General features: G+C 52.9%; 104 protein-coding genes and 5 pseudogenes (1 of these 109 running past the window's edge). 69 read left to right on the top strand and 40 right to left on the bottom strand.

Going from position 1 to position 115,343, the window contains the following annotated elements:
* Positions 1–379, bottom strand: partial view of an L-alanine exporter AlaE gene (gene alaE / locus DK872_RS22465; protein ID WP_007370584.1) — the 5' portion only. 71 nt of this gene lie to the left of the window's left edge; the window shows 379 of its 450 coding nt (coding positions 1–379); it begins with the start codon at positions 377–379; its stop codon lies beyond the left edge, outside the window.
* Positions 380–627: 248 nt separating this feature from the next.
* On the opposite strand from alaE, the gene DK872_RS22460 reads away from it, so the two are divergent.
* The gene (locus DK872_RS22460; RefSeq protein ID WP_154066863.1) at positions 628–786 is read left to right on the top strand and encodes a hypothetical protein; all 159 of its coding nucleotides are present in this window, start codon (positions 628–630) and stop codon (positions 784–786) included.
* A gap of 41 nt (positions 787–827) precedes the next feature.
* Here the strand turns inward: DK872_RS22460 and DK872_RS22455 are convergent, their stop codons facing one another.
* A complete protein-coding gene (locus tag DK872_RS22455; protein ID WP_007370586.1) occupies positions 828–1,007 on the bottom strand; it encodes a hypothetical protein in 180 nt (59 codons plus the stop codon).
* Between the two features lie 175 nt (positions 1,008–1,182).
* On the opposite strand from DK872_RS22455, the gene DK872_RS22450 reads away from it, so the two are divergent.
* Positions 1,183–1,341 (top strand): YqaE/Pmp3 family membrane protein, encoded by a 159-nt coding sequence (locus tag DK872_RS22450; RefSeq protein ID WP_035890145.1) that lies wholly within the window; start codon positions 1,183–1,185, stop codon positions 1,339–1,341.
* A 41-nt stretch (positions 1,342–1,382) separates the two neighbouring features.
* Here the strand turns inward: DK872_RS22450 and DK872_RS22445 are convergent, their stop codons facing one another.
* The 5 genes and pseudogenes from DK872_RS22445 to DK872_RS22425 all read right to left on the bottom strand — a co-directional run bounded on the left by DK872_RS22445 (position 1,383) and on the right by DK872_RS22425 (position 5,691).
* Positions 1,383–3,044, bottom strand: coding sequence for a methyl-accepting chemotaxis protein (locus DK872_RS22445; RefSeq protein ID WP_161518865.1), 1,662 nt, complete (start codon positions 3,042–3,044; stop codon positions 1,383–1,385).
* A gap of 132 nt (positions 3,045–3,176) precedes the next feature.
* Positions 3,177–4,601, bottom strand: a complete 1,425-nt coding sequence (locus DK872_RS22440; RefSeq protein WP_072439171.1) for a DNA cytosine methyltransferase — start codon at positions 4,599–4,601, stop codon at positions 3,177–3,179.
* Between the two features lie 71 nt (positions 4,602–4,672).
* Positions 4,673–4,852: pseudogene (locus DK872_RS22435) on the bottom strand (RNA 2'-phosphotransferase); the annotation flags it as partial.
* Positions 4,853–5,377, bottom strand: coding sequence for a rhodanese family protein (locus DK872_RS22430; RefSeq protein WP_071921271.1), 525 nt, complete (start codon positions 5,375–5,377; stop codon positions 4,853–4,855).
* 2 nt (positions 5,378–5,379) lie between these two features.
* Positions 5,380–5,691: a helix-turn-helix transcriptional regulator gene (locus DK872_RS22425; protein WP_007370592.1), complete on the bottom strand. Its 312-nt coding sequence runs from the start codon at positions 5,689–5,691 to the stop codon at positions 5,380–5,382.
* A gap of 151 nt (positions 5,692–5,842) precedes the next feature.
* Between DK872_RS22425 and DK872_RS22420 the strand changes: the two genes are divergently transcribed.
* The 3 genes and pseudogenes from DK872_RS22420 (at position 5,843) to nadS (ending at position 7,617) form a co-directional block, all read left to right on the top strand.
* Complete coding sequence (locus DK872_RS22420) at positions 5,843–7,105, top strand: lipase family protein (protein WP_090398511.1); 1,263 nt, start codon at positions 5,843–5,845, stop codon at positions 7,103–7,105.
* A 31-nt stretch (positions 7,106–7,136) separates the two neighbouring features.
* Positions 7,137–7,331 (top strand): annotated as a pseudogene (locus tag DK872_RS22415) (type II toxin-antitoxin system RelE/ParE family toxin); the annotation flags it as partial.
* A 1-nt stretch (position 7,332) separates the two neighbouring features.
* Positions 7,333–7,617, top strand: coding sequence for a NadS family protein (gene nadS / locus DK872_RS22410; RefSeq protein WP_035890123.1), 285 nt, complete (start codon positions 7,333–7,335; stop codon positions 7,615–7,617).
* A gap of 63 nt (positions 7,618–7,680) precedes the next feature.
* Here the strand turns inward: nadS and DK872_RS22405 are convergent, their stop codons facing one another.
* The 5 genes from DK872_RS22405 to DK872_RS22385 all read right to left on the bottom strand — a co-directional run bounded on the left by DK872_RS22405 (position 7,681) and on the right by DK872_RS22385 (position 14,177).
* On the bottom strand, positions 7,681–8,691 hold the full coding sequence (locus DK872_RS22405; protein WP_071921269.1) for a substrate-binding domain-containing protein: 1,011 nt from the start codon (positions 8,689–8,691) through the stop codon (positions 7,681–7,683).
* A 29-nt stretch (positions 8,692–8,720) separates the two neighbouring features.
* Entirely contained in the window at positions 8,721–10,130 is a 1,410-nt protein-coding gene (locus DK872_RS22400) for a sucrose-6-phosphate hydrolase (protein WP_107147310.1), read from the bottom strand.
* Complete coding sequence (locus tag DK872_RS22395; RefSeq protein WP_035890117.1) at positions 10,130–11,500, bottom strand: sucrose-specific PTS transporter subunit IIBC; 1,371 nt, start codon at positions 11,498–11,500, stop codon at positions 10,130–10,132. Before DK872_RS22395 ends, DK872_RS22400 begins: the two co-directional genes overlap by 1 nt.
* 76 nt (positions 11,501–11,576) lie before the next feature.
* On the bottom strand, positions 11,577–13,094 hold the full coding sequence (locus tag DK872_RS22390; RefSeq protein WP_035890143.1) for a carbohydrate porin: 1,518 nt from the start codon (positions 13,092–13,094) through the stop codon (positions 11,577–11,579).
* Between the two features lie 156 nt (positions 13,095–13,250).
* Positions 13,251–14,177: an aminoimidazole riboside kinase gene (locus DK872_RS22385; RefSeq protein WP_035890115.1), complete on the bottom strand. Its 927-nt coding sequence runs from the start codon at positions 14,175–14,177 to the stop codon at positions 13,251–13,253.
* A 127-nt stretch (positions 14,178–14,304) separates the two neighbouring features.
* Between DK872_RS22385 and DK872_RS22380 the strand changes: the two genes are divergently transcribed.
* The gene (locus tag DK872_RS22380) at positions 14,305–14,976 is read left to right on the top strand and encodes an HAD family phosphatase (RefSeq protein WP_007370601.1); all 672 of its coding nucleotides are present in this window, start codon (positions 14,305–14,307) and stop codon (positions 14,974–14,976) included.
* Here DK872_RS22380 and phnE (DK872_RS22375) read toward each other — a convergent pair.
* The 5 genes from phnE (DK872_RS22375) to DK872_RS22355 form a co-directional block, all read right to left on the bottom strand.
* Positions 14,963–15,844: a phosphonate ABC transporter, permease protein PhnE gene (phnE, locus tag DK872_RS22375; protein WP_007370602.1), complete on the bottom strand. Its 882-nt coding sequence runs from the start codon at positions 15,842–15,844 to the stop codon at positions 14,963–14,965. The two genes, DK872_RS22380 and phnE (DK872_RS22375), sit on opposite strands and share 14 nt — an antisense overlap.
* Positions 15,841–16,713, bottom strand: a complete 873-nt coding sequence (gene phnE / locus DK872_RS22370) for a phosphonate ABC transporter, permease protein PhnE (protein WP_035890114.1) — start codon at positions 16,711–16,713, stop codon at positions 15,841–15,843. Before phnE (DK872_RS22370) ends, phnE (DK872_RS22375) begins: the two co-directional genes overlap by 4 nt.
* Positions 16,714–16,791: 78 nt before the next feature.
* A complete protein-coding gene (gene phnD / locus DK872_RS22365; protein ID WP_035890112.1) occupies positions 16,792–17,733 on the bottom strand; it encodes a phosphonate ABC transporter substrate-binding protein in 942 nt (313 codons plus the stop codon).
* A 35-nt stretch (positions 17,734–17,768) separates the two neighbouring features.
* A complete protein-coding gene (gene phnC, locus DK872_RS22360) occupies positions 17,769–18,614 on the bottom strand; it encodes a phosphonate ABC transporter ATP-binding protein (RefSeq protein ID WP_035890110.1) in 846 nt (281 codons plus the stop codon).
* A 155-nt stretch (positions 18,615–18,769) separates the two neighbouring features.
* The gene (locus DK872_RS22355) at positions 18,770–19,390 is read right to left on the bottom strand and encodes a hypothetical protein (protein ID WP_007370607.1); all 621 of its coding nucleotides are present in this window, start codon (positions 19,388–19,390) and stop codon (positions 18,770–18,772) included.
* 334 nt (positions 19,391–19,724) lie between these two features.
* On the opposite strand from DK872_RS22355, the gene DK872_RS22350 reads away from it, so the two are divergent.
* The 3 genes from DK872_RS22350 (at position 19,725) to DK872_RS22340 (ending at position 23,730) form a co-directional block, all read left to right on the top strand.
* A complete protein-coding gene (locus tag DK872_RS22350) occupies positions 19,725–20,813 on the top strand; it encodes an ABC transporter substrate-binding protein (RefSeq protein ID WP_035890108.1) in 1,089 nt (362 codons plus the stop codon).
* A 72-nt stretch (positions 20,814–20,885) separates the two neighbouring features.
* Positions 20,886–22,655, top strand: a complete 1,770-nt coding sequence (locus DK872_RS22345; RefSeq protein ID WP_007370609.1) for an iron ABC transporter permease — start codon at positions 20,886–20,888, stop codon at positions 22,653–22,655.
* Positions 22,648–23,730, top strand: a complete 1,083-nt coding sequence (locus tag DK872_RS22340; RefSeq protein ID WP_007370610.1) for an ABC transporter ATP-binding protein — start codon at positions 22,648–22,650, stop codon at positions 23,728–23,730. Before DK872_RS22345 ends, DK872_RS22340 begins: the two co-directional genes overlap by 8 nt.
* Here the strand turns inward: DK872_RS22340 and DK872_RS22335 are convergent.
* The 4 genes from DK872_RS22335 to DK872_RS22320 are packed head-to-tail and all read right to left on the bottom strand — an operon-like array spanning position 23,719 to position 26,711.
* On the bottom strand, positions 23,719–24,357 hold the full coding sequence (locus tag DK872_RS22335; protein ID WP_007370611.1) for a DUF1109 domain-containing protein: 639 nt from the start codon (positions 24,355–24,357) through the stop codon (positions 23,719–23,721). The genes DK872_RS22340 and DK872_RS22335 overlap by 12 nt on opposite strands.
* Positions 24,344–24,895, bottom strand: coding sequence for a sigma-70 family RNA polymerase sigma factor (locus DK872_RS22330; RefSeq protein WP_007370612.1), 552 nt, complete (start codon positions 24,893–24,895; stop codon positions 24,344–24,346). The genes DK872_RS22335 and DK872_RS22330 overlap by 14 nt, the downstream gene beginning before the upstream one ends.
* A 9-nt stretch (positions 24,896–24,904) precedes the next feature.
* Complete coding sequence (locus tag DK872_RS22325; protein ID WP_161518864.1) at positions 24,905–26,125, bottom strand: protein-disulfide reductase DsbD; 1,221 nt, start codon at positions 26,123–26,125, stop codon at positions 24,905–24,907.
* Positions 26,126–26,159: 34 nt separating this feature from the next.
* On the bottom strand, positions 26,160–26,711 hold the full coding sequence (locus DK872_RS22320; protein WP_007370614.1) for a peroxiredoxin: 552 nt from the start codon (positions 26,709–26,711) through the stop codon (positions 26,160–26,162).
* Between the two features lie 472 nt (positions 26,712–27,183).
* Here DK872_RS22320 and DK872_RS22315 point away from each other — a divergent pair, with 472 nt between their 5' ends.
* Positions 27,184–28,833, top strand: a complete 1,650-nt coding sequence (locus tag DK872_RS22315) for an SgrR family transcriptional regulator (protein WP_161518863.1) — start codon at positions 27,184–27,186, stop codon at positions 28,831–28,833.
* 819 nt (positions 28,834–29,652) lie between these two features.
* On the opposite strand, the gene DK872_RS22310 is transcribed toward DK872_RS22315, so the two are convergent.
* The 3 genes from DK872_RS22310 to flgA all read right to left on the bottom strand — a co-directional run bounded on the left by DK872_RS22310 (position 29,653) and on the right by flgA (position 31,173).
* Positions 29,653–30,093 carry a flagella synthesis protein FlgN gene (locus DK872_RS22310; protein ID WP_161518862.1) on the bottom strand — a complete coding sequence of 147 codons (441 nt, stop codon included), beginning with the start codon at positions 30,091–30,093 and terminating at the stop codon, positions 29,653–29,655.
* A gap of 19 nt (positions 30,094–30,112) precedes the next feature.
* Complete coding sequence (flgM, locus tag DK872_RS22305; protein ID WP_007370618.1) at positions 30,113–30,409, bottom strand: flagellar biosynthesis anti-sigma factor FlgM; 297 nt, start codon at positions 30,407–30,409, stop codon at positions 30,113–30,115.
* A gap of 71 nt (positions 30,410–30,480) precedes the next feature.
* Entirely contained in the window at positions 30,481–31,173 is a 693-nt protein-coding gene (gene flgA, locus DK872_RS22300) for a flagellar basal body P-ring formation chaperone FlgA (RefSeq protein ID WP_035888261.1), read from the bottom strand.
* A 275-nt stretch (positions 31,174–31,448) separates the two neighbouring features.
* On the opposite strand from flgA, the gene flgB reads away from it, so the two are divergent.
* From flgB to DK872_RS22190, 23 genes are all read left to right on the top strand, one after another.
* Positions 31,449–31,862 (top strand): flagellar basal body rod protein FlgB, encoded by a 414-nt coding sequence (gene flgB, locus DK872_RS22295; RefSeq protein ID WP_035888263.1) that lies wholly within the window; start codon positions 31,449–31,451, stop codon positions 31,860–31,862.
* Between the two features lie 8 nt (positions 31,863–31,870).
* Entirely contained in the window at positions 31,871–32,275 is a 405-nt protein-coding gene (gene flgC, locus DK872_RS22290) for a flagellar basal body rod protein FlgC (protein ID WP_007370622.1), read from the top strand.
* A gap of 8 nt (positions 32,276–32,283) precedes the next feature.
* The gene (locus DK872_RS22285) at positions 32,284–32,994 is read left to right on the top strand and encodes a flagellar hook assembly protein FlgD (protein ID WP_007370623.1); all 711 of its coding nucleotides are present in this window, start codon (positions 32,284–32,286) and stop codon (positions 32,992–32,994) included.
* Between the two features lie 46 nt (positions 32,995–33,040).
* Positions 33,041–34,243: a flagellar hook protein FlgE gene (flgE, locus tag DK872_RS22280; RefSeq protein ID WP_107147314.1), complete on the top strand. Its 1,203-nt coding sequence runs from the start codon at positions 33,041–33,043 to the stop codon at positions 34,241–34,243.
* Positions 34,244–34,255: 12 nt separating this feature from the next.
* The gene (locus DK872_RS22275) at positions 34,256–35,002 is read left to right on the top strand and encodes a flagellar basal body rod protein FlgF (RefSeq protein WP_090398501.1); all 747 of its coding nucleotides are present in this window, start codon (positions 34,256–34,258) and stop codon (positions 35,000–35,002) included.
* Positions 35,003–35,022: 20 nt separating this feature from the next.
* Complete coding sequence (flgG, locus tag DK872_RS22270) at positions 35,023–35,805, top strand: flagellar basal-body rod protein FlgG (protein ID WP_007370626.1); 783 nt, start codon at positions 35,023–35,025, stop codon at positions 35,803–35,805.
* A gap of 48 nt (positions 35,806–35,853) precedes the next feature.
* Positions 35,854–36,567 (top strand): flagellar basal body L-ring protein FlgH, encoded by a 714-nt coding sequence (locus DK872_RS22265; RefSeq protein ID WP_161518861.1) that lies wholly within the window; start codon positions 35,854–35,856, stop codon positions 36,565–36,567.
* Positions 36,568–36,570: 3 nt separating this feature from the next.
* Entirely contained in the window at positions 36,571–37,680 is a 1,110-nt protein-coding gene (locus DK872_RS22260) for a flagellar basal body P-ring protein FlgI (protein WP_007370628.1), read from the top strand.
* Positions 37,680–38,645: a flagellar assembly peptidoglycan hydrolase FlgJ gene (flgJ, locus tag DK872_RS22255; protein ID WP_007370629.1), complete on the top strand. Its 966-nt coding sequence runs from the start codon at positions 37,680–37,682 to the stop codon at positions 38,643–38,645. The genes DK872_RS22260 and flgJ overlap by 1 nt, the downstream gene beginning before the upstream one ends.
* Before the next feature lie 100 nt (positions 38,646–38,745).
* Positions 38,746–40,386 (top strand): flagellar hook-associated protein FlgK, encoded by a 1,641-nt coding sequence (gene flgK / locus DK872_RS22250; RefSeq protein ID WP_071921256.1) that lies wholly within the window; start codon positions 38,746–38,748, stop codon positions 40,384–40,386.
* Positions 40,387–40,434: 48 nt separating this feature from the next.
* Positions 40,435–41,361 (top strand): flagellar hook-associated protein FlgL, encoded by a 927-nt coding sequence (gene flgL, locus DK872_RS22245; RefSeq protein ID WP_227136478.1) that lies wholly within the window; start codon positions 40,435–40,437, stop codon positions 41,359–41,361.
* Between the two features lie 110 nt (positions 41,362–41,471).
* The gene (locus tag DK872_RS22240; protein WP_035888271.1) at positions 41,472–43,133 is read left to right on the top strand and encodes a methyl-accepting chemotaxis protein; all 1,662 of its coding nucleotides are present in this window, start codon (positions 41,472–41,474) and stop codon (positions 43,131–43,133) included.
* 127 nt (positions 43,134–43,260) lie between these two features.
* A complete protein-coding gene (locus DK872_RS22235; RefSeq protein WP_007370633.1) occupies positions 43,261–43,989 on the top strand; it encodes an RNA polymerase sigma factor FliA in 729 nt (242 codons plus the stop codon).
* A gap of 16 nt (positions 43,990–44,005) precedes the next feature.
* Entirely contained in the window at positions 44,006–44,353 is a 348-nt protein-coding gene (flhD, locus tag DK872_RS22230; protein ID WP_007370634.1) for a flagellar transcriptional regulator FlhD, read from the top strand.
* Between the two features lie 13 nt (positions 44,354–44,366).
* Positions 44,367–44,915 (top strand): flagellar transcriptional regulator FlhC, encoded by a 549-nt coding sequence (gene flhC, locus DK872_RS22225; RefSeq protein ID WP_007370635.1) that lies wholly within the window; start codon positions 44,367–44,369, stop codon positions 44,913–44,915.
* Positions 44,916–45,039: 124 nt separating this feature from the next.
* On the top strand, positions 45,040–45,930 hold the full coding sequence (motA, locus tag DK872_RS22220; protein ID WP_007370636.1) for a flagellar motor stator protein MotA: 891 nt from the start codon (positions 45,040–45,042) through the stop codon (positions 45,928–45,930).
* A complete protein-coding gene (gene motB / locus DK872_RS22215; protein ID WP_161518860.1) occupies positions 45,927–46,865 on the top strand; it encodes a flagellar motor protein MotB in 939 nt (312 codons plus the stop codon). The genes motA and motB overlap by 4 nt, the downstream gene beginning before the upstream one ends.
* On the top strand, positions 46,866–48,929 hold the full coding sequence (gene cheA / locus DK872_RS22210; RefSeq protein ID WP_007370638.1) for a chemotaxis protein CheA: 2,064 nt from the start codon (positions 46,866–46,868) through the stop codon (positions 48,927–48,929). It abuts the gene before it with no gap.
* A complete protein-coding gene (gene cheW, locus DK872_RS22205; RefSeq protein WP_007370639.1) occupies positions 48,916–49,422 on the top strand; it encodes a chemotaxis protein CheW in 507 nt (168 codons plus the stop codon). The genes cheA and cheW overlap by 14 nt, the downstream gene beginning before the upstream one ends.
* Positions 49,423–49,819: 397 nt before the next feature.
* Entirely contained in the window at positions 49,820–50,998 is a 1,179-nt protein-coding gene (locus tag DK872_RS22200) for an alpha/beta hydrolase-fold protein (protein WP_161518859.1), read from the top strand.
* 72 nt (positions 50,999–51,070) lie between these two features.
* A complete protein-coding gene (locus tag DK872_RS22195; protein WP_071921253.1) occupies positions 51,071–51,607 on the top strand; it encodes a GNAT family N-acetyltransferase in 537 nt (178 codons plus the stop codon).
* Positions 51,594–51,725: a hypothetical protein gene (locus tag DK872_RS27845; protein ID WP_255466790.1), complete on the top strand. Its 132-nt coding sequence runs from the start codon at positions 51,594–51,596 to the stop codon at positions 51,723–51,725. The genes DK872_RS22195 and DK872_RS27845 overlap by 14 nt, the downstream gene beginning before the upstream one ends.
* A gap of 347 nt (positions 51,726–52,072) precedes the next feature.
* Entirely contained in the window at positions 52,073–53,587 is a 1,515-nt protein-coding gene (locus DK872_RS22190; protein ID WP_071921252.1) for a sensor domain-containing diguanylate cyclase, read from the top strand.
* A 63-nt stretch (positions 53,588–53,650) separates the two neighbouring features.
* Here the strand turns inward: DK872_RS22190 and DK872_RS22185 are convergent, their stop codons facing one another.
* Positions 53,651–55,336 carry an NAD-dependent malic enzyme gene (locus tag DK872_RS22185; RefSeq protein ID WP_071921251.1) on the bottom strand — a complete coding sequence of 562 codons (1,686 nt, stop codon included), beginning with the start codon at positions 55,334–55,336 and terminating at the stop codon, positions 53,651–53,653.
* A gap of 67 nt (positions 55,337–55,403) precedes the next feature.
* Complete coding sequence (locus DK872_RS22180; RefSeq protein WP_035888280.1) at positions 55,404–56,345, bottom strand: AEC family transporter; 942 nt, start codon at positions 56,343–56,345, stop codon at positions 55,404–55,406.
* A gap of 444 nt (positions 56,346–56,789) precedes the next feature.
* Between DK872_RS22180 and DK872_RS22175 the strand changes: the two genes are divergently transcribed.
* Complete coding sequence (locus tag DK872_RS22175) at positions 56,790–58,121, top strand: 2-hydroxycarboxylate transporter family protein (protein WP_007370647.1); 1,332 nt, start codon at positions 56,790–56,792, stop codon at positions 58,119–58,121.
* A gap of 168 nt (positions 58,122–58,289) precedes the next feature.
* On the opposite strand, the pseudogene DK872_RS22170 reads toward DK872_RS22175, so the two are convergent.
* Positions 58,290–59,528: pseudogene (locus DK872_RS22170) on the bottom strand (FliC/FljB family flagellin).
* A gap of 379 nt (positions 59,529–59,907) precedes the next feature.
* On the opposite strand from DK872_RS22170, the gene fliD reads away from it, so the two are divergent.
* The 3 genes from fliD to fliT are packed head-to-tail and all read left to right on the top strand — an operon-like array spanning position 59,908 to position 62,170.
* Positions 59,908–61,383 carry a flagellar filament capping protein FliD gene (fliD, locus tag DK872_RS22165; RefSeq protein WP_007370649.1) on the top strand — a complete coding sequence of 492 codons (1,476 nt, stop codon included), beginning with the start codon at positions 59,908–59,910 and terminating at the stop codon, positions 61,381–61,383.
* Between the two features lie 48 nt (positions 61,384–61,431).
* Entirely contained in the window at positions 61,432–61,839 is a 408-nt protein-coding gene (fliS, locus tag DK872_RS22160) for a flagellar export chaperone FliS (RefSeq protein ID WP_007370650.1), read from the top strand.
* Positions 61,832–62,170: a flagellar protein FliT gene (gene fliT, locus DK872_RS22155; RefSeq protein ID WP_007370651.1), complete on the top strand. Its 339-nt coding sequence runs from the start codon at positions 61,832–61,834 to the stop codon at positions 62,168–62,170. Before fliS ends, fliT begins: the two co-directional genes overlap by 8 nt.
* 51 nt (positions 62,171–62,221) lie before the next feature.
* On the opposite strand, the gene DK872_RS22150 is transcribed toward fliT, so the two are convergent.
* The 8 genes from DK872_RS22150 to fliE all read right to left on the bottom strand — a co-directional run bounded on the left by DK872_RS22150 (position 62,222) and on the right by fliE (position 69,375).
* Complete coding sequence (locus DK872_RS22150) at positions 62,222–62,629, bottom strand: flagellar protein FlhE (protein WP_071921249.1); 408 nt, start codon at positions 62,627–62,629, stop codon at positions 62,222–62,224.
* On the bottom strand, positions 62,626–64,725 hold the full coding sequence (flhA, locus tag DK872_RS22145) for a flagellar biosynthesis protein FlhA (RefSeq protein ID WP_071921248.1): 2,100 nt from the start codon (positions 64,723–64,725) through the stop codon (positions 62,626–62,628). The genes DK872_RS22150 and flhA overlap by 4 nt, the downstream gene beginning before the upstream one ends.
* Positions 64,725–65,867, bottom strand: a complete 1,143-nt coding sequence (flhB, locus tag DK872_RS22140) for a flagellar biosynthesis protein FlhB (protein ID WP_007370654.1) — start codon at positions 65,865–65,867, stop codon at positions 64,725–64,727. The genes flhA and flhB overlap by 1 nt, the downstream gene beginning before the upstream one ends.
* Before the next feature lie 54 nt (positions 65,868–65,921).
* Positions 65,922–66,563 (bottom strand): protein phosphatase CheZ, encoded by a 642-nt coding sequence (cheZ, locus tag DK872_RS22135; protein WP_007370655.1) that lies wholly within the window; start codon positions 66,561–66,563, stop codon positions 65,922–65,924.
* A 3-nt stretch (positions 66,564–66,566) separates the two neighbouring features.
* Complete coding sequence (cheY, locus tag DK872_RS22130; protein ID WP_007370656.1) at positions 66,567–66,956, bottom strand: chemotaxis response regulator CheY; 390 nt, start codon at positions 66,954–66,956, stop codon at positions 66,567–66,569.
* A 49-nt stretch (positions 66,957–67,005) separates the two neighbouring features.
* On the bottom strand, positions 67,006–68,052 hold the full coding sequence (locus DK872_RS22125) for a chemotaxis response regulator protein-glutamate methylesterase (RefSeq protein ID WP_144133854.1): 1,047 nt from the start codon (positions 68,050–68,052) through the stop codon (positions 67,006–67,008).
* A 5-nt stretch (positions 68,053–68,057) separates the two neighbouring features.
* Entirely contained in the window at positions 68,058–68,894 is an 837-nt protein-coding gene (locus DK872_RS22120) for a CheR family methyltransferase (protein ID WP_051644032.1), read from the bottom strand.
* 145 nt (positions 68,895–69,039) lie between these two features.
* Positions 69,040–69,375, bottom strand: a complete 336-nt coding sequence (gene fliE / locus DK872_RS22115; RefSeq protein ID WP_161518858.1) for a flagellar hook-basal body complex protein FliE — start codon at positions 69,373–69,375, stop codon at positions 69,040–69,042.
* 240 nt (positions 69,376–69,615) lie between these two features.
* Here fliE and fliF point away from each other — a divergent pair, with 240 nt between their 5' ends.
* The 14 genes from fliF (at position 69,616) to DK872_RS22045 (ending at position 80,922) form a co-directional block, all read left to right on the top strand.
* Complete coding sequence (gene fliF, locus DK872_RS22110; protein ID WP_071921246.1) at positions 69,616–71,262, top strand: flagellar basal-body MS-ring/collar protein FliF; 1,647 nt, start codon at positions 69,616–69,618, stop codon at positions 71,260–71,262.
* Entirely contained in the window at positions 71,259–72,245 is a 987-nt protein-coding gene (fliG, locus tag DK872_RS22105) for a flagellar motor switch protein FliG (protein ID WP_007370661.1), read from the top strand. The genes fliF and fliG overlap by 4 nt, the downstream gene beginning before the upstream one ends.
* Positions 72,238–72,945, top strand: a complete 708-nt coding sequence (locus tag DK872_RS22100; RefSeq protein ID WP_161518857.1) for a flagellar assembly protein FliH — start codon at positions 72,238–72,240, stop codon at positions 72,943–72,945. The genes fliG and DK872_RS22100 overlap by 8 nt, the downstream gene beginning before the upstream one ends.
* Complete coding sequence (gene fliI / locus DK872_RS22095; protein ID WP_035888295.1) at positions 72,942–74,297, top strand: flagellar protein export ATPase FliI; 1,356 nt, start codon at positions 72,942–72,944, stop codon at positions 74,295–74,297. The genes DK872_RS22100 and fliI overlap by 4 nt, the downstream gene beginning before the upstream one ends.
* Positions 74,298–74,308: 11 nt before the next feature.
* Positions 74,309–74,755, top strand: a complete 447-nt coding sequence (gene fliJ, locus DK872_RS22090; RefSeq protein WP_035888297.1) for a flagellar export protein FliJ — start codon at positions 74,309–74,311, stop codon at positions 74,753–74,755.
* A 1-nt stretch (position 74,756) separates the two neighbouring features.
* Positions 74,757–75,959 (top strand): flagellar hook-length control protein FliK, encoded by a 1,203-nt coding sequence (locus tag DK872_RS22085; protein WP_051644027.1) that lies wholly within the window; start codon positions 74,757–74,759, stop codon positions 75,957–75,959.
* A gap of 148 nt (positions 75,960–76,107) precedes the next feature.
* Positions 76,108–76,611, top strand: a complete 504-nt coding sequence (locus tag DK872_RS22080; protein WP_071921244.1) for a flagellar basal body-associated FliL family protein — start codon at positions 76,108–76,110, stop codon at positions 76,609–76,611.
* A gap of 5 nt (positions 76,612–76,616) precedes the next feature.
* Entirely contained in the window at positions 76,617–77,621 is a 1,005-nt protein-coding gene (gene fliM, locus DK872_RS22075; RefSeq protein ID WP_035888299.1) for a flagellar motor switch protein FliM, read from the top strand.
* Positions 77,622–77,628: 7 nt separating this feature from the next.
* On the top strand, positions 77,629–78,033 hold the full coding sequence (gene fliN, locus DK872_RS22070) for a flagellar motor switch protein FliN (protein WP_007370668.1): 405 nt from the start codon (positions 77,629–77,631) through the stop codon (positions 78,031–78,033).
* Positions 78,033–78,428, top strand: a complete 396-nt coding sequence (fliO, locus tag DK872_RS22065; RefSeq protein WP_071921242.1) for a flagellar biosynthetic protein FliO — start codon at positions 78,033–78,035, stop codon at positions 78,426–78,428. Before fliN ends, fliO begins: the two co-directional genes overlap by 1 nt.
* 101 nt (positions 78,429–78,529) lie before the next feature.
* Positions 78,530–79,186 carry a flagellar type III secretion system pore protein FliP gene (gene fliP, locus DK872_RS22060; RefSeq protein WP_369878938.1) on the top strand — a complete coding sequence of 219 codons (657 nt, stop codon included), beginning with the start codon at positions 78,530–78,532 and terminating at the stop codon, positions 79,184–79,186.
* A gap of 13 nt (positions 79,187–79,199) precedes the next feature.
* Positions 79,200–79,466, top strand: a complete 267-nt coding sequence (gene fliQ, locus DK872_RS22055; RefSeq protein ID WP_071921241.1) for a flagellar biosynthesis protein FliQ — start codon at positions 79,200–79,202, stop codon at positions 79,464–79,466.
* Positions 79,467–79,468: 2 nt separating this feature from the next.
* Positions 79,469–80,248 carry a flagellar biosynthetic protein FliR gene (fliR, locus tag DK872_RS22050; RefSeq protein WP_071921240.1) on the top strand — a complete coding sequence of 260 codons (780 nt, stop codon included), beginning with the start codon at positions 79,469–79,471 and terminating at the stop codon, positions 80,246–80,248.
* 80 nt (positions 80,249–80,328) lie between these two features.
* Positions 80,329–80,922 (top strand): helix-turn-helix transcriptional regulator, encoded by a 594-nt coding sequence (locus DK872_RS22045; RefSeq protein WP_007370673.1) that lies wholly within the window; start codon positions 80,329–80,331, stop codon positions 80,920–80,922.
* A 98-nt stretch (positions 80,923–81,020) separates the two neighbouring features.
* Here the strand turns inward: DK872_RS22045 and flhC (DK872_RS22040) are convergent, their stop codons facing one another.
* From flhC (DK872_RS22040) to DK872_RS22030, 3 genes are all read right to left on the bottom strand, one after another.
* Entirely contained in the window at positions 81,021–81,581 is a 561-nt protein-coding gene (flhC, locus tag DK872_RS22040) for a flagellar transcriptional regulator FlhC (protein WP_161518869.1), read from the bottom strand.
* 11 nt (positions 81,582–81,592) lie between these two features.
* Positions 81,593–81,934 carry a flagellar transcriptional regulator FlhD gene (flhD, locus tag DK872_RS22035; protein ID WP_007370675.1) on the bottom strand — a complete coding sequence of 114 codons (342 nt, stop codon included), beginning with the start codon at positions 81,932–81,934 and terminating at the stop codon, positions 81,593–81,595.
* A gap of 534 nt (positions 81,935–82,468) precedes the next feature.
* Positions 82,469–86,098, bottom strand: coding sequence for a carbohydrate-binding protein (locus DK872_RS22030; RefSeq protein ID WP_161518856.1), 3,630 nt, complete (start codon positions 86,096–86,098; stop codon positions 82,469–82,471).
* A gap of 382 nt (positions 86,099–86,480) precedes the next feature.
* Between DK872_RS22030 and DK872_RS22025 the strand changes: the two genes are divergently transcribed.
* From DK872_RS22025 to DK872_RS27380, 5 genes are read left to right on the top strand one after another with little or no spacing between them, the layout of a single operon-like run.
* Positions 86,481–87,722: an efflux RND transporter periplasmic adaptor subunit gene (locus DK872_RS22025; RefSeq protein ID WP_161518855.1), complete on the top strand. Its 1,242-nt coding sequence runs from the start codon at positions 86,481–86,483 to the stop codon at positions 87,720–87,722.
* Entirely contained in the window at positions 87,719–90,916 is a 3,198-nt protein-coding gene (locus DK872_RS22020) for an efflux RND transporter permease subunit (RefSeq protein WP_035888308.1), read from the top strand. The genes DK872_RS22025 and DK872_RS22020 overlap by 4 nt, the downstream gene beginning before the upstream one ends.
* On the top strand, positions 90,913–94,014 hold the full coding sequence (locus tag DK872_RS22015) for a multidrug efflux RND transporter permease subunit (RefSeq protein ID WP_079517493.1): 3,102 nt from the start codon (positions 90,913–90,915) through the stop codon (positions 94,012–94,014). Before DK872_RS22020 ends, DK872_RS22015 begins: the two co-directional genes overlap by 4 nt.
* A 9-nt stretch (positions 94,015–94,023) precedes the next feature.
* Complete coding sequence (locus tag DK872_RS22010; RefSeq protein ID WP_079518373.1) at positions 94,024–95,415, top strand: efflux transporter outer membrane subunit; 1,392 nt, start codon at positions 94,024–94,026, stop codon at positions 95,413–95,415.
* A gap of 37 nt (positions 95,416–95,452) precedes the next feature.
* Positions 95,453–95,611: a hypothetical protein gene (locus DK872_RS27380; protein ID WP_007370685.1), complete on the top strand. Its 159-nt coding sequence runs from the start codon at positions 95,453–95,455 to the stop codon at positions 95,609–95,611.
* Positions 95,612–95,655: 44 nt separating this feature from the next.
* Here DK872_RS27380 and DK872_RS22005 read toward each other — a convergent pair whose 3' ends face one another.
* A complete protein-coding gene (locus DK872_RS22005) occupies positions 95,656–96,561 on the bottom strand; it encodes a LysR family transcriptional regulator (RefSeq protein ID WP_007370686.1) in 906 nt (301 codons plus the stop codon).
* A gap of 139 nt (positions 96,562–96,700) precedes the next feature.
* Here DK872_RS22005 and speB (DK872_RS22000) point away from each other — a divergent pair, with 139 nt between their 5' ends.
* From speB (DK872_RS22000) to DK872_RS21960, 9 genes and pseudogenes are all read left to right on the top strand, one after another.
* A complete protein-coding gene (gene speB, locus DK872_RS22000; RefSeq protein ID WP_090398475.1) occupies positions 96,701–97,666 on the top strand; it encodes an agmatinase in 966 nt (321 codons plus the stop codon).
* Positions 97,663–98,649: an agmatinase gene (gene speB / locus DK872_RS21995; RefSeq protein ID WP_090398473.1), complete on the top strand. Its 987-nt coding sequence runs from the start codon at positions 97,663–97,665 to the stop codon at positions 98,647–98,649. Before speB (DK872_RS22000) ends, speB (DK872_RS21995) begins: the two co-directional genes overlap by 4 nt.
* The gene (locus tag DK872_RS21990; RefSeq protein ID WP_007370689.1) at positions 98,646–99,458 is read left to right on the top strand and encodes an ABC transporter substrate-binding protein; all 813 of its coding nucleotides are present in this window, start codon (positions 98,646–98,648) and stop codon (positions 99,456–99,458) included. Before speB (DK872_RS21995) ends, DK872_RS21990 begins: the two co-directional genes overlap by 4 nt.
* 36 nt (positions 99,459–99,494) lie before the next feature.
* On the top strand, positions 99,495–101,030 hold the full coding sequence (locus tag DK872_RS21985; protein WP_161518854.1) for an amino acid ABC transporter permease/ATP-binding protein: 1,536 nt from the start codon (positions 99,495–99,497) through the stop codon (positions 101,028–101,030).
* Between the two features lie 356 nt (positions 101,031–101,386).
* Positions 101,387–101,521, top strand: a pseudogene (locus tag DK872_RS27650) (phage tail sheath family protein); the annotation flags it as partial.
* A 980-nt stretch (positions 101,522–102,501) separates the two neighbouring features.
* Positions 102,502–103,482 (top strand): hypothetical protein, encoded by a 981-nt coding sequence (locus DK872_RS21975; RefSeq protein ID WP_161518852.1) that lies wholly within the window; start codon positions 102,502–102,504, stop codon positions 103,480–103,482.
* Positions 103,479–104,591 carry a hypothetical protein gene (locus DK872_RS21970; RefSeq protein WP_161518851.1) on the top strand — a complete coding sequence of 371 codons (1,113 nt, stop codon included), beginning with the start codon at positions 103,479–103,481 and terminating at the stop codon, positions 104,589–104,591. Before DK872_RS21975 ends, DK872_RS21970 begins: the two co-directional genes overlap by 4 nt.
* A gap of 4 nt (positions 104,592–104,595) precedes the next feature.
* Positions 104,596–105,264, top strand: coding sequence for a hypothetical protein (locus DK872_RS21965; RefSeq protein ID WP_161518850.1), 669 nt, complete (start codon positions 104,596–104,598; stop codon positions 105,262–105,264).
* A 640-nt stretch (positions 105,265–105,904) separates the two neighbouring features.
* Positions 105,905–106,216 (top strand): hypothetical protein, encoded by a 312-nt coding sequence (locus DK872_RS21960; RefSeq protein ID WP_161518849.1) that lies wholly within the window; start codon positions 105,905–105,907, stop codon positions 106,214–106,216.
* A 246-nt stretch (positions 106,217–106,462) separates the two neighbouring features.
* Here the strand turns inward: DK872_RS21960 and DK872_RS21955 are convergent.
* Positions 106,463–106,627 (bottom strand): annotated as a pseudogene (locus DK872_RS21955) (DUF4942 domain-containing protein); the annotation flags it as partial.
* Positions 106,628–106,795: 168 nt separating this feature from the next.
* Between DK872_RS21955 and DK872_RS21950 the strand changes: the two are divergent.
* From DK872_RS21950 to DK872_RS21935, 4 genes are all read left to right on the top strand, one after another.
* Positions 106,796–108,934: an ATP-dependent endonuclease gene (locus DK872_RS21950; protein WP_161518848.1), complete on the top strand. Its 2,139-nt coding sequence runs from the start codon at positions 106,796–106,798 to the stop codon at positions 108,932–108,934.
* Positions 108,935–108,936: 2 nt separating this feature from the next.
* Positions 108,937–110,733, top strand: coding sequence for a UvrD-helicase domain-containing protein (locus DK872_RS21945; protein WP_161518847.1), 1,797 nt, complete (start codon positions 108,937–108,939; stop codon positions 110,731–110,733).
* 244 nt (positions 110,734–110,977) lie between these two features.
* The gene (locus DK872_RS21940; RefSeq protein WP_161518846.1) at positions 110,978–114,829 is read left to right on the top strand and encodes a hypothetical protein; all 3,852 of its coding nucleotides are present in this window, start codon (positions 110,978–110,980) and stop codon (positions 114,827–114,829) included.
* A 184-nt stretch (positions 114,830–115,013) separates the two neighbouring features.
* A partial coding sequence (locus DK872_RS21935; RefSeq protein WP_237656243.1) for a transposase occupies positions 115,014–115,343 on the top strand: 330 nt, incomplete at its 3' end.

Raw genomic sequence — 115,343 nt, 5'->3', positions numbered from 1 at the left:
CGGCGCCCATCATCATCGACAGCACGATATTGGAACTGACCGCAGCGACAATCTGATGCCAGTCCGCACCTACCGACCAGAGGATCGCCACGTAAACCGGCGACTGGAAGGTGACATATGCCAGCACATCCGCCAGATTTTTCATCCAGCCGGAAGGGCTAATACGGCGCGCATAACGCATAAAGGCATCGCGGTACAAACCATAAGGCCAGGCAATAATAATGTTTACCGGGATGGCGACCAGGCGCGATGAAAGTGACTGTTCGAAGCTCATTCCGGAGAGAAATATTTCAATCAGCATGTTCACGACCGAACAATAGACAACCATCGCAAAGGTGTCTGCTGCGGCGTGACGCAGGCGAGACTGCGAAGAGAACATGGTGCTGCTCCTTGAGAATCAACGAAAAGGCGAATAAACAGGTCTTTTAGCGTTTTGAAGTGGCTGAATTAATGCGGATAGAGTATCCATCTGGTTTGAAACTAACAACTAGTGATAAATTTTTATTTTCTTTTCTTTGTTGGATAAAGCGCTCTGTGTTTGTGCGTTTTCTGCTCATTTCATTATTTTAACTGGAGTGGTTGTTAAATTTATTCAATATCAAAAGCTTATGGATGATGTGAGAATAAATGCAGCACTCTGAAGGGGAAGACGCGGCGCGTTTTAGCGTACTCTGCTTCCGCCGTGCAGATAAAACAACCAACAGCATTTTTTATGCTGATAAGGGTGTTTTTGTGGAGTTTAATTCTGATGTGGTGCGTGATTATTTATGCTTATGTTTTGCATAAAATAATAGTCAGGGCGGTGGGGAACGCCCACCGCTGAGGGATTAACAGACGCCGAAATCGCCGTCTTCTTTATATGGCGAGACATCTTCCGCTTTCAGCGTAATTTTGTCTGCCGTCTCATCGTGAACGGGAACCGCAACGATTTGATCCTGATGAACTTCAAGCACTTTAAGTTTTGGCCCGCCAACGCGCGGTTGCACAATATCGCCGACAGAAAACATACCTTCCTCCTTTCTCATTTGTTGTGTCTCTAACCTTAGCCTGGAGGTCGTAGGGGGTACAGCGTAAAAGAGGGTAAAAGCGCGCGACGGAGGTGGCGGTACATTGCAGAGTGGCTATTCTTAAAGAGAAAGTCTTTTATTTCAATTACCTGAATTTTTCTGCATGGGAGGCAATATGGGTTTCTGGCGCATTGTCCTGACGATTATTCTTCCGCCGCTCGGCGTGCTGCTGGGCAAAGGCTTTGGCTGGGCATTTATTATCAATATCCTGCTCACCCTGCTGGGCTACGTTCCCGGTCTGATTCACGCTTTCTGGGTGCAGACCCGCGATTAACACAAAGGCGCGATAACAAGTATCGCGCCTTTGCGAAGTTATCAGAACGTTTCCCAGTTGCTGTCCCCGGAGGCTGCCGTCGGCGTAGCCGGGCGCAGCGCTGTCGGTTTTGGCGTACCGGCTTTTTTGCTCAGCAGCGTGCTGTGCCCATTCACGCGGAACACCGCCACTGCCTGACGCAACTGCTCGGCCTGCTCTTCCAGCGCCGCAGAAGCCGCCGCCGATTCCTGCACCAGCGAGGCGTTCTGCTGCGTGACGCTGTCCATCTGCGATACCGCAAGGCTGACCTGCTCAATCCCTTTGCTCTGCTCATCGGAAGCGGAGGCGATTTCACCCATAATGTCGGTCACGCGCGTCACCGCGTTGACGATCTCTTTCATGGTATCGCCCGCTTCGGCAACCAGCGTGGTGCCAGAGTTTACGCGGTTCACCGAGTTTTCAATCAGCGTCTTAATCTCTTTTGCTGCCTGTGCGCTGCGGCTTGCCAGCGTACGTACCTCACCGGCCACCACGGCAAAGCCGCGTCCCTGTTCGCCTGCGCGGGCGGCTTCCACCGCAGCGTTCAGCGCCAGAATATTGGTCTGGAAGGCGATACCGTCAATCACACTGGTGATATGCGCGATTTGTTGGGAGCTATCGGAAATTTCGCTCATGGTACGCACCACATTGCTGACCACTTCGCCTCCGCGAGCCGCCGTATCGGAGGCATTTTTCGCCAGCAGCGATGCCTGGCGGGCGTTATCGGTGTTCTGCTTCACGGTAGCGGTGAGTTGCTCCATGCTGGCCGCGGTCTCTTCCAGCGAAGCCGCCTGTTGCTCGGTACGGGAGGAGAGATCGTTGTTGCCGGTGGAGATCTCGCTGGCGCCGGTGTAGATCGAATCAGAACTGTTACGCACCGCGCTGACGGTTTGCACCAGCGCTGATTGCATCTCATGCAGGCCGGTTGCCAGTTGGCTCATCTCGTTGCGGCCTTCGGCAGCGATCGATTGTGTCAGATCACCTCCGGCAATGGCGCGAATATGTCCCATAATGCTGTGCAGCGGCCGCAGCAGCAGGTGTTGCAGACCCAGCCAGATCATGACCATTACGGCAATCACTACCAGCAAAATTACGCCCAGCGTCCATTGCATACTGGTAAAGCTGTTCTGGTTTTGCTGTGCCGCCGCTTGCAGGAAGGTGTTGTTTTCCGCCCGCCACTTCGTATAACTGGCGTCCATATCATCCTGCGCCTGTTGCGCATCCAGGTTACCGTAAGCCTCGTAATTATTGGCCCGCAGGAAGGTGATCGACTGCTGCAAAACGTCATGCATTTTGCTGATGTTTTGCGAAACTTCGTCGGCTAATGCACTGTCCTGGCCCGCCACGCGCGGCGTGTTTTTGTAGTTATTAAAATAACCTTCTGCTTTGCCGAGTGAGTCGGTTGCCGTGGTGAGGAGTTTATCGATGCTGGCAAGGGAGGCCGGATCGCGTTGGTTTTTCAAAAAGCGAATCGCCACGCGTGTAACGGTGACGCGTGTTTTGATCAGCGTGTTAACGCTGTCGCCTAAGTTTTCTTGCTGTGCGTTAAGAACCCCGGTGTTCTGGAAGTTCAGCCTGTCATTATTGACTGCAGAGTAGAAAAGTCCCCCGGTGACCAACTGGAGAAGACAAAATATCGAAAGAGCAATAATGATGCCGGTAATAACCCGTATATTTTTGAGCATGGCCATAGTCCGTGAGAGAGTCGGGATTGCTCTGTTAATATCGGCCTGGTCAAAGTTAACTTTATGATCGCTTTTTAAACACTTAAATAAGACTTAAATAAGTGCCCGGCATATCACATGCCGGGAAGTGCGTTACAGGTTGTTGCGGTGTTTTTTTACTGCCAGCGCAATACGCGGCTCCAGCAATTTCGCTACGGCGGCGAATACCGGCACCACCACCGAGTTGCCAAACTGGCGGTAAGCCTGCGTGTCGGAAACCGGGATGCGAAACGGCTGTTCGCCGACTTTTTCAAAACCCATCAGACGCGCGCATTCGCGCGGCGTCAGGCGACGCGGGCGGCGCGCCTGGTTCTCTGCATTGCCGAAATCGGCTTCACCCAGCGCTTTATCCCAGCCACGATCGACAAGGATCTCTGAACCGTCTTTGTGATAGCGTGCCGACAGCGTGCGGGCCACGCTTGCGGCATTGGTGGGATCCACCAGCCCGAAACCGAAGCCATTCCCTTTTGCCGCATGTTTTTGCGCATAGCGATAGAGGTACTCCCAGAGCTTGGGCGACAGCACATATTTGCTGTCGACCGTCGGGTCGAGTAGTTGGCCGAAGGTCGGGCGCTGCGTGGGGTAAAAGCGGTCGATATCGCGCAGGGTAAAACCTTCATTGAGGTGTAAATCGCGGCGAAAACCAACCAGCACAATGCGTTCGCGGTGCTGCGGTAAAAAGTGGCGGCCATCAATGATTTTCGGATCGTCTTTGCCGGAAGCATCGGCATCGGCCACGTCATAGCCCAGTTCATCCAGCGTATTCATGATCACGCTGAAGGTTTTGCCTTTGTCGTGGCTTTTGAGGTTTTTGACGTTCTCCAGCACGAAGATAGCCGGACGCCGCGCTTTGATAATGCGCGCAACGTCGAAAAACAGCGTTCCCTGCGCTTCGCACTCAAAACCGTGGGCGCGACCGAGCGCATTCTTTTTACTTACCCCGGCGAGGCTAAAAGGCTGACAGGGAAAGCCCGCCAGCAGCACGTCGTGCTCGGGGATCTGCTGTTTGATATGGGCGTAAGCCTGGGCTTCAGAGACGGCAGGATTGCCGCTCAGCGTCACTTCGCGGATATCCTGATTAAAGGTGTGCGTGGACTTATCGTTGTACCAGTTGGCTTTATAGGTGCGCACCGCGTTTTTGTTCCATTCACTGGTAAACACGCACTGCCCGCCGATAGCTTCAAACCCGCTGCGAATACCGCCAATACCGGCAAAGAGATCGATAAAACGGAAACGATAGTTGGGGTGATGAGCGGGGGGCGAGGGGAGCAGCGCACGCAGTTGCGCCTCTTCGGCGGCGGTCAGCGTTTTGGCGCTGCCTTTACCGTTTATCCAACGGTTGAGCGATTCACGGCTCCATTCCGCTTTACCCGCCTTTTTCAGCTGCTCGGCCACGTACTTTTGTCCGTAGATTTCAAGCACCTGATCGAGTAATGCCCGGTCGCGTTCCTGCTGTCGCTGTTGTTCAGTCTCTGCCTGCGCCAGCAGTTCCTGTGCGAGTGAATCAAATTCCGCCATGGCGTCTCCTTGGATTGACGCTCTGAAATATATCACTCATTTGACCCAGAGGAGAAACGCCAGACAAGCTGTTATTGGCGGATAAACGCAACCGGTACGCTTTCCGTCAACCACACGCCGTTATCGGCCTGATAGAAAACAAAGCCTTGCGCGTGCATCCGCCCCGCTTCAACGGTGAACACCACCGGTTTGCCGTGGCGCTGACCGACGGCGGTTGCGGTCACCTCATCGGCAGATAAATGCACATATTTTCACACTTTGTTCCATGGCATTTTCGCCAGCAGCAGCGCCATGCCGCACCAGCCGCTGACTCCGGCGAACAGCAGGCCTGCGCCGACAAAACCGGAGAGCAGGAAAAAGCCCGGATGCGCCGCGTAACCGAGTATCACGCCGAGCAGGATCAGGCTGCCCGCCACCATTTGCACCTGCTGCATCAGCGGACGCGGCTGGCGTTTATCTTCCACTGTTGGCAGGTGCGCCTGCTTCCAGCCATTTAGCCCGCCTTCGAGAATGGCCACCGGCGCTTGCCCTGCGACACGTACCAGCGCATCGGCATTCTCCTGCGTACGTCTGCCGGACTGGCAGTGAAAAATCACTGTTTGTGTGGGCGAGTCGGTAGTAATTGGCGCACCGTTCAGCAATGCTTCCAGCGGCAATGAGACGGCGCCAGGCAGGTGCTCGCGGCGAAATTCATCAGGCTGGCGAATATCGATAAGCAGTGCGCCTGCCGCTTGCTGTGCGCGGGCGTTAGCCGCGGAGATCCGGGTATAAGACATAGTTACTCCTGCGGGCAGTAGAGCCCCTTGAGTGTGCTGATGATTTTGCCAACCGCTTCATCTTTAATGAAGTAGTTGACCCGCTGCGCCTGGCGCAGGCTTTCAACCAGACCTTCCTCTTTCATCCGCGCCAGATGTTGCGATGTCGCTGAAGGGCTAAGGCCCGTGATGGCGCTTAGTTCACCCGCAGAGGTGCCCGGCGCGTCGCACAGCATGCAGAGGATCAGCAGCCGGTGCGGGTTGCTCATCGCTTTCAGTAAGCCGGATGCCTGCTCAGCCTGTTTCTGAAGTAACGGGATATCGGGTTTGGTCATGATTGTTTAGTTTTTTCTAAATTTAGATAAATCTAAAATAAAGAGCGAAAGAATTCAAGCACTGAATAAATCCTTAACATTTTTGGTTTGAATTCTCTTCAACACCTTCGTTTACTGAGGGTTATGTGTGGCGATATTTCCGGAGAAGAATGTGAAGGTTTTGAAATATGCGCTCTGCGCTGTCAGCGTCTGGGTTCATGGCGCGAGCGCCTGGAGTAATGCCTTGCCCGTCGGGCCTGCGGCAGGCGATCAATCGCTTTCACCTTTTTATATCTGGGACGGTTCTTTACCTGCGAACCCCGGCATGATGCTGCGCGAAGAGCCGCTTCCCGCACAGCCGGAAATCACCGCAGCCAGCAAGGCGCAACGCATTCTGTATACCTCGCGCGATAAACGCTGGAACGCCGGAATTGTGCCGGTCAGCGGCGCGCTTTGGTTCCCGAAAGGCAATCCACCGGCCGGAGGCTGGCCGGTTCTCGCCTGGGCGCACGGTACGCTGGGCGTTGCCGATAGCTGTGCGCCGTCGTGGACTAACCCGACAGCACGGGATGCGCATTATATTAACCAGTGGCTCCAGCAGGGTTTTGCGGTTGTCGCCACCGATTATCAGGGGCTCGGCGGGCCGGGGCCGCATCCGTATATGAACTGGGAAGCGGAAGGACGCTCAGTGCTCGACAGCGTACGTGCGGCGTTACAGGCCTATCCGCAGCAGCTCGCGAATAACCTGGTGATCAGCGGCCAGTCGCAGGGATCGGGCGCGTCGCTTGGCGCCAGCCTGATTGCGCCGGATTACGCCCCGGAATTGAAACTGCGCGCCACCCTTGCCACGGGGGTGGTGGCAACGTTTCCGGATGGGCCAGTGAAACCCGGCAATGCGCGTCCGGGCAATCGCGATCCATCACGCTTTACGATGTTACGATTGATTGGCGGCTCGCTGCCGGATGGCGCGCCGCCCGCTGAAAAATGGGTAACAGAAAAGGGGGCGAAGTTGCTGGCATTGGCGAAAACCGCCTGTATGAGCGAGCTGGGCCGCTATGAGCGCCACGAAAAACTCGACGGCAGTGCGGCATTTATCGGCGGTTCCGCGCAGGTCACTAATGCGCTGTTGCCGGTAACCGATATGCCGGTCAAAGCCTTCCCGGCGCCGCTATTTGCCGCCACGGGGCTCGCCGATCACACCTTATCGCCGCACCACCAATATGCCGCAGTGGCCGCGCTGTGCGCCGGGGGTAATGCGGTGGAGTGGAAAACCTATCCCGGCATTACCCATAACGGCACCGTCAACGTCGCTTTTGCCGATGAACTGAAGTTTGTCCGCGGCGTGATGGAAAACGCTCCGCAGCCCAACAGTTGCGGCTCGTTGCAGCCGCCCGGGAAATTGCAGCAGCCCACAAAGGGCGTTGCGTTTAATTAGTCGCACAAAAGTCAGCTTTATACCGAAAAGCGGTGAGCGGCGAAAAATAAGAATGGCTACGGGTTCGCAGGGGAAAAGCGGTAGCGCCAGAGTCATTTACTTTTTGGCGACCAAAGAGGTTATCTATTTGATTATGGCTTATCCGAAAAACATCAAAGATAACCTGACTGATGTGGAAAAGAGTGAATTGAAAAAACTGACGAAATTACTGAAAAATGAGGTGTGACATGCATTTTTTTGACGAACTAAAAACCTCTCTGGAAGAGGCTGTAGACATCAAAAATGGGGTTAAAGCGCCAGCAAATGTCACCCGCTATGAAATAGCTGATGTAAAAGCGATTAGAGAGCAACTCAACGTTTCACAAAGTGAGATGGCGAAAGCGATGGGAACCAGCGTTGATACCATTAAAAGTTGGGAATCCAAACGGCGTAACCCGACAGGCCTGGCAGCCAAGGTACTGGCAACAATTCAGGCAAATCCCGATTTCTTTCGTGAACTTGCCGCCCATTAAACAACAGCCCCATCGGGGCTGTTGTTCTGTTACCTGGCCAAATATCTGAATTCCGGGCCGTCATTACTGTGCATGACGCCAGCGCAATGTCGCGGGCAGTACGCGCTGCGGCATTGCCGGTTCGTTGCCCTCAATCATTTGGGTGATTATCTCGAAGCAATCCTGCGCCAGACGCGGCACGTTCTGCTCGACGGTGTCGATGTGCAGCGACAGCGAATCATACAGGTAGTGATCGTCAAAGCTGGCGATATGGATGTCGCTCTCCAGCAAATGGTGCTGGCTCATATAGCGCAGCACCCCTTCGAGCAGCCCGCAGGCGGCGGTAAACAGCGCCTTCGGCGGGCGACCCAGCCTGGCGCACAGCGCGGCGAACATCTCGTAACCGCTGCTCGGGTGGTAGTTACCGTGAATAATCCACTCCGGGCGCGGCGTTACGCCCGCACGCTCCAGCCCCTGCATAAACCCGGCGAGCCGATCTTTGGTGGGAGAAAGCCGTGGCTGGCCGCCAAGAAAGTAGATTTCATCGGGGTTTGCCCGTGCCAGGCGTTCGACTAAATCCGCCGTCGGCGTCAGCGAATCGGTGATCACCAGCGGCAACTGAGTGTCATTGATGTGGCGGTCAAACAGTACCACCGGCAACTGTTCGCTGAGCTTCACGTAGTCGCTGTCGCTCTGCATGCTGGAGGCGACAATCAGGCCATCCACCTGGCGCGCGACCAGGTTATTGACCACCACTGTCTCCTGGCTGGCATTTTCGTCGGTACAGGCGATCAGCAGTTGCAGACCGGCTTCGCGGCAGAGGTTTTCCAGCTCATGGGAAAAAACGGCAAAACCGTAGTTGGTGATTTCCGGCACCACCAGCCCCAGCGTGTGGCTGCGGTTTTCACGCAGCAGACGGGCATAAAGGCTCGGCTGGTAGTGATGCTGTTGGGCGATCGCCAGCACGCGGTCGCGCGTCTCCTGCGCCACGCGTAGCTCTTTGCCGCGGCCGTTAAGCACCAGGCTGGCAGTGGCTTTCGACACCCCGGCCAGCGCAGCGATATCACTGATGGTAACGCGTTTTGTTTTTCGCACGGTTTTGCATCGTTTAAGGAAACAAGCACTTATTCTACCATGCAAGAACGTAACGACCAGTAGTGGGCCTGTACTTCTGCGCCTCCGCGCAGGGTTAATTGCGCCGGATGCGTCGGGAAATAGCGGCTGCTCATCACCCCTTCGCCCTCGTTGATAAAGATCTCCACGCTTGAGCGATCGCAGAGGATCTGCAACTTCTGCGCGCTGCCGCGCCAGTAACGGTACAGCCACTCGCCGGTTTGCAGGCTGCGACGGGCCAGACGCAGTTCGTCGCCGCGCCATTCGAGAATGAGCGTATCGGCGAAATTCAGCGTTAACCCGCCCTCGCTTTCCAGCACCAGCTCAAGTTGCTCTGCCTCCAGCGCAGGCATCGCTTCTGCCGTACCGCGATAGCGCTGTTCTTCACCGCGCAGCGCCTGTAGCTCAGCAACCGGCTGCTGATAGAGCTTACCGTTATGTTCAGTCAGTTCACGCAGGCAGGTCATCTGGTGGATCCAGCCATTCGCCACGGTTGGCTGTAACATCTCTTCGCCATCCGGTACGCCCATCCAGCCGACCAGCAGGCGGCGGCCATCATCGGCGAGCGTGGTTTGCGGGGCGTAAAACTCAAACCCGGCATCCAGTTCGGCAAACTCACCGTGCTGATACTGCGCGCCGGCGTAATCCAGCGTACCGCTGAGATAGGCGCTCGGGTAGGTATTGAGGTAGCGTTTCTCCTCACGCGCTACGCCCTGCGGGCAGCAGATCAGAAAGGTGCGGTCGCCGAGGGTGAACATATCCGGGCACTCCCACATATAGCCCGCATCGCCCAGCCCGTTCAGGTCGCTACCGGCGATTTCACCGAGGTTTTGCCAGTTCCACAAATTCTCTGAGCGCAGCAGCAGCACCTTGCCCTGCAACTGTAAATCCTGCGCGCCCAGCACCATGTACCATTGCCCGTCGTGCCGCCACACTTTCGGATCGCGCACATGGCCGGTGTAGCCGTGCGGCAACGGAATGGCCGGGCCGAGCTTGTCGAAACCGCCGTCGCTGTTTTGTACCGCCAGGCACTGCCACGCGGTGCGGGAACCATCGTCAAACTTCACGTTGCCGGTGTAGCACAGCGTCAGTACGCCATTGTTATCAATGGCGCTGCCGGAGTAGCACCCATTGCGGTCATACTCTTCGTCGGGCATCAGCGCGATCGGTTCATGTTGCCAGTGGACTAAATCCGCCGAACTCCAGTGCGCCCAGCATTTGTGCAGGTGCTGACACCCCAGCGCATTCCACTGGTAGAACAGATGATAACGCCCGGCGAACTGGATAAAACCGTTCGGATCGTTAAGCAGCCCGGTCACCGGCGCAAGATGCCAGGCGGGGTAGTGCGGGTCTGCCAGCGCTTTCGGCTGGCCTTTCATTACTGCCTGCAACATGGCAGGCAGCAGGGTTGTTGAAGCCATTATTCGGAGTCCGTTTTGTATTTCAGCAGGTAAGAGATAACAAACGCGGCGCTAAATGCAATCACCATCCCAATAACATAGTTGAGCAGCGAGCTGGCCTGCACAATCGCCATACCAGGGATGCCCGTCAGGCCGACCGCCGTCATATACACATGCACTGAAACCACCCACGCGCCGCCCGCAGCCCCGCCGATAAGCGCGGCGATAAAGGGTTTTACAAAGCGCAGGTTAATACCGAAAATCGCCGCCTCGGTGATGCCGAGCAGCGCCGAGAACGCCGAAGGCAGGGTAATGGCTTTGATCTTCGCATCTTTCGTTTTAAACCACACCGCCAGACAGGCACCGCCCTGCGCGACGTTAGCCATCGCCCAGATCGGCAGCAGGAAGTTGACGCCGATAGATGGATTGCCCAGCAGCCCGGCTTCAATCGCGTGAAAACTGTGATGCACGCCGGTAATCACAATCACCGAATAGAGCCCGCCGAACAGCATACCGGCCAGCCAGCCTGCATGGCTAATCAATGTGCTGAGGACAAAAGAGATGCCGTCGCCGAGTGCGCGCCCCGCCGGGCCGATAACCAGCATGGCGATAAAACCAGAGATAATCACCGTCAGGAACGGCGTCAGGATCAGATCCAGCGCATCCGGGATCACCCGGCGCAGTTGCTTCTCCAGCAGGCTCATAAACCACACGGCCAGCAGCACCGGGAAAACGGTCCCCTGGTAGCCGATCATCGCCACTTCGATACCGAAAAAGTTCATGGTATGGAAGCCCGCCGCCACGCCCCAGGCGTTGGTCAGCGCCGGGTGCGTCAGAATGCCGCCCAGTGTCGCGCCAAGATAGGGGTTACCGCCAAACTCGCGGGCGGCGGTAAAGCCAATCAGGATTGGCAGAATGATAAACGCCGCCGAGCTGAACATGTCGAGCATGATGTACAGAGCGTTGTCCGGGTTCACCCAGCCGTAGGTTTTCACCATTCCCAGCAGCCCCATCAGCAAGCCGGAGGCAACGATCGCCGGGATAATTGGCACGAAAATGTTCGACAGCAGGCGGGCAATACGCTGGAACGGATTGAGCTTGCGCGCGGCGATATCGGCGGCTTCTGACTTGCTCGATTCGTTGATTCCGGCCTCGGCGATAAACGCGGCGTAGACTTTATTCACCACACCAGTGCCGAAAATAATCTGCAACTGCCCGGCGTTACGAAAACAGCCTTTCACGCCGTCAATTTTGCCGATCGCCGCGGTATCGGCTTTCGCGTCTTCCACCAGCACTAAGCGCAGGCGCGTGGCGCAGTGCGCGGCGCTGGCGATATTATCCTTACCGCCCAGCAGCGGCAGCAGCGCGCGGGCAATTTGTGCAAAATCCATAACAACCTCTGTCTTCTCGTTATTGTGGTGTTAACCCGGTTGAGACGACCCCCGCACCCCGCAGGGGCCGAACTCATTAGAACCAGGTCTCCATTTGGACGCCGAAGTTCCACTCGCCGCCGGATTTAAAGCCGTTGCTGCCAAAGGCATCATCGCTGGCGTACTTATCCAGACGGTGATCCCAGTCCATCCAGGTGGCGAACAGGCGGATTTCCGGGCGTTTGAGGAATTCGCCGACGTCGCTGGCTTTCAGCGTCGGGGCGACGGTCAGTTTATAGAAGCTACCGCTCACTGCGTTACGGCTGTTGTAGCCTTCCGGGCGCAGATCCATGTACTGGTAGCTGCCTTCGTACTGCATTTCGAAGTTTTCGGTGATCCCCTGAATCAGGCGCAAGTTGGCGGTCGCCCACTGGTAACTGTCGCCTTTGACGTAGCGATCTTTACTGCTTTGCGCCAGTACGGCCGGTGCAATATGCCAGCCGCCGCCCAGCGGTGTGATGCCGTAGCTGGCGAGGCGCCAGGTGTTCGCTTCCGGCAGCAGCGCGCCGTCGGAACCGATTGATTTCACCTCTGCGCCCAGCCCGTGGCCGTAGAGCAGGGCGGTTTTCGCCGAGCCTTCCCGCAGCCCATAGAAGCTGTCGTTATGCAGGCCGAGCAGCGCATGTACACCGGTATTCGCGGCGTCGCCCTTCACTTTATTGCCGTCGAGATCGACACGATCGTCGTTATCTTTGGCGCGCATGCCACTGACCATCAGTTGCAGCGGGCCGTAGAAGTTGTTCAGCGACAGAATATAGTTCTGCGCCGTGTTTTCACTGTTCTCAATGTCGCCGAAGGTGCGGCCGTAAATTGACAGGTTGCTGTGTGTGTCATCATTCCACTTCATGTCGTAGATCCCTGCGCCGGTCCCGGCGAGGAACACCACATCGGAGTCGATCCAGTGGATATCAAAGTTATCGCGGTCAAAACGTTTACCGGCCCAGACGGTGGAGTCTTTAAATGCGCCGGTGAAGCTCGGTAGATGGCCGATTTCGGTAAACGCCTGGCGCAGGTTGAGATCGCTGCTGGAGGCTGTCCAGTCGTTATAGGTTTTTTGCCCGTCGGCCAGCATTACCTTAAAGCGCGTGGTTGCGCCGTTTGCCAGCGTCTGTTTATGTTCGAGGTTCATCTCGACATAGGTATCCGGTTCGTTACCCAGGCGACCGACATGACCACCGGTTTCACCTGCCGGGGTCACCGTTGGTCCGCCCTGCGTTTTAGCAGCGGAGTTGTTCATCAGCAGGCCGGAGCGGGCGTAGCCGTGGAACTCAAACCCGCCTTCATCGGTGGCTTTTTGCTCCAGTTTGGCAGTGCGCTGCTCAACCTGGCTGGTCGTGGTTTGCGTCTGCTGCTGCGCGGTTGCCAGTTGCTGCGCCTGTTTTTCCGCCGCTTTGGCGCGGGTTTCTGCGGCATTTGCGCGTTGTTCTGCCGCCTGTAAACGCTGTTCCAGCGCGGCAAGACGAGCTTCTATACTGCTCATGCTGGGATCGGCTGCCAGTGCAGCGCCAGAGCTGAATATCAAACCAAGGGTTACAGCAAGCGTGCTTTTTTTCATCATTTTGCATCCCTAAGGAAGAGCTATCATCACAGGATTGTTTTTTTGCTAAACCGGTTTAGGTGATGAATCATACGCACGGCTAATTTCATCACGCAATCAAATTTGCTAAACCGGTTTAGTGATTGTGAGACGGCTCGCAAAACGAAGCGGCACTCAGACGGGTTGTTCTTCCAGTTGATGACGATAGGGCAAGGCGGTCATCGCGCCTTTCGCCGTGGTGGCGAGTGCTCCGCAGCGCTGCGCGGTGGCAAGACGTTCGCCAAGTTGCGCCTGGGTATCCGGTAGCCCGTGCTGCGCCAGCTCCCACAGTAATCCGGCAACAAACGCATCTCCCGCGCCGGTGGTATCGACGCTGATAACCGGCTGTGTCGGCCAGGCGCTGAGCGCGCCGCGCAGGCAGGCTTTGACGCCTGCTTTACCCTGCGTCACCAGCAACAGCGGGATGGCGAAGCGTTCGGCCAATTGCTGCATGCTGGCGTCGATATCCGCCTGGCCACTAAAAAAGGCCAGCTCTTCTTCCGAGAGTTTTACCACGTCCGCCAGCGTGAAGGCCTGGCTCAGGGCATCGTGCAACTGCTGCGGATCGGCCCACAGATCGTGGCGGATATTCGGGTCGAAGCTAACAAATCCCCCGGCCTCACGGATGCGCGTCATCGCCGTAAACGTGGTGCTGCGCGACGGTTCAGCAGAGAGCGCAATCGAGCAGCAGTGCAACCATTCGCCGCGCTGAAAGGGGGGTAAATCATCCACAGCGAGAAACAGATCGGCGCCCGGTCGTACCATAAAGGTAAATGAGCGCTCACCCCCTTCATCGAGCGCGACTATCACCGTGGAGGTGCGCTGCGCCGGATCGGCAGACATAAACGCGGTATTCACCTGTTCGGCGTCGAGGGTTTGACGCATAAAATGACCAAAAGGATCGTCACCGACGCGGCCGATAAAACCGCTGTTTCCCTGCAAACGCGCAATACCGACCGCCACATTCGCTGGTGCGCCGCCGGGACACTGCAACAAGCGCCCTGCGCCTTCCGGCAGTAAATCGACCACGGCGTCGCCCAGACACCAGACTCGTGCTGACATAACTCTCTCCCGCTTTAAAATAATCGCTAAAACTTAACTAAACCGGTTTAGCAAATCAACTGCATCGTTAAGTTGTCATCTTTTTTTGCTAAGGTGCAGGGCGGGTTTCCTTACTCTGGACGCAACAATGCCGCAACCGCTGTACGTTTTCGATCTCGATAACACCTTGATTTCTGGTGACAGTAGCACGCTATGGAGCCGCTACCTGGTGCGTGAAGGTTTTGCCGATGGCGCGGAATATTTGCACCATGAAGAGCGGATGATGCAGGATTACGCGCGTGGCGAAATGAATCTGCACGAGTATGTGGCGCTGACCATGTCGCCGCTGCGCGATTTCCCGGTGGCGCTGGTGGATAGCATGGTGGCGCGGTGTGTGGAAACGGAGATTGTGCCGCGCATCTACCCGCAGGCGCTGGCGTTAATCAGGGAATTGCAGGCCAGCAACCAGGCGATGCTGATTATCTCCGCGTCGGTCAGTTTACTGGTGAAGGCGATTGCGCCAGTGCTGGGCATTGAGCACGCGATTGGCGTGGAGGTGAAAACCGATAACGGGCGCTACACGGGGGTCATCGACGGTACGCCGAGCTATCAGCAGGGCAAAATTACCTGCCTGGAAAACTTCCTTGTTCATCACCCGCAGCATCGTGGGGAGGTGACGTTTTACACCGACTCGATTAACGATTTGCCGCTCTGCGAATACGCCAACCACGTGTTTATGGTGAATCCCTGCCCGCAACTGGCGGCGCAAGGAGAACTGCGCCGCTGGCCGCAACTTAACTGGCAGCTTACTCTGGCTTAAACAGCGGCACCGGTTTACCGATAATATAGCGTCGGCGCAGCCAGGCCGATGCCATATCCATCAGCATCACCACCGCGACCAGAATCACAGTGATAAACATCACCACATCCCAGTTCCATAGCCGCATGTTTTCGGCATAAATCAGACCGATACCGCCCGCGCCGACAAACCCCAGCACCGCCGCCGAACGGGTGTTGGACTCGATCTGATAAAGGCTCAGCGCGAGGAAGGTCGGGAATGACTGGGTAAAGGTGCTGAAACGGTGCTTTTGCAGGCCGCTCGCGCCGACAGCCGTCATACCGCGTCCCGGCGAACGATCCACCGCTTCATGGCTTTCCGCATACAGACGGCCAAGCAGACCGGTATCCTGCATGATGATTGCCAGTACCCCGGCCAGCGGCCCGAGACCAACGGCACGCACAAAAATCAGCCCCCAGATCGCCATATCGATGCCGCGCAGAATGTCGAACAGGCGACGCATACAAAACGCCACCGCACCGAGAAACCCGCCGCGCATGATGTTGCGTGCGGCAAGGAATGAGAGCAGTAACGCCAGCATGGTGGCGGTGAGCGTACCGGCGAAAACAATCGCCAGCGTGATGCCAATCTGCGAGAAATAGTAGCCAAATGGCCAGTTGAGGAAATCGTGCCAGACAAACATGCGCAGCAGATAGCGGCCAATCTGCTGCATGCCGTTAAGTGCCTGATCGAGCGGAATGCCGAACTGCATAAAAAACCACAGATAATAGAGCGCAGCGGCCAGCGCGATCAGGCCGAGACGGCGCAGATAGCGCCCCTGCGCTTTGAACAAATCACTGTGCAGTTTCCGGCTTAAGGTCACATTCGGTACGGCTTGCCAGCTTGTCATTTTGTCCCCTCCAGCACCCACTGACGCAAACGGCCAGAGAGGGTATCGAGCGCCGAAACCACAATGATGATCAGCAGTAGTGTAATGCTGACCTGATCGTAGCGGTCGAGTTTGATATTAGTCATCAGCTCCTGGCCGATGCCGCCTGCGCCAACCAGACCGAGAATGGTGGAGGAGCGGAAGTTAATCTCCAGGCGCATAAAACCGTAGGAGAGAAAAATCGGTTTGACCTGCGGCCACAGCGCGAAGCGGATGCGTTGCAGATGCGTGGCGCCGCAGGCGGCCAGCCCGCGTACCGGGCGATCCTGCGTGCTTTCCACCGCTTCATAAAACATTTTGGTCAGGCTGCCGACGGTGTGCAGCGCCAGCGCGAGGAAACCGGGAATCGCGCCAATGCCAAATGCCATCACGAAAATGACCGCCCACGCCAGCTCCGGCATGGTGCGCAAAAACGCCACCAGCGCGCGAATGGCAAAACGTACCGGCGGTGGCGACCAGGTGTTGCCCGCTGCCAGAAAAGCCAGCACGCCAGCGATGACAAAAGAGAGCAGCGTTGAGGCCAGCGCCAGTTGCAGAGTCTCCCAAATCAGCGGTAACTGAATCGGCAGGCGATAACCCCAATACGCCAGCGAGCCTTTGGTGTGGCTGTCGGCAAAAAGCACAGACCAGTGCAGCGTCGGCACGGTTTCCAGCATGTAATCGAGGAAGTTGGGCAGTGAGTGCCAGATGGTAAAAATATTAAATTCGGCGGCGTTCCCGGCGGCAAACCAGAGCGCCAGCAGCAGTAACGACCAGGCCACAGTGTCGCGCTTCTGGCGCGCTCTGACCTGCTGGTAATAGTGCTCAAACTGCGTATTCGACGTGTTCATGCGTTGCAATAGCGTCCTGTATGACAATCGAATAAAAGCCCCTGGTGCGACGCAGGGGCTTATTTCATGGCGTGCCGATTAACGTGCAGTCACCAGCTCGCGTTTCATCTCGATAATCTGTTTGAAATCGTCCACGCTGCCCGGGCCGATATGCTGCGTGCCGCCCATCGCTTTCACGAAGCAAGCGTGATTATCGGTATCCAGTTTCTTCACGGCGGTAATGACTTTGGCTTTGAAATCCGCCGGCAGGCTGTTGCTCACCAGAATCGGGCCGTTCGGGATCAGCGTCGATTCCCAGATGATGCGGATCTCTTTCATCAGATTCGGGTGATCCATGCGGATCAGGCGGTTAAAGGCGCCCGTGCTGTAGCCGGTATTATAATCGCCAACCATTGACGTCCAGGTGACCGCGCCCGCGAACTGGCCGTTCAGCACGCCGAGGATGTCCTGCTCATGACCGCCAGAGAAGGTAACGCTGGAGAAGTAGTTGTTGTATTTGTTGTCGGCATTGCCGCCGAACTTCTGTTTGAACGCGTAGTTCGGGATCAGGTAGCCGGAGGTGGAATCCGGATCCGCAAAGCCGAACGCTTTGCCTTTCAGATCTTCCAGCTTTTTGTACGGGCTGTCGGCTTTCACGATCACCACGGAGTGGTAACCGCGCGATTGATCTTTATCGTCAACGGCGATGCCCACGATATCGACCGCTTTCGGGTTGTTGATATACACCGAGGCGTAAGAGGAAGGCGACATGCTCAGTACCACGTCAACTTTCCCGCCCAGCAGCCCCTGGATCACACCGGAGTAGTCAGAGGAGTTGCGCAGTTTGGTATCGACGTTCAGCTCTTTATCGAGAAACTCTTTCACACACTGGTTATCGCCGATTTGCTGGGTCGCGTTCTGCCCGCCCAGAATCCCCAGATTCAATTCCTTCGGCTGCTCAGCGGCAGAGGCCTGCCATGCCAACAGAAGACCTGTCATCAATGCAGATAAACGTAATGCGCCAGAAATAGGGTTTTTCATTGTCATTGCCTGTGTTGTCTCATTGGAAGGAATAATTAATGCAATTGGCTTATTTCATCGCCGTACAGCACGTGCAGAACATCCTGTGTCAGCCGGGAAGGGTGGTCATCGAAAATAATGCGTCCCTGCGCCACGCCGATAACCCGCGTGCAGTACTCTTTCACCAGCTCAACAGAGTGCAGGTTGACCATCACGCTGATGCCCTGCTGGCTCACTTCGCGCAGCACGTCCATGATGCGCTGGGTATTTTTCGGATCCAGCGAAGCGACAGGTTCGTCCGCCAGTAATAACGAGGGGTTCTGGATCAGCGCCCGGCAAATCGCCACGCGCTGCATCTGCCCGCCGGAGAGCGTCTCTGCACGCTGTAACGCATGCGGCAGCATGTTCAGCCATTCGAGCAGGGCGATGGCTTTCGCGCGGTCTTCGTCGGTGAAAACTTTAAACAGCGATTTTAGCGTTGATGTCTGGCTCAGACGGCCAAGCAGCACATTGGTCAGCACATCCAGGCGCGGAACGAGGCAGAAGTCCTGGAAAATCATGCCGCACTGGCTGCGCCACTGATTGAGCGCACGGCCTTTCAGACGTGAGACATCACGCGGCTCGCCTTCATCATCGGTGTAACTTAAGATCTCGCCCGCGCTGGCGCTGTGCGTGCCATTCAGTACATGTAAAAGCGTTGATTTACCCGCGCCGGAACGGCCAATCACGCCGACCATCTCGCCGCTGTGCAGATCGAAACTGATATCGTCCAGCACGGTCTGATGCTCGTTATACGATTTGCGCAAGTTCCTGACGCTCAGCACCTTTTGTTTCGGCACGGTGTTTAATTGATGCAGAGGCGAATAGGGGTGTTCAGAAAGTTCTGCCAACGCGCTGTTCATAAGTCTTCCGGTTTTTGTCATTCAACTGGCGACCATTAACGGCACAACAGATGATCGTTTTATGACGAACAGGCGAACAAATAATGAACGCGAAGGTTTCGCTTAAGGTTGGGCAGGCCACCGCAGGCTGCGGTGGCAGGTAGCTGAGGCGATGTTTATATCATGCGGATAATCAGACACGCTGCGCCCCAGGCGCCTTCTACCCCTTCGTCATGAATTTCCGAAGTGACCTGGTAAACGTGATAACGGTCAGCGATCTGTTTCCGTACGTAGTCTTCCACGCGCGCAAATTTCTGCGACACCTTCTCCGCACCGCTAAGCAACTCACCGTCGGCGGCGGAGTAGTAATAGGCGAAGGCGCCAAATTTAATGGAAGAGGTTTCGCGGCTGATTTTCAGCACTGAGGTAATACGCTCGATATCGTGATACCAGGTGGAGGGGCCGCCGGGCTGGTTTTTCACTTCAATAACGGCGCGCGGCTGGGATTTTCCCCACCACAGCAGAATATCAAAGCGCCCATTCAGCCGCGCTTTAAGAGGTTTGGGGCCAGGCGCGATAGCCTGCGCATGTTCCATCGAACTGCTGCCATTACTCTCGATGGTAACGAATTTCGCCCCTTCCATTTCGCTCAACTCTTTGGCGATATAGGTGGTCAGCATGTACTCCGCGGCTGTCCACACCCAGTATCCACCTGACATTTTCCGGTAATCTTCATGCGCTTTCTCAATCCCGGAAATGATTGCGCCGCTGATAACGTCCGTTGCCACTGCTGCCATTGCGTTGTGATCTCCTGAAAGTTTGCGATCAGCATACGCTTGTATCGGTATATCGATGGGGCGATATAAGACACTAAACGGGGTATTTTTACGTTATTTCACACGACGTTATTTTCTTCTTTCTGGCTATTTTTCGGCACGAGAAGGCGGACAGAGCATGATATTAAGCGGATATTTACGGTTTTTTTTGCCTGCTATTTTCCGCGCGGAAACAGCATATATTTAAATCACGTCACCGTCACAAAAGTCAGAAAAAACAAGCAACTTTATTGCATCGGTTGGCGCACGGTCTATATGTTAATTTTGTGTTTCAAAAACAATACTTGGGGGTTGTATGGAAGGGAAGATTGCAACGCTGGCCGCCGTTCTGGCCACCGTATTTGCTGGCTCTGCGCTGGCGGCGGTGCCTGCGGGCTATCCGGCGGAGTATCAGAAAATCGTCGATGCCGGGACGAAAGAGGGCAAAGTCGTTATCTATTCTACAACGGATACCAAAGCTGCAGGCCCGCTGATTAAAGGCTTTGAGGAGCAATATCCGGGAATTAAAGTCGAATATAACGATATGAACAGCACCGAGCTGTATAACCGCTATCTCAGCGAGCAGGCCTCCGGCAGCGGCAGCGGCGATGTGGTCTGGAGTTCATCGATGGATACCGCGCTGAAGCTGGCGACGGATTATGCCGCCGAATATGCTTCACCAGAAAAAGAGAAATTACCGAAGTGGGCGGTGTGGCAGCAAAAAGCCTATGGCACCACCTATGAACCGGTGGTGTTTATTTATAATAAACGGCTGATCCCCGCAGGCGATGTTCCCGATTCTCACAGCGCGCTGGCGAAATTAATCGCCGCGCAGAGCGATAAATTCAAAAATAAAGTCACCACCTACGATATTGAAAAGTCCGGCCTCGGTTTTATGCTCGCCGTGCAGGACAGCAAAAGCGACAAAGACTATTTCGCGCATCTGGGGGATATCGCCAAAGGCGGCCTGACGGTGCAATCCTCCACCGGCACCATGATGGAGCGCGTCTCGTCGGGTGAAAACCTGATCGGTTACAACATCCTTGGCTCGTATGCCGAAGCGCGCATTAAAGGGGATAAATCGCTGGGCATCTCTTACCCGAAAGATTATGTGCTGGTGCTGTCGCGCGTGTCGTTTATCAGTGCGGAAGCGGAGCACAGCAATGCGGCGAAACTGTGGTTTGACTATGTGCTGTCGGAAAAAGGGCAGAGTATTCTCGCCAACCAGGCGGATATTCCTTCCCTGCGCCAGGATATTGAAGGCAAAAACGATATTGATGGCATGACCAAACTGCTGGGGCAGGCGCTGAAGCCGATCCCGGTGGATGAATCATTGCTGGAATATCTGGAGCCGAAAAAACGTCTGGAATTTATTAAGCAGTGGCGTGCAGCCGCCGCCAAATAATCTCCATCACCGTTGTGCATCGCTGCGATGCACAACGTTTTGTTGGCATGACAGAGCGTAAAGGGATGATTTATGAATATCGTGCGCAGAAAATGGCAGGGGTTGCCGCGTGGCGTAACCGTATTAATTACCGCACTGGTTATTTATATCCCGCTGTTATTTATTGTGGTGCAGAGCTTCCTTTCCGCACCCTTTTTCGCCCGCAGCAAAGAGTTCAGCCTTGAATCCTTTGCCTTTATTTTTACCGATCCAGATTTTTATCTGGCGCTGAAATCCGGCTTCATTCTGGCTTTCGGGCTGGTGATTATTGCGATTCCACTGGGTGGTATTCTCGCCTTTCTGATGGTACGCACTGATTTACCGGGCCGTCGGTTTATCGAGCCGTTGATTCTGGTGCCGATTTTCGTCTCGCCGATGGTGCTCGGTTTTGGCTATGTGGTTGCCGCCGGGCCGGTGGGCTTTTTCTCGCGCTGGGCGGAGGAACTCATCGGTTTTGTGCCGTGGAACATCTACTCGATGTTCAGCATTGTGGTGATTGCCGGTTTAACCCATGTGCCCCACGCTTATCTCTATATTTCGTCAGCATTACGCAGCGTCGGTTCGGATGTTGAAGAGGCGGCGCGTACCGTCGGCGCATCGCCACTTCAGGTGATGACTGCCGTCAGCCTGCCGATGGTTCGCCCCTCGATTCTGTATGCCTGCGTGCTGCTCTTTTTCCTCGGTCTGGAAGTGTTCGGCCTGATGCTGGTGCTCGGCGATCCCGAAGGCAACATGGTGCTGGCAACATATCTGTATAAGTTGACCAATAAACTGGGTACGCCGTCGTACCACCTGATGGCGGCGGTGGCCGTGGTGCTGATTTGCATCACCATTCCGCTGGTGATGTTGCAGCGCAGGTTGATGCGCACCGCCAACCGTTTCGTCACCATGAAGGGCAAAGCCTCGCAGGCGCGCGCGCTGCCGCTCGGCAAATGGCGCTGGGTGGCAGGAATGGTGGTGGTGGCGTGGCTCACCGTGACCATCGGCGTGCCATTGATAGGCGTGGTGCTGCGGGCGTTTATTGCCAACTGGGGCGTCGGCGTTTCGTTGTGGGACGAGTTTTCGCTCTCCACGTTTCGCAGTATCTGGCAGCAGCCGAACCTGCTGCGCGCCATCGTCAACTCAATGGCTATTGGCGTGATTGGCGGCGTGCTGGCGGTGGTCTGCTATCTGTTCGTCGGCATTGCGATGCACCGCAAGCAGGATAATGTCACGCGCTTTCTCGACTATAGCGTGCTGGTGCCGCGCGCTGTGCCTGGGCTGCTGGCGGGGCTGGCGTTCTTATGGGTGTTCCTTTTCCTGCCGATGTGGCTGGATCAGTCGCTGAAAAACGGCTGGCTCTCGGGGCTGCCGGTGGCGCAGTGGCTGCGCGACAACCTGATCGTCTGGCTGCGTTCGTTGCGTACCACCATCTTCAGCGTCTGGCTGGCTTATACCGTGGTGTGGATGGCGTACGGTCTGCGCTTGATCTCCTCCACGCTGTTGCAGGTCGGGCCGGAGCTGGAAGAGGCGGCGCGCAGCACTGGTGCGTCGCGCGGGCAGGTAACCCGTCACGTTACGGTGCCGCTGTCGCGCTACGGTTTGATCGGCTCCTGGCTGTTGATGTTCCTGATTTTTGAGCGTGAATACTCAACCGGCGTTTACCTGCTTTCTCCCGGAACGGAAACCATCGGCTCGATGCTGGTGTCGCTGTGGGCGGCGGGCGCGATCGATATCGTTGCTGCCCTGTCGTTTATCAATATTCTGCTGGTGGTCATCGGTCTTGGCGTGGCCCTGCGCTTTGGAGTGAAATTACATGATTGAGCTGGCTGTAGATAATCTGCATCTGACCTATGGCGACAATCCGGTACTGAAAGGCGTCTCCATGCAACTGAAACGGGGCGAAGTTGTTTCGCTGCTTGGCCCTTCCGGAAGCGGTAAAACCACGCTGCTGCGCGCCGTCGCCGGGCTGGAAAAACCGAGCCAGGGGCGCATCACCATTGGCAGCAATGTGGTGTACGACGGCAATCCGCGCAGTGAAGTGCCCGCCGAGGAGCGCAATCTGGGGCTGGTGTTCCAGTCTTACGCCTTGTGGCCGCATAAAACGGTATTCGAGAATGTGGCGTATCCGCTGAAACTGCGGAAAGTGGCGTCGGCGGAGATCGCTCAGCGGGTGCAAACGGTGCTGGATCAACTCGGGCTGGGAACGCTGGGCAAACGCCACCCGCATCAACTCTCCGGCGGCCAGCAGCAGCGCGTGGCGATTGGCCGTGCGCTGGTCTATAACCCGCCGGTTATTTTGCTGGATGAGCCGCTGTCAAACCTCGATGCCAAGCTGCGTGAAGAGGCGCGGGTATTCCTGCGCGAGCTGATCGTCAAACTCGGTTTATCGGCGCTGATGGTAACGCACGATCAGAATGAAGCGATGGCGATTTCGGATCGCATCCTGCTGCTGAACAATGGCGTTATCGAACAGCAGGGCACACCGCAGGAGATGTACAGCACGCCCTCAACGCTGTTTACCGCTGAATTTATGGGCAGCAATAACCGCCTGCATGGCAACATTACCGAGGTGGTGAACGGCAAGGCGCGTATTGAAGGTGCGCGCTGGGCGCTGTGGGGCGTGGCCGGGCCGGGCGTCGAGGTGGGCCAACCAGCGACGGCAGTGATCCGCGTGGAAAGCCTGCGGTTAAGCGATCAACCGCAGGACAACTCGCTGGAGCTGCCGATGCTTACCAGCATGTATCTTGGCGACCGCTGGGAATATCTGTTCCGCACGCAGGGGGATGATTTTGTGCTGCGCGTTTACGGTACTCAGCCGCGCAGCGAGCAGAATTACCGCCTGGTGCTGCCCGCCGAACAGCTATGGATCTTCCCGAAAAGCGGTTCACCAGGGTAACGCCACCCAGCGGTAACCCAGCGCAATGGTGCCGGCGATAATGGTGAAAATGGCGGCGAAATGCATTAACAGATCCGGCGCGCTGAGGTGCGCCGGATGGCAAAACGCCAGCAACGTCAGCGCCATACAGGCCACGCCCGCGCCCGCCACTGCCAGGCTCCGCGCCGGGAACAGCGATCGGGTGCGGTGCAGATAACCAATCACAATCGCCATCATTGGCGCGCTGACCACCAGCATAAACAGATAGCAATTCGGCCCTTCAACGCTGGTAGCAGAAGCCTGCGAGTAGTGCAGGTGCAGATTACTCAGCGTGCTGGCGAACCAGATGCTAAACAGCGGCGCAAACCACTTCCAGCCAAGCGGCTGCTGCCCGGCAATGCTCAGCAAAAAAGCATTACGAATCGCCAGCGTTCCGGCAACAAAGGTCAACAGCAACTGCACGATAACCCACGCCGCGCCGCTCTGCGACCAGTCGGTCAGGGTTCTGTTCAGCAATAAGCTGGCGGCAATACCGCACGGTAACGCCGTCGCCAGCCAGGCCATCACGCGCAAGCCAGGTTGCCAGGGGCGTTTTACCGGCGCGATGGAGCGGCTTAACTTCTCAATTAACAGGTCATGATCGGCCATGATGTGCTCCCAACCGACGAAGATTATTCAGGGCGCGATGCAGCAATGACTTCACGGCGGAGACCGTCAGGTTATTGTGCGTCGCGGTTTCCGCAAGGCTCATCTCCCGCAGATGAACATGCTCAATCACCTGCCGCTGGCGGTCCGGTAACTGATTCAGCAGCGCCGACAGCTCTTCCGGCGCCTGCGATGGCTCGCTGCTGGCAATCAGCAGTGATGCGTCCTCGCTTTCCACTTCCCGCTGCCAGTGGCGACCGCGTTTGCGCAGTGCATCGACGGTGCGGGCATGAGCAATCGCCATCAGCCACGGCAGGAAAGGGGCGCTGGGATCGTAGGTATGACGCACCCGGTGCACGGTGAGCAGCACATCCTGAATCACATCATCCACCAGCACCTCGTCGGCAATCTGCCTGCGGGCAAGCGTGCGGATAACGGGCACCAGCGCTTTCAGCAGCCGCGTGTAAGCCTGCTGGTCGCCTGCCTGCGCAAGCGCCATCAGGCGTGGCCATTCGTCACGCGCTGCCTCACTTTTTTGCATAATCCGCCTTTAGGTTTTTTTCCCGCTCGCCTGATTCAGCGCATTCACCACGATCGAGGGTGTCAGCACTTGCGGCAGGATCTTCGGCGCGCTGCCGTCTGCAGGGTAGACCACATAGAGCGGCAGACTGCCCTGGCCCAGGTCGTTGAGCGCGTCATCAATATCCGCGTTAAATTTCGTGGAGTCGGCCACCATATAGAGTGTACCGGTCTGCGCCAGCGCGGTTTTCACTGCCTGAGTGGAGAGCGATGTACGCTCATTAACCTGGCAGGTGATGCACCACGAGGCGGTGAAATTGACAAAGATGGCTTTGCCATGCCCGCGATTCTCCGCCACCGTTTGCGGTGACCATTTCACCTCGGCAATGTGCGCTGCGGGCAGCGTGCTACCGCTTTTCACCACCGGCGGTAGCGGCACAATGGCGGCAAGCAGCAGCACGGCGGTAGTCGCGAACAACACTTTATGACCGCGTCCGGCAAAGCGGCGTTGTTGCGCCATACCGTACAGCCAGGCGGCAAAACTCACCACCACCGATGCAGCAAGAATCGCCGCCAGCGCCGTGGTGCCCGCCTGCTGCGCCAGCACCCACACCAGCCAGCCGAAAGCGCCGAACATCGGAAACGCCAGCCCGCGTTTGAGCGTATTCATCCATGCGCCGGGGCGCGGCAGCCATTTACCGAGCGACGGAAACAGCGAAATCAGGCTGAACGGCGCGGCAAACCCGAGCGCCAGCGCGAAAAATACCGCCAGCGCAACGGCGGGCGGCTGCACTAACGCATAACCAATCGCGCCCGCCATAAACGGCGCAGCGCAAGGGGTTGCGACAATGATCGCCAGTGCGCCGGTCAGCGCCGCGCGGATAAATGCGCCGCGTTCAACCTCAATCTCTCCGGCGCGTTGCAGGCTGAGGCCCACCTCAAACACGCCGAGCAAATTGAGCGCCGCGCCGAGGATCACCAGCGCCAGAAAGGCGATCACCAGCGGCGACTGGAGCTGAAACCCCCAGCCGACCGCTGTGCCGCCCGCACGTAATGCAAGCAGAACCCCGGCCAGTATCATCATCGTCACCACGGTGCCGAGCAGAAAACCGAAACCTTCCTGACGGGTTTGCGTCGGTCCCCCGACGTGACGGATTAGGCCCAGCGCTTTCAGCGAGATAATCGGAAAGACGCAGGGCATAAAGTTGAGAATAATGCCGCCTGCGAAGGCGGCGAGCATAGCGGTCAACATAGCGATTCTCTGCAAGTTGGAGGGTTACTGCGCGTCAGGAATGCGCACTGGCGTACTGTTTCACCGCTTCCATTGTTTTCTGAATATGCGTTTCCGGATTTCTGTCAGTGTAGCTCAGCAGGATCTTGCCATCCGGGGCGATGACAAACGAGGTGCGATCGGAAAGGGTTTTGCCATTCATCTGCATCAGCGTGTCGTAGCGGGCGGCCACTTTGGCTCCCGGATCGGCGGTGACGGTGAATTTATCGCGGCACTCCAGCTTCGAGAACTCATCCACTTGATCGGTATTCCCGGCGGTGACGCCAATCACCGTGGCGCCGAGCTTTTTGAAATCGTCAGTGGCTTCGGCAAAGGCATGCGCTTCAATGGTACAGCCTTTACTGAACGCCGCCGGGAAGAAGTAGAGTACCACCGGCCCTTTTTTCAGCGCCTGCTGTAAGGAGAAGGTCAGCGGTTTCCCGGCCAGCGCACCTTGCAGTTGAAAATCCGGTGCCTGTGCTCCGGCGGGCAGGGCGGCCTGGGCATTGGCGATGTTGAGCAGGGCAGCGGCAGTAAGGCTAAGCACGAGTTTTTTTATCGGGGTCATGTTGCGCTCCATAAGGGTGAAGAACGTTAACGCTCATAGATAGTTCGCCGCTACAGAGGGAAAAGTTTCGCCGGGCAGAAAATTTTCTCCGCACTTGCTCACTTGTTGTGCTTTAGCCTGGTTTCATTTATTCATTGCGTGTATTTCACGACTGCTAAATATAAGTAAGGCATTTATGATGTGATAATTCCTAATCAATTAACCGGCAAAAAAGAAAAACGCTATGCTGTCAGTAATACCGCTCGTTAAGGTGTTTCGCTCGCGTTGGAATCCTTTTCTTGCACTAAAAGTTATTTTTTAAAAAATTCTTCTAATTCATTATGTTAACTATTAGGAATAATTAACATAGCAATTATTCATTGCTTTAATTGAGAATAGTCTTAATGTGTGAAAAATAGGCTATAATTAAAATTGTTTCTTTTCAGAAGCACTGATTCCCTCTGGTTGTGTCGCGTCATTATGGTAAAAGTCAATGATTTTTAATTCCGCCGCCAAAAAAAGTGGTTTGCTTCGTCGATATAACCGTCTGCTTAATAAGTACAGCACTTATCCTAACGAATTATCACTGGCGCAGATTGCTGAAACCCTGGCCTGCACGTCACGTTATGCGCGCTCGCTACTGAATGAGATGCAGGAAGAGGGTTGGCTTGCCTGGAGTTCCCGGCCGGGACGCGGCGCGCTGGGCGTTTTGCAGTGCCGGATGACAACGGCGGCGCTGGAAACCTTGCTCGCCGGAGAGTATCCGGCGGCGGAGACGAAAAACGCCCCTGCGACGGTTGGAACGCAGGCTTCTGAAGATGGTTACCGTTACGTCATCTCTTTTTATCGCCCGCTGCTGACGCCGGTTCCTTCAGTGCATGTCGACAGGGCAGGACGTCATGTTTTGCAGATGGTGCACGATGGATTAATGCGCCACCTGCCAGAACAGCTCGAGCCGGTTCCCGGTCTGGCGCATACGGTACGCGTCAGTGACGATGGGTTGTGCTGGCGTTTTATGCTGCGGCGCGGGCTGGTGTGGCATAACGGCGAACCGGTTGCACCGGAACAACTGCTGGCTGCACTGCAACGCTATGTTGGCGGGCCGGGCCTGCCGCATGTGGTGTCGGCAACGCTGCGCGGTCATGTATTAACGCTGACGCTGCGCCAGCCGGATATCATGCTGCCCTGGCGGCTGGCTAACCCGGTTTATGCTTTGCCACACCCTGAGAATGGCTCGATCGGGCTGGGGCCGTTTCGCGTCAGTGAGCACACCAATACCCGGCTGGTTCTCTCGCGCGCCGCCAACTGGTACGGCGAAACACCGCAGGCCGCGGAAGTGACGTTCAATACACCGCTGAACAGCCTGCCGCTGCCGTTCGAAGTACATCTGGATACTCCCCGCTCGCTGCTGACGCCGGACGCCGTGACCTGCAAGCAGAGCGCCGATGCCTTTTACTATCTTTTCTTTAATATGCTGCGTGCCCGGTTGAGCCCGGAGCAGCAGAAGACGATCCGCGTTCTCACGCGATCGATTAGCGCGGCCTTTATCAAGAATGAGAAGAATGCCGCCCCGCTGCCGGAGTGGATGCGGGAAGAAGAGGAGAGTTACGTCGAAACGACGCTCCCTGCCACCCTTAATCTGATCTATTTTCGTTCGCCGAAAATGACGAAGCTGGTCGGTGCGCTGGAGAAGAGCCTGAGCTATCGCGGGTGTCGGCTCAACGTGACGCCGGTGAACGTCACCCACTGGCTGCTGCAGGATAATATCTGGGAAGAGCAGGATATCTGCTTCGCGTTTATGCGCTTTGGTCACTACCCGGAGTTTTCAATGGAAGAGCGCTTTCGTCACAGCGTGATTTGGCGCTGGTTCTGGGGAACGGCACAGTGGCAGCGCGCAACCAGCACGCTGGATAAGATCAATGCCGGGGCTGCGACAGCGTATCAGCAGCGCATTCAGCGCCTGCTGCGTTTTATGATTCACCGTGGTTTGATAGTGCCCCAGTTCCTGCAACGCTACCGGCTGATGGCGCCGACTTCAATTCAGGGGATTCGCTGCTACTCACAGTGCTGGCCGGATTTTACTCGCCTGTGGACCGACGAACCTGACACAGAGGAAGGTGTTGTCGCAGATGCGTCGCGCTAGTGTTATATCTCACTGAATTGCTGTCTTGTGGTTTTTAAATTCGGTTATTTGGCGGGAGATTGCTGCTCAGCGATACTTTCCGCTACTGTTTTGCGGCTGTAATGTGTAATTTTACTTTTATATTGTTTTAAAACAATGAGTTATATTGTTTCTTTTTGCCATAAGTCAGGCTGGACGGCAACACATTCTGCACATAAAATACATGCTACGTGTTCTGTTAATTATTAAATTAACCGATCTTCACGTTCTGATAAGTATATTCTATGACAAACAAATGGGTGCCTTAATGGCATCTTTTGGTGTTTGTTTTTTTATATATGTCCTGTCATTCATTCCCTTCTTTTGAAATTAAATAAATACCACTCAATTTACTTGTATTTATAATGTGGTTTTTATTTTTATTTTATAAATTATTGATATGCAAAAAAATTGCCACCTAATGGTGGCAAGTCGAAAGAAGTGGTTTATATCGCATGATAAGAATGGATAATCGCAACTACTACTAAACTAATACGCGGGCGCGGTATCAGAATTTTCGCGACAGGGATATTTTTGCTATTTTTATGCTGCTCGTAAACATTATTTTTAAGCAACTTCTCTCTGCAAACAACGATAAAAGGCACAGAATATCCACTTATTTACCGTGCCTTTTTATTTAATGTTGCTCAATTATGCTGACTCAGAATTTTTAACCGGAAAAAAAGGATCAAAAAAAGCGGTTTTGCGCTTTAATGCGACCCGATGTCGTAAGGTTATCAAACCGGTTGAAACATCTGGAAACACTTTCCCGCTGTTTGTACCATCTATAGAGACAGCGCATCACACCGAGATGCGGTACATCGTGCCTGCATCCTGCTGGCCGCTACCGCCGCTTGCGCCGTACATTGGCGAAGAGGCCACCTGGCTGACCAGCTTCTTCACGTCGCTCACCCGTTTCATGTGCATCTCCAGCAGTTGATAGCTCTGCTGATTCTGCGCATTACACTTTTTCACCACGCGGGTAATGCGCTCCCACAGGGCGGCAGGTTCGCGATGACGCATAAAGGGAGGCGCTATCCGCAACTGCGTCTCTTCCTGACGGCGCTGTTCATCATAAAAGTTGATCGCCGCTAACAGCCGGCTCTTGTTATCCGAGATCACCTGGAGCGAGACCGGATTGATTTGCGCCTGACTTAGCTGGCGGTTCTCTTCGGCGAGCGTGCTGTCCAGTTCGTCCAGTCGCTTCACCATGTTGTGCAAAATAACGGTAAAATTTTCCATCGTTACATCAGACTCTGTATTACGAGAAATTGAAGATGTCGCGCACCAGCGCGCTGGCGATTTTGTCGCTGTCGAGGGTCAGTTCACCGGCATCCATTTTGGCCTTGATCCCGGCAACGCGTGCGGTATCGATATCCCGGCTGGTATCCGATTTGAACTGTTGGGTCAGTTGGCTGAGTTTGACCTGGGTGCTGGATTCTCCGGCGGCGTCTTTACGCGCTTGAGAAGCCTGAGCGTTTTTGTCGCGTATCTCAGATTGAGATTGCATGCTGGTTGCCTGGACAGGCTTCGCCTGCCGGGTGCGTTCTATGTTCATACTGTTCCTGGTTTTAATGCGTTGCGTGGGCCTTTAATACATAAGTCGGCACGCAGGCAATAAAACTGAAATCAATTGTCCATGTTCATACTTACCCTCTCGTCGCCGATCACAACGGCAGTCAAAATCTGCCCATTACGCATCTGTACCCGGACGCGATCGTCCAGCCCGCCGTTATTCAGCGCTTTCCCCCGGGCGCGGATCATAAAGCCTTCGCCCGGCGCGACGATATCCACTTCCTGGGTCGCCAGTACCGCCCAGCGATGGCGCAACTGGTTGGCCGCCAGCGGCTGCCCCGGATGCAGCGCTCGTGTAGGCGTGGAGCCGATAATTTTTTCTGCGTCGAACAGCAGACCAGCGGGTAAGTTGGCCAGTTCACCCTCCATCGGGCGAATATCCGGCGGGGTGATGACCTGGCCGGCGGTGAGTGGGCGTGCAACAACCCAGTATTTGCCGGTGGCATTTACCTTTATCTGAATAAAATGCTGCTTATTCCCGCAGCGGGCCGCCACGCTGCGGTTTCCGGTCAGTCGCGCCGGATTCCCGATAAGGCGCAAATCCGGCTCAGGACATAGCTTTGCGAGTCTCGCTTCGGGCGTCAAAATGGCGATATGAAACGTCGGCTGGTTTTGCCCTTCATTATTAGCAGCTAACAGACTGGCGATTCGGCTTTGCAGTTCGCTGGTCGCTGCCTGCGCCGGGGACAGAGATAACCCCCAGCACATTAATAAAGTGCATGAGAGTTTACTTAACGAAATAGGCATAACAAACACGGCCCTGGTGATAATATAAAAAATGTCGGATATAGTTATTTGATTGTAATGGAGTACGTCTTTTATTGCTGAGTAAAATGCTGACACTTTTGCTGGCAATTCCCGCTATTAATGTTGTCGGCTATCTCTACGTTATCTTTTTGTCATCCTCTTTTTTTGAAGTATCCAAATGCGCTTACTTCTGACGGGTTTTTAAAGTTTAGAATTATCTGCTTGTCTCTTAGACTATGCCCATAATCATTTCCCGAACGAGGGCGAGTCGTTTCATGTTTGACAAACTTGATAATGAATTACGTTTCCAGCAGCAGGCATTAAGTTTGATGTCCCGTCGGCAAGATATTCTGGCTTCTAATATTGCGAATGCCGATACGCCAGGATATCAGGCGCGAGATATTGATTTCTCTAAGCAATTGAAAAATGCGATGCGTCAGGAAACACAACATAATGGCCCATTGTCATTATCATTAACGTCCGGGAAACATATTCCTGGCGTCGCGCCGAAAATGGACGATCGGCAACTTCTCTACCGTATTCCTGACCAGCCAAGCGCGGATGGTAATACGGTGGATATGGATCGTGAACGCGTTAATTTTGCTGATAATAATGTGAAATATCAGTCGAGTTTAACCATTCTCGGCACTCAGATTAAAAATATGATGAGTGTCATTAATCAGGGCTAATCATTCTCATGTCGCTGTTTAGTATTTTCAATATCTCTGGCTCAGCCATGTCCGCTCAGTCAAAAAGACTTAACGTAAGTGCCAGTAATATGGCAAATGCCGACAGTATAGCCGGGCCGGATGGTAAACCTTACCGCGCCAAACAGGTTGTATTTAATGTCGATAATGCTGTCGGCCAGAATATTGGCGGCGTAAAAGTTAGCGGTATTACCGAGTCTAATAATCCGGATCGTCTGGTGTATGAACCTGCGAATCCATTAGCGGATGACAAAGGTTACGTACATATGCCGAACGTCGATGTCGTCGGTGAAATGGTGAATACCATTTCGGCTTCCCGCAGTTATCAGGCGAACGTTGAAGTTATGAATTCGGCAAAAACGTTAATGCTGAAAACGCTGACTTTAGGCCAATAAGGATTGTTATGTCTGTTTCACCCGTAATGAATAACCAGACCACGACGACCGCGAAAACTCGCGCGGCGTCTGAGTCGTCGGGCTCTGGCGGTGTCAGCACCAACTCCACCGCCAATGAGTTGCTGGATAACTTTATGACGTTGCTGGTCGCGCAGATGCAGAACCAGGATCCGACATCGCCAATGGACAACAACCAGTTGACCTCGCAGTTGGCGCAGTTCAACACCGCCGCAGGCGTCGAACAGCTTAACAGCACCATGGACAGCATGGGCGTGCTGGTTGCCGGTATGCAGCAGATGAACTCAGCGGACTGGGTTGGGCGCGACATCATGATCAAAGGCGATCCAGTGGTCTCTACTGCCGAGGGCGGCAACCAGAAAATGGGTCTCAACCTTGGCAGCGATGCAGATGAAATCACCGTCACGCTGACCGACTCCGCCGGTAATGCGTACACCACCACCATGCAGGACGTGAAAGCGGGTGTTCATCAGTACACGCTGGACGATTTGGGCGATTTCCAGCCTGCCGATCCGCGCGCGCTGAGCGATACCACCTTCACCGTCTCTTTCTCCGCGACGAACGCCGACGGAAATACGCCTGAAGTTGAAGCGCTGAAGCCTGCAAAAGTTCAGAGCGTTGCGTTCACTGCCAGCGGTGCGGAACTGCAATTGGGTATCGATGGTTCAGCCTCACTGAGCGATGTGTTCCTCATCGAATAATTTTCACCTCTAGTTTTGTGCAATCACTGTACAGGAAATTTATCAAATGGGTTTTTCTCAAGGTCTTAGTGGCCTGAATGCCGCTTCGCAGGCACTCGATGTTGTCGGTAACAACATTGCTAACTCCCAAACCGTAGGGTTTAAATCAGGCGCGATTGCGTTTGCTGACGTTTTTGCCGGATCGCAGATCGGCATGGGCGTTCAGGTTGCCGGTGTAAACCAGAACTTCAGCGATGGCGTACTGGGCGCAGGCAGCAGCCAGCTGGATATGGGTATCCAGGGCAACGGTTTCTTCCGCATGGTCACTGAAGCTGGCAACGTGTTTTACAGCCGTAACGGTCAGTTTGAAACCGACCAGAATGGTTATGTTGTTAATAGCCAGGGCATGCGTCTGACGGGCTATATGGCCATTGGTACTCCGCCGGAAATTCAGCAGGGTTCACCGGTTGGGCCGATTCAGATCCCGACCGGCCAGATGCCGGCTCGCGCCTCTGATGCTGGATCGATCAGCGGTAACCTCGACTCCGGCAACGACGTTGTAACCACCACGCCGTTCGATCCGGAAGATGGCGACAGCTACACCTACTCCACCCAGGTTAACGCTTACGACAGCCTGGGCAACGAGCATGCCATTAACGTCTATTACGTTAAAACCGCCGATAACAAGTGGACGGCTTACTCCGTTGACTCTACCGCTCCGGGCGCGACGCCGGGCCAGGTGGATCTGGAATTTGATACCTCCGGCAAGCTGATAACTAACCCGGCGGATCTGAACGTGCAGGGCGCGGCCTATAAAGGCGGCGATGCGCTGAACTTCGACATCGATCTCTCTGGTCTTACCCAGCAGGCTTCCGAAAACACCATGGACAGCCCAAGCACCACTGGTTACCCGCCGGGAATGATGAACGGCTACAACGTGGGTGATAACGGGCAGATCATTGCAACCTACAGCAACGGTAAGAGCCAGTTGCTGGGCCAGGTGGTGCTCTCCAACTTCACCAACCCGGGCGGTCTCTCTTCGCAGGGCAACAACTGCTGGGCGGAAACACCGGAGTCGGGCCAGCCGGTAATCGGTATCGCCGATACGGGCAACCTGGGTTCGCTGAACGGCAACATGCTGGAAGCCTCCAACGTGGATCTGAGCCAGGAGATGGTCAATTTGATCGTCTACCAGCGCAACTATCAGTCCAACTCTCAGACCATCAAAACCCAGTCTGACATCCTGCAAACGCTGGTTAACCTGGGCTAAGGGTAACGTCTTATGGATCGCGCGATATATACCGCGATGGGTGCCGCGAATGCGGCGCTTAATCGCCAGGCGGTAACCGCAAACAATCTGGCCAACACCTCAACCAACGGCTTTCGCGCTCAGATAGCGGCTTATCGCGCTATTCCGGTGCACGGCCCGTCGGTTGAAACCCGCACGATGGTGGCGGCGTCCACGCCGTGGAGCGATGACACGATGGGTGCCATCAATCCGACCGGGCGCGATCTGGATGTTGCGCTGCCGCAGAACGGCTGGCTGGCAGTACAACTGCCGGATGGCAGCGAAGGCTATACCAAAGACGGCAACATTGAAGTGGATGCCGAAGGCACGTTGCGGGTTCGCGGTATGCCGTTGATGAGCGATGGCGGCCCGGTAACCGTGCCGCCGCAAGCCAAATTGACCATTGCGCCGGACGGCACAATCACCGCGCTTGGTGCGGGCGATGAACCGACAGCGGTGGCGCAGGTTGGGCGGCTGAAGATGGTGAATGCCTCTCCGGCACTGCTGAAAAACGGCGATGACGGTCTGTTTCACGTTGCCGATCCGACGACCCCGGCGACGCTTCCCGCCGACGCGAATCTCAAATTGATGCCCGGCATGCTGGAAGGCAGCAACGCCAGCCCGATGAAATCAATGGTGGAGATGATCGCAACGGCCCGTGGTTTTGACATGAACATGAAAGTCATTACCACCGTGGATGACAACGAAAAAAGCGCCAACCAGTTACTGAGCGCCGGTTAATCCTGGCGAGGAGAAAGAGAATGATCCGTTCCCTGTGGATTGCAAAAACGGGCCTTGAAGCTCAGCAAACCAATATGGATGTAATTTCCAACAACCTGGCGAACGTCAGCACCAATGGCTTTAAACGCCAGCGCGCTGTGTTTGAAGATTTGATTTACCAGACATTGCGCCAGCCGGGAGCGCAGTCTTCCGAACAGACCACTATTCCTTCTGGCTTGCAGTTAGGGACCGGGGTTCGTCCGGTGGCGACCGAGCGTATTCACAGCCAGGGTAGCCTGACGCAGACCAATAACACCAAAGACGTGGCGATTGAAGGCGGCGGTTTCTTCCAGGTGCTGCTGCCGGACGGTACCACGGCCTACACCCGCGATGGCTCGTTCCAGTTCGATCAGAATGGGCAACTGGTGACCTCCAGCGGCTATCAGGTGCAGCCTGCCATCACCATTCCGCAGGAAGCGCAAAGCCTGACTATCGGCAGCGATGGCACGGTCAGCGTCACGGTCGCCGGGCAGACTGCGCCGCAGCAGGTTGGGCAACTGACGCTGTCGTCATTTATCAATGATTCCGGCCTGGAAAGTATTGGCGAAAACTTATACCGCGAGACGCAATCTTCCGGCGCACCGAATGAATCAACCCCCGGTCTGAACGGTGCTGGCACCCTGAAACAGGGCTACGTGGAAACCTCCAACGTTAACGTAGCGGAAGAGCTGGTCAACATGATCCAGACCCAGCGCGCTTATGAAATCAACAGTAAAGCGGTTTCAACCTCTGACCAGATGCTGCAACGCCTGACTCAACTTTGATCTTTAGCCGCGGGTTCACTCGCGGCTGCTTTTCCTTTAGTGACTGAGATGACCAATCACCTTTGCTCTCTGCCTCTGCTCCGTCGTCTGGCAACGACCCTTATTCTGCCGTTTGTGATCGCTGGCTGCGCGTATATCCCGCAAAAGCCGCTGGTGGATGGCGAAACCAGCGCGGCGCCCGCACCCGTTGCGGCGGCCGCGGTCAATGGAGCGATTTTCCAGTCGGGGCAGGCGATGAACTATGGGTATCAACCGCTGTTTGAAGACCGCCGTCCACGGAACATCGGCGACACGCTGACCATCGTGCTGCAAGAAAATGTCAGTGCCAGCAAGAGCTCTTCCGCCAATGCCTCGCGTGATGGCTCGACGGATGTCGGCATTACGGCTGTGCCTGGTTTTATGTCCGGGCTGGTTGGCCGCGGGAAGGCGGACGCCTCGTTCAGCGGCAGCAACGATTTTGCCGGTAAAGGCGGCGCGGCGGCAAAAAATACCTTCAGCGGCACCATCACCGTCACGGTGAAACAGGTGCTGGAAAACGGCAACCTGGCTGTGGTGGGCGAAAAACAGATCGCCATCAACCAGGGGACTGAATTTATACGTTTTTCCGGCATCGTGAACCCACGCACCATCAGCGGCAGCAATACGGTTGTTTCCACCCAGGTGGCGGATGCGCGCATTGAATATGTGGGCAATGGCTACATCAACGAAGCACAACAAATGGGCTGGTTGCAGCGGCTGTTCCTTAACCTTTCTCCGATGTAATTGATGATGAAAACTGCTTTTTTAACCTGCTTTATGGCGCTGCTTTGCCTGCTGTTACCGGCAACAGCCAGCGCAGAACGTATCCGCGATCTGACGACGGTAGAAGGCGTTCGCAGTAACTCTCTGATGGGCTACGGCCTGGTGGTTGGGCTGGACGGTACCGGCGACCAGACCATGCAAACGCCTTTCACCACGCAAAGCCTGAACAACATGCTGTCGCAACTGGGCATTACGGTGCCCGCAGGCGTCAACATGCAGTTGAAAAACGTGGCGGCGGTGATGGTGACTGCCGAGTTACCGCCTTTTGCCCAGCCAGGCGCGAAAATTGACGTGGTGGTTTCCTCGATGGGTAACTCGAAAAGCCTGCGCGGCGGCACGCTGCTGATGACGCCGCTGAAAGGGGCCGACAGCCAGATTTATGCGCTGGCGCAGGGGAACCTGCTGGTTTCCGGTGCGGGTGCGCAGGCAGGCGGCAGCCGGGTGCAGGTCAATCAGCTTAACGGTGCCCGCATCAGCGGCGGTGCGACGGTAGAGCGTAGCGTCCCGTCAGGTTTTGCCGGGCAGAATACGTTGATGCTGCAACTGAATAATGAAGATTTTACCGTCGCGCAGCAGATCAGCGACGCCATCAACCGACGCTACCCTGGCAGCGCCAGCGCGCAGGATTCCCGTACTGTGAGCCTGCGTGCGCCGTTAGACAGCGCATCACGCGTGCGTTTTCTTGCCGAAGTGCAGGATATTCCGCTGCGTGTTGATGCAGGCGATGCGCGGATCATTATCAACTCTCGTACCGGTTCGGTGGTGATCAATGGTCGCGTGGCGCTGGATTCCTGTGCCGTTGCGCAGGGCGATCTGGCGGTCGAAGTGAACCGAACCAACCAGGTCAACCAGCCGAACACGCCGCTGGCGGGCGGACAAACCGTGGTGACGCCGAATACGCAGTTGTCGGTGCGCGAGCAAAATGGCTCCCTGCAACGGGTTAACACCAGCACCGATCTGAACAGTGTGGTCAGAGCGCTGAACAGCCTGGGCGCGACGCCGAACGACTTGATGGCGATTCTGCAATCGATGAAAGCCGCAGGCTGCTTGCGGGCGCGTCTGGAGATCAACTAATGAATAGCGCCAGCGTCTCGCAGGGGGCGGCATTTGATGCGCGTTCGCTTGATAAGCTGAAACTGGCAGTCAGGGATGACTCGCCAGACGGGCTTAAAGCGGCGGCAAAACAGATGGAAGGTCTGTTTGTGCAGATGATGCTGAAAAGCATGCGCCAGGCCTCGTTCAAAGATGGCCTGTTCAACACCCAGCAGTCTGAGATGTTCACCTCGATGTACGATCAACAGGTGGCGCAGAACATCGCTGATAAAGGGCGAATGGGCTTTGCGGACCTGATGATCCAGCAGATGACCGGTAAAGCCGCGAGTGCGGGCAACGTGACGACAACGCAGGAAGTGCCGCTGAGTATCAGCCCGGCGCAAATGCTTGTCGCGCCGCTGCATTCCGCAGCGCCAGCGGTGAACGCCGACGTGGAAAATACGCCAGAACCAGAACCAGAGGCACAGCCTAAAACGGCGGCCATTTCCGGGGAAGGGTTTATTTCACGCCTGATGGCACCAGCGATGAAAGTGGCGCGTATGAGCGGGATCCCGCATCAGTTGATTATTGCGCAGGCCGCGCTGGAATCGGGCTGGGGACGCCGGGAAATTATGACCAATGACGGCAAACCCAGCCATAACCTGTTTGGTGTCAAAGCGACAAGTCACTGGGAGGGGGAAACCACGGAAATTACCACCACAGAATATGAGAATGGCGTCGCGCAAAAAGTAAAAGCGAAATTTAAAGTTTATGATTCTTATGCTGACGCGCTGGCTGATTATACATCGTTAATAAGTAGTAATCCTCGTTATAGAAATGTTGTTAATTCAGATTCACCGGAAATAGCCGCAAAAGCACTGCAATCCGCAGGTTATGCGACCGATCCGGCGTATGCGAAAAAACTCATTAATATAGTTCAGCAGGTCAGGCAGCATGTGAATCAGGCGGTGGATGCGTGGTCGTCAGATTTTTCTTCATTATTTTAAGCTCCGGGCTTTAGTGAATTATTACCGGGCCGATTAAATATATAGAGCGTATTTTTACCGGAGATAATGGATCTCCTCTTCCGATCATGGTCGATAATTTATGAATTTATTCAATCTTGCCCAAAGTGGGCTGAGTGCTGCTCAAAACGCATTGAATGTCGTCGGTAATAACCTGACCAATGCGACGACATCAGGCTATAGCCGACAGAATATTATTCTGGGAGAAGCGGGTGGTAAATCCACAAATTACGGCTTCTTCGGCTACGGCGTAAAAACAGGCGACGTGCAGCGTGCCTATGATGGTTTTATTAGCAATCAGGTACGCGGCGCAGCCACTCAATATATGTCATTAACGGGTCGTTACGAGCAAGTTAGCCAAATTGATAATATGTTGGGCGACAGTACCAATAATATTTCAACCAGCATGGATGGACTGTTTGAAGCCATGGAAGCCGTGAGTAAAGATCCGGTTGATCCTGCGGCTCGTCAGGGCGTACTGGCGCAATTTAATGCCATTGCTAACCAATATCGTTCAAACAGCTCAACATTAAACGGTCTTGAGAAAAGTACGAATACACAAATTGATCAGACCGTGACGGATATTAATGCCTGTACCAAACAACTTGCCGAACTGAATCAGCAGATTGAGAAGATTCACGGGCAGACCGGTGGTATGCCATCCGATTTACTCGATCAGCGCGACCAGCTATTAAATCAGCTGAGTCAGAATATCGGCATTAAGGTTAGCGAGAATAAAGAGACCGGCACGGTTGATGTCTCGATGGGTAATGGTATGGCGCTGGTCAGCGGCGGTAAGTCGTACCAGTTGCAGGCCAGCACTTCCGCAGAAAACCCGGCGCAGACGGTGGTTTCCTATGTCGATGCCTCCGGCAATGCGCTGGCGCTGGATGAAAATGCGACCTCCGGCAAGCTGGGCGGGCTGTTTAAATTCCGTAATGAAGATCTGGTTTCCGCGCGCGATCAACTGAACCAGCTGGCGCTGCAAATGGCAAACAAGTTCAACGAAGTGAACGGTAACGGTTACGATCTGAACGGCAACGCTGGCGGCGATATTTTCTCCATTGGTAACCCGCAGGCGGTTGGCAATACCGACAATGCGGGCAGCGGCTCGCTGGATGTCTCTTTTACCGATATCACGGCAGTGAAATCACAAGATTATCAGCTGGTCTATAACGGGCCGGGCAGCACCGACTGGACGGTAACCACCCGCGACGGGCGCGCCATCACGCCGACCATCGGCGGCAATGGCGAACTGGAATTCGAGGGAATTTCCATTATGCCTGGCGGTACGCCGCAACCGGGCGACAGCTTTACGCTTAACCCGACCGATGGCGCAGCCGATCGCATCGCCGTTGCCATTACCGATGGCGATGAAATTGCGGCCTCTTCTTCTGCTGATCCGACAGAGGAGAGCAACAACGAAAACATCCTCGCGTTAATCGGCATTAAAGATGAGGAAGTGGTAGGCAAGATGACGCTGTCAGGTGCGTATGCCAGCCTGGTCAGTTCCGTCGGTTCATCGGTGAGCGCGCTGAAGGGGGACATTACCACCTCCGCCAAAGTCTACGACCAGTGGTCGCTGCAGCAGCAGTCGGTCTCCGGCGTCGATATGAATGAAGAGTACGTCAATATGCAGATGTTCTCTCAGTACTACCAGGCGAATGCGCAGGTATTACAAACGGCGACCACCATTTTCGACACCATTTTAAGTATCCGTTAAGCCTGCGGCCAGCCAGGCTGGCCCACGCTATCCACTCTACAGGGATAAATGATGCGTCTTAGCACACAGTTTATGTTTCAGAGCCGGATTGACAGCCTGTCGAAGGCGATGACCGGTTATAACGATCTCTCCAGCCGCTTGTCTGCCGGACAAACGCTGCTGACGCCGTCTGACGATCCGACCGGCGCTTCACAGGCGGTAACGCTGCAAAGCGCGCTGTCGAGAATGAGCCAGTTCGATATGGCGCGCACTTACGCGCAGGACGCGCTGGGCCAGGAAGATAACACTCTCGGTTCGATTGCCAATCTGCTGTCTGAAGATCTGAGTGAAAAAATCGTCGCCGCGGGTAATGGCGCCTATTCTGATGAAGATCGTCAGGCGCTGGCGACGGAATTGCAGGGGATCCGCGACAACTTACTGGATCTGGCGAACACCAAAAACAGCGATGGCCGCTATATCTTCGGCGGCTACAAAACCGGTTCTGCGCCTTTCCAGGATGATGGCACTTACGTTGGCGGTGATACGGCGATGACGCAAGTGGTTTCTGACAGCACCGAAATGCAGGTCGGTCACACTGGCAGCGATGTCTTTATGAGCGGTACGGCGGATGATCTGTTTGCCTCGCTGGATGCGGCTATCTCAGCATTACAACAACCGGTGACCAACGATGCCGATCGTCAGGCGTTGCAGGATACGCTGGACAGCACCAACCGCAGCATCAAGAGCAACATCGATAACCTCGGTAAAGTGCGCGCCGTCGTCGGCACCAACTTACAGCAACTGGAAACGCTCGGTTTCAGCGCGGATGCGCTGGGGATTGATACCCAAAGTCATCTGCAAGAGACGTTAGGTTCCGACTGGGATTCGATGATCACTCTGCTGTCACAGTCAAAAATGTCTGAGTTCGCGCTGAATTCATCGATGACGGTTTTTCAGTCGATGCAACAACTGAATATCTTCAACATCGTTGGTTAACCCTCGCGGTATTTTTTTTATTGTTTATCGGCAGGAGCGAAATTAAAACCACACGGAAAAATATCGTTAAAAGATATTTTGTGGCGCTCCTTTACTTCAAAGGTCTCTCTATGTTTAAAGAGTTAAAAATTTCAACCGGGATCAGTATTGTTCTCGGTGTTATTGTTGTCTGTATTATTTTTGTTTCATCTTATGGAATGAGTAATGCGCTGACTGCGGCAGATAATTTCGATGCAACTGTCGTAGCGAATAAAAAAATTGATACGCTTAATGATGCATTAATCAGCGTAAACAGTAGCGTTTCCCGCGTGAATGCCATGATGCTGGCCGTCATGCTGCAGCAGGAAATAAAACAAGACGATATTGCGGAGATCAGTGCCACGCTGACTGACGCACAAAAAAAGGTGAATACCTTCGCCACCTCGCCTTTCGATGATGAAACCGAGAAAAAAATCGGCCATGACATTCAGCAGAGTTTTGAAGCGGTAATTTCTACCACATTGAATAAAAAGGAATTTATCACCAATCCAGGCAACTATCACGGTAACCTGCTGGCAGAATCCAAACAGCGTATTGCCTTGCAGGATCGTGTTTCTCAATACGTAGAGTACGCAAATCGTCTGCTTAAGCAGTACGGTGAAACTTCGCACGGGCACATTCAGAAAATGATTATTTTCACTGCCGTGGCACTGGTTGTGGCCCTGCTGTGTGCTTTCCTTTCCCGCCAGTGGCTTAAGCGAACGCTGTTCCGACGTTTGGAGCAGGTGAAACAGTCTTTCCAGTTGATTGCTACCGGCAACCTGAGCGAAGCGATTGATATTGGTGCAAAAAACGAAATTGGCGAGATGCTGATTGAAGTCGAAAAGATGCGTCTGTCGCTGACCGATACGGTCTATGGCATTCGTAACGGCGTGAAGCATATTTATGGTAATGCGCAAGAAATCGCCAACAGCAACAACGATCTCTCTTCACGTACCGAAGAGCAGGCTTCCGCGCTGCAACAAACCGCAGCCAGCATGGAAGAGCTGAAAATCACCGTGCGTCAGAACGCCGACAACGCCCACAGCGCGAAACAACTGGCGGAAAGCGCCAGCAGCAGCGCGCAAAGTGGTGGTGAAGTGATGGGCAATCTTGAGCGCATCATGGAAGAAATTACGGTTAACTCCCGTCAAATTGCCGACATCAACAGCGTTATTGACAGCATTGCTAACCAGACCAACATCCTGGCGCTTAACGCGGCAGTGGAAGCGGCCCGCGCCGGGGAACAGGGGCGTGGCTTTGCCGTGGTCGCAGGCGAAGTGCGTAACCTGGCAAAACGCAGCGCCGATGCTGCTAAAGAGATCCGTCAGCTGATCAACACCTGCGTGGCGAATATGAATACCGGCTCGCAGGAAGTGCAACTGGCCGGTACATCGATGCAGGAGATAGTTAAGTCTGTTATCCAGGTGACTGATATTATGGCGGAAATCGCTTCTGCTTCTGAAGAGCAAAGCACCGGCATCAACCAGATTGCCCAGGCGGTCAACGAAATGGACCTCGTCACGCAGCAGAACGCCACGATGGTTGAGCAGGCGGCAGGTACGGCCACGAATGTCGAACAGCACGCCCGTAATCTCGATCAGATTGTCGCGGAGTTTACGGTGAATGAGCACCATGTTTCGGCCGTAGCCCGTGAGCGAAATAAGGTTGAAGTTCCCCGCGTGGTTAATTCTCCGGTTATTCGGGAATTCTCACCTGCGCCAAAAACAGAAGGTGAATGGGAAACCTTTTAATTTCTGTCGTGCCGCCATGACGTAAATAAGGAGTATGTTTCACTTTCCGTTCGCTTATCGGGCTATTTGATTTGGCGATTATTAATAATAATTTAAATATATTAATAGCACTTCGGGAATGGTTATAGTGAATGGGATTTATCGCTCTGACGGCACAATTCAGAAAGAACAACTATGGCCTAAATATGGTTATTTAGTCCGCTACGAAGCACTGAAATTACAATCCAAATTATCATCAAGCGTTGATATTGACGATTTAATTCAGGCAGGCGCCATTGCGCTTCTGGATGCAGTAGAACAGTTTGATCCGACTAAAGGGGTCAAGATGAGCGTTTATATTGCACAACGCCTTCGCTGGGCATTTATGGATGAATTACGCGAACATGACTGGGTTCCTCGCCGCGTTCGCCGTAAATCCCGCGAAGTCTCTGCCGCGATTATGCGGGTGGAACAGAGCACCGGCGGTGTTGCTTCGGAAGCGGATGTTGCAGCGGAAATGGGAATGTCGCTGCAGGAGTATCAGCAGACGCTGGCAGATACGAATACCAGCATGCTCTGCTCGCTGGATGAGCTCCAGGAGCTGCTGGCAGATGGTCTTGAACTGGAAGAGATGGAACAGGATCACTTAGACCCGTTGCATGATGCGCTGTTAGGCGATCTGACAAAGCAAGTCAGCAATGAGATCAAAGCGTTGCCGGAAAGAGAGCAGATGCTGCTGAATCTTTATTATCAACAAGATTTGAATATGAAAGAGGTTGGCGTGCTGCTGGGCATTACGGAAACACGCGTGAGCCAGCTGCATAGCCAAACAATTAAACGATTACGGGCCCGCCTGGAAGATCGTGGGTGGGAATAATAAGGGTACGTTTACCATGAATGTGACAGCGTTTGACGAGCCACTGCAATGTATCCGGGATATGAATCTTTCTTACCTGCTGCTGGCGCAGCGGTTAATTATGGAAGACAAATTATCCGCTACATTTCGCCTTGGGCTAAATGAATCAACAATTGATATGTTGAAAGATTTATCGCTTTCACAGCTTATTAAACTTTCATCAACAGGCCAGCTAATATGCCGTTTGCGCATTGACAGCGATATGGTTATCGACTGTCTGACGAAAGATTCGCGTATTGATGCTTTACAAAACATTCATACTGGAATCATTTTGTCTACAGAATTACTTAATTCTCTTGCCGAGGAAGAACGTCCGGCGGCCTGACAGGGAAATATCTATGTGTGAGAAAAGCATCATCTCTGAAATCAAGGATGCGCAAATCGCCGTGGAATTGATTTCCTTTGGTGCACGGATGCAAGTCCTCGAGAGCGAAACAAGTTTAAGTCGCCGCAAGCTTTTAAAACTCTATAAAGAAATTAAGGGATGTTCACCACCGAAGGGGATGTTACCGTTTTCCGCGGACTGGTATATGTCCTGGGAACAGAATATTCACTCATCGATTTTCTATAATATTTATCGTTATCTGGAAAAAACCGAAGGTGGCCGTCCTGTTGAAACAATGCTGAAAAGTTATCGTCTGTACCTTGAGAATAGTCTTGACGGCAAAGATAAAAAACCTGTGCTCGGTATTACTCGCGCATGGACGTTATTACGATTTGTTGATTGCGGCATGATCAGGCATACGGAATGTTGCTCTTGTGGTGGTTCGTTTATTACTACACAGGAGAGCCCTGACGCTATATACACTTGCAGTTTGTGTTTTCCGCCTTCGCGAGCAATTAAACGTGTCAATCCGGAAGTTTTTTTAATGGATCGGTACCGGTAAATATTGGCTCACTGCTATGTACATCACCACCCCGTGAATAACGGCAGCGATGCGTGCCTGGTTACGCGCTTATATGCATGGAATAAAGATGATAAACGGACGTTTAGATTATTAAGGAGTTAACGTGTTAGTCATTATTGGCTATGTCGTGGTATTTGCAGCCGTATTTGGTGGCTTTGCTATCAGTGGCGGTAATCTCGGCGCACTCTTTCAGCCGACTGAATTATTAATCATCGGTGGCGCCGGCCTGGGCGCTTTTCTGGTGGGGAATAATGGCAAAGCGATCCGCGCGACCATGAAATCTTTTCCTCGTTTATTTCGGGGTTCGTATTACACCAAAGCGTTATACATGGATTTAATGGCGCTGATGTATCTGCTGTTGTCAAAAAGCCGTCAAAGTGGGGTTGTTGCGCTGGAGAACGACATCGAAGATCCGCAAAACAGCGCCATCTTTTCCGCCTATCCGCGCCTGCTGGCGGATTCCGAAATCATGAATTTCCTTGTCGATTACCTGCGTCTGATAATCAGCGGCAATATGAATGCCTTTGAAATGGAAGCGCTAATGGATGAGGAGATCGAGACCTGCGAGCACGAACACGACGTTCCGGCGAACAGTATCAATGCCGTGGGTGATGCGCTGCCTGCATTTGGTATCGTTGCGGCGGTGATGGGCGTGGTCAATGCGCTGGCGGCGGCGGATCGCCCGGCGGCGGAGCTGGGTGAACTGATTGCCCATGCGATGGTAGGTACTTTCCTCGGCATCCTGATTGCTTACGGCATGGTTCTGCCGCTGGCAACGTTGCTGCGTCAGCGTAGCGCCGAACATTTGAAAATGCTGGAGTGCATTAAAACCACGCTGCTGTGCAGTATTCATGGTTATGCGCCGCAGATTGCCGTTGAATTTGGCCGTAAAACGCTCTATTCGACTGAGCGCCCGAGTTTTGCTGAACTTGATGAGCACGTGCGCGAAGTCCGCTCCTCTTCATCGTCCGTACCGACGGGAGAGGCAACGTGAAGAAAAAGTCAGCCGCAACCATTGTTGTCCGCAAATTCAACCGAAAAAAACATGAGTCGCACGGCGGCTCATGGAAAATCGCCTACGCGGACTTTATGACCGCGATGATGGCTTTTTTCCTGGTGATGTGGCTGCTCTCATCCTCTTCTCCGGAGCAGCGTATGCAGATCGCTGAATATTTCAAAGTCCCGCTGAAAAACGCGCTGGCGAAGGGCGATAAAGCCAGCCTGAGCGACAGTGTGATCCCCGGCGGCGGGGACGATCCCCTGAAAAATGACGGGGAAGTCTTCAAAAAGACGTTGAATAAAATTGATGATAAAAAGCGGGAAGCGAATCTGAAGCGCGCCAGAAACAAGCTGCAAAGCCTGATTCAAACCGATCCACGTCTGAACAATTTCACCTCTAATTTACGGCTTTCGCTGACCGATGATGGTCTGCTTATTCAGATCACCGACAGCGCCGATCGCCCGATGTTTAAAGTCGGCAGCCCGGTTCCGGAGAGCTATATGGTGAATATCCTCCAGGCTCTGGTTCCGGTACTGAATGAATTGCCTAACCGCATCATTATGACCGGCCATACCGATGCGCTGCCGTATGCCAATGGCGAAGCGGGTTACAGCAACTGGGAACTCTCCTCCGATCGCGCCAACGCCTCGCGTCGCATTCTGGTTAGCGCCGGGCTTGGCAGCAATAAATTTATCCGGGTGATTGGTACCGCCGACACGATGGTGCAGTCGGGAACGATCGCCGACGACCCGATTAACCGGCGTATCAGTATCCTGGTGCTCAGCCAGGAGCGCGCCAAACAAATCCTGCAGGAAGATGTGCTGCTACGTGACCCTGTCTCTCTGTCGGATGAGAGTAAAAAAGCGGAGCAGGGTGCAGCAGCACCTGCAACGGAATCAACAGTCAAAACGGCCATGGAGAATAACTAAGTGGATATCAGCGACTTTTATCAGGCTTTTTTTGATGAGGCTGACGAGTTGTTGGCCGACATGGAAAAGCACCTGCTTGACCTCGATCTGCTGTCGCCAGACAGAGAAGTATTGAATGCCATTTTTCGCGCCGCCCACTCGATAAAAGGGGGAGCCGGTACGTTTGGTTTTTCTGCGCTGCAGCAGACGATGCATATTCTGGAAAATCTCCTCGATGATGTTCGTAGCGACAAGCTGCGGATTACAGAAGAGATTCGAAGTTTGTTTTTGGAAGGTAAGGACATCATGCAGGATCAACTGGACGCCTACAAATCCTCCTCTGAACCGGATCAGGAGGCTTATCAGTATATTTGCGAAGCGCTACGGCAAATTGCTAACGACCACGCAGCACAGCCGCCCGTTGCGGCGGTTGTCCCGGCGGCTATCGTCGCGCCAGTGACGGCCTCTGCCATCGCGGTGCCGGCGGAAGCTGAAGAGGGCGAACCGCGCCTGCTCATCGTGCTGCAAAAAGTGAAAGATGAGGATCAGGATCCGCTGCTGGAAGAGCTGGCGAATCTGGGGAGCATCAGCGATGTACAGCGTGAAAACGGCGCTCTGCAACTGGTATTGCAAACCACCACCAGCGCCGATGATATCCAGGCGGTACTGTGCTTTATTCTGGAACCGGAGCAGATAACCATCTCTCCGGCACCAGCTAAAGCTGCTACTCCGCTGGCCGTTGAGGAGGCTGCTGTGCCGGAAGTGGCAGAAAGCAGCGCGGTTGCGCAGCCTGTTGCTGGCGCATCAGCACAGCCGCGTCCTTCGCGACCGGAATCTTCACGCAACCGCCCGCAGGCGGCGGAAGCGAGCAGCATTCGCGTAGCGGTGGAAAAAGTGGATCAGATCATCAACCAGGTTGGCGAACTGATCATCACGCAGGCGATGCTGTCGCAGCTTTCCGGCACCCTTGATTCATCAAGCCACGATACCCTGCTCAATACCATTGTTCAGCTTGAGCGTAATGCCCGCGACCTTCAGGAATCGGTGATGTCTATCCGCATGATGCCGATGGATTACGTCTTTAGCCGCTTCCCGCGTCTGGTTCACGATCTGGCGGCGAAACTGAATAAAGAGGTGGAGCTGACGCTGGTGGGCGGCTCCGCGGAACTGGACAAACGCCTGATCGAACAGATCGTCGATCCGCTGACGCATCTGGTGCGTAACAGCCTCGATCACGGAATTGAACCGGTTGATGTGCGTCGCGCCAACGGCAAGCCGGATAAGGGCAATCTGGTGCTCTCTGCGGAACATCATGGCGGCAATATCATTATTGAAGTGAGCGATGACGGTGCCGGATTGAACCGCGAAAAAATTCTCGCGCGGGCGCAGGCTCAGGGCATGTTGATCAGCGAAAACATCAGCGATGAAGATGTGTGGATGCTGATTTTCGCCGCCGGGTTCTCCACCGCAGAAAAAGTGACGGATATCTCCGGTCGCGGCGTGGGTATGGACGTTGTGCGCCGTAATATCCAGGAGATGGGCGGCCATATCACCCTCCATTCTGAGCAGGGTAAAGGTTCGACTATCAGGATTATTTTGCCGCTGACGCTGGCAATCCTTGATGGCATGTCGGTTCGCATCGGTTCTGAGATCTATGTGTTGCCGCTCGGCAGCATGATGGAATCGTTAATGCTTTCTGAAACGAAAATGCACCGTATGACCGGTGGTGAACGGATGTTGCAGGTGCGCGATGAGTATTTGCAGCTTGTCGAACTGGGACAACTCTTTGGCATTCACGAAGCGGATTACGACATCAGCGAGGGGATTGCCGTGATTGTACAGAGCGCGGGCAATCGCTATGCCCTGCTGGTGGATCAACTGATCGGTCAGCATCAGGTGGTAGTGAAAAACCTTGAGCAAAACTACCGCAAAATACCGGGCATTTCTGCCGCCACCATTCTGGGGGACGGCAGCGTGGCGTTAATACTGGATGTCGCCGTGTTAACGACATTAGCCAAAAAAAGAGATGCGTTGACAATGGTGCCTGAATCACAGGTTGAAAGGTTATTAAATGAACTTAACTGATACAGAAAAGCAATTGAAGGATGACGCGGGGCATGAATTCCTCGCCTTCCGTCTGGGTAATGAAGAGTACGGCATTGAGATCCTGAAAGTGCAGGAGATCCGTGGCTACGATCGCGTGACGCGTATTGCCAATACGCCGGACTTTATCGCTGGCGTCACCAATCTGCGCGGCGTGATTGTGCCAATTGTCGATCTGCGGGTGAAATTCGCTCTTGAGTCGGCCAATTTTGATGACAACACCATTGTGATTGTCCTCAGCCTGAACAGCAGCCGCGTGGTGGGCATTGTCGTTGATGGCGTTTCCGATGTGCTGTCGCTGGACGCCGCGCAGATTAAACCTGCGCCGGAATATACCGTCGCGCTCTCCACGCAATATTTGCTGGGCCTCGGTTCGATGGGTGAGCGGATGTTGATTCTTGTGGATATCGAAAAACTGTTAAACAGTGATGAGATGGAACTGATCGATAAAGTCGCCGATAACGGCTTCAATTAATTCTTTCTGCGTTTTTATTTCACAAGCCTTTCCGGTTAACGGAGAGGCTTTTTTTATTGTTGCTTATTGATAAAAGAATGGGTGTGAGTTCGGAAAGAACACAGTAAAAAACGCCGCCTGTGTAATACGCGTAACGCTAACGCCGCGTCTTCGCTGTATTTCCACTCCCCTGAAAAAATTTACCCAATACGTCGATAAGAAACGTCTGCATGCCTGAATTCCATGCGGAAATGCTTTTTTGTGATATCGGCATTCATGCGCCGGGCAGCGAACAGGGTAATCTCAACGGCACTGATGAGAAAAACAAACCATTTGCCCCAGGTGTTCAGGCTAAGGTCTGGTAGTAATGCCCGGTCGATAAATCTGCATACATAAATGTGAAAAACGAGGGAGTGATATGAAAAGAAACATCGCTTGTCTGACGCTGGCCATTACCGCTCTGTTGGGCAGCGCGGCTGTTCCGGCTTTTGCTGCGCCCTTTCCGGTGACGCCTGACTTATCGGTACCGGTCAGCCAGTATGTGACGCAGGTTAATGCGGATAAAAGCATAACCTTTCGCCTTTTCGCGCCGGGCGCAAAACGGGTCTCGGTGATCACGGGTTCCACCCCGGACAGCTATGTTTCGCATGATATGAGTAAAGACGCCAGCGGCGTCTGGTCCTGGAAGAGCGGGGCGCTGGCACCGAACCTCTATGAGTACTATTTCGATGTTGATGGGTTCCGCTCGGTGGATACGGGAAGCCGTTTTCAGAAGCCGCAGCGCCAGGTGAATACCAGTTTGATTCTGGTGCCGGGCAGTATTCTCGACGATCGCGCTGTTCCTCATGGCGATCTGTTGACGGTGACTTATCACTCGAAAGAGCTGGGCTCCGAGCGGCGGGTCTATATCTGGACGCCGCCAGGTTATAACGGAAAAGGCGAACCGCTACCGGTGCTCTATTTCTACCACGGTTTTGGCGATACCGGCCTTTCCGCTATCGATCAGGGACGTCTGCCGCAGATCATGGATAACCTGCTGGCCGAAGGGAAAATCAAACCGATGCTGGTCGTGGTTCCGGATACCGAAACTGACATTGTGCAGGCTATCCCGGAGAATTTTCCGCCGAAAGATCGCCGCAAAACATTTTACCCTCTCAATGCCAAAGCGGCAGACCGCGAACTGATGCACGATATTATTCCACTGGTCGACGCGCGGTTTAATGTACGCAAAGACGCAAGCGGACGCGCGCTGGCAGGATTGTCGCAAGGGGGATATCAGGCGCTGGTTTCCGGGATGAACCATCTTGAAAGCTTCGGCTGGCTGGCAACCTTTAGCGGTGTCACCACCACAACGGTCCCTGACACAGGCGTTAGCGCGCAGTTCAGTAAACCGGCGTTAATTAATAAGCAACTGCATAATTTCACCGTTGTTGTCGGAGAAAAGGATTCTGTCACCGGAAAAGACATCGCCGGGCTGAAGAGCGAGCTGGAGAAACAGGGCATTAAGTTTGATTACAAAGTGTACCCCGGTCTGAACCATGAAATGGATGTCTGGCGTCCGGCGTATGCGGAGTTTGTCCAGAAACTGTTTAAGTAATGTAGTGCGCCCCTTCTGAACCAGGGGCGTTCCCACATCAGGTAAATCAATCATCCTTCTCTGGAGGCAAATTTGCCCATTGAAACGCACCGTCTGTATCTTCGTCCCGTCATCGCCTCCGATGTCGACGATCTGTTCAACATCTACGGCGATCCGGCGACGAACAGATTTAATCCGGCAGGGCCCTATCCGGATGTTCACTATGCAGAAACGGTTCTCGAACGCTGGATAGCGCACCGGGAGATAAACGGATTTGGACACTGGGCAATATCGCTTCTTGGCGATCCTGCACAGATCATCGGCTTTGGCGGGTTGAGTATCCGCAGCTATGCCGATACCACTATTAATAATTTAGGGTATCGTTTTGCCACCGCCGCGTGGGGGAAAGGCCTGGCGACTGAGTTTTCTCAATGCGCCGTCAAATATGGATTTGATGCGATTAAACTGGCTGAGATTTCTGCCGTTGTGAGAGGAAACCATCTGGCATCGCAAAAAGTTCTCGAGAAAACAGGGCTGAAATATATCAGAGAAATTCATGATGTTGAAAATGCGCCACCGAGCCTGCTTTACTCTCTTACCTTGAAGGAGTGGATGAGTGAAGCCAGGTGAATGGCTTCCTGGCAATGCGCTTACTTCAACGCCATGGCATCGCCATGGCGTTGGGCTGGAAGGGGCTGGTTCTGCTCAGGAAAGTATATTGGCGATGTCGTTTCGCTGTGTAGAGTGATAGAGCTTACCAGCCGGGCAATCCTTTTAATCACCTTACGATTCAGCAAATTAGACGAAACAAAATAGGATATTTTTCAGTGGCACTACTGTGCTAATTCCAGTCTGTAAGAAATTACGCTCATTCTCGCTTTAATAGTAATAAGATGAGTTTATGAATATTTCATATAACACTTTATTAATAAGCAAAGCACAGCTATGCTGCAGGTGTTAATCTTTAAAGTTGAATGCAAAAATGTATTTGCCTGCTGATCGCAACGATTTTCTGCCAGGGTTTATATTTTTAACGATAAAGGTTCTCAGTAATGAAGGTATTTAAGACGTGATTTGGGCTGGTGGTAAATCATAATGAAGAGAGAGAGTTTTATTGGGTTGACAATTCTTGTTGTTGTCTTCTTCGTGATGTCGATAATTTTATCCTTCCATATCTGGATCACCCGTGTACAGACAATCAACGATCTTAATACCAATGTTTCGAATTTAAGCCATACTCTCAATCTTTATTCTGAGGGGGTTATCCGGCAGGGCGAGATGCTCATAGAAAATCTTTCGGACATAACGGAAATTTATGGTGAAGACAAAAGCCAGATTACCAATATAAAGAAAATTCTTGCTGGTCAGGATGAATTGCTGGAGCAACTCAATAATGTTGTTATTTATGATGCTACTGGCAATACGCTCATCGCATTACACGAAAGGCTTTCTGGCCGCGCCAATAGCGCAGACCGTTTTTTCTTCGTTTATCATCAAAACAATACGTCCAAAAAAGTTTTTATTGGTCCTCCCGTAGTAAGCCGGACGAACGGGAAATGGGTGATAACCATCAGTCGCAGGCTGGAAGATCACCAGGGTAGATTTGCCGGGGTCGCCGTTCTCACTCTCAATATTGAAAATTTCCTTGAAACGTTTGGCAAGATCGATATTGGACATTCTGGTGCTATTGCATTAACAAGCGAGTCTGGAATATTACTGATACGCTATCCTTTTGACGATAAATATATTGGTCGGGTTATTTCCAATTCGCCACTTTTTACAACATACCTGAAAAACAGTAATTCCGGTACCGCAAGAAGTGTCTCTCGCTTTGACAATATACCACGGATGTATGCATTTCAAAAAAACAAACGATATGGATTAGTTACCACTGTCGCCGTGAGTATCGACGAAGGAATGTTGGCCTGGAAAAAACAATCAGAGATTCTGATAGTGATTGTTATTTTCCTGATGGGAGGCGTTATAACTTCAGGTTATTTTCTTCTGCGGGATATCCATCGGCGAGTGCGCACCAGTCGTGAATTGTCAAAAACTACTGAATCACTCATGACCGCAAATGAGAAATTAAAGGCTATGGCGGCTGAGGATAGTTTAACCGGGCTGGCGAATCGTCGCAAATTCGATGAGGCGCTGCCCCGTGAGGTATTACAGTGCGCCGTAAATAAGCATGCAATATCCTTGATGCTCATTGATATAGATTACTTTAAAAAATATAACGATAATTACGGGCATTTAGCGGGTGATGACTGTTTACGGCAAGTCGCAACATCCCTGAAAAAAACAATAAAAAGCAGCTCTGCGCTGGTTGCCCGCTATGGTGGAGAAGAGTTTGTTGTTATTCTTCCTGCAATCGATTTGATCGCGGCGGAAAAGAAAGCCAAAAAAATAATTCAAAGTATTTGTCAGGAAAATATCCCTCATGAATATAGCCCGTTCGGAATAGTGACCGTAAGCATTGGTATCGCTTCCGGCCCCGGTCCGGCAGTGAAAGGCAAGGAGACAACGCTTATCGAATTAGCTGATGATGCGCTTTATCACGCAAAATATGCCGGGCGTAATGGCTTTTTCTCCTCAACGCATCTGTTTTAGTTAATGTACGGTTGGTCCTGATTAACGCACGGCAGAGTATGGCTCGCTCTGCCGTGCCGATTCTCAGAAGGACGCGCGTTTGTACGCTTTATAGCGCGCATCCCAATAGATATTTTCGAGACGTGTTGTTAATTCCTCTTCACTCATCAGCGGGCCGACGCCCTCCTGCTGACCCGCCTGGGCTACCTGCAGGGCGATGGCTTTCGATACGGTTTCAATGATATCGACTGGCGGCAGCAGCCCTCCTTTCTCTGTATTTGCCAGCGGAGAGAATGCTGCAAGCGTTTTGCTGGCCACGCTCAGCATGGTGTCGGTGACGCGAGTTAACTTGCCTGCCAGTACGCCCAGACCTAATCCCGGGAAAATATACGCATTGTTGCACTGGGCTATTTCGTACGATTCATCCTGATAAAAGACCGGCTCAAAAGGGCTTCCCGTTGCAATGAGCGCGGCTCCCTGCGTCCATTCAATCAGATCCCGGGGCTGGGCTTCCGCGCGTGAGGTCGGGTTCGACAACGGCATGATAATGGGACGGGAACAGTGACGATGCATCTCTTTCACAATTTCTTCGCTGAAAAGACCGGGTTGCCCGGAAACGCCAATCAGTACGTTGGGATGGACATTTCGTACCACGTCCAGCAGAGACATATTCTCTGAATCGGTATCCCAGTCGGCGATAAGACGACGTGGCGTGACCAGTTTTTGCTGGAAATCCAGCAGATTAGGCATGTCATCTGTTAACAGGCCAAAGCGATCGATCATGAAAATGTTGTTGCGGGCTTCCTCCGGGGTCAGACCGTCGTCGACCATCAAGGCAATGATTTTCTCCGCGATGCCGCAGCCGGCGGAGCCGCTGCCGAGGAAAACCACGCGCAGATCGCGTAAGCGCATTCCCGCCGCCTGCGAAGCGGCAATCAGCGTGCCGGTGGTGACCGCTGCCGTTCCCTGAATATCATCATTAAAGCAGCACAGTTGGTGGCGGTAACGGTTCAGAAGTTTGGTCGCATTTTTCTGGGCAAAATCCTCAAATTGCAGGAGGACATTTGGCCAGCGCGCTTTGATGGCCTCAACGAACATATCCATAAATTCGATATAGTCTTCGTCGCTGATTCGCGGATGGCGCCACCCCATATACAGCGGATTTTCAAGATGCTGGCTGTTGTTGGTACCCACATCCAGCATGATAGGCAGCGTCGATGCCGGGTCAATTCCGCCGCACGCGGTATATAACGAAAGTTTGCCAATCGGGATCCCCATCCCTCCGATGCCCTGGTCGCCGAGACCGAGAATGCGTTCCCCATCGGTAACCACAATTACGCGAATATCATTGCGTGAAAAACTTTGCAGCATTTCATCGATGCGGTGCCGATCCGGCCATGAGATAAATAACCCTCTGGCGCGGCGATAAATCTCAGAAAAATGCTCACAGGCTTCGCCTACCGTTGGGGTGTAGATAATTGGCAGGGTTTCCTGCATATGACAGCGCAGAAGATTATAAAAAAGCGTCTCGTTGGTGTCCTGAATATTGCGTAAGTAAACATGGCGGGAGATGTCTTTTTTAAAATGACAAAATTGTTGCCATGCGCGTGCTGTTTGTTCTTCGATGGTTTCAACGTTATGCGGTAATAATCCATACAGATTAAAGGCCAGACGTTCATCCTCAGTGAATGCCAGCCCTTTATTAAGTAACGGGTTTTCCAGTAATACGGCACCATTATAAGGCGTATAAAGCGTTTCTTTGCGTAACATTATTGCTGCTCCTGACTAAATAATAACGGCACGGCTGCCGATGTATCGGGGATAACAGAAAAGAGGCTCAAGAAATCAAGTAGATCATCACGCCCTCAGTTAATACGCCGATCGCAGTGCCAATAAGAATGGAAGAGGATGCGGATTCGATATAAGTGTCGCTGCGCAGGGCGAACATTCCTGCAGCGATAGCAGAAGGTGTTGCACCAATAATCACGACCTGCTGCATTAAGGTGTGGCTCAGGCCAAATGCCAGCCCGGCAACTGCCATCATGGCGGGTTGGATCAGATTTTTGATGCTGATATTGGTAAAGGTCTGGAGATTCAGCGACGGGCGCTCACCGTAAAACAGCAGACCGAGGGCAAACAGCGACAGACCACCAGCAATTTTGCCAACCATCTCAATCGGCGCACTCAACAGGTGCGGTAACTGCACACCGGCCAGGCTCAGCACCACACCGGATACGGGGATCCAGACAATCGGGTTACGCACCGCCCGCAGTAAATTCTGCATAATCAGTTTGCCCGGATGTAGCGTTTCAATGTCGCTATCTTTATCGCCCATGCGGATTAAGATAATGGTCAACGGAATCATTAAAACGCTGGTGACTAAATTGCCAATTAGCACACCTAAAAATCCTTCCGGTCCAATCAGCACGGCCAGTACCGGCGCGCCAAAATAGGCCATATCAGGAAAAGCGCAAACCAAAGACTGTATTGCGCTGGTCTTGATATCATGACGAAAAACGTAACGCGACAGGATCAGCGTCAGTAAATAAGAGCCCATCAGACCAATTACCAGCACAGCCATAAACGAGAAGTTTTTGATTTTGTCCGGGTTGGTGTTCAGTGCTCCGATAAAAAGATGAAAGGGTAATGCAAAGCGAATCACCACTGTCGCTAATACAGTGGCATCCTTACGGTGCGTATACCCTAATTTTCCACTTAGCCACCCTAGTAACATGATAAATACTAAAGGGAATAAAGATTGTAGGAGTAGTGAAGGCATAAAATGTCCTGTTTTTGTTTTATTTAAATAGTTTTCAGGCAGGAACTCTATCTATCGTATTTACTTCCAAAGGTGATTAGAATCACACTTCGTGTGTTTTAATTAGTTTCAAAAGGAATACTTTAATTAAATGGAAAGATTGAGGTGCTAAGTTTATATTTTCATTAGAAGAATCTAAAGCATGTATCTGCGCAATTATTTTATTTACGAATAGCCTGTTTAAGTTATTTAAATGTGAATTACTACGGCACTCACAAATTCAATAAGCAGTAACCATTGCTCACTTTACAGGCCGAAGATTATGTTATTTATTCAATCATAACTTCCTGGTGGCAATATTTATTTTGTTGGCTTTATTTTTTCAAGCATTTTATCCTATTACGAATAACCCAGCGGTTATTCCTGACCCACTGTTAATTATTAATAGCGAATCAGGTGAAAATAATGAAAGATAATCCTCTCTCTTCCTCTGTTGACGCATCCCCTGCGGGTGCACAACTCTCGCGCCTGCACGGGCTTGAAGTCGGCGCCGTACCCTTGCTGCTCTTTATCGGTATCGCTTCGATTGTCGCCATTTCAGCTATCGCAGGTTTATTGCCGAAAAACATGATTGGCGGCCTGGCGGTGATCATGACGCTTGGTTTTGCCTTTGCCAAAATAGGCCGTATGTTGCCGGTGCTGAAGGACGTCGGTGGGCCAGCAATATTGTGCCTGATGGTGCCCTCGGTACTGGTCTATTTTGGTCTGTTTGAAGCGCATACGTTAGCCACCGTCCATCTGCTGATGAAAGAAGCCAACCTGCTTTATTTTGTTATTGCCTGTCTGGTGGTTGGCAGCATTCTCGGCATGAACCGGGTGATTCTGATCCAGGGCATGATCCGCATGTTTGTGCCCCTGGTGGCCGGTACTGTGGTCGCGGTGCTCGCTGGGCTGCTGGTAGGAACATTATTTGGCTACACGCCGTATCACACCTTTTTCTTTATCATCGTGCCTATTATCGGCGGTGGCATTGGCGAAGGCATATTACCGCTGTCACTGGCCTATTCCGCCATTCTTGGGCAAACCCCGGATGTTTATGTTGCCCAACTGGCACCCGCGGCAGTGGTGGGCAATATCTTTGCCATTATCTGCGCTGGCGTGCTGGCGCGTATAGGAATGCGCCGTCCTTCCCTGACCGGTAACGGTATGCTGATCCGCAGTGATGAGGATAACCGCGTCTTCGCACAGACGCAGGAGGCGCAGCATACCGATTTTCAACTTATGGGCGGCGGGCTGTTGATGATATGCGCCTTTTTTATCGTCGGCGGGTTATTTGAAAAACTGGTGCATATTCCTGGTCCGGTGCTGATGATCCTGATTGCCGTACTGTGCAAGTACGCACAGGTGATCCCCAAATCCATGGAGCAGGGCGCGCACAGTTGCTATAAGTTTGTTTCCGCAGCATTAGTCTGGCCGCTGATGATTGGTCTCGGCATGCTTTATGTGCCGCTGGAAAGCGTGGTCGCGGTATTCTCTGTCGGCTACGTTATTGTGTGCGGCTCCATCGTCATTGCTATGGCGCTCAGCGGTTATTTCATTGCCACAAAGTTAAATATGTATCCGGTCGAGGCGGCGATCGTCACCAGCTGCCATAGTGGCCTCGGCGGTACGGGGGATGTGGCGATCCTCTCAGCATCCAACAGAATGGCATTGATGCCCTTCGCGCAAATCGCCACCCGCATTGGTGGTGCTTCAACGGTCATTTTTGCCACCTTGTTATTAAGCTGGCTCGTCTGAACCACAGGCCCGCAGTCCGGTTGCGGGCGCATCGGATTACGACGATAACGCAAGTTTGAATTCGTTCTTCTCATCTAAGGGATCAGACGAAAAAGAAGAGTTGTAAGGAAAGGGCAAAAAAAAACCGCCCGGAGAGGGCGGTCTTTGGCTTCGGCTGAAAAGCGTGAATTAACGCAGCAGAGACAGGACGTTCTGCGGAACCTGGTTAGCCTGTGCCAGTACAGAAGTACCCGCAGACTGCAGAATGTTCGCACGGCTCATTTCAGAAACTTCAGAAGCGAAGTCAGCATCCAGGATACGTGAACGAGATTCAGACAGGTTGTTAACGGTGTTGTTCAGATTGCTGATTACCGAATCGAAACGGTTCTGTACCGCACCCAGACCAGAACGCAGTTCGTCAACCTGAGCCAGCGCTTCGTCGATTTTGGTCAGCGGATCTTCAGTTGCCTGAGCGGTAGAAACTGCTTTACCGGAATCAGTCACAACGCCAGCATCGTCAACGGTTGCAGCGGTCAGCGCGCCGTTAGCATCTTCAACATAGTAGTTGCCTTCGCCGTCAGTTTTCAGGGTACCGGTGATACCAGAAACGTCCGGAGCTTTGTCAAACATAACGGCGTCGCCAGCTACGCTGTTGCCCATGGTAACACCTGTTGCAGCAGTGCTAGCGGAGTCAAACGTTACAGCACCCGTTGCATCAGTCGTTGCGAGGAAGTAGTCGCTACCAGATTTAACGTAGATGTTACCGTCGTCACCCTCAACAACGTCATCAGCAGCTTTGCCAGCAGCGTCAGTATCCGTGATGGTGGATACATCGTATTTAGCACCGGTATCAACTTTAACGGTGGTCGCATCAGTCAGGGTGCTTGCGTCAACGCCGTTAGCGATGGTGAAGTCGTCCATACCCAGAGTAGAAGAGTCCATCTGGTTCAGCTGGATATCGATAGTCTGGCCGTCGTTAGAACCCACCTGGATAGACAGAGTCTGATCTTTGCTCAGTACTTTCACGCCGTTGAACTCAGTCTGTTCAGAGATACGGTTGATCTCGTCCAGACGTGCGTTGATTTCGTCCTGGATGGACTGACGGTCAGAATCAGAGTTGGTGCCGTTCTGCGCCTGTACAGACAGACGACGGATGTTCTGCAGGTTATCGTTGATTTCGTTCAGCGCGCCTTCAGTCGTCTGTGCGATAGATATACCGTCGTTGGCGTTACGGGAAGCCTAGCTCAGACCGTTGATGTTCGCGGTGAAGCGGTTAGAAATTGCCTGACCTGCTGCATCGTCTTTCGCGCTGTTAATACGCAGACCAGAAGACAGACGCTCAATAGCGGTACCCAGAGAGCTCTGAGATTTATTCAGGTTGTTCTGTGCAACGAGGCTGAGGGCGTTAGTGTTAATAACCTGGGACATGTTTATTCCTTAATACTCTATAGTTCACATGGATTATGGTTATGCGTAAGTTGTCTCGCATACTAAATAAATCGGCCCTTCAAAAAAGGACTGAAATTTTTTGCTGCGGAAAGATTTGTTGAATAGCTGAAGGGAATTTCAGGAAACAATGACTTAGCTATTTTTTAGCTGCTATTTCAGCCGATTCTGATATTGAAGATATGAATTGCGCGCACAACTGACGTTATATTCCCTTATCGATTTAGCGAATTTTCTCTGTAGCGCTGAGTTTTTTCTTTCTTCTATATAGTTCCTTTATTAAATATTCATCTTTTTATTTCCCAGGCCGATTGGTTAATAGAATTCACTCAACAAAATGACCTTTCCGACCGGAGACGAAATGGGAATATCATCATTAGGTGTAGGTACTGGCGGGATCGATACGGCATCAATGCTGGAACAGCTGAAGGCCGGTGAGCAATCGCGTTTAACACCCTATACCAAACTACAGAACAGCTATAAGTCGCAGATTTCAGCATGGGGTAAGATCTCCAGCCTGCTGTCGAATCTGCAAAAAAGCGTTACCACCATGGGTTCTGATGCTTTTAATAAAATGAACGTCAGCGCCAATGAAGCCTTTACTGCCGTTGCTGGCAGCGGCGCGCAGGCGGACAGCCATTCGGTGACCATTTCACAGCTCGCGACGGCACATAAACTGAAAACCCAGCCGGAAGCCAGCGCAGATGACATGCTGGGCGAAACCACCGGCGGCAGCCGTACAGTGACGATCACGCAGAATGACGGCAAGACCATGGAAGTGGAGCTGGCGGATGATGAAACCTCACTGAACCAGATTGCGAAAGCGATCAATAAAGAGAAGGGTGATGTTACCGCTTCCGTACAGCGTACCGATGATGGCTATCAGCTGGTACTGAGTTCGAAAAAGACCGGCTCCGATGGCGAAATGACCGTCAGTGTTGATGGTGATAATACGCTGGCGGGTGTGCTGAACACCTCCGGCGGCGGCCAGCATATTAATGATGACGGCTCCGTGGCTGCCGATGGCGGCGCAAACGACAATATGATCGCCGTTTCCGATGCCCAGGACGCCAAACTGCGCGTCGATGGTTCTGACTATACGCGCTCCAGCAACAACATCAGCGACATCATTGACGGCGTGACGCTGAATCTGAAAAAAGTGTCGGAAAACGGCGAAGCTGAGCAGTTGACGCTGACCTCGGATACCTCGGCCATCAAAACCAGCCTGCAGGATTTTGTTAAGCAATACAATGCGCTGCTTACCGAGACTACCGCTGACAGCAAATATGTCGCGGCGGATACCTCCAGCCTGGGCGATGAAGAAGTGGCAACGCAAAACTCCGGCAGCGGCTCGCTGGTGGGGGATTCCACGCTGCGCAGCCTGGTCAGCCAGGTGCGCTCCACCGTCAATGGCGTCTACGGCGATGCCGGGGCAGATTACGGCTCGCTGGCGGATTTAGGCATCAAGATTGATTCGGCAACCGGCCAGATGACGCTGGATGAAGACACGCTGGATGAAGCGATTGCCGATAATCCGGAACAAATCAGCCTGATGTTCTCCGGCCGTGGCGACAGCGAAGGGCTCTCTTCGGCGCTGGGCTCCATCATCACCAGCTACGTTGGCGATTCGAAGACCAAAACGGACGGTTTGATTAAAACCACCACCGACAGCCTGGAATCGCAAACTAAAATTGCGCAAACCCAGATCGACAAGACGCAGAAGCTGATTGACGCACAGGTCGAACGTTACCGTGTGCAGTTCCAGAACCTCGACACCATGATGTCGAATCTGAACAACATGAGCAGTCAGTTAACGTCATTGCTTTCAACCCTCTAATTTTTCATTGCGCAGGCCCGCCGCGGCCTGCCAACAGGAGTGACAAACATGTATGCAGCACAGGGGAGCCAGGCGTATGCGCAGGTGGGTCTTCAAAGTAAGCTCTCTGGCGCCACGCCGCACCAGTTAATTTCCATGTTGTTCGACGGCGCGCACAGCGCGATTCTGCAAGCCAATATCTATTTTGAGAATGGCAACGTTGCCCAGCGTGGCAAGATGATCTCTAAGGCGATCAATATTATTGATAATGGTTTGCGCGCTGCGCTCGATCACGAAAAGGGCGTACACATTGCCGCAGAACTGGAGCAAATGTACGAATATATGTCGCGGACATTATTAGAGGCGAATCTGCGTAACGAGCCGGAGAAATTAAAGCACATCGATGCGCTGTTAATGAAACTGGCCATGACATGGAAAGAGATCGAACCAACACAACGTCGGGTGAATTATGGGTGAGGTGCTGCCAAAAATTATCGTTGAATTATACGAGATGAATTTAACGCTGCTGGATATGGCAGCGAAAGAAGAATGGGACCTGCTTGCCGAAATGGCCGCTGGCTATATGCTGAAAAAGCAGGACATTATGGAAGTCAGCGCCGATGATCTATCTGTTGCGGAAAGAGAAAACCTGAAAATGGTATTAAAGCAGATGGTCGAAAACGAGGGTGAAATAACCCGGAAATTGCAGGCGCGCCTTCATGTTCTGAAACAGAATCTGTCCTCAATACATCGTGGAACCACGCTCAGTAAGCTTTACTCCCGTCAGCAAACCTCTTCAATACATTAAACAAATAAGGCCATCAGTAAGTGACTTACTGATGGCCTTAGCCTTCTTTTTTTAGCGGTAGTTAACGATTAACTGTTGGTTGACCACATTCAGGGCGGGTCGTAACGGGCCGCGCTTATTCACTGTGTAAATAAAGCGAAATTCACCCGTTGCGGAGAGCGGAAAAGTGATGCTGCGTTGCCCGGCCAGGGAAGGCAGCCGTAAGCAGCGATCGTGACGACACAGCTTGATCTCCAGCCCTGGCGGCGGCGGAGCCAGCAGCGTAATACGCCATGAAACACGGGTAACCTTTGCCGACGCCGGGATCGCAGAAGGCGAGCTTAACGCTCGCCCGCGTACAATCTGCTTGCCGGTGCGGGTGCTACCACCCGCTGCCGTATCGCTCCAGGAACCGCTGGAAGGTGCGGCATTCGCTGGCAATACCAGCGCCATGCCCAAAATAGCAGCGGCAGGTATCATGAATGTGTACCGATTACGGTGGTCATTTGCACCGTTTTGTTGCTGCTGATTTCCAGCGTTGACATGACTGCCAGCTGCGGGAAGGCGCGGCGCAGGAAGCGTGAAACCATCAGGCGCAGCCCCGGATTCACCAGCAGTACCGGCGAAATGCCCAGCGCTTGCTGGTCGGTGATGGCGCGTTCGGCCTGCTTCATCAGATTTTCGGCAATACCCGGTTCGATCGCGCTGCCGTTCTGGCGAGCCTGAATCAACAGTTTTTCCAGCGTGGTATCCAGCCCAATCACCTTGATGTCGTTATCCGTGCGGAACCACTGCGCCGTAATGGCGCGGCCCAAACGGATGCGCACCTGCGCGGTCAGTTCGTCCGGATCGTTTTGTAGCGGAACATGTTCGGCCAGCGTATCGATAATGGTGCGCATATCGCGGATAGAGACGCGCTCGGCCAGCAGATTCTGCAACACTTTGTGGAACAGCGTCAGGGAGATCACGCCAGGGATCAGATCTTCAACCAGCTTCGGCATCTCTTTATTAATGCGCTCCAGCAGTTGCTGTGTCTCCTGGCGGCTGAACAACTCTTCCGTATTCAGCGAGATCACGTGGTTAAGATGCGTGGCGATAACGGAACCCGGATCGACCACGGTATACCCCTGAATCTGCGCCTGCTCGCGGAAGACTTCGTCGATCCAGCACGCCGGCAGACCAAACGCCGGATCTTCACACGGCGTACCCGGCAATTCACCTTCGGCGTAGCCAGGGTTAATCGCCATCCAGCGTTCCGGTTCGATCTCGCCGCGGCCAATCTCAACGCCTTTCAGCAGAATACGGTACTCGCCTGGCGCCAGATCGAGGTTGTCGCGAATATGGATCGGCGGCGGCAGGAAGCCCATATCCTGGGCAAATTTCTTACGGATACCGCGCACGCGGATCAGCAACTGACCATCCTGCGCGCTGTCCACCAGTGGGATCAGGCGATAGCCGACTTCCAGCCCCAGCACATCTTCCATTTCCACATCGGCCCATGAGGCTTCTGCAGAGGCCTGATCGTTGGCAGCCTGCGCGGCTTTATCATTATCTTCACGCGTGACGTTACGGGCAGGCGCTTGCATCTGACGACCGCGCATCCACCATGCCAGCCCCAGCAGAACGGCGGTAAACAGCAGGAAGACAACATTCGGCATCCCCGGGATAAGCCCCAGCAGACCAATCACCCCAGCGGAAAGCAGCATCACTTTCGGGTTGTTAAACAACTGTCCGACCATCTGCTCGCCGATATCCTGCTCGTTGGACACGCGGGTAACAATAACGCCTGCGGCGGTAGAGATAATCAGCGCCGGGATCTGGGCAACAAGGCCGTCACCGATAGTCAACAGAGTGTAGGTTTCACCGGCTTCGCCGACGCTCAGCCCATGCTGAAGCACACCGATGGCCAGCCCGCCGATGACGTTAATCGCCATAATCAGCAGCCCGGCGATGGCATCCCCGCGCACGAATTTACTGGCACCGTCCATTGAACCGTAGAAATCGGACTCCTGCGTCACTTCACTACGACGGCGTTTCGCTTCGGCTTCACCAATCAGCCCGGCGTTAAGATCGGCATCAATCGCCATCTGTTTGCCCGGCATGCCATCCAGCACAAAGCGCGCGCCCACTTCGGCGATACGCCCGGCACCTTTGGTGATCACCATAAAGTTAATGATGATCAGAATGGCGAAGACCACGATACCGATGGCAAAGTTACCGCCCACCAGGAAGTGGCCGAACGCTTCCACCACGCGTCCGGCAGCGGCCGCGCCGGTGTGTCCTTCCATCAAAATGATACGCGTAGAGGCGATGTTCAGCGCCAGGCGTAGCAGAGTGGAGAACAGCAACACGGTAGGAAACGCAGAAAATTCGAGGGTTTTCTGCGTAAACATCGCCACCAACAAAATCATCAGTGACAGCACGATATTGAAGGTAAACAGCGTATCCAGCAGGAATGCCGGCAGCGGCAGTACCATCATCGCCAGAATCAGCATGATCAGTACCGGGCCAGCCAGAATTTGCCACTGTGTCTCTTTAAATGCGGGTAAACGTAATTTACTGGCGATACTGGCCATTAGTTTCTCTCATTTGCAAAATCCATCGACTCAGGAACCGGAAGATCCCTGGGCTGTACAGGCGGAACTCCGCCAGAGGTGCGCCACCGCCGCAGGCCGTAGACCCAGGCGAGAACTTCTGCGACAGCGCTATAAAGCTCGCCGGGGATCTGTTCGCCAATCTCACAGTGGCGATACAGAGCGCGGGCAAGCGGCGGCGCTTCAAGCATCGGAATGCGATGCGCAGCGCCCAGTTCACGAATTTTTAGTGCAACTTCGCCCGCGCCTTTCGCCAGTACCGTTGGCGCACTCATCCCGCCTTCTTTGTAAGAGAGCGCGACGGAGTAGTGCGTCGGGTTGTTAACGATGACATCGGCTTTCGGTACGTCCGTCATCATGCGATTACGGGCGGCTGCGCGTTGCATCTGCTTAATGCGCCCCTTAACGTGCGGGTCGCCTTCCTGCTGTTTGAACTCGTCGCGGATCTCCTGACGGCTCATACGCAGTTTTTTCAGGTTGCTGGTGATCTGGTAAAACACGTCGTAACCCATTACCGGCAGCAGGAAGAAAATCACCATCAGCAGGCAGTCAAAAATCATGCCGATGGCGCCGCTCACTGCGGTCGGGAATGAGGCGTTAACCAGTTGAATAAAGTGCGGTCGGTTGTTGTAGACGTACAACGCAAACCCGCAACCGGCCAGCGCAACTTTCAGGCAACCTTTCAACATCTCTGACAGCACCTGCGCCGAGAACATGCGTTGCAGCCCTTTCATCGGCGACATGCGCGCCAGGTCCACTTTCAGCGACTTGCCGCTGAAGTTCACGCCGCCCAGCAGCATGGGAGAGAGCAGCCCGGTGATGAATAACCCCAGCAAAATTGGCAGCAGCCCGCTGGCCATCATCGAGAACAGGTAACTGGCCTGCTGAAGCATGGAACGGGGATCCGTCACCGGTAGCCTGTTCAGCATCAGTCCGCTATGCAGGATCTGCATCAGGTTATGGGCAAAATGTTGCCCCCCGGATAACAACAGCGCCCACCCGGCCAGCAACATCAGCAGCGAACTCAGCTCTTTCGAACGCGGAATTTGCCCCTCTTCACGCGCTTTTTGTCGTCGGTGGGGTGTGGGTTCTTCGGTTTTTTCTACATCACTTTCTTCGGACATATTCTCTGCCGCTGGCCTCCCGTTAGTGCCTCATCCCGGTGGGTGAGGCGGTCATCAGAAACCCAGGCTATCGAGCAGATCATCGACCTGATCCTGGCTGGCGACGACGCCGGTTTTGTTCTGGTCGATTTGCGGGCCGTTCATCAGCGTCGTATCAACCTCTTTCAGACCACTGACGTCCTCCGGCAGGTACTCCAGCAGCACCAGAATCAGCTCTTTTTCGACGCTTTCGATAAGCGACATCATGCCGCGAATTACCTGGCCGGTAAGATCCTGGAAATCCTGCGCCATCATGATTTCCATCAGTTGGTTGTTGGTATTGCGTGCAAGGTCCGGCGTTCTGGCGAGGAAGCTGCGGGTGTCCGCCACCAGTTCGCGTGCATCGGCTAACTCTACCGGCGCGGCAAACCAGCCGTCCCAGCGAGCAGTCAGTTGCTCCGCGCGTTCGCCCAGTTCGTCCTGTAAAGGACGCGCCTGTTCGACGCTGGTCAGTACGCGCTCGGCGGCCTCGGCGGTTTTACCGACGACATAGTCCAGACGTTCGCGTGCATCCGGGATAGCTTCTGCCGCTTCGGCAATGGTGCGATCCAGCCCAAGATCAACCAGGCTGTCGCGTAACAAACGGGCCAGGTGGCCAACGCGCGAAAAGAGATTTTTAAAATCATCTGTCGATTGTGTTTGTGCCATCTTGTCCATCGATTACCACCCAAGCTTTTCAAAAATTTTGTTGAGCTTCTCTTCCAGCGTCGCCGCCGTGAAAGGTTTCACGACATAACCGCTGGCGCCCGCCTGGGCGGCGGCAATAATGTTTTCTTTCTTGGCTTCAGCGGTGACCATCAACACGGGCATTTTGCTGAAAGCGGCATCGTTACGAATTTCCGTCAGCAGCTGTAAGCCATCCATGTTGGGCATATTCCAGTCGCTGATGACGAAATCGAAGGTGGCGGCGCGCAGTTTGTTCATTGCATCCAGGCCATCTTCTGCCTCTTCGACATTATTGAACCCTAAATCTTTCAACAGGTTGCGAACAATACGGCGCATCGTGGAGAAATCATCGACCACTAAAAAGCGCAAGTTGGTATCTGCCATAATTTTTTATTTCCAGGTTAAGTCATTGAACGGTGAGAGAAACCAGGGCTCAGACTCTGCGAGCCCGGGAGACAGCATGGTTGAGAAGTTGCTGGCTAATCTGGTCGAGGTCGGCGATATCGCAGGCGCCGCCGAGGGCAATCGCTTCTCGCGGCATGCCGAATACCACGCAGGTTCGCTCGCTCTGCGCGACAGTCCACGCGCCCGTCTGGCGCATCGCCAGTAACCCTGCGGCGCCATCGTGGCCCATACCAGTGAGGATGGCGCCAAGGGCATTTTTACCGGCGCAGCGTGCAACAGAGTGGAACAACGCATCCACCGACGGACGGTGGCGGTTAATGGGCAGACCGTTGTTCAGCGCAATCTGGTAGTTTGCACCGCTGCGCTTCAGCTCCATGTGAAACCCGCCCGGCGCAATGTACGCATGACCAGGCTGCACGCGCTCGCCCTCGGTCGCTTCACTCACGGAAATCTGGCACAAGTTGTTCAGGCGGTCGGCAAATGAGCGGGTAAATCCTGGCGGCATGTGTTGGGCGATAACGATGCCCGGGCAACCCTGCGGCATCGACATCAGGATCTGGCGCAGCGCTTCGGTGCCACCGGTTGATGAGCCAATCGCTATGATCTTATCGCTGCCTGCGCGTGGTGCCTGAATCACTCGCGGTGCGGTCGGTTGTCCTTCGCGGCGATGAACCTGCGCTTTGGCCGCCATACGAATTTTGTCGGCAATCATCTCGCTGTATTGCCCCATACCGTCATGCAGCCCCATCGACGGCTTGGTAATAAAATCTACCGCCCCCAGTTCCAGCGCGTTCAGCGTAATATCGGAGCCTTTGCTGGTTAATGACGAGAGCATCACCACCGGCATCGGACGCAGGCGCATCAGACGATCGAGAAACTCCAGCCCGTCCATGCGCGGCATTTCGACATCCAGCGTCAGTACATCCGGGTTGTGTTGCTTGATCAGATCGCGGGCGATAATCGGATCCGGCGCCGCCGCGACCATCTCCATATCCGGTTGCTCATTGACCATCTGCGTCAGTATCCTGCGCATCAGAGACGAATCATCAATGCACAACACCTTAATCTTGTTCATAATTTTTACTCTGCGATGCGGTAGACGGATTGCCCAAGCAGACGGAATGGGCTGTTAGCGCTGTTAAAATGTTCCGAGTGCCCCAGAAACAACAAGCCATCGGGTTTGAGCATTTTTGCGAAGCGCATGACCAGTTTTTCCTGCGTTTTATGATCGAAATAAATCATCACGTTACGGCAGAAAATGGCGTCAAAATTGCCCTGGATGTTCCACTGCGGATCGATCAGGTTCAGCTGGCGGAACTGAACGGCATGGCGTAATTCATCTTTGATTTTCACCAGCTCTTTCTGCGCGCCGGTACCACGCAGGAACCAGGTTTTCTTCTGCTGTTCGCTCAGGCTGTCGATATCCGCCAGGCGATAAACGCCCTGACCGGCCTTTTCCAGCACATCGGTATCAATGTCGGTTGCCAGTACGCGCGGGCCGGTAATGCTGCGGCCCAGCGTCTCTTCCAGCGTCATGGCGATGGACCACGGTTCTTCACCGGTCGAGGCGCCCGCACACCACACGTTGTACATACCGCCTCTGGCCTGCGCATGGCGCGCCAGGATCGGAAAGTGGTACGCCTCGCGAAAAAAAGAGGTCAGATTGGTGGTTAATGCATTAATAAAGACTTGCCATTCATCGCTCTCCGGATTGGCGACCAGCAAATTGATGTAATCGGTAAATCCCTTCAGTTCCAGCACGCGAATGCGTCGCGACAGGCGGTTATAAACCATGTCGCGTTTTTGTGGAGTAAGAACAATGCCTGCACGTTGATAAATCAGCGCGCTAATTCTTTCTATTTCATTGTGCGTAAGTTGTTTCTGACCAGACTGATTGGCTTCGGTTGCGGGGTTCATAATGTTCCAGTTATTTATCATAATAAGCGGTAGTACCCCTGCCGGGTTTTCAGCGATGCTCAGGTACGCAGCAAAATAATCAGTTATTAATAAGATGAAACGAAATGGTTAATTCATTTCGTGGTCATTAAGATAATGGCCGGTATTAAACCGGCATGTTCATTATTTCCTGATAGGCATTAACAAGTTTATTTCTTGCCTGCACACCAATATTTAATGCCAGAGAAGATTCCTGCATGGAAACCATTACGTCGTTCAAACCAATGCCTTCGACGCCTGACAGATAGCCTTCCGCCTGGGTTTTGGCATGGTTTTGCATTTGGCTAATTGAATTTACGCTGTTAAATAAAATATCTGAGAAGGATGGATTATTCTCAGTGGTTTTAGCAGAAGCAAATGGATTCAGCGAAGACTCGCCGGTAATTTGACGAGTCTGGCTCTGCATCTGCTCCAGTATGCTGCTGCTCATATTTATTGACATAACAAACACCTTTCTATTAATTGCGGCAATCCTAACAAGTGGTCAGACAACAACATAATGTGAAAAGCCGACACAAGTTTCAGCTTATCAGCACTTAAGAAACATCGCATTTTGTAGATAATACGCAACCAGGAAATATCCTGCGAAATATCGATTTACTACTTTATTACATACGCGAAACGCTGAGCCGCTATAGGGTTTCATTTATATAGCCTCCTTTCACTGTCACAGGAAATTGGCATGCTTGCCACGAACAACGGTAATAAAAAGAAAGGCATCGATGATATTAAAACGATGCTTGAAAATATCTGGCGCAATCCCAGAATCATTTTTTTCATCGCTGCTGCGGCGGCTATTTCTGTTGTGATTGCATTGATGTTCTGGGCAAAAGAGCCGGACTTCCGCATCTTATACAACAACATCAGCGAGCAGGACGGCGGCGAGATCGTCACCCAGCTGACGCAGATGCAGATACCTTATCGTTTTGCCGAGCATGACGGTTCTATTCAGATCCCGGCGGACAAAGTCTATGAGGTGCGCCTGAAGCTGGCGCAGCAGGGGCTGCCGAAAGGCGGTTCTGTCGGCTTTGAACTGCTGGATCAGGAAAAGTTTGGTATCAGCCAGTTTAACGAACAGGTTAACTTCCAGCGCGCGCTGGAAGGCGAACTGTCACGCACTATCGAGACGTTAGGTCCGGTGCGTACCGCGCGCGTTCATCTGGCCATGCCGAAGCCATCGCTGTTTGTGCACGATAAAAAACAGCCGTCTGCTTCCGTAACGTTGAATCTGCTCAATGGCCGTAAGCTGGATGCCGGGCAGGTCAGCGCGATCACCTTCATGATCTCCAGCGCAGTGCCGGGGCTGAGCGCCGATCGCGTTACTATCGTCGATCAAAGCGGACATCTGATGACGCAGAGTGGCGAGCAGGCCACGCAAACCACGCAGTTGAAATATACCCGTAAAGTGGAATCCGAATATGAGCACCGTATTCAGGCGATCCTTGCGCCGATCGTCGGCGCGCAGAATGTCAGAACGCAGGTCACGGCGCAGATCGATTTTACTCAGCATGAGCAAACTGCCGAGCAGTACCAGCCCAACAGTCGGCCTGAAAACATGGCCATCCGCAGCCGTCAGAGCAGCAATGCGGAGCAGGGCGGTAAAAACAGCGTCGGCGGCGTTCCGGGGGCGTTAAGCAACGAGCCGCCTGCGGCGGTTACCGCGCCGATCGACCAGCCAGCCAATGGCCAGGGCGGGACAACGACCACCACGCCTTACAACAAGCAGAACGATGAAACCACCAACTACGAGCTGGATAAAACGCTGACGCACATCAAGCGTAATACCGGCACGGTACAGCGCCTCTCTGTCGCGGTGGTGGTGAATTACGTGGCGGATGGCAACGGTAAAACCATCGCGTTGACCAAAGCGCAGCTTGATCAGGTGAATGGTCTGGTCAAAGAGGTGATGGGTTACTCCGACAAACGTGGCGATACCCTCAACGTCGTCAATACCCCGTTCACCGATGCAGATACGGAAGCTCCCGTACCGCTGTGGAAGCAACCTGACTTCATTAAGTTGCTGTTCTCCGGCGCGCGTTACCTCTTCGTGGCGCTGATTGCCTGGATCCTGTGGCGTAAAGCGGTTCAGCCGTTCTGGATCAAGCATCAGGAGCTGCTGCTGCATCGTCTGGAGCTGGAAAAAGAAGCTCGTCAGGCGGAGATGGAAGCACAGCAACGTCAGAAACAGCACCACGAGACTGCAAAAGCACAGCAGCGCATGGAGACCGAACAGGAAACCCAGCACCTGCGCAAGATTGCCGAGCAGGAGCCGCAGATTATCGCGCTGGTTATTCGCCAGTGGCTGAATAAGGAAAAGAAATCATCATGAATGCCGCCGAGAAAAGCGCTGTCCTCATGCTAACGCTCGGTGACGAGCGGGCTGCGGAAGTCTTTAAGCACCTTAACACTCACGAAGTGACGATGATCAGTAGCGCCATGGTCTCCATGGGCAGCTTCACCCATGAACAGCTTTCGTCCGTGGTCCGCGATTTCCGTCGCGACTCCGGCGAGTATGCTGCGCTGGATGTCAACACCAATGAATACCTGCGTAGCGTGCTGGTGAAAGCGCTGGGCGAGGAGCGTGCCAACGCGCTGCTGGAAGATCTGCTCGACTCGTCAGATGGCAGCAACGGGATTGAGACGCTCAACTTTATGGAACCGCAGATGGTCTTCGATCTCATCCGTGATGAGCATCCGCAGATCATCGCCACCATCCTTGTTCACCTGAAACGCGGCCAGGCTGCCGATGTGCTGGCGAACTTCGATGAGCGTGAACGTAACGACATTATGCTGCGTATCGCCACGTTTGGCGGCGTACAGCCGGTTGCGTTGCAGGAACTGACCGAAGTGCTCAACTCGCTGCTGCACGGTCAGCATATCAAGCGCAACAAGATGGGTGGCGTTCGTCCTGCTGCGGAGATCCTCAACCTGATGAAATCGCACCAGGAAGATGCGGCCATTGCCGCCGTGCGCGAATTCGACCAGGAGCTGGCGCAGAAAATCATCGACGAAATGTTCCTGTTCGAAAACCTCGTCGAGATGGAAGACCGCAGTATTCAGCGCATCTTGCAGGATATCGACGGTGAATCGCTGATTGTGGCGCTGAAAGGCGTTGACGACGTACTGCGCGACAAGTTCTTCCGCAATATGTCGAAACGTCAGGCCGATATCATGCGCGATGATCTGGCTTCCCGCGGGCCGGTGCGTATGTCGCAGGTCGAAACGGAACAGAAAAACATTCTGCTGGTGGTGCGTCGTCTTGCCGAGAGCGGCGAAATCGTGATCGGTGGAGGCGACGATGCCTATGTCTAATACGCAATGGCTGGCGTGGAAACCGGAAAACCTCCTGCACGATGAGAGCAGCGCAGAGCCTGAATTCCGTCCGACGAGCGCCACAACCGATCCGGCAACAGAAGCCGCCATGCAGGTTGAGTTGTCCCGTCTTCGCCAGAAGGCCGAGAAGAAAGGTTATGCCCAGGGCCAGACGCGCGGTATCGAAGAGGGCAAAGCGCAGGGTTATGACGAAGGGTTCCAGCAAGGTCTGCAAGAGGGCATTGCGCAGGGGCTGATCGAACAGCAACAGCGTCAGCAGGAACAGTTAGCACAGCTTGTGCAACTGATTGATAATTTTAACATTACCCTCGATAGCCTCGACAGCGTAATGACCTCGCGACTGGTGCAGGTGGCTTTAATGGCGACGCGCAGCATGCTGGGTGAAAGCGCGCTCACGGCGAATGCGCACCAGTGGCTGATGACGCGTATTCAGCAACTGCTGAATGAAGAGAGCTTAAAGCAGGGCAGTGTGCAACTGTGGGTCAGCGATAAAGAACCGGAAAGCGTGTTACAGCAACTAAAAGCCATTGTTGAGCCGCGCGGCTGGGAACTCTGTCCCGATACACAGATGCTGCCTGGCGGCTGCCGGATCTCAACCGACAGCGGCGATCTCGATGCCAGCGTGGAAACCCGCTGGAATACGCTCTGTACCCTGAGCCGCGAGGAGTTTTCCTTATGACGGCGCGGCTGAAAACATGGCTGGATGGTATCGCGCGTGCTGAACAGCGAATGTCAGCGCTACCGCCGTACCGCCAGTATGGCCGCCTGACGCGGGCTACCGGGCTGGTGATGGAAGCGGTTGGCTTAAAGCTGCCCATCGGTACGTTGTGCATTGTCGAACGTGACAGCGAAGAGGGCGTGCAGCGCGTCGAGAGTGAAGTGGTCGGTTTTAGCGGCAACGTGCTCTATCTGATGCCGCTGGAAAACGTGGAAGGTGTACTGCCGGGCGCGCGCGTCTATGCGCACGGCGGCGATACCAAAGGCAAGCTTTTACCGCTGGGGCCGGAGCTGCTCGGCCGCGTGCTGGATGCCAGTGCCCGTCCGCTGGATGGCCTTCCTGCGCCCGGCTCTTCCGAAAGAGGCCCGCTGTTTACCGCGCCGTTTAACCCGTTGCAACGCGATCCGATAAAAACCGTGCTGGATGTCGGCGTGCGGGCGATTAACGGCCTGCTGACTGTCGGTCGCGGCCAGCGTATGGGGCTGTTTGCCGGTTCCGGGGTAGGGAAGAGCGTGCTGCTCGGCATGATGGCGCGCTTTACCAAAGCGGATGTCATCGTGGTCGGGCTGATTGGCGAGCGTGGCCGCGAAGTTAAAGACTTCATCGAAAATATCCTCGGCAAAGAGGGGCTTAAACGCTCGGTCGTTATTGCTGCGCCAGCAGATGTATCGCCAATCCTGCGTATGCAGGGCGCGGTGTACGCCACGCGCATTGCGGAGGATTTTCGCGATCGCGGGCTGGATGTGCTGCTGATTATGGATTCACTCACCCGCTACGCGATGGCGCAGCGTGAGATTGCCCTCGCCATTGGTGAACCACCTGCCACCAAAGGCTATCCGCCTTCTGTGTTTGCGAAATTACCGGCGCTGGTGGAACGTGCCGGGAACGGCACGCAGGGCGGCGGCTCGATCACGGCGTTCTATACCGTGTTAACCGAAGGCGACGATCAACAGGATCCGATTGCCGACTCTGCCCGTGCGATCCTCGATGGCCACGTGGTGCTGTCGCGCCGTCTGGCGGAATCGGGCCACTATCCGGCGATTGATATTGAAGCCTCCATCAGCCGTGCGATGACCGAATTGATTGAACCGGGACACTATAAAAAAGTGCAACGTTTCAAACAGATGCTCTCTGCTTATCAGCGCAACCGCGATCTGATTAGCGTGGGCGCTTATGCCGCAGGCAGCGATCCGCTGCTGGATCAGGCGATTGTGCAGTACCCCAAAATGCAGGATTTCCTCTGCCAGGGGATACATGAGTCCAGCGAATATGAGGCGTCATATAACGCGCTCTCTACGCTCTTTCCGGAATAAGGCAGGAACGAATGGCAAAACCGGGTCCGATGGATCACCTCCGTGAGTTAGCAGAAAAAAAGCTCAATGACACGGCAATCAGGCTGGGCAGCGCGCAGCAGAGTTATGTACAGGAAACTTCTCGCCTGGAGCAGCTTCACACCTACGCGCACGAATACCGTCAGCAGTTGCAGGATTCGATTCGCACCAGCAGTGTTTCGATTCTCAGCTTGCAGACGCAGCAGAATTTTCTCGCTTCGCTGGATGGCGTTGTGGCGCTGCAGGTGAGACGCGTTTCCGTCAGCCAGCACAAGGTTGACAGTGAGAAAGATGCCTGGAAACAGGATAAGCGGCGTTTGAATGCGTTCCAGACACTGAAAGATCGTGCCGACGAGCAGCAATTATTAAAAGAGAACCGGCTGGAGCAAAAAATGATGGATGAATTTGCTCGCCGGGCAGCCAGCCAGAGGCAGTTATAAGATGATTATTCAACAACCTGTGACCTCCACCAGCGGGAATAATGGACAACAAACGGCGTCGATTTCTGCCCCGCAGGATGATCGCTTCTCGACGGAGCTGAAAAAGAAGCTCTCCGCTGATAAACCGCAACAGAGAGATGAAAAAGATCCCCTGCCGCAAGGGATCAAAAAGAAACCCGCGACAAAAGAGTTGCAACTGGCGGATTTGCAGGGCGACGCCGCGCAACTGAATCCGTTACCGGCTGCGATCGCGCCGGATAACACGTTGCCGTTACCGCCAGTGGTGCCGGTGACACTGCCGCAGGAACTGTTGCCTCAGGAGCCTGCCCTGCAAGCGGGCCAGCAAGAGATTTCAGCCGTGCAGGATTCTGCAGCACTGGTCGCCGCAGCACCGGGCAGTGAGCTGAGCGGTGAGATGTCGGCGGATATCCCACAAAGCAGTGCCACGTTGCTGAGCGACGCACTGCCGAAACTTCCACCGCAGGAGAGCGGCATGTCGCCGCTGGCGACGACGCTGCACATTGCCAAACCGGCAGCCGCAAAAACGGCTGAGGTGCCGGTTGAGAAACCGGTAACGGCGGAGAGCGCAGAGGCGGCGAAAACCGCTGAGGCCGCCGCACAGCCGGTTGTCACCAGCGAAAATGTCGCCGCGAAACCGCACTCTGCCTTAACGGCGGAGCCGATTCAGTACGCGCATCCCGCCCACATCAGTACGCCTGTCAGCCAACCGGTGACGGCGATGCCGGGCGACAAAGTGGTTACCGGCGCGCTGCAAGCTGAAGTGGGAACGCCCGCCTGGCAGCAATCGCTGGGCCAGCAGATTGCGGTGTTCACCCGTGATGGCGTTCATCATGCGGAGCTGCGTCTGCATCCTGAGGATCTGGGATCGTTGCAGATTAGCCTGCGTTTAAATAACGATCAGGCGCAACTGCACTTTGTTACCGGCGATCATCAGGTACGTGCCGCGCTGGAGTCCGCGATGCCGCATCTGCGCACGCAACTGCAGGAATCCGGCATCCAGCTTGGGCAGAGCAGCGTTGGCGCCGAAAGTTTCTCCTCGACCGGCGATGCGCCATCGGGTGAGCATTCCGGGCAAGGAAAGTCTGAGAAAGAGTCGTCCGAAATGGCCATTTCCGCGCCGGAAGAGCGCATTTCAACACCGCGTACGCTGATATATTCCAGCGGAATCAATACTTTTGCCTGATATTATTGCCTTAAATAGTAAGTTACTGGCAATAATTTCAGCTTATCAATGAATTGTACTTGGTGGGTGCTGTATTACTATATTCGCATCCCATCAAGTCCGGCAAATTGCTGAATCTTGATTTATTTTTTACAGAGCTAATCATTAAATGTCGAAAAAGAAATTATCTGCTAACAGCGGGAAGCGTTCTCTGCTGCTGACTCTGCTCACCTTATTAATTGCCGTTGGTATCTGTGCGGTTGCGACATATTCTTATATTGAAATTAAAAAGCTGAATTCACAGATCGCCAATATGAAAGGCCCAAATGAATCTGCGGCACACGAAGAGAATATTGTTCCGGTGTATGAAGATCTCGAAGCTTTTACCGTCAGCCTGAAACCAGATAGCCATGGCGACGATCGTGTTCTGTATATTGGTTTGACCTTGCGCTTGCAGGACGATAAATCGAAAGCCATTCTCGTTGAAAACCTTCCGGATGTACGTAGTCGTTTGCTGGTGCTTTTTTCTCAACAGTCAGCCGAAGATCTTATCAGCGATGACGCAAAGAAAAAACTTTCTGAAAAAATAATGGCTGTGGTGAGTGAACCACTGTCAGGAAAAAAACGCGTGATGGTAAAAAGCGTATTGTTTAATGCATTTATCTTACGGTAGTGATTATGTCTGATAGCCTTTTATCTCAGGATGAAATTGATAACCTGCTGAATGGTGGCCCTAATGCTGGCAACAGTAGCATCGAGGCTATGTCATCATTAACCGCAGCCGATAATATTAAACCTTATGATCCTAATACGCAGCGCCGTGTTATTCGTGAACGTCTGCACTCATTAGAGATTATTAACGAACGATTTGCCCGCCAGTTTCGTATCGGGTTATTTAACATCCTCCGTCGTGGCCCGGATGTCACCGTCGGTAATATCAAGATTCAGCCTTACCATGAGTTTGCACGTAATTTGCCGGTAATGACCAACCTGAATCTGATGAACATGCATCCGCTGCGCGGTACGGCACTGTTTGTCTTCTCGCCGAACCTCGTGTTCATGGCGGTGGATAACCTGTTTGGCGGCGATGGCCGTTTCCCGACTAAAGCCGATGGTCGCGAATTTACGCCGACAGAACAGCGCATTATCCAGCGCATGCTGGCGATGGCTCAGGAAGCGTACGATTACGCCTGGCGTTCGATTTACAAAATCAAAACGGAATATGTGCGTTCGGAATTGCAGGTGAAGTTTACCAATATTACCTCTTCACCGAATGATATTGTGGTTACCACACCTTTTCATGTTGATATTGGTTCGCACAGTGGTGAATTACAAATTTGTATGCCGTTCAGCATTATTGAGCCGCTGCGCGAATTATTAACCAATCCGCCGCTGGAAAATTCGCAGCAGGAAAATAATCAGTGGCGCAGTTCACTGGCAACGCAGGTTCGGGATACCGAACTGGAACTGGTGGTGAAATTCGCCGAAATTTCGACTCGTCTTTCCAGAATTATGAGTCTGAAACCACAAGATATTATTCCTCTGGATAAACCAGAAGATGTCGGTGGTTTTGTTAATGATGTGCCTGTTATGTCAGGTAAATATGGCTTTGCCAATAATCAATATGCCATCCGGGTCGAATCTCTGATGGATTCAACATTATCAGCGTTTAAGAAGGAGTGATCGTCACATGAGCGATATTGAACAATCTGCTGGTGCAAAAAAATCATCACTTGACGATCTTTGGGGCGACGCGATGAGTGAACAGTTGACCGCAGAAAACGGTACGGCCATGCAATCTGCAGAAAAAGAAGATGTTGTGGTGAATTTTACTGACGATTTAAATCTGGTGCTTGATATCCCGGTGAAAATGACCGTGGAACTCGGGCGCACGAAAATGACAATTAAAGAGCTGTTAAGACTTAGCCCAGGTTCCATTGTTTCTCTGGAAGGCCTGGCGGGTGAGCCGCTCGATATTTTGATTAATGGTTATTTAATTGCTCAGGGCGAGGTGGTTGTCGTTTCCGATAAATTCGGGATTCGTATTACCGACATTATTACCCCTTCTGAGCGCATGCATCGGCTGAGCAGATAATGAATACCGGGACGCTGAATACTGTTGCGCCGCATACCACAGAAGCGGCGACCTTCCCGATTTCCATGGGAAATATCGTTGGCTCACTGGCGCTGGTGCTGGTGATGATTGTGGCGGTTGCGTGGATCCTCCGTCGCACTGGCGTGGTTTCTCGCGTCGCTAAAGGCCATAACCTGCTGGCAGTGAAACACAGCCAGAGTATCGGTTCGCGTGAGCGGCTGGTGGTGGTTGAGGTTGATGATAAATGGCTGTTGCTGGGGGTGACGCAACAAAGCATCACGCCTCTGATGACGATGGAAAAGCAGGAGTGCAGCACGGCCATGCCGGTGGTTTCTGATTTTCAGGCCTCTTTGCTCCGGTGTTTTAAACAGCGCGCCGCCAGGAGCCAGTCATGAAAAACGTCTCTCGTCTGACATCCAGAATGATTGGCCTCGGTGCCGTGCTGGCAGGGATCCTGCTGCCAGCGCACTTCGCCTGGGCGGCAAATAACGACATCATGCTTACCCATTCCGCGAATGGCGAAAGCTGGTCTCTGCCGGTGCAAACGCTGGTGTTAATGACCTCGCTGACGTTTTTACCTGCGGTGTTGCTGATGATGACCGGGTTCACCCGCATCGTGATTGTGCTCGGTCTGCTGCGCAACGCACTCGGTACTGCCAGTACGCCGCCTAACCAGGTGCTGCTGGGGCTGGCGCTGTTCCTGACTTTTTTCGTGATGTCGCCGGTTGCTAACCGCATCTATGACGAAGCCTGGTTGCCGCTGTCGCAGGACAAAATTTCCATGGAAGTGGCATTACAGAAAGGGTCGCAGCCGCTGCGCGCCTTTATGCTCAAACAGACCCGTGAAACGGATTTAGCGCTCTTTTCCCGTATTGCGAAAGCCGCTGAATTTAATACGCCAGAGGATGTTCCGATGAGCATTCTGGTGCCCGCGTTCGTGACCAGCGAACTGAAAACTGGCTTCCAGATTGGTTTCACAATGTTCATCCCGTTCCTGATTATCGATCTGGTGGTAGCAAGTATTTTGATGGCGCTGGGAATGATGATGGTTCCCCCGGCGACAATTTCTCTGCCGTTCAAGCTGATGTTGTTTGTGCTGGTGGATGGGTGGCAACTGATTATCGGTTCGCTGGCAGACAGTTTTTTCCGCTAAGTGAGAGAAGAGAATGACTCCGGAAAGTGTAATGTCGTTGGCGTTTCAGGCCACCAAAGTTGGGCTGCTGATTGCTGCGCCTTTATTGTTAGCCGCACTGGCTGCGGGTCTGATTGTCAGTATTTTGCAGGCGTCGACACAGATCAACGAAATGACCCTGTCGTTTATTCCCAAGATCCTGACGATTATTGTGGTGCTGATTGCCTGTGGGCCGTGGATGCTGGCGACGCTGGTGGATTATATGCACGGTTTGTTTAGCTCGCTTGCCAGCCTTCGTTAACAATGCTTACGCTCTCTCTGGCCAGCCTGTATCCGTATGTAAATCATTACTTTTGGCCGTGCCTGCGCATTCTCGCGCTCCTGGGCACCGCGCCGATTTTCAGTGAAAAACAGATCAATGCGCGCATCAAAATTGCGCTGGCGCTGGTTTCAACCTTCTTAATTGCGCCGCAGTTACCCGATACAGGCATTGCGATTGCCTCGCTGGATGGCCTGATGGCTGGTTGCCAGCAACTGATCATCGGCATCGCGATTGGCTTCTCCGTACAGTTGATTTTTGTCGCGGTACGTCACGCCGGTGAGTTGGTCGGTATGCAAATGGGGCTGTCGATGGCGATGGTCTACGACCCGAGCGGCGGTACCAATATGCCGGTGGTGGCCCGCCTGCTGAACCTGTGCGTGACGCTGCTGTTCCTCGTTTTCAATGGTCACCTCTATCTGCTGGAAGTGGTGGCGAGCAGCTTCAATGCGTTCCCGGTCAGTGCCGCGCCGATGGGCGCTAAGGGAATGATGGAGATCGTCCGCGAGGGTCGCATGATCTTTCAGTACGGTTTTATGCTCGGTCTGCCGGTCATTACTTTGCTGCTGTGCCTCAACCTCACGCTGGGGTTGCTGAACCGTCTGACACCGCAACTTTCTATTTTTATCGTCGGTTTTCCCGTCTCGCTGACTGTCGGCATGGTCGCCATGTCGCTGGTGATGTACACGCTTGCCCCCTTTTTTGAAAACATGATGGCGGGCATTTTCGACACTCTTTTCATCATTCTGAAAGGGTTCGGTTAACACACGCAGGAACAATGAGCCCTGCGTTTTTTTGACAACCTGCGTTCACATGAGGTGACGTAAAAACAGGCCCGGGAGCTATGAACGGAAAATTATCATTAGCAGCTGCACATGTGTTGGTTCACAGTGGGGATATTTTTGCTGCATCAGGTCTTATCAAGTTAATTAAACTCTATCGACCCAGTTTGAAGGTCTACCATATTCGCCGCGCGGAGGAGATGCGTCAGGTGAAAAATAACAGACTACGGCTGGTGGTAGGGATTGCGACAGATGCAACCAACGTCGGGGATATGTCGCATCTGTTTGATAATATGCGCAAGGAAAATGCAAATTTACCCTGTGTGTTATTAGGGGATAGCGGTAATTCACTCTTGTCCGCATTATTTCCGGAGATTCCGGTAATGGGACTGAATGCATCAATGACGGAAATCTTTGAGTTTCTGGCAAGCCACCTGGCGAGAAAAAACAGGCTTCCTCAACGCAGAACCACTACTACGCCGCTGCTTACGCTGCGTCAGCGCGAAGTGCTTCGTATGCTGGCCTGTGGCGCGAGCGCGCAGCAGGTTTCTGACTCTCTGGGGATCAGCCTGAAAACGGCTTATGTTCACCGACGTGATATTCTGATGCGCCTGAATATTTGTCCTACCTATTATCGCGGTATGTTTACCGAATAACGATAAAACGCGACGGCCTCGCATTTTCAGGATTTTCCTGAATATGCGAGGCCGCCGAAAACGTTTCAAGCACGGTATTAATATTTATCCCGACAAACTCACGCAGAAGCTGACTGATTTAATCTGTCGCTTTTTTTCATGGCCCGCGATGGCGGAACACATAAGCTACAGGTAAAACCGTTAAACATATGTTCTGGCGTGGTGATAAATTTCCCTTTGCATTCGCTGCATTCGCTGCATTCGCTGCATTCGGTCTGTTTTATCATGCCGTTATCAATAAACCGTAAGAGTGTCCACGCCCGCGTGAGATCCAGTACCGGCTTTTCCTCTGCATCCGCTAAACCTTGCGCCAGATAAATACGGTATGCTTTCAGCATCAGTTCTACCGGGCGACCAGATACAGATTTTTTGATGAAACAATAAATATTATAAAAAATAGAAGAATGAATATTCTGTTCCCAGGCCATATACCAGTCCGCAGAGAACGGCAACATACCTTTTGAGGGTGAACAGCTTTTCAGTTCTTTATAAAGTTTCAACAGCTTGCGACGACTGAGGCCAGTTTCGCTCTCCAGAACCTGCATTCTGGCGCCAAAAGTAATTAACTCAATGGCGATTTGCGCGTCCCTGATTTCAGACATAATGCTTTTATCACACATCATGTCATCCCTCATGCGGCTTTGCTTTCGTTGTCTTCAGAAAGCAAATTGCTCGATAAAATAATGCCAGTATGAAAACGCTGAAGCGCATCGATACGGGATTCTTTTGTCAAACAAGCAATCAGTGCTTCGTCATCAATACGCAGTCGGCTAATTAACTGACCGGTTGATGACAATTTAATGAGCTGCGGAAGAGATAACCCCTTGATGGTTTCCATCGTGGTTTCGTTCAACCCAAGGTGAAAACCTGCCGCAATGTTATCTTCGCGAATCAGACGCTGTGCCAGTAACAGATAGGACAGGTTCAGATCCTCAATAGACTGCATTTGCTCATTCATATTTTGTTCGTGCATGTGTTTGCTCCTGAGAACAACATGTCAACAATCTGTTAACGATGTTTTTCTTAATTTAATAAAAGCGAGCAACCACTTATTTCGACAATAAAAAACAAATAACAATTTAATAATAAATGAACTTCATACTACGGCGCATCATAGTGCGCTTATTGAGTAGTTTCTTAAGGGAGTATTCTTAAGACGAAAATAAGGATACACAAAAGAAAGTCGGCTAACAATACAATTGAAAGTAAAAAAGTAGGCATTTCGTTAGTTTAAATAGATGGTGGCGGCAGTTTTCTTCTCTTTTTCAACAGGATGCATTTATTTGGTGAATATTCTTGATATTAATAATTTAGCGGCGCTAAATGATAAGGAAATACATTCTTATCTATTTGATGTGTTTGCGTAAATGAAGTTACAGGATAAATGTTAATGAATTTTAATAGGCTGTTACTTATTGGCTGAATATAAATTCAGATGTTGCGCGGTATTAACAAAATGCATAAAAAAGGCGATGACGGATATCATCGCCTTTGATAACCAGATGACTTAGTTAGAGAGTTTCCACGCCATTCCCCAGTTCAGACCGACGCCCGGCTCATAATGCAGCTGAGAAAACTCACCGGCCTGAGAACACCAGCCTGCAACAACGCACTCAAAGTTTTTGCCTTTGTGCGTCACCACATCACCGGCTTTATACGCGGTGCCGAAGGCCCACTGCGGATAGCCGCCGTCATCATTGCTGGCCTGCGCCGCAACGGTGATGGTCTTCGTCAGCACGCGGGATTGCGTTCCGGCTTTCACCGTGACATTCACCGCCAGGGTTTGCGGCTGGCTGGTTTTGGCGATGGTAAAGCGCTGGGACGCGAGGCCATTGCTGCCGCCCTGCGCGCCTGCTGGCAGCGACCAGTTGTAGGTTGGCGCGCTGGTTGCTGCTTGTGCGGAAGTAACGTTGCCGCTGAAGGTCACGCTGTCGTCGTTGTCGGTGGAGGAGAGCGTCATTTGCAGCGCGTTAATAAACGCGGCATCGGTGTTCGTCACTTCTTTCGCCGGAACGGTGATGGTCTTCGTCAGCACGCGGGATTGTGTTCCGGCTTTCACCGTGACATTCACCGCCAGGGTTTGCGGCTGGCTGGTTTTGGCGACGGTAAAGCGCTGGGACGCGAGGCCATTGCTGCCGCCCTGCGCACCTGCTGGCAGCGACCAGTTATAGGTTGGCGCGCTGGTTGCAGCTTGTGCGGAAGTAACGTTGCCGTTGAAGGTCACGCTGTCGCCGTTATCGGTAGTGGAGAACGCCATTTGCAGCGCGTTAATAAACGCGGCGTCGTTGTTCTGCACGGTTTCACCGATCACTTTGATCGTGTGTGTCGCGGTGGCGGTACGGGTGCCCTGCGCGGTGTTGGTGGCGGTCACTTCAGCCACATAGTCACCAGCTGTCAGTCCAGACTGGATCTGGCCGCTCTGATCGATGCCGTTGCTGACCACCTGGCCGCCCTTCAGCAGACGCCAGGCATAGCCTGCCTGCTCGAAGTTCGCCTGGGTATACAGTTTCGCCGGGCTGGTGGTATCCATGCTTTTCACACCGGCAATGACGACTGCCGGTTTCGCCACCACGATGACCACTTCTGTGGAAGTGGCTTTGCCATTGCTGTTGGTGGCCGTCACCTGGAAGCGCGCCTGAGTGTCGCCCACATTCGCCGGTACAGAGATGATGGTACGGTCGCTGGTGCTACCGCCGAGGCGAATGTTGCTGTTACCGGAAATGAATTTCCACTCCCAGGCGACGTTGGTCTGATCGCTGCTGGCAACAACCGGGTAGCTCCAGGCCATATTGCTGGCAACGGTGTTGATAATGCGACGATCGACGTTGAGGACCGGTGCTTTGTCGTTTTCGCCGTCGTTGCTGGTCAGCGCCGGAACGGTAAGCGTCTGCGCCAGCACGCGGGATTCGGTACCGGCGTTCACCGTGACGTTCACCGTCAGCGTTTGCGGCTGGCTGGTTTTGGTGATGGTGAAACGCTGGGAAGGCAGGCCGTCAGTGCTGCCCTGTGCGCCCGCTGGCAGCGCCCAGTGATAAGACGGCGTGCTGGTCGCCGCTTGTGTGGAAGTGACGTTGCCGTTGAAGGTCACGCTGCGTTCGTTATCGGTGGCGGAAATCGCCATCTGCAATGCCTGAATGAAGGCGGCATCGTTGTTCTGTACCGCTTCACCGGTCACATTAATACTGTGGCGGGTGGTGGCCGTGCGCGTGCCCTGCGCGGTATTGGTGGCCGTCACTTCTGCCACATAGTTGCCCGCAGGCAGACCGGCTTTGATCTGGCCGTTCTGATCGATGCCGCCAGTCACTGGCTGGCCATTTTTCAGCAACTGCCAGGCATAGCTTGCCTGCTCAAAGTTTGCCTGAGCGAACATTCTGGCCGGGCTGTTGGTGTCCATGCTGTCCACGCCGACGATAACCACCGTCGGTTGTGTAACAACGATCGTGACGTCGGTGGTGGAGGATTTACCGCTGCCGTTGGTCGCCGTCACCTGGAAACGCGCCTGAGTATCGCCCACGTTGCCCGGGACGATAATCGAGGTGCTGTCGCTGCTGGTATTGCTCAGGCGGATGCTGCTGTCGCCGGAAATGAATTTCCACTCCCAGGAGACGTTGGCCTGATCGCTGCTGGCGGTCACCGGATAGCTCCAGTTTGTGCTGGTGGCAACGGTATTGATGGTGGCGCGATCGACGCTGATAACCGGCGCTTCATCGGAGATGACTTCGCCGTCCAGCTCAAGGATCTTCTCGACCGCTCTGCCCATATCCGGTTGGGTACCGATAAGCGTGGAGGTATTACCCGCAAGCGGAGTGCCCGTGTCATGAATGATGTCTCGCATCTGGCGTGGGGTAACGGTTTTGCCGTGCGCTTTGGCGATACTGGAGAGGCTGGCAACGGCCCCGGCGATAATCGGGTTAGCCGACGAGGTACCGTTGAACTGCCAGGTATAGGTTTCGTTGGCATTCGGTCTGGCGAGATCACCATAGCCGGTACTGGTGACATATAAACCCCAGCTTGCGCTGGTGACACGGCTGCCGTAGTTACTGAAGCTGGCGCGCATGCTGTCTACCGGGTTGATTGCGCCCGCAAGAATGGCGCCGGAATCGCGTTTTTTGAGATCGAAAAGGCCGCCGAAGGCGCTGTTATCGAGGTCAATATTGCCATTGGCAGCGGCTTCAATCACGTGTACGCCTTTGTCGGTCAGCGCTTTCAGCACATCAAAGTACGCCTGCTGGCTTTCGAGCGGCAGAGCGCACACGTCGGCACAGCCAACCTGCTGACCACCGGCAATCTCAAAACCAATCTGCACCACGTCCCCGGCTTGCAGACGCGGAATGGCGTTATAGAGTTGATCGCTGCCCGCTGCGGCGTACGCCATGCGCGTATTCCAGGCCAGGCCCTTCACGCCCGCACCGATATCCGTCGCTGCCATGATGCCCACCGATGCGGTGTCATGGTCCGTCATCGCCTGGTTGTTATTCGGTGTACCCAGAATAAAGGCCGCTTTGGGCAGGTTAATATGGTTCTGGTTCCACATGCCCAGCTCATGGGACAAGATCGTGACGTTGGCACCCTCATGACCTTCAAACTGATTTACGCTGTCGCGGTTCACGCCGCCGAGGCTGTAGGAGGGGGAAGAGTCATGTGGTCCTTTGGTGTAATACTGCAACGAGCGATAATCGATAACTTTCAGTTGCTTCGCGGCGCGCCCTGTCTTTACCGCATCTTCGTGCGGTATCAGTTCCGCTTCCGGATAAACCACTTCAACGTTGGCATTTTGTTTTAGCTCTTCGACGATGCCGTTGATATACGCGATATCACGTTTGCGTTCGTCCGGAATGGCAATGCGCAGGTAGCGGTCAAAACCGTACTTCGCATCCAGCGCCTGCAACTCACTTATTTCTGTCCCGCGTGCGGTGGCGTGCTTAAATGCCGCGTTAACGCTAAGAGACGAATCGCCGAGCGCTAACAGCGCGGGCAGTTGCTGACGAGTGAGGCCGGAGGCGGCCTTCATTTTGACCATAATGGCCGGGTAAGTATTGCCTTTCCAAGCGATCTGAATAACCGGAATATTTTCCGCCAGCGCAGAGAAAGAGGGGAGTACTGCGCAGATCAGTAACGCCAATGATTTAATTTTCATTGCTCAAATTGTCCATAAATTATGTTTTCCCGATGCGGGAGTATTATTCGGAGGGGATAAACGTCTGAATATGGGAAATAGCTTCGATAGTGGTAGGGTTATGGAGCTGCGGGTAAAGAATCTGTCGACCCGGCTGAGATATTTTTATTTGTCTGTGAGAGCATTCTGTATTTTTGTCAGGGGCATGAAAAGAACTGTTTAATATTATTAAATTTGATTTATTTCCTTGGTGTTATTTATTTGAATTATATTGAAATAAATTGAAATATCGCCAAAGTAATTATCTTCATAATTTCATGTGAGTTTAACCGGGCATAACCGGCGACAGGTTTTTCCCTGGCCGGGTAGCAGCGACTTTTTTCCCGTCCACCAGAAGAATTCAATGAAAACGAACGTATCCCCGAGCAATGGCTCCCGCTGGCTCAAATGGCTAATAGTGTTGATTTTGGTGTTGATTGCAGCCGGTGTGGTGTGGCGTCTGCTGCCTGTGGGGAAAGGGCCCGGCGGTGATTTCCCTCCAGGCGGTGGGCCGCACGGGCACGGAGGATCTGGTGGTCCGATGGCGAGGCTGGGTGCCGGAACCACGCTGGTGCATAGCGGTACAGCAAGCGCGGCGGATGTGCCGGTCTACCTGAATGCGCTTGGCACCGTGATCCCCAACGCGTCGGTCACTGTCACCAGCCGGGTGGACGGGCAACTGGAAAACGTGTTCTTCACCGAAGGGCAAAAAGTGGAAGCCGGGCAGTTGCTGGCGCAGATCGATCCGCGCACTTACCAAGCAACGCTGAAACAGTACCAGGGCGAATTAAGCGAAAACAAAGCGTTGCTGCAAAGCGCAGAGCTGACGCTGGCGCGTTATCGCAAGCTGTATGCGCAGGACTCGCTGGCGCGCCAGGATCTGGATTCGCAAATCGCCACCGTCGGCCAGTATCGCGGTGCGGTGGCGTCCGACGTGGCGCAGATCGCCAGCGCGCAACTGAACATTGAGTACGCGCGTATTACCGCGCCGGTCAGCGGGCGCGTCGGCCTGCGGCTGGTCGATCCGGGCAATATGGTGCAAAGCTCCAGCACCACCGGGCTGGTGATCATTACCCAGATGCAGCCTGCGGCGGTGACCTTCAGCGTGCCGCAAAGCTATATTCCTGAACTGACGAAAACGCTGCACGCCGGCCAGACGTTACCTGCGACCGCTTTCGATGCCGACAACAACAGCGTGCTGGACGAGGGCGCGGTGAAATTCATCAGCAACCAGATCGACACCAGCACCGGCACGGTTACCCTGAAAGCGCTGTTCCCCAATCAGAACGAAGCGCTGTACGCCAACCAGTTTGTCAATCTGCGCTTGCAGACCCGCGTGCTGAAACAGGCCACGGTAGTGCCATCGCAGGCGCTGCAACTGAGCAGCGATGGCACCTTTGTCTGGCTGATCAACAAAGACAATACCGTTACCCGCAAAGCGGTGACGACCGGCCCGGCCTGGCAGAATAATCTGCAAGTGGTGCTCACCGGCGTTGCGCCGGGCGACAGGCTGGTAACCGAAGGGATCGATCGTCTTAGCACGGGCAGCAAAGTGTCGGTCGTGGATGAAAGCCCGGCGAAAACGGCGGCGGCCAGCGCGAAATGAACCCGTCACGTCTGTTTATTCAACGTCCGGTTGCCACCATTCTGTTAATGGTCGGCGTGCTGATCAGCGGTATTTTCGCCTACCGTTTTCTCTCCACCTCGGCGCTGCCGCAGGTTGATTACCCGACGATTCAGGTGACGACGCTTTATCCTGGCGCCAGCCCGGATGTGATGGCCTCGTCCGTCACTTCGCCGCTGGAGCGCCAGCTTGGGCAGATGGCGGGGCTCAGCCAGATGACCTCCTCCAGTTCCGGCGGTTCGTCGATCATCACCCTGAAGTTCTCGCTCGATCTGTCGCTGGACGTTGCAGAGCAGGAAGTGCAGGCGGCCATCAACGCCGCCAACAATTTGCTGCCGAGCGACCTGCCGAACCCGCCGACCTACAAAAAGGTGAACCCGGCGGATAACGCCGTCATCACGCTGGCGGCCAGCTCGGACACCTTACCGCTGACCAGCGTGCAGGATCTGGTCAACACCCGCGTGGCGCTGAAATTGTCGCAGATTTCCGGCGTCGGTATGGTGACGCTGGCGGGCGGCCATCAACCGGCGATTCGCGTGCAGATGGACCCGAAAGCGCTGGCGGCGCACGGCCTGACGCTGGAAGACGTCAATACGCTGATCGGCGACAGCAACGTCAACGGCTCGAAAGGGGGTTTTGACGGCCAGTACCATTCGGTCACCATCGATGCCAACGACCAACTGCGTACGGCGCAGGAGTACGGCAATCTGATTCTGACGTATCAGAACGGCGCCGCGCTGCGTCTGAAAGACATTGCCCATATTGAGCAGGGGCCGGAAAACAGCTTCCAGTCGGCGTGGGCCAATAACAGCCCGGCGATTGTCATCAGCGTGCAGCGCCAGCCCGGCGCGAATGTGATTCAGGTGGTGGACAGCATCAAAGCGCGTCTGCCGCAACTTCAGGCGGCGCTGCCGGATGGCGTGAAGATGAGCATTCTGTCGGATCGCACACAGACCATTCGCGACTCCATCAGCGATGTGCAGTTTGAGTTGATGCTGTCGATCGCGCTGGTGGTGATGGTGACCTTCCTGTTTCTGCGCAGCGTGGCGGCAACGCTCATTCCGAGCATCGCGGTGCCGCTGTCGCTGGTGGGCACGTTTGGCGTGATGTACCTCGCCGGTTTCAGTCTCAATAACCTGTCGCTGATGGCGCTGACTATCGCCACCGGTTTCGTCATTGACGATGCGATTGTGGTGGTGGAGAACATTTCCCGTCGGCTGGAGGAGGGCGAAACGCCGATGCAGGCGGCGCTGAAAGGCTCGCAGCAGATTGGCTTTACCATCATCTCGCTGACCTTTTCGCTGATTGCGGTGCTGATCCCGCTGCTGTTTATGGGCGATGTGGTCGGGCGGCTGTTCCGCGAATTCGCCATTACGCTGGCGGTTTCGATCCTCGTTTCGATGCTGGTGTCGCTGACCCTGACGCCGATGCTTTGCGCTTATCTGCTGCGGCATATTCCGCCGGAACAGCAGTCGCGTTTTTCCCGCAAGGGCGGGGAACTGTTTGATCGGTTAATTCATTACTACGACCGTCTGCTGACCGTGGTGCTTAACCATCGCAAGTTAACGCTGCTGGTGGCGCTGGCAACCTTTGCGCTGACCGCCGTGCTCTATATCGCCATTCCGAAAAGCTTTTTCCCGGTGCAGGATACCGGGCTGATTCAGGGCGTGACCATTGCCTCGCAGGACGTATCGTTCAATGAAATGGCGAAGCGTCAGCAGGCGCTGGCGAACGTGATTTTGCAGAATCCGTCGGTGGAGAGCCTCTCTTCAACGATTGGGATTGATGGCAACAATACCAGCCTCAACAGCGGACGGTTGCAGATCAACCTGAAACCGTTCGCTGAGCGCAGCGATAAAGCGCCGGTGGTGATCAAACAGTTGCAGCAGGCGGCGCAGCAGGTGGTGGGTATTCAGCTCTATCTGCAACAGGCGCAGGATCTGACGGTCAACGACCAGGTGACACCCAGCCAGTATCAGTTCACCCTTGACGATGCCGACAGCGAAAATCTGCTCACCTGGGTGCCGAAGATGGTGGCGGCGTTGCAAAAACGCCCGGAATTTAACGGCGTGGTCAGCAACCTGCAATCGCAGGGGCGCGTGGCGTATGTTTCGCTGGATCGCGATAAAGCCTCCCGCTTTGGCATTACCGCTTCCGATGTGGATACGGCGCTGTATAACGCTTTTGGTCAGCGGCTGGTTTCGACCATTTTTACCCAGTCGAACCAGTATCGCGTGGTGCTGGAAGTCGCGCCGCAGTATCAGCAATCACCGGCCTCTTTTGATGATGTCTGGTTGCAACCGTCGACCAGCAGTGCCTCTTCGTCATCAGACAGCAGCTCGACCAGCACCTCGTCGTCCAGCAGCTCAACCAGCAGTAGCTCGACCAGTACGACCTCAACCAGCACCAGCGGTATGGTTCGCCTGACCTCCATTGCCACCATCCATCAGCGCACCGGTTCGCTGATGCATATGCGCCTGAACCAGTTCCCGGCGGCGATGATTTCGTTCAATCTGAATGACGGCTATTCGCTGGGGGACGGGCAAAAAGCAATTGCTGCGGTGAGCGAGCAGTTGCAGTTGCCTTCCAGCATGACCCTGCGCTACCAGGGGGAAACCGACGCCTTCCAGAGCGCTACCAGCAATACGCTGTGGCTGATCCTCGCGGCGCTGCTCACCATGTATGTGGTGCTCGGCATCCTGTATGAAAGTTTTATCCATCCGGTGACCATCCTCTCCACGTTGCCATCGGCGGCGGTGGGTGGTTTGCTGTCGCTGATGCTGGCCGGATCCGATTTCAGCCTGATTGCGCTGATCGGCGTGATCCTGCTGATCGGCATCGTGAAAAAGAACGCCATTATGATGATCGACTTTGCGCTGGAGGCCGAATACAAGCAGCGGCTCAGCCCGCGCGAGGCGATTCATCAGGCGTGTTTATTGCGCTTTCGACCGATCATGATGACCACCATGGCGGCGCTGCTTGGCGCGCTGCCGCTGATGTTGGCTTCCGGTTCGGGCGCGGAACTGCGCCAGCCGCTGGGGCTGGTGATTGTTGGCGGGCTGGTGGTCAGCCAGATGTTGACGCTGTTTACCACGCCGGTGATCTATTTGTTGTTTGATGACCTTGCCACGCGCGGTAGCCGCTGGATAAAACGTCGGCAGCAGGCGAAATCATGAACCTGACGCGTCTGTTTATCTTCCGCCCGGTCGCCACGCTGCTGATCACGCTGGCTATCCTGCTGCTGGGTAGCCTTGGATACCGGCTGTTGCCGGTCGCGCCGCTGCCGCAGGTCGATTTCCCGACCATTATGGTCAGCGCCAGCCTCGCCGGTGCCAGCCCGGAAACCATGGCGGCCACCGTTGCCACGCCGCTGGAGCGATCGCTTGGGCAGATCGCCGGTATTACCGAGATGACCTCCAGCAGCTCTCAGGGTTCGGCGAGCATTGTTTTGCAGTTCGATCTCGACCGCGATATCAACGGCGCCGCCCGTGACGTGCAGGCGGCAATTAATGCCGCGCGCAGCCTGCTGCCGAGCAGCATGGAGTCGCTGCCGACGTACCGCAAAGCCAACCCGTCTGATGCGCCGATCGTGATGCTGGCGCTGACTTCTGCGACGCGCTCGCCGGGCGAACTCTACGATCTGGCGGAAAGCAAAATTGAGCAGGCCATTGGGCAGGTGAAAGGCGTCGGGGAAGTGTCATTGATGGGCAGCGCCTTGCCCGCGGTGCGCATCGATCTGCAACCGCAGCGCCTGACGCAGTACGGCATTTCGCTCGACACCGTGCGCAAGGCTGTCGCCAACAGTACCTCCAATCTGCCGAAAGGCATGTTGCAGGGCGACACGCAATCCTGGGTGGTGGATGGCAACGGCCAGCTCGACAAAGCCGCGCAGTACCGCTCGTTGATCATTACCTATCAGAATGGCAAAGCGCTGCGCCTGAGCGATGTCGCCAACGTCTATGACTCGATCGAAGATAAATACCAGGCCGGTTTCCTCAATGGCAGCCCGTCGGTGATGCTGGGCATCAAGCGCCAGGCGGGCGCGAATATGCTGGAGACCATCGATGCGGTAAAAGCGCAGCTTCCGCAGCTTGAGAAAGATCTGCCCGCAGATACGCAGCTCAAAGTGGTGGTCGACCGTTCAGGTACGGTGCGCGAATCGCTGTATGACACCGAAGAGACATTGCTGATCGCCGTGCTGCTGGTGATCGCGGTGGTGTTTGTTTTTCTGCGCAATGCGCAGGCGGTGCTGATCCCGGCGCTGGCGCTGCCGGTGTCGCTGATTGGTACCTGCGCGGTGATGTATCTGCTCGGCTACAGCCTTGATAACCTCTCATTGATGGCGCTGATTATCTCCACCGGCTTTGTGGTTGATGACGCCATTGTTGTGCTGGAGAACATTGCCCGCCATATCGAAGAGGGGCTTAGCCCGTTACGTGCGGCCCTGCGCGGCGCGCGCGAGGTCAGTTTCACCGTACTGTCGATGACTGTTTCGCTGGTGGCGGTGTTTATTCCTATCCTGCTGATGGGCGGCATTATTGGTCGGCTGTTCCGCGAATTCGCTGTGACGCTCAGCGTGGCGCTGCTGATTTCGATGTTCGTCTCCCTCAGCCTGACGCCAATGTTGTGCTCGCGGTTGCTGAAAGCTAAACCCGCCGTCAATGAACGTCGTCATCCGCTGTACCAGTGGATTGAAAATCAGCTCAACCGCCTGCTGGCGGCCTACTCGCGGCGGCTGACGTGGGTGATGGAGCACCAGAAAGTGGTGATGTTAAGCCTGCTGCTCACCGTCATACTCAACGTGTTTCTCTACAGCGTGGTGCAGAAAGGTTTCTTCCCCGATCAGGACACCGGGCTGCTGATGGGCGCAGTGCGTGCCGATCAGAATATCTCCTTCCAGGCGATGGAGCCGAAAGTGCAGATGTTCACCAAAATGATCGAGGCCGATCCGGCGGTGGACAGCGTGATGTCATCGATGGGCAGCGGCATGTTCGGTTCGCGCAACAGCGCCAACTTCTTTGTCCGGCTGAAGGATTTTAGCCAGCGCGACGCCACCGCGACTGAAATCGCCAACCGGCTGAGCAGGCGAACCAGCCACGTGCCCGGTGCGCAAATGTTCCTGATGGCGGCGCAGGATCTGCACATTGGCGGGCGCAGCGCCAACGCCAGCTACCAGTACAGCCTGCAGGCTGACGATCTCGATTTACTGCGCGAGTGGACGCCAAAAGTACAGGCGGCACTGGCGGCGATCCCGCAACTGAACAGCGTGGATTCCGACTCGCAAACCGGCGGCCAGGAAGTGGTGTTGCAGATCGACCGCGATCGCGCCAGCCGCCTCGGCGTCAACGTCAGCATGCTCGATACCCTACTGAATAACGCGTTCAGCCAGCGGCAGATCGCCACTCTGTATCACACGCTGAATCAGTACCACGTGGTGATGACGCTCGCCGATAACTACACCCGCGATCCGGCGATATTGCAGGAGCTGTTTGTGATTAATGACGATGGCGACCGCGTGCCGCTGGCGGCATTTGTCTCGATTGTCAGCGGGAATGCGCCGCTGTCGGTGGCGCACCAGGGGCAGTCGGCGACCAGTACGGTAGCCTTTAACCTTAACGATGGCGTCTCGCTGGAGCAGGCGCAGAGCCTGATTAAAACCGCGATGGCGAAAATCGGTTTACCCGCATCGATTCAGGCCGGGTTCCAGGGCACGGCGAAAGCCTATGAGGAACTGGCGGCCACTATGCCGTGGCTGATCGTCGCTGCGCTGGCGGCGATCTATATCGTGTTGGGCATGCTGTACGAGAGCTACATCCATCCGCTGACGATCCTCTCCACGCTGCCGTCGGCAGGCGTTGGCGCGCTGCTGCTGTTACTGCTCAGCAATACCCAACTGACGGTGATCGCCCTGATCGGCATCATCCTGCTGATTGGCATCGTCAAGAAGAACGCCATCATGATGATCGACTTCGCGCTGGACGCCGAAAGGCGGCTGGGGATGACGCCGCAGCAGGCGATCGTGCAGGCCTGCCTGATGCGCTTTCGCCCGATCATGATGACCACTCTTGCCGCCTTTTTTGGTGCCTTGCCGCTGGCACTGGGCAGCGGCGGTGATGCCGATTTACGCAGCCCACTGGGGCTGGCGATTGCCGGTGGTCTGGCGCTCAGCCAGCTACTGACGCTGTTTACGACGCCGGTGGTTTACCTCTGGCTCGATACGCTTAGCCGCGCGACCCGCCGTCAGTGGCGTCGTCTGCGCCATGCAGGATCCTGATTGATGAAAATGTCGTTACGTCTGACTCCGGTCATCTTATTGCTGCTTGGCGGCTGTACCGTCGGCCCGGACTATCAGCGCCCGTCGATGGCGCTGCCGGTTCACTACAAAGAGGCGCGCGGCTGGCAGCAGGCAACGCCGCAGGATAGCGCAAGCAAAGGCGAGTGGTGGGCGGTTTACCGCGATCCGCAACTCGATGCGCTGCTGCGCCAGGTGAGCCTCTCCAACCAGAATGTCGCCAGTTACGCCGCGCTGTATCGCCAGGCGCTGGCGCTGGCGGCGCAGTCGCGCGCCGGGCTATTTCCTTCCGTCAGTTATGACGCCAGTACCACCCGCAGCAGCAGCCATAGCGACGGGCAGCGCAGCACCGGCAATGCGCACCAGGCGGAACTCAGCGCCAGCTGGGAACTGGATCTGTGGGGAAAACAGCGGCGCACGCTGGAAGAGAACCGCGCCAGCGCCGAAGCCAGCGCGGCTGAGCTGGCAAACATGACGCTGAGCGCGCAATCCGAACTGGCGCAGGACTATTTCGAACTGCGGGTGATGGACGAAAAAATCGCCCTCTACCAGCGCAGCGTTGCCGCTTATGAGCGCTATCTGACGGTCATCAACAATAAATATCAGGCTGGAAGCGAATCGCGCGGCACGCTGGCGCAGGCGCAAATGCAACTGGAAAGCGCCCGCTCGACTGCGCAGGACTACCAGTGGCAACGCGCACAACTGGAGCACGCCATCGCCATTCTGCTGGGTAAAGCACCTGCCGATTTCAGCCTGCCGGTGGCAAAACTCAGCGCCACGATGCCCGCCATTCCGCAAACCTTGCCCGCCGGGCTGTTGCAGCGCCGGCCGGACATTGCCGAAGCAGAACGTAATGTCGCTGCGGCCAATGCGGCGATTGGCGTGGCGGTGGCCGGTTACTATCCGGATCTGAGTTTAAGCGCCAGCGGCGGCGTCAGCGCCTCTGCCATTCAGAGCCTGTTCTCGCTGCCGAACCGCGTCTGGTCGTTGGGGCCATCGCTGAGCGGGACGCTGCTTGATTTCGGCGCGACGTCTGCCGAAGTCGATCAGGCGCGCGCGGCGTATGACAGCAAAGTCGCGACCTACCGGCAAACGGTGCTGTCGGCGTTGCAGGAAGTGGAAGACGGGCTGGTGGAGCTGAATACCCTGCAAGGGGAAATTGCCGCGCAGCAGCGCGCTTCCGATGCCGCGCAGGAATCCGCGCGCGTAACCCGCAACCAGTATGAAGCCGGGATGATTGATTACCTCGACGTGGCTACTACCGAAAACAGCAGCCTGAGCGAGCAGCAGAGCCTGCTGTCGCTACAGAGCACGCAGTGGGTGGCGAGCGTCGAATTGATTGCCGCGCTTGGCGGCGGCTGGCATGCCAGCCAGTCCGAGTAATGTTTTGTTTTACCTGTGATGTCCCTGAGGAGTGGATATGAAAAAAGTAGTTTTTGCCGTGCTGATGTTAGCCAGCGCCTGCGCGCTGACCGGTTGTATTGGCCCCTGGGGACCGTGGGGACCCGGCGGTGGTGGCCCTGGCGGTGGTGGTCACGGCGGCGGTGGTGGTATGTATCAGGGGCCGGGAATGCGGTAATAAACGAACAAAAGGCGCAGGACGCGCCTTTTGTTTTGGCATTGCTAACGCCGCGTTTTCCACGATTTCGACGCGCTGCGCAGTAAATCGCGCAGCGTGCGGATCAGGATCTCTTTGCTGCGCCCGCGGCGGAAGATCAGGGAAAACGGCGCCTGGTAGCCGTAATCGGTCGGCAGCAGGGCGCGCAGGCGTTGCTGCTGCACCCACGGCAGCGCATAGTGTTCTGGTAAATAACCGATGTATTTTCCGGACAGGATCAGCATCAACTGCGCTTCCATACTCTCCACGCTGGCCACGCTCTGCTTAAAGCCTTTTTTACCCAGATCCGCCGCGCTCCAGTAGCTGCGGGTCACCATGCGCATCTGCGAAATATGCGCGACGGTCGGATGGCGCACGCCGAATAATTCGTGCTGATCGCTGCAATATAACCAGTGCTGCTCGCGGTACAGCGGATGCGAAACCACACTGTTTCCCTGTAATGAAAAGGTGCCGACGGCGATATCCAGTTCATTATTTAAAATGCCGTGTAGCAGGGCGTTCGGGTTTTTGATTTGCAGATTCAGATGCACAAGCGGAAAGAGATCGCTGAACTGCCCAATTGCATCGGTGATCGGCAACATCGGGTCGGTAATGGTCGAGTCAATGACGCCAAGGTTGAGCGTCCCGCCCTGTTCGCCGCGCAGCGAGGCGGTGTAGCGCTCAAAGTTTTCCAGCGTATTCAGTAGCGTCATGCTTTGCTGCAAATACGCTTCGCCTTTCGGCGTGAGTGCAAAACCTCCCCGCCCCCGGCGGCACAGCACAAAACCCAGCTTCTCTTCCAGTTCGCTCATGTAATTACTGATGGCCGATACCGTCAGGTTGAGATCCTGTTGCGCGCTGGCAAAGCCCTGATGTTTCGCCACGGTGACGAAAATATGCATTAACCGCAGATTGGGAAATTTTGCAGCCATGACAGTCGATTGCCCTCTTTTTCGCGCGTAATTAGTTTTCACTTTTCTAAACTAATTTTTTGTATTTTGCTATTTTTCCGCCGTTTCCCCCCGGGCACTATCTTCGCAACACACCCTGTATTGCGAGGAGCGAGTCAGCATGGAAACTCTTTTTCACCAGCCGCAGAGCGGTAACGACATGCCCCGTTTCGCCGGACGCAGCACCATGATGCGTCTGCCGTATTGCGATAGCCCGGCCGGGCTGGATGTGGCGTTTGTCGGCATTCCACTGGATGTCGGTACGTCGCAGCGGGCCGGTACCCGCTATGGCCCGCGCCATATCCGCAGCGAATCGGTGATGATTCGCCCGTACAACATGGCGACCGGCGCTGCGCCGTTTGAGTCATTGCAGGTGGGGGACATTGGCGATGTGCCGATCAATACCTACAGCCTGCTGAAGTCTGTCGATCTTATCGAAGCGTTTTATAGCGAACTCAATGCGTGGCCGGTGATCCCGCTGACGCTCGGTGGCGATCACACCCTGACGTTGCCGATCCTGCGCGCGCTCGCCAAAAAACATGGCCCGGTCGGGCTGATTCATGTGGATGCCCACACCGACACCAACGACGAGATGTTTGGCGAGAAGATTGCCCACGGCACCACCTTCCGCCGGGCGGTGGAAGAGGGGCTGCTGGACTGCAAACGCGTGGTGCAGATTGGCCAGCGTGCGCAGGGCTATGCCAGCGGCGATTTCCAGTGGGGCGTGGAGCAGGGATTTCGACTGATCCCGGTAGAAGCGTGCTGGCATAAAAGCCTGACGCCGCTGATGGCAGAGATCCGCGAAATGCTCGGCGACGGGCCGGTCTACCTTTCCTATGACATTGACAGCATCGATCCCGCCTGGGCGCCAGGCACCGGCACGCCGGAAGTCGGCGGGCTGAGCGCGATTCAGGCGCTGGAGATTGTACGTGGCTGCCGCGGCTTGAACCTGATTGGCGGCGATTTGGTGGAGGTCTCTCCGCCTTACGATATCAGCGGGATCACGGCGCAGCTTGGCGCCAACCTGCTGTACGAAATGTTGTGTGTGTTGCCCGGTGTTCATTATCAGGGGGAAAAACGTCTGTGAATCATTCAACGCCAGTGGATTACCCGCAGCCGCAAAGCGGCGAAATTCCGCGCTACAGCGGGCTGCCGACCTTTTTTCGCCTGCCGTTTGGCGCGCAAATTGCATCGCTCGATATCGGCGTGGTTGGCGTGCCGTGGGATGGTGGCACCACCAACCGGGCGGGAACCCGGCACGGCCCGCGTGAATTACGCAATGCCTCCAGCCTGGTACGGCGGGTGCATCCGGTGACTTTTCAGTCGCCGTATGACCAGGCCCGCGTCGGTGATTTGGGGGATGTGCCGGTCAACCCGGTAGATGTGCAGGACACGCTGGTGCTGATCGAGGCCTGGTACCGCGCGCTGCATGAGCAAAAGGTGATGCCGTTGACCGCCGGTGGCGATCACCTGACGACGCTACCCATTTTACGGGCGTTAGGGCGTGAGCAGCCGCTGGGAATGATCCATTTTGATGCACATTCCGATACTAACGACACCTATTTCGGCGGCGAGCGCTTTACCCACGGCACACCGTTTCGCCGCGCGGTGGAAGAGGGCGTGCTGGATCCGAAACGCACCGTGCAGATTGGCATTCGCGGCGCGTTGTTCAGCGAAAAAGATCATCGCTGGGCCGAAGACAACGGCATCACGGTGATTCGCATGGAGCAGGTAGTCGAAGAGGGCATGGCAGCAGTCATGGCGCGGGCCAGAGCCATTGTGGGTCAGCAGCCGACCTATGTGAGTTTTGATATTGATGTGCTGGATCCGGTGTACGCGCCGGGAACCGGAACGCCGGAAATCGGCGGGCTGACCTCGCTACAGGGGCAGCAAGGGATCCGTTTATTACAGGGGTTAAATCTGGTGGGAGCCGACGTGGTGGAAGTCTCGCCACCGTTTGATCAGGGCAATCTGACCAGCCTGACCGGTGCCACCATGATGTTTGAACTACTTTGCCAGCTTGCTGATGCGCATCATCGGCGGCGGCTTTCTACAGGAGCAGGGGAATGAAAAAAATGAAAATGTTACGTGGGCTTTGCGCCGCAGCGGCGCTGATGGCGGGCATGTCGGCGGCCAGCGCCGCAGACGGCATTCTGACGCCCGGAGAACTGAAAGTCGGGCTGGAAGTGGCCTATCCGCCGTTTGAATCCTGGCAGGATAATAAAATTGTTGGTTTTGATGCTGAGCTGGCACAGCTCCTTAGCGATCAAATGGGCCTGAAACTGCAACTGGCCGACACCAAATTCGCCGGGTTGATCCTCGGGCTGAACGCCAATCGTCACGACACGGTGATTTCCGCGCTGTACATCACCGAAGGGCGCATCGCGCAGGCCGACGCCATTCCTTATGCCGATACCGGGGCCTACATTATGGTGCGCAGCGACAGCAAGGTCGCACCAAAAACCGAACAGGATCTGTGCGGCTTAACCGTCGGTTTGCAGCAGGGCACTTCATGGGTGACCAAACTGCGTGATCTGTCGGAAAACTACTGTAAAGCAAACGGTAAAGAACGCATCACCGTGAAAGAGTTCCCCACTGCGCCGGAGACGTTGCAGGCTCTGCTTTCCGGCAATGTGCAGGCGCAGGTGGATATTGCTGGCGCGGTGAGTATGTTCGCTGAGCGCAGCAATGGCCGCGTCAAAATCACCTCGCCGCAGACCATTTATCCGCAGACGCTGGGGATTTATGTGAAGAAAGGCAACACCGCGCTGAAAACCGAAATTACCGCCGCGCTGAACGCCCTGCGTGAAAACGGTAAATACGCCGCGCTGCTGCAAAAATACGCCCGTTATGGCATCACCGAGACCCAGGCGCGCTGATAGCGCCTGGCCTCACCAGATAAGGGAGCGGCACGCATGACATTTAACTGGGACTATTTCTTTTCACTGTTTTCGATGGCGACATTCTGGCAAGCCAGCGTCACCGTGGTGGAACTCAGCGTGCTTGCCTGGTGCGCGGGACTGGTGCTGGGGTTTGTGGTCGCCAGCGCCAGGTTATCCGGCCCTCTCTGGCTGAAAAGCGTTTGCCAGGTCTACATCTGGTTGTTTCGCAGCGTGCCGTTGCTGGTGCTGGTGGTGTTTGTTTATAACCTGCCGCAGATGTTCCCGGCCAGCGGCGCGGTGCTCGGCAATGCTTTTTTTGCCGGGCTTCTTGCCACCATTCTGGTTGAAGTGGCTTATATGGCGGAGATCCACCGCGGCGGCCTGATCTCGGTGGCGAAGGGCCAGCATGAGGCCGGCTATGCGCTGGGTTTCAGCTACCTCGGCATTCAGCGGAAGGTGGTGATCCCGCAGGCGCTGCGCATTGCGTTACCGGCGCTGGTGAATGAGTTTATTACTATTGTTAAACAGACTTCGCTGGTGTCGGTGATTTCTCTGCCGGAGTTGCTGATGACCGGGCAGCGACTCTACGCGGAAAACTTTCTGGTGATGGAGACGCTAGCGGCGGTGGCGGTCTATTACGTGCTGATCGTTTCCGTCTTCAGTTTGCTGTTCCAGGCGCTGGAGCGCTGGGCGAACGTGCAGGTGAAAACCCCGCAAACCTTGCATGATAACCAGCTTGACGCGCTGCGCCAGCAGGCCGTGCCGTTGGCTAAACGTCAGGCTGTCGAACAGCACGGTACGCCCGACGCGTTATTGATGAAACAGATCCAGAAAACCTGGGGGCAAAACCCGGTGTTTAAGGATATTGATTTACGGGTCGCGCTTGGCGAAGTGGTCAGCGTGATCGGGCCTTCCGGTTCCGGGAAAACCACGCTTATCCGCAGTATTAATGGTCTGGAGACGCTGGATAGCGGTGAGATTGTGCTATTTGGCGAAAGTTTTATTCAGGCCGGCGACAACCGCCACTCCCGTTTACGCAAGCAGGGTATTCGCCGCATCGGCATGGTTTTTCAGGGTTTTAATCTGTTCCCGCATTACACCATTTTGCAGAACGTGATGCTGGCGCAGCGTTATCACCAGCAGCCGGAGCAGGAGTCCGCACGGCGTGCGCAGGCGCTGTGGCTGCTGGATAAAGTCGGCCTGCTGGCCCATATGAACAAATATCCGCACCAACTTTCCGGCGGGCAGCAGCAGCGGGTGGCGATTGCCCGCGCGCTGGCGCTATCGCCCGATATTATGCTGTTCGACGAACCGACCTCGGCACTGGATCCGGAACGCGTCGGCGAAGTGCTGAAAGTGATAAGCGATCTCGCGCGGGAAGGGATGACCATGGTGATTGTGACCCACGAAATGGATTTTGCGCTGGCGATTTCTGACCGCGTGGTGCTGATGGATAAAGGCACTATTCAGGCCGATACCACGCCGGAAAATATTCGCCACGGCGAAGCGACACCAGCGCTGCAACGCATCCGCCAGTTTATGGGGGTGAATGGCGCGGAAGTGGCGTGAGGTTCGTTGCTTTAGAATAAAAACCCCGTCGGGCGAAGGTCTTGCGGGGTTTTGTTTGGCGTGATTGTTAGTGAAATCTGAATCTAATACGACTCCTCCTGCGCTGGCCTCTCGCTGATTTATGACTGCTCCCCCCGATTTGACCGCGCAAGTTTCAGCGTTCGGGCTGCGTCAAGCCGATCCGTCATCACACTGCGCTGGTAGATAAGCCAGAGGCCTGAACAGGGCAGGGCGGTGGTGACTTGCAGCTGTGTTGTGCGCAGGTGCTCCAGATATTTGAGAGCATCGATGGGGATGGTGGTCTGTTTCATACACGCGCCTCCGCAACCGGCAGACGTGCCGCCAGGGAAGAACAGCTGGCAGAGCTGGCGCAGCAGTGCGCGAGCCACACCCACCCCGACACCGACACGCCGACCAACGCCAGCGCCTTTACGCAGACGGCTGGCAGGGCAGGACAGACCCGCAGCAAGTACCAGGGCATCATCGCCTGATCCCCTCCCGACAGCCCGCGCCCTGCGGGCTTTTTTGTACCCCTCACCAGACGCGCTACGGCGCGTTCTGAGCGCGTTACGCCCCGCATCATCGCCTCGCACCCCATCAACACGATCGCACTCGTCCCGCTTCGCTGGCGCAGCCACGCGCCGACAAAATAAAGTCGTCACAGACAAAAACGGCACTACACCGCACCCGCCTGCGGGTTTTGGATCGGGGAAATTTTTCAGTTTTATTTTTCTTCAAACCAGACGGCCAGACCGCGCCACGGCTGGCGGCTTACGGGAAAAGCCAGACTGAAAAGATTGAAAAGGATTTCAGCATTTTTCAGTTTTCAGGATCCGAAAAGGATCTTGCAGAAAATTCATCTGTATGTTTTAAAAGATTTTTTGTGATTTTACGTCACAGAAATGGATCGGTGGTCGTGAGTAATGACGATGCGGTATGAGAGCTAATGCCCAGATGTGGCAGGGCTTATGGGCGAGTTGGTGACACTGGAAATCCTGCAAGGAAGAAGAATGCTTACGATAACAATCAATGTTTTTTCAAACATCACCTAAAAAGAAGCTATAAAAAAATCAGTGATCTATGGCGGTAGCTACTATCCGCAAGGTTGTTACTCAAAAAGCCTGTATTTACGGGTTTGATTATGGCCAGGTGAAATTTGCAAAACTGGTTGGTTTTTTTCATCGCTGAATATGTTATGACTGCTTGGATGGCTAAAATGAACGATTAATCAGCACTGATTCGGTCATGCATGGGTACTTTGTGGCTCCTTTCGATATAATATATATAAAATTATCAGACGGGGGCTTAAAGTCGTATCGATTCAAATTGACAGTTGCTTCGGAGAGAATATTATGTTTTAAAATCAAAGTCGTTCTTAATGCTTAGGCAATCAAACGCCCGTTACTATCAGTTTTCCTCGCTGAGGGCGGTAGCATATCTGACATGCTCTCAATTTTATATGGATAATCTAATGAGTGAAACAAAGCATATTTCTGAAATGGCAGAAAAAGTGGCAAATAATTTGTTCTCCATTTTTAAATGGAACAGGAAAATTGTTTCTGATCATAGTTGGGGCTGCGATAGTCCTGAGGAGCATGGGGGGAAAAAAGATCATCCTTCTGATTGCGTTTTTTATTATAGAGATCCCTATGATAATGAGATTAAATATATTAATACGGACCTTAAAAGTTATGCAAAAGGTTCTATAACAAAAGAGCAGGTTAATAAAGCCGTCGATTCTCTTTCTTATGCTACTAATTGTGCATCTTCCAATAAGAATTGGAAGAAATTGTTTAAGCCAGAAGGGAATTGGTCTGTGATTGGAATGCTTTTTGTTTATAATCATTGCGGGGGATATAACGGAAATTTTTCTGAAATAATAAAAGAAATTGGGATTGAACATAATCATTTGGCTAGTGAAAAGTTGATTTATATTTTTTCCCCATCTAAGATAAATGTTTTAAATAGTATTGCTAATGATATTCGTGTGATGATCGGAAATGGTGAGTTGCCTAGTAAAAATAAATTTAGCTTCTTTCATCCAAATGAGATTTTAATAAAAAATCATTTCGATCATGATTATTCAGAACCAGCAACAATTAACGTTCTTTCTTCCCCGTGGATTATTATTAAGCATGCGGATTGCGAAAATGAAAAAGCTGGATATCTAATCTACTACACTAAGGACGGTGCAGAGGATGATGAGTTTGATTATTTTATTGATGCCTTGAGTTATTATCAAATCATAAACAATACGAGTAATGTGAGAATTAAACTAACAAAAAAAAATGAGCACGCAGCACATAATTTATTGAACTCTATACGCAAGTATTATTATTCTCTAGGCCGTAGTGAGGAGGATTCTATAGCTCTAGCTAACGCTATGGTGAAAGGCACTATTGATCAGGTGACCCCGCAATTTTCGGCAATTGAGATTGGAGTATTACCATGAGTAGCACAGAGAAAAAATTTGGGTATAGTATCTATTATATGAATGATCAAAACATTAGAGATGGTTTATTAGCGCAGAAAGTAAAACCTTCTCATTTAATAAATATGCTAAAAGAACGAAATATAATAGTCTCTCCTCTTTCTTCAAAGGAGGAACTTATAGATATACTAAAATTTATAAGGTTCGATTATTTTGAGTATGTATATTTGTCATCTATACTTGCCAATCAAGATAAAAAAGAAAGTAAGTCAAGTATTGATATTGATAAAAAAGTCTCTGCGGATAAAATTTTAAATACTTTTGAGTCAATAAAAGGGGTTTTAGAGGAAAGACAGATAACAGCGGATGTTACGAGACTCAATAGTAAAAAAGTAAAAATTGATTTCGAATATGTTGAAATTGATCACTCAAAACCACCTATGCGGCAAAAGTCCTTCCGGAAAGGAATTGTTGAATGTGATATAACTGAAACAGGTGCCATGCTGCATTATCCAGCGAATAAAGTTGGAGCAATTATCAAAGAGCAATTAATTAAACAACTTTCAGAAAAGCTAAGCACAGAGTTAAAGCCTATAGAGTTTGATTTCGAATACTCAGCCATACCGTTAAGAAATGACTTTTTTCTTAGAATTATTAATGAGATTGACAACTATGATGTTTACGATGTTGTAACTGTAGCCGTTAAAAAAATTGAAGATAAGGAAAAACAGGACAATTCCTCTGTAAATGATTCTGATTCAATAGATGAAGCCTTCACTGGTGAAGTGAGAAATGCTATTTTACGTGGAAGACAAATTTTAACATCAAAAATATATAATGGTTTGAACGTTGAAAATTACTATATCTATAAAATAACTTGGAAAATTCGTAAAATTAATCCTGCAACGGGCTCTGATAAGTCTGATTGTTATACTGTTGAGATTGAATTTAGTGACAAGGATAAAGCTAAAGGCTTGAAGTATTGTGTTAAAGCCGTTCAGCGATTTTCTAATAGAGATAAGCTTAATGTTACAACAGAAAATCCTTTGAAGAGCGAGCAAGAAAACATAGGTAAACTAATCTATCAAACTGCACTTAAAGTCTATTCTTCATTGCAATCAAAGGATTAGTAATATGGAAAAAAGAATTGTATTTTATGATTTCGAATCGCCTTTAAACAACGAGCAAATCGTTAATCGTTTTATTGAGCATCGTTTTACAAAAGATGCAAATTCAGGGTTTAGTGTGCATAAAAGCAATAACAGTGGAGTCTACTTTCGGCATATTAAAAAAATTATTAATATTGACAAGGTTGTGACGCCTTTCGGAGATGAGTATGAAAATACCACGGTAGACTATGCTATTAATGAAGTGAAAATTAAAGACAACATGCTTCAGATAATAAATCCGACAAGATCTCTTACGCCGTTCAGAACTGACTTGTTAAAATCATTAGGTTTTCAATGCACTATATCCAACAAAATCATAAGGTTAAATGATATCCTGTCGTTGCTGCGAAATAGGGAATTCGATGTTAATTTAACTGATATCGAGCTTAAATCTCATGAGTTTTTCAAAGAATCTCGTGTGAAGATGGTTATATCTTCTAACCTTGATTTAATCGAAAAGACTGAATCTTTTTTGCGTGACATTAAGTCTGAATTGATGAAGATTGGGTTCAACATAATCTTGGATGGGGAAAATTATCATGTTGAAATAGGTTGTAAAGGAGCGCTAAAAATAACAGGTGATCTCATTGATGATAAAGTTGAAGATTATATAGTTAATGGCATATTACTGTAAGCATAATCGTTTGCAATAATAGACAGTTATACTTGTTCATATCTATTGCAGTAAAAGAAATATAGCTTTTATTCTTGTGAGTTTATGGGCGCAAGTGATTTATTTAGATGCATTTCGCTTATGTGGTGAGATGTTATCCATCACAAGAAGTTAAATAGATCTCGAATATTTAACAGCTTTGCGGTGTATGCACACGCCGTGTAAAAACCTTGCTATTCATCATTACTTCGCGGCGCGGACATACATAAAGAACTCCGTGCTTTTTTATGTTATGGAAAGGTATGGGTATGTATAAAAAAGAACTCCTCTAATGCAACATGTGCAGCTGGAACCGTAAAGATATAAATGAATTAAATACTATGAATTTGTGCATGCACATAATGCGGGTATAGAAAACGGAAGGGCTACATTCTGTGTTAGACATGCGGCACTAATCACAATTTTTCTGTTGGTTGCGTCAATACCTATCGCCATTTTATCGCCGTGAGGCTCACAGATGTTTTATAACTCATAAAAAAAATGATTTTTTTGCAGACAACAAAAAAAACCATAATTGTAAGGTGATCACATTCATCATATAGTAAATATAATAATTTTGCCTTAGCTCGCCATCAAATCCTACGCACAGAGGATAGTTCATATGTCTAATGGTTTTTCTAGTAAAATTAATAGGTTAAAACAAAACATGCATGAGGTGGCCAGCACTACTGAATTGCGTTTTGATGAGATATTCACCAATGAATTTCTGAGTGAATGTTCATCATTCAGGTCACTTGAAGAGTTATTCGAAAAATCAGGCTTTCAAGTTAATTCAGTCGAAGATTTTAAAGCCATTCCTGATGACGAATGGGAAAACTTCATCATTCAGAACACTACATATAATAGCTGGTTAGATATGCAAACCGATGCAGTAACCAAAGCCATCAGTAAGCGGCTAACGAAAGGATTGTAAAAACAGACTGGAGTTGTGTGACCATCTGCAGCGTATCTTTAACCTGAGTGGACGCAAAATGGACATGGACAAAGAAAAGGGGCTACGTTTTCACGTAACCCCTTGTTTTATTTGGTGCTGGCGGAGTCTGAACCGGTTTTCTAACATACTGAATTAAAATATTAATTTATCAATTCAACTTTTCACTGGTGCCTAAGAGGGTGCCTAAAACATTTTTTTTATTTTTTTTGGCTCATTTTTGAGCATCTAACAACGCTGGTTAGTCGCAGGTGGGAGCTGGTTCGGATAATACTTAGCAATGATGTTGTTCATCTTCTCTACTAATTCAGGGCGCTTGAAGGTGAGGTAGGTAGTTCCCTTCTGAAAGTTGCGTATGGTGAAGTACACGTCTTCATAAACGTCCTTACCTGGGGTTACCTAGATCGCTAAGAAGCAGCTACCTGCCGAGATATTGATTCCACTCAAGCTGTTGATAATATCAGCTTTGGTCAATGCATCTTCAGTAGTATCTTGAATCTCTACATTCCATGAGGAAAGCCAACTGACAAGTTGGGCAGGCCTCAAAATAATGAGACTTCCATGCATATATCCAAGCTCAGCCTGCTCAACTATAGAAACTTCGCCAATACAAAGCTGTTGTTCAATAAAGGTACCAACACGATTATTGGTGAAAACGGCGCAGGAAAAACAAATCTCTTCAGAGCCATTAGACTCTTGCTTGATGACAATATGATTCGTTCGGCTTATCGATTGGATAAAAGTGACTTCCATCGCGGTTTGGGGCGATGGCAGGGACACTGGATCATCATCAGTCTGGAGTTCGAAGAGATTTCTGCAGATGAAGCAGTCCAGGCTTTATTTTTACACGGTACGGGGCTTGCTGAAAAAGAAAATGTTGGCAAGGCCACCTATAACCTTATTTTTCGCCCGAAGAAGGAAATCAGGTTGCGCCTTTCCCAACTGGATGAAGGTGATCATGCTGGTCTGGAATCTATTCTCGGCCCGATAACTATTGACGACTACGAGACAATTTTCACGGGGCGCAGCGAAGCGGACTTCAATGATGAAACCTTCTACAGGCAGGTTGTCGGTGACTTCCAGAACGTGAGATTTAACGAGGAAACGGAGTTTCGGTGCATTGGTGCCAAAATCCCAAGTGTGCTTTCTGTTTCCAAAGAAATCTCGTTTACCTTTGTCCAGGCATTACGGGACGTTGTAGCGGAGTTTCACAACAACAGAACCAACCCTCTACTGACCTTGCTGAAGAGCAAGAGTGGTGATATTGACCCCGTGTGGTTTAACGCTATCACCGATAAGGTAAAAGAGCTCAACGATTCAATAGAGGCACTTCCTGATGTGCAGAATGTGCGCACCGACATCAGCGGCACCATCAAGGATGCTGCGGGTGAGGCGTACTCTCCCTCCTCTCTGTCGATTAAATCTGATCTTCCTGAAGAGGCCGATAAGTTATTTCAGTCTCTCAAGCTGTTCGTCGGCGAGTCCGGCGAAGATCATGAGGGTCCCATTCAGGATTTAAGCTTGGGTGGCGCTAATCTTATCTTCCTTACTCTCAAGTTGCTGGAGTTCAAGTATCGGAAAGCTAGACAGTCAATCGCCAACTTTCTGTTGATCGAGGAACCAGAAGCTCACATCCACACACATATCCAGAAAACGCTATTCGACAGGCTCAATTACGACGACACACAGATCATCTTTTCGACGCATTCGACCCACATCTCTGAAATCAGCAATGTTCAGAATGTAAACATTCTCGGAAGGGACGGAGGGCGGTGCGAAGCTTATCAACCCGCCTCTGGGCTGCAGCCTGAGGAGATTGGTAATATTCAGCGCTACCTTGATGCCGTGCGCAGCAACCTGCTGTTTGCCAAGAGTGTCATCTTGGTGGAAGGCGATGCAGAAGAAATTCTGATCCCAATTTTGGTCAAGAAAGTGTTAGGTATCAGCTTGGATGAACTTGGCATTAGTCTCATTAACATCCGCAGCACCGGTTTTCAGAATGTGGCTGTCCTGTTTCATGATGACCGTATTCGCAAGCGGTGCAGCATTGTCACCGATCTTGATAAATCTATTATTGACACTGAAGCGGTGGACGGTGAGAGCGTGGCGATAGCGAAGCGCAAGGCAAAGTATCAGGCATCCGAGAAAAAAGGCCTGGCGCGAAAAGTGCAACTGGAAGCTTTTTGCAAGGATAATGACTGGATAGCGCCGTTCTTCGCTCCTCACACATTTGAAGTTGATTTCGTAACAGCTGGGAACGCTCGTAAAGTCATAGCGGTACTTCCCAGCGTTTACAGCGACGAGTCAACTATCTCAAAGGCTAAGGCAAGTCTTAATTCCGGGGATATCACCCGATACGGTCAACGTGTTCTGACTATGGCGGAAAATCAGGGTAAAGGCTGGTTTGCCATTTTACTCGGAAAAAAAGTTGATCCATATACTGCTATTCCTCGATACATACTCGACGCTATTGCTTTTGCCCATCCGGTAGTAAAAAAAGAAGTCTGGTTCAACATCCTTAGCTATCGAATGAACTTCATAGAAGAGGACGATCCATTTGTAAACCCTAAGACCCTGGCTGAATTTAGAACCAAGTTACAGCTGTTTAAAAATGGCGACATCGACTTCGTCGGCATTAAAAATGAGATGTTCGCTGATTTTCCTGATGATCGTATTAACGATGTACTTGAGGTCTTCTAGCTATGTTCACATGGGATGATGGGGATCTGAATTCTGAGCAAGATGCCGCCATCCGCGAGCCTGGCAGCGTATTTCTCATTGCATGTCCTGGCAGCGGAAAAACACGCACTCTCACCTACAAAATTGCCTATGAATTGTCGCAGTTGGGGTCGAACAAGCAGTTCATCGTCGCGATCACCTATACTCATCGCGCTGCAGACGAGATCCATGAGCGTATTGAAAACCTCGGGGTTGATACATCCAGGCTCTGGATAGGCACGATCCATTCATTTTGTCTCGAATGGATACTGAAGCCTTATGGCATCTACCACGAAGCGCTGGATCGCGGTTTTCGAGTCATTGACCTGCATGAGCGCGAAAAGGTGCTGGAGAACCTGTGCCAACCCTATCAGAAGCCAAAAATCACCTTCTGGGACTGCGAGTATTTCTTTACCGATAAGGGCTATGTAATTTCGTGCCCGCAAGACTGGAAATACACAGGTCTCGCTGAAATCCTGGAGCAATACTTCGACTATCTCCGGGAAACCCGACAGATCGACTTTGAATTGATTCTCTACTACGCCTATCAGTTGATCGCTGCGCAGCCTCAGATCAGCGCCATTCTCGGGCAGCTATTTTCCTTCATACTGGTCGATGAGTATCAGGATACGAAGCGCATTCAGTACTCCATCATTGCGTCCATTCTGAAAGCGGGTCAGGGAACGAAAGCTTTCATTGTCGGCGACCCAAATCAAGCCATCTATGAATCACTAGGTGGGTACCCAATCTCCTTCGAGGAGTTCCAGTCAATGGCTGGCATCAAGCTAAAGGAGCTTGAACTTTCCCAGAACTATCGTTCTTCCGAACGCATCATCAAGTACTTCGGAAACTACAACGTATACGACACGCGTATTGAGGCCGCATCCAACGACAAGGCATACCCCAGCCTGATTTCGTTCAATGATTCGGTGAGCAAAGACGGACTGGAAGATGAGTTGATCCGGCTCATCCGCTTCAATATCGAGACCATTGGCATTCCGCCTCATGAGGTTTGCATCCTCGCGCCTCAGTGGATGCACTTGGCGAGCATGACGCGTCGTTTGGTCGCTAGCATGCCCGAGTATGCGTTTGACGGCCCCGGCATGGTGCCGTTCGCGCGGGATCTGGATAATTTTTGGTACAAGTTATCAAGGATCGCTCTTACACAGGCGTCTCCTGGCATGTACGTGCGCAGACTGCGTTGGGCTGGAGAGGTTCTCAATGATCTTGAGGGAGTAGGCGCAAATGTATCCATGCTCACGCGGCAGAGCTTGTTGAGGGAGTGTAATACCATCACCATTGATGCTACAGATGGGCTGGTTTATCTCAGGTTCTTCTTCGATAAGCTGTTTTCGAATCTAGCTTTCGACATTCAGGAATTCACGCAGCTTCACGAGCATTACGAGGCATTCTTCGAAAGTTCACAGGCAAGGATCGACAGACTGAAGAAGGAAGGCACAGAAATGATCGGAGACATTGCCACTTTCAGGAAGGTTTTCCAGAGTCGAACCGGCATCACGATATCAACAATCCACGGTATCAAAGGGGCGGAGTTCGATGCCGTCATTGCCTATGCACTGCTGGAGAACATGCTGCCAAACAGAAATGACCGCAACGGGCAAGATAGCGCGATGAAACTGCTGTATGTCATCGGTTCTCGTGCACGGAAAAACCTGCATCTTATCTCTGAGTGTGGGCGCATCGACAAATTCACTCGTACGGAATACCAAGCGACTAAAAAGCTTTATGCATGCCGCTTTGAGTACGACCAAATACCATAATTAATAATAACTGACGCTCCCATGCTTATCTGACCGGGCGAGATTATAAAGTCAACGCGTCTTTGCACGCTGGTGCGACGATTGTTATGCGCAAACGCTGGGCTTGGTTCATTTATTCGCCAGGTTTCATCTAGGCAAAGCGAAAAACTCAAACAGCGCTTACCCGCTCTTATGTGAGAGGAACGGATGAGTAAGTGTCCATAATGTAAGAGCTAGGACATAAATTTTTTACTAAGGTGAAGGCGTGGCAATCTTTGACATTGAAAAGGACGAATTACTTCGGCTCTCCGATACCCAGCTAGAAGAGTTGATAGCTCGGCTAGCAGAAGCTGAAGTGGCAATGCTTGGCTATAGCCCAGCATGTGTAAATTGGTCTGGTTCAATTACGGCCCCTGACGGAGGAATTGATATCCATGTTCAGGTTCCAGTTGAACAACTGAAACCTGGCTTTCTTATAAGGCCTGATACGGTCTTCCAGGTAAAGAAACATAAGATGCCAAAGGCTGCAATTGAGAAGGAAATGGGCACCGGTAAAGCGCTTTCACCCATCATATCTGAACAAGCCAGAAAACAGGGCAGCTACATCATTGTCAGCCTAAGTGATGATTGCTCGCCGTCTGGAAAGACAGATCGTCTTAAAGCGATGAGGGATGCAGTAAAAGATGATCCTAACAAAAGCAATCTTCATCTTAATTTCTACGACCGTTCCAAACTCATTCAATGGCTGCGCCAACACCCATCAGTCATGCTGTGGGTAAAAGGAAAGCTTGGACAAGGGTATTCTGGTTGGCAACCATACGGTGCGTGGAGCAACCCACCACAAGGTGTTTCAGACACTTTAATCTCAGCCCCAGGTGTAACCATTTCCCTACCGTCGGGAAAGGGGCAAAAACTCAGAATTGCTGAAGCAATTAACCCAATGCGAGCACTTATTCGTTCGACGAATAAGGCGATTCGTATTACAGGATTGTCTGGAGTTGGGAAGACTCGAATCGTTCAGGCGCTCTTTGATGAAACAGTTGGAACAGATGCGCTTGATCGGACAGTAGCTATTTATGTTGACACTGGCTCTGAGCCAGTACCATCGGCTACAGCAATGCTTGATAAGCTACTCGCTGAAGGCCGAAGAGCAATTATGATCCTTGATAATTGCCCATCAGAACTCCATGCTTCGCTTGCCAGCAAAGTATCAGCCGCAGGAAAAGAAGTAAGCCTCATCACGATCGAGTACGACATTAGGGATGACAAACCACAGACAACTGAGGTCATCCATATTGAGACAGATGGTCCAGAGGTGGCAGAGCAACTTCTTATCCGTCGCTTCTCGGCTATTGGTCAGAATAATGCCCGACGTATTGCTGAGTTCGCAGATGGGAATGCAAGAGTTGCATTGGCTATAGCGGAAAGAGTGAAAGAAGGTGAGAGTTTGGCTTTGCTTTCTGATGCGCAGTTGTTTAATCGCTTGTTTGAACAGCGTAATCATCCCGACGGCAATTTACGGGAGCAAGCTGAAATATTGTCACTGGTGTATTCTTTCTCGGTATCGAGTACAGATGCTGCTACCGATGAATTGGAAATATTGGGGGCGCTCTTTGGGTATCCCAGAATCCAGTTATACAAAGCTGTTAAGCAGTTGATGGAACGTCATCTTGTTCAGAAAAGATCTCACTGGAGAGCGATTCTTCCCCAAGCAATTGCTAACAAGTTGGCAGCATCTGCACTTGATAGTATCCCGGTTGATCAGCTTAGGGCGACCTTTGAAAACCCCGGGCGGCAACGTTTATTGATGTCGTTCGCACACAGGTTGGGACTGCTACACGACCATGCTGTGGCTAAAGAGATCGTTAAAGCTTGGTTGCACCCTGAAGGGCTGCTTGGGCAGATAGTAAACTTGGATGATGTATCGACACGAATACTTAATTATGTCGCCCCAGTTGCCCCTGGAGCTTTGCTTGAGCGGATTGAAGAAACGCTTGTTACGTCTAATTTTGAGAATATTAAATCACGCTACAACCCACAACGAACAGCAATTATCAATTTGTTGCAGTTACTTGCGTATGAATCGAGATACTTTGAGCGATGCATTAAGCTCTTAATCTGCATCGCAGACCAGGAAAGCGCGAGCAATAATTACGATTCGACTCGAAATAAGATAACGCGGTTTTTCCAACCTCACCTGTCCGGCACCCATGCTTCCTTGGCTCAACGTATTGCGAGGATGAATGAATGCATTACATCAGGTATAGCCGGGCGTAGAGGGCTGGGCATTAAAATGCTTGAAACGGCTCTCGGCGGACCACCGTGGACAGGATTCGGGATTAATGAGTTTGGGGCTCGGCCAAGAGATTATGGATTTCGGCCTAGCTACGATGAACTTGTTGAGTGGCTGATCGCCTTCATAGACACTGCGGTGAAAATAGGAACTTCGGGAGTTCTCGAACTTGAAAACGATGCTCGGCGGATCTTGGCTGATAAGTTTCGCTGGATCTGGCGTCATGAAGGAATAAGAACAAAATTAATTGATGCAGCTCGCATGTTCCATGCCTACCGTCCTTGGGGTGAAGGTTGGAAAGCTGTCCGCTCAACAATTTACTTTTCCCATACAAAACGAAAAGAAAAAGAAGATATAGAACCTTTGCCGGAAATCCTTGTGACATTGGAACGAGAATTGGAGCCTAAAGACCTGGTTCCGGCAGTCATGGCTTATGTACTCAGTAAAGGGCGCGACTTTTTGATGCCAGATGCCGATTTTGAGTATGAGGGACCGAATAAATTTAAAAAAAATAAGGAAATACTAGATGCTAAAGCTTTCGAATTGGGGCAAGAATTTGCAGTATCTTCCCATGAACTTGATGAGTTGGGCCCTGATTTATTTTCACGAGGTGGGATGCCCTATCGCATCGAATTTGGTAAAGGATTAGCCAGAGGGGCTCCTGACCTGCGAGTCTATTGGCAGCAATTAGTTATTCAGTTGGATCTACAACATCAATCTCAAAGTGATTTTTCGGTCATTAGAGGTTTTATTGAAGAAACTAACTCTATCGATTCAGCACTGGTACAGGAATTGCTTGACCAGTGTGCACAGCATTCTGAGCTTCGATCCGAGTTAGTCAACCTGCATCCTTGGCGGGAGTTTACTGAAATCGACTTGGATCGCTGCATGTCGCTTCTGGATGACCCTGACATACAGCCACACATGTACGGAGCAATTCTGTGGGGGGGGCAGTTCTCTAATTTGCCAGAAAGTCGTGTTCTCGAGCTTGCACAGAAACTTCTGAGTAAACCGGGTGGTGATGAAGTAGTTTTGGAAGCGCTGAATATGAAAGTAGCTTATGAAGGAGATATTGCAGACACACTAGGTCCTGCACTACGAAAGGTCGGCCTTTCTGCTGCAATCCAGAGATTCAGAAGAGATCACAATGATTTAGGCGGGGGGCTAGATTATGCTATGGAACGTGTTATCAATGCCGCATTGCGCTTCGATGGCAACGAAGCTGAAAAGCTAGAATGGTTGAATAAAATCTTCGCTGTCGTTGATGAGTATTTTGGCAACATTTATTCGTTCGAAAACGCTATCGGTATTACCGCTGCACTGATGCCAAAAGAGTTTCTCAGTCGCGTTTTTGATGGTACGGAGGAACAACAACAAAGGCGACTGCATTTCATCAAAAATGATGATTCATATCCGTCTCCTCTTGCGAAAATCGATGTAGGCATTTTGATTGAATGGTGCGATACCAATAATGATCATCACATATGGGCTTCAGTCGCTTCAGGAATTAACCTATGGTCGAAGGGCGACGAGCAAGGCCGTATTTCATTGCAAGATGATGCAGTGAGATTTCTAGAAGCCTCTCCAGATCCAGGAGCCATCCTTGAGATTTTTGCCGAACACGTAGCTCCTTCATCATGGTCCGGTAGTCGAGCGAACGAGATGCAACCTAGGGTTGAAGCCATAGGCCAGTTGGTTACCCACAAGAGTGCAGACATATCTAAGTCAGCTAGAGCTGTATATGAAAAACTAACTCAATGGGTTGAAAACGAAAAAGAACGCGAATTAAGGGAAGATAGTGAAAGGGAACAGCGATTTGAATAAAGGCTTAGCAATAGCCCATACAAACGTTCTGCGTTAAGGAGAAAGTAATGGAATCTGCTCGTGACAAACGCACCGGAGAAAAGGTGGATGCTGAAGAACTCTGGTTGTAAGTATCCCTGCGAAACGGACCATTCACTTTTAGAGATCTTCCGACATACTGATTATGTCCCCTGAGGAGATCGCCATGCGTAAAGCCCGATTCACCGAACACCAGATCATTGCCGTTCTGAAGTCCGTCGAAGCCGGACGTACCGTGAAGGATGTCTGCCGTGAAGCCGGTATTTCTGAAGCCAGCTATTACAACTGGAAAGCGAAGTTTGGCGGGATGGAATCCTCTGATATCAAAAAGATGAAAGACCTGGAGGATGAAAACCGTCGCCTCAAACAGATGTTTGCTGATCTCAGCCTTGAATGCCGGGCACTTAAAGACGTCATCGAAAAAATGTATGGTTCGCCCCCGTTTTGCAAGCACACGATGATTAAAGCTGTTTGCGTTAATGTATCCGGCCTCTTG

Source organism: Kosakonia sp. MH5 (assembly GCF_009935945.1).
GTDB classification, from domain to species: domain Bacteria; phylum Pseudomonadota; class Gammaproteobacteria; order Enterobacterales; family Enterobacteriaceae; genus Kosakonia; species Kosakonia radicincitans.
The sequence above is the reverse complement of the archived record's forward strand: the minus strand, read 5'-3'. Positions and strand labels throughout refer to the sequence as shown.

Bases quoted from the DNA above. Each gene is read 5' to 3' on its own strand.
- DK872_RS22350 (WP_035890108.1), top strand. From the start codon at position 19,725: ATGGAAGGGAAGATTGCAACGCTGGCCGCCGTTCTGGCCACCGTATTT.
- fliR (WP_071921240.1), top strand. From the start codon at position 79,469: ATGCTTACGCTCTCTCTGGCCAGCCTGTATCCGTATGTAAATCATTAC.
- DK872_RS22020 (WP_035888308.1), top strand. From the start codon at position 87,719: ATGAACCCGTCACGTCTGTTTATTCAACGTCCGGTTGCCACCATTCTG.
- fliF (WP_071921246.1), top strand. From the start codon at position 69,616: ATGCTTGCCACGAACAACGGTAATAAAAAGAAAGGCATCGATGATATT.
- flgM (WP_007370618.1), bottom strand. From the start codon at position 30,409: ATGAACATAGAACGCACCCGGCAGGCGAAGCCTGTCCAGGCAACCAGC.
- fliJ (WP_035888297.1), top strand. From the start codon at position 74,309: ATGGCAAAACCGGGTCCGATGGATCACCTCCGTGAGTTAGCAGAAAAA.
- DK872_RS22285 (WP_007370623.1), top strand. From the start codon at position 32,284: ATGTCTGTTTCACCCGTAATGAATAACCAGACCACGACGACCGCGAAA.
- flhD (WP_007370675.1), bottom strand. From the start codon at position 81,934: ATGCACGAACAAAATATGAATGAGCAAATGCAGTCTATTGAGGATCTG.
- flhD (WP_007370634.1), top strand. From the start codon at position 44,006: ATGAATGTGACAGCGTTTGACGAGCCACTGCAATGTATCCGGGATATG.
- DK872_RS22430 (WP_071921271.1), bottom strand. From the start codon at position 5,377: ATGTCTTATACCCGGATCTCCGCGGCTAACGCCCGCGCACAGCAAGCG.
- cheY (WP_007370656.1), bottom strand. From the start codon at position 66,956: ATGGCAGATACCAACTTGCGCTTTTTAGTGGTCGATGATTTCTCCACG.
- flhC (WP_161518869.1), bottom strand. From the start codon at position 81,581: ATGTGTGATAAAAGCATTATGTCTGAAATCAGGGACGCGCAAATCGCC.
- DK872_RS22190 (WP_071921252.1), top strand. From the start codon at position 52,073: ATGAAGAGAGAGAGTTTTATTGGGTTGACAATTCTTGTTGTTGTCTTC.
- DK872_RS21945 (WP_161518847.1), top strand. From the start codon at position 108,937: ATGTTCACATGGGATGATGGGGATCTGAATTCTGAGCAAGATGCCGCC.
- cheZ (WP_007370655.1), bottom strand. From the start codon at position 66,563: ATGGACAAGATGGCACAAACACAATCGACAGATGATTTTAAAAATCTC.
- flgL (WP_227136478.1), top strand. From the start codon at position 40,435: ATGATGCGTCTTAGCACACAGTTTATGTTTCAGAGCCGGATTGACAGC.
- DK872_RS22175 (WP_007370647.1), top strand. From the start codon at position 56,790: ATGAAAGATAATCCTCTCTCTTCCTCTGTTGACGCATCCCCTGCGGGT.
- DK872_RS22335 (WP_007370611.1), bottom strand. From the start codon at position 24,357: ATGGCCGATCATGACCTGTTAATTGAGAAGTTAAGCCGCTCCATCGCG.
- DK872_RS22400 (WP_107147310.1), bottom strand. From the start codon at position 10,130: ATGGCTTCAACAACCCTGCTGCCTGCCATGTTGCAGGCAGTAATGAAA.
- DK872_RS21985 (WP_161518854.1), top strand. From the start codon at position 99,495: ATGACATTTAACTGGGACTATTTCTTTTCACTGTTTTCGATGGCGACA.
- DK872_RS22310 (WP_161518862.1), bottom strand. From the start codon at position 30,093: ATGGAAAATTTTACCGTTATTTTGCACAACATGGTGAAGCGACTGGAC.
- DK872_RS22390 (WP_035890143.1), bottom strand. From the start codon at position 13,094: ATGAAAAAAAGCACGCTTGCTGTAACCCTTGGTTTGATATTCAGCTCT.
- flhB (WP_007370654.1), bottom strand. From the start codon at position 65,867: ATGTCCGAAGAAAGTGATGTAGAAAAAACCGAAGAACCCACACCCCAC.
- speB (WP_090398475.1), top strand. From the start codon at position 96,701: ATGGAAACTCTTTTTCACCAGCCGCAGAGCGGTAACGACATGCCCCGT.
- flgG (WP_007370626.1), top strand. From the start codon at position 35,023: ATGATCCGTTCCCTGTGGATTGCAAAAACGGGCCTTGAAGCTCAGCAA.
- fliO (WP_071921242.1), top strand. From the start codon at position 78,033: ATGAATACCGGGACGCTGAATACTGTTGCGCCGCATACCACAGAAGCG.
- fliT (WP_007370651.1), top strand. From the start codon at position 61,832: ATGGGTGAGGTGCTGCCAAAAATTATCGTTGAATTATACGAGATGAAT.
- DK872_RS21975 (WP_161518852.1), top strand. From the start codon at position 102,502: ATGAGTGAAACAAAGCATATTTCTGAAATGGCAGAAAAAGTGGCAAAT.
- fliQ (WP_071921241.1), top strand. From the start codon at position 79,200: ATGACTCCGGAAAGTGTAATGTCGTTGGCGTTTCAGGCCACCAAAGTT.
- fliM (WP_035888299.1), top strand. From the start codon at position 76,617: ATGTCTGATAGCCTTTTATCTCAGGATGAAATTGATAACCTGCTGAAT.
- DK872_RS21990 (WP_007370689.1), top strand. From the start codon at position 98,646: ATGAAAAAAATGAAAATGTTACGTGGGCTTTGCGCCGCAGCGGCGCTG.
- fliD (WP_007370649.1), top strand. From the start codon at position 59,908: ATGGGAATATCATCATTAGGTGTAGGTACTGGCGGGATCGATACGGCA.
- DK872_RS22440 (WP_072439171.1), bottom strand. From the start codon at position 4,601: ATGGCGGAATTTGATTCACTCGCACAGGAACTGCTGGCGCAGGCAGAG.
- flgE (WP_107147314.1), top strand. From the start codon at position 33,041: ATGGGTTTTTCTCAAGGTCTTAGTGGCCTGAATGCCGCTTCGCAGGCA.
- DK872_RS21960 (WP_161518849.1), top strand. From the start codon at position 105,905: ATGTCTAATGGTTTTTCTAGTAAAATTAATAGGTTAAAACAAAACATG.
- DK872_RS22080 (WP_071921244.1), top strand. From the start codon at position 76,108: ATGTCGAAAAAGAAATTATCTGCTAACAGCGGGAAGCGTTCTCTGCTG.
- DK872_RS22265 (WP_161518861.1), top strand. From the start codon at position 35,854: ATGACCAATCACCTTTGCTCTCTGCCTCTGCTCCGTCGTCTGGCAACG.
- DK872_RS22330 (WP_007370612.1), bottom strand. From the start codon at position 24,895: ATGCAAAAAAGTGAGGCAGCGCGTGACGAATGGCCACGCCTGATGGCG.
- nadS (WP_035890123.1), top strand. From the start codon at position 7,333: ATGCATTTTTTTGACGAACTAAAAACCTCTCTGGAAGAGGCTGTAGAC.
- DK872_RS22315 (WP_161518863.1), top strand. From the start codon at position 27,184: ATGATTTTTAATTCCGCCGCCAAAAAAAGTGGTTTGCTTCGTCGATAT.
- DK872_RS22425 (WP_007370592.1), bottom strand. From the start codon at position 5,691: ATGACCAAACCCGATATCCCGTTACTTCAGAAACAGGCTGAGCAGGCA.
- DK872_RS22005 (WP_007370686.1), bottom strand. From the start codon at position 96,561: ATGGCTGCAAAATTTCCCAATCTGCGGTTAATGCATATTTTCGTCACC.
- DK872_RS22395 (WP_035890117.1), bottom strand. From the start codon at position 11,500: ATGGATTTTGCACAAATTGCCCGCGCGCTGCTGCCGCTGCTGGGCGGT.
- DK872_RS22200 (WP_161518859.1), top strand. From the start codon at position 49,820: ATGAAAAGAAACATCGCTTGTCTGACGCTGGCCATTACCGCTCTGTTG.
- flgK (WP_071921256.1), top strand. From the start codon at position 38,746: ATGAATTTATTCAATCTTGCCCAAAGTGGGCTGAGTGCTGCTCAAAAC.
- DK872_RS22100 (WP_161518857.1), top strand. From the start codon at position 72,238: ATGTCTAATACGCAATGGCTGGCGTGGAAACCGGAAAACCTCCTGCAC.
- DK872_RS22120 (WP_051644032.1), bottom strand. From the start codon at position 68,894: ATGAACCCCGCAACCGAAGCCAATCAGTCTGGTCAGAAACAACTTACG.
- DK872_RS22030 (WP_161518856.1), bottom strand. From the start codon at position 86,098: ATGAAAATTAAATCATTGGCGTTACTGATCTGCGCAGTACTCCCCTCT.
- cheW (WP_007370639.1), top strand. From the start codon at position 48,916: ATGAACTTAACTGATACAGAAAAGCAATTGAAGGATGACGCGGGGCAT.
- DK872_RS21970 (WP_161518851.1), top strand. From the start codon at position 103,479: ATGAGTAGCACAGAGAAAAAATTTGGGTATAGTATCTATTATATGAAT.
- DK872_RS21965 (WP_161518850.1), top strand. From the start codon at position 104,596: ATGGAAAAAAGAATTGTATTTTATGATTTCGAATCGCCTTTAAACAAC.
- DK872_RS22385 (WP_035890115.1), bottom strand. From the start codon at position 14,177: ATGTCAGCACGAGTCTGGTGTCTGGGCGACGCCGTGGTCGATTTACTG.
- DK872_RS22015 (WP_079517493.1), top strand. From the start codon at position 90,913: ATGAACCTGACGCGTCTGTTTATCTTCCGCCCGGTCGCCACGCTGCTG.
- DK872_RS22380 (WP_007370601.1), top strand. From the start codon at position 14,305: ATGCCGCAACCGCTGTACGTTTTCGATCTCGATAACACCTTGATTTCT.
- flgB (WP_035888263.1), top strand. From the start codon at position 31,449: ATGTTTGACAAACTTGATAATGAATTACGTTTCCAGCAGCAGGCATTA.
- DK872_RS22185 (WP_071921251.1), bottom strand. From the start codon at position 55,336: ATGTTACGCAAAGAAACGCTTTATACGCCTTATAATGGTGCCGTATTA.
- DK872_RS22460 (WP_154066863.1), top strand. From the start codon at position 628: ATGCAGCACTCTGAAGGGGAAGACGCGGCGCGTTTTAGCGTACTCTGC.
- DK872_RS22325 (WP_161518864.1), bottom strand. From the start codon at position 26,125: ATGTTGACCGCTATGCTCGCCGCCTTCGCAGGCGGCATTATTCTCAAC.
- flhC (WP_007370635.1), top strand. From the start codon at position 44,367: ATGTGTGAGAAAAGCATCATCTCTGAAATCAAGGATGCGCAAATCGCC.
- DK872_RS22445 (WP_161518865.1), bottom strand. From the start codon at position 3,044: ATGCTCAAAAATATACGGGTTATTACCGGCATCATTATTGCTCTTTCG.
- phnD (WP_035890112.1), bottom strand. From the start codon at position 17,733: ATGAAAAACCCTATTTCTGGCGCATTACGTTTATCTGCATTGATGACA.
- fliS (WP_007370650.1), top strand. From the start codon at position 61,432: ATGTATGCAGCACAGGGGAGCCAGGCGTATGCGCAGGTGGGTCTTCAA.
- fliG (WP_007370661.1), top strand. From the start codon at position 71,259: ATGAATGCCGCCGAGAAAAGCGCTGTCCTCATGCTAACGCTCGGTGAC.
- DK872_RS22240 (WP_035888271.1), top strand. From the start codon at position 41,472: ATGTTTAAAGAGTTAAAAATTTCAACCGGGATCAGTATTGTTCTCGGT.
- DK872_RS22275 (WP_090398501.1), top strand. From the start codon at position 34,256: ATGGATCGCGCGATATATACCGCGATGGGTGCCGCGAATGCGGCGCTT.
- DK872_RS22260 (WP_007370628.1), top strand. From the start codon at position 36,571: ATGATGAAAACTGCTTTTTTAACCTGCTTTATGGCGCTGCTTTGCCTG.
- DK872_RS22450 (WP_035890145.1), top strand. From the start codon at position 1,183: ATGGGTTTCTGGCGCATTGTCCTGACGATTATTCTTCCGCCGCTCGGC.
- flhA (WP_071921248.1), bottom strand. From the start codon at position 64,725: ATGGCCAGTATCGCCAGTAAATTACGTTTACCCGCATTTAAAGAGACA.
- flgC (WP_007370622.1), top strand. From the start codon at position 31,871: ATGTCGCTGTTTAGTATTTTCAATATCTCTGGCTCAGCCATGTCCGCT.
- DK872_RS22085 (WP_051644027.1), top strand. From the start codon at position 74,757: ATGATTATTCAACAACCTGTGACCTCCACCAGCGGGAATAATGGACAA.
- DK872_RS22320 (WP_007370614.1), bottom strand. From the start codon at position 26,711: ATGACCCCGATAAAAAAACTCGTGCTTAGCCTTACTGCCGCTGCCCTG.
- flgA (WP_035888261.1), bottom strand. From the start codon at position 31,173: ATGCCTATTTCGTTAAGTAAACTCTCATGCACTTTATTAATGTGCTGG.
- fliI (WP_035888295.1), top strand. From the start codon at position 72,942: ATGACGGCGCGGCTGAAAACATGGCTGGATGGTATCGCGCGTGCTGAA.
- DK872_RS22355 (WP_007370607.1), bottom strand. From the start codon at position 19,390: ATGGCAGCAGTGGCAACGGACGTTATCAGCGGCGCAATCATTTCCGGG.
- DK872_RS22150 (WP_071921249.1), bottom strand. From the start codon at position 62,629: ATGATACCTGCCGCTGCTATTTTGGGCATGGCGCTGGTATTGCCAGCG.
- flgJ (WP_007370629.1), top strand. From the start codon at position 37,680: ATGAATAGCGCCAGCGTCTCGCAGGGGGCGGCATTTGATGCGCGTTCG.
- DK872_RS21950 (WP_161518848.1), top strand. From the start codon at position 106,796: ATGCATATATCCAAGCTCAGCCTGCTCAACTATAGAAACTTCGCCAAT.
- DK872_RS22455 (WP_007370586.1), bottom strand. From the start codon at position 1,007: ATGTTTTCTGTCGGCGATATTGTGCAACCGCGCGTTGGCGGGCCAAAA.
- DK872_RS22010 (WP_079518373.1), top strand. From the start codon at position 94,024: ATGTCGTTACGTCTGACTCCGGTCATCTTATTGCTGCTTGGCGGCTGT.
- DK872_RS22045 (WP_007370673.1), top strand. From the start codon at position 80,329: ATGAACGGAAAATTATCATTAGCAGCTGCACATGTGTTGGTTCACAGT.
- DK872_RS22345 (WP_007370609.1), top strand. From the start codon at position 20,886: ATGAATATCGTGCGCAGAAAATGGCAGGGGTTGCCGCGTGGCGTAACC.
- phnE (WP_035890114.1), bottom strand. From the start codon at position 16,713: ATGAACACGTCGAATACGCAGTTTGAGCACTATTACCAGCAGGTCAGA.
- fliN (WP_007370668.1), top strand. From the start codon at position 77,629: ATGAGCGATATTGAACAATCTGCTGGTGCAAAAAAATCATCACTTGAC.
- DK872_RS27380 (WP_007370685.1), top strand. From the start codon at position 95,453: ATGAAAAAAGTAGTTTTTGCCGTGCTGATGTTAGCCAGCGCCTGCGCG.
- phnC (WP_035890110.1), bottom strand. From the start codon at position 18,614: ATGAACAGCGCGTTGGCAGAACTTTCTGAACACCCCTATTCGCCTCTG.
- DK872_RS22025 (WP_161518855.1), top strand. From the start codon at position 86,481: ATGAAAACGAACGTATCCCCGAGCAATGGCTCCCGCTGGCTCAAATGG.
- DK872_RS22125 (WP_144133854.1), bottom strand. From the start codon at position 68,052: ATGAACAAGATTAAGGTGTTGTGCATTGATGATTCGTCTCTGATGCGC.
- fliP (WP_369878938.1), top strand. From the start codon at position 78,530: ATGCTTACCCATTCCGCGAATGGCGAAAGCTGGTCTCTGCCGGTGCAA.
- DK872_RS22180 (WP_035888280.1), bottom strand. From the start codon at position 56,345: ATGCCTTCACTACTCCTACAATCTTTATTCCCTTTAGTATTTATCATG.
- phnE (WP_007370602.1), bottom strand. From the start codon at position 15,844: ATGACAAGCTGGCAAGCCGTACCGAATGTGACCTTAAGCCGGAAACTG.
- fliE (WP_161518858.1), bottom strand. From the start codon at position 69,375: ATGTCAATAAATATGAGCAGCAGCATACTGGAGCAGATGCAGAGCCAG.
- DK872_RS22340 (WP_007370610.1), top strand. From the start codon at position 22,648: ATGATTGAGCTGGCTGTAGATAATCTGCATCTGACCTATGGCGACAAT.